The 112,782-nt window shown below is 62.4% G+C and carries 110 protein-coding genes and 1 tRNA gene (2 of these 111 only partly in view); 77 read left to right on the top strand and 34 right to left on the bottom strand.

What is annotated here, in order from left to right; genetic code table 11:
- Positions 1-836 carry the 3' portion of a DMT family transporter gene (locus tag ACGYLO_RS07300; protein WP_271688306.1) on the top strand. The gene continues 52 nt to the left of window position 1, outside the view, so the window shows 836 of its 888 coding nt (coding positions 53-888); its start codon lies off the left edge, out of view; it ends in the stop codon at positions 834-836.
- On the opposite strand, the gene ACGYLO_RS07295 is transcribed toward ACGYLO_RS07300, so the two are convergent.
- The gene (locus ACGYLO_RS07295) at positions 809-1,612 is read right to left on the bottom strand and encodes a putative rhamnosyl transferase (protein ID WP_271688305.1); all 804 of its coding nucleotides are present in this window, start codon (positions 1,610-1,612) and stop codon (positions 809-811) included. The two genes, ACGYLO_RS07300 and ACGYLO_RS07295, sit on opposite strands and share 28 nt — an antisense overlap.
- Before the next feature lie 401 nt (positions 1,613-2,013).
- On the opposite strand from ACGYLO_RS07295, the gene rpsL reads away from it, so the two are divergent.
- The 15 genes from rpsL to rplP all read left to right on the top strand — a co-directional run bounded on the left by rpsL (position 2,014) and on the right by rplP (position 14,725).
- Entirely contained in the window at positions 2,014-2,385 is a 372-nt protein-coding gene (gene rpsL, locus ACGYLO_RS07290) for a 30S ribosomal protein S12 (protein WP_007118826.1), read from the top strand.
- Between the two features lie 87 nt (positions 2,386-2,472).
- Positions 2,473-2,943, top strand: a complete 471-nt coding sequence (rpsG, locus tag ACGYLO_RS07285; protein WP_067267956.1) for a 30S ribosomal protein S7 — start codon at positions 2,473-2,475, stop codon at positions 2,941-2,943.
- A 65-nt stretch (positions 2,944-3,008) separates the two neighbouring features.
- Positions 3,009-5,135: an elongation factor G gene (fusA, locus tag ACGYLO_RS07280; RefSeq protein ID WP_067267958.1), complete on the top strand. Its 2,127-nt coding sequence runs from the start codon at positions 3,009-3,011 to the stop codon at positions 5,133-5,135.
- 93 nt (positions 5,136-5,228) lie between these two features.
- Entirely contained in the window at positions 5,229-6,404 is a 1,176-nt protein-coding gene (tuf, locus tag ACGYLO_RS07275; protein ID WP_067260569.1) for an elongation factor Tu, read from the top strand.
- A 427-nt stretch (positions 6,405-6,831) separates the two neighbouring features.
- On the top strand, positions 6,832-7,152 hold the full coding sequence (gene rpsJ / locus ACGYLO_RS07270; protein ID WP_067267998.1) for a 30S ribosomal protein S10: 321 nt from the start codon (positions 6,832-6,834) through the stop codon (positions 7,150-7,152).
- An 18-nt stretch (positions 7,153-7,170) separates the two neighbouring features.
- Positions 7,171-8,049 (top strand): 50S ribosomal protein L3, encoded by an 879-nt coding sequence (gene rplC / locus ACGYLO_RS07265; protein WP_082852159.1) that lies wholly within the window; start codon positions 7,171-7,173, stop codon positions 8,047-8,049.
- A complete protein-coding gene (gene rplD, locus ACGYLO_RS07260) occupies positions 8,046-8,663 on the top strand; it encodes a 50S ribosomal protein L4 (RefSeq protein ID WP_067267960.1) in 618 nt (205 codons plus the stop codon). Before rplC ends, rplD begins: the two co-directional genes overlap by 4 nt.
- Entirely contained in the window at positions 8,660-8,956 is a 297-nt protein-coding gene (locus ACGYLO_RS07255) for a 50S ribosomal protein L23 (RefSeq protein ID WP_067267962.1), read from the top strand. Before rplD ends, ACGYLO_RS07255 begins: the two co-directional genes overlap by 4 nt.
- A gap of 398 nt (positions 8,957-9,354) precedes the next feature.
- Complete coding sequence (locus tag ACGYLO_RS07250; protein ID WP_271688304.1) at positions 9,355-10,386, top strand: fatty acid desaturase; 1,032 nt, start codon at positions 9,355-9,357, stop codon at positions 10,384-10,386.
- 242 nt (positions 10,387-10,628) lie between these two features.
- A complete protein-coding gene (locus ACGYLO_RS07245; RefSeq protein WP_271688303.1) occupies positions 10,629-11,771 on the top strand; it encodes a PRC-barrel domain-containing protein in 1,143 nt (380 codons plus the stop codon).
- A 311-nt stretch (positions 11,772-12,082) separates the two neighbouring features.
- On the top strand, positions 12,083-12,925 hold the full coding sequence (gene rplB, locus ACGYLO_RS07240; protein WP_067267965.1) for a 50S ribosomal protein L2: 843 nt from the start codon (positions 12,083-12,085) through the stop codon (positions 12,923-12,925).
- Positions 12,926-12,928: 3 nt separating this feature from the next.
- Entirely contained in the window at positions 12,929-13,207 is a 279-nt protein-coding gene (gene rpsS / locus ACGYLO_RS07235; protein WP_067267967.1) for a 30S ribosomal protein S19, read from the top strand.
- A gap of 3 nt (positions 13,208-13,210) precedes the next feature.
- Entirely contained in the window at positions 13,211-13,591 is a 381-nt protein-coding gene (gene rplV / locus ACGYLO_RS07230) for a 50S ribosomal protein L22 (RefSeq protein ID WP_067267968.1), read from the top strand.
- Positions 13,591-14,298, top strand: a complete 708-nt coding sequence (gene rpsC / locus ACGYLO_RS07225; RefSeq protein WP_067267970.1) for a 30S ribosomal protein S3 — start codon at positions 13,591-13,593, stop codon at positions 14,296-14,298. Before rplV ends, rpsC begins: the two co-directional genes overlap by 1 nt.
- Positions 14,299-14,311: 13 nt before the next feature.
- Entirely contained in the window at positions 14,312-14,725 is a 414-nt protein-coding gene (rplP, locus tag ACGYLO_RS07220) for a 50S ribosomal protein L16 (RefSeq protein ID WP_007118841.1), read from the top strand.
- A gap of 72 nt (positions 14,726-14,797) precedes the next feature.
- On the opposite strand, the gene ACGYLO_RS07215 is transcribed toward rplP, so the two are convergent.
- The gene (locus ACGYLO_RS07215; protein ID WP_271688302.1) at positions 14,798-15,352 is read right to left on the bottom strand and encodes a hypothetical protein; all 555 of its coding nucleotides are present in this window, start codon (positions 15,350-15,352) and stop codon (positions 14,798-14,800) included.
- A 287-nt stretch (positions 15,353-15,639) separates the two neighbouring features.
- Entirely contained in the window at positions 15,640-16,263 is a 624-nt protein-coding gene (locus ACGYLO_RS07210; protein ID WP_271688301.1) for a TIGR02466 family protein, read from the bottom strand.
- A 181-nt stretch (positions 16,264-16,444) separates the two neighbouring features.
- On the opposite strand from ACGYLO_RS07210, the gene rpmC reads away from it, so the two are divergent.
- The 28 genes from rpmC to ACGYLO_RS07070 all read left to right on the top strand — a co-directional run bounded on the left by rpmC (position 16,445) and on the right by ACGYLO_RS07070 (position 37,163).
- Positions 16,445-16,648, top strand: coding sequence for a 50S ribosomal protein L29 (rpmC, locus tag ACGYLO_RS07205; protein WP_209218384.1), 204 nt, complete (start codon positions 16,445-16,447; stop codon positions 16,646-16,648).
- Between the two features lie 14 nt (positions 16,649-16,662).
- Entirely contained in the window at positions 16,663-16,908 is a 246-nt protein-coding gene (rpsQ, locus tag ACGYLO_RS07200) for a 30S ribosomal protein S17 (RefSeq protein WP_067267977.1), read from the top strand.
- A gap of 63 nt (positions 16,909-16,971) precedes the next feature.
- Positions 16,972-17,340, top strand: a complete 369-nt coding sequence (rplN, locus tag ACGYLO_RS07195) for a 50S ribosomal protein L14 (protein WP_005621870.1) — start codon at positions 16,972-16,974, stop codon at positions 17,338-17,340.
- 2 nt (positions 17,341-17,342) lie between these two features.
- Entirely contained in the window at positions 17,343-17,654 is a 312-nt protein-coding gene (gene rplX, locus ACGYLO_RS07190) for a 50S ribosomal protein L24 (protein ID WP_271688299.1), read from the top strand.
- Entirely contained in the window at positions 17,647-18,210 is a 564-nt protein-coding gene (gene rplE, locus ACGYLO_RS07185) for a 50S ribosomal protein L5 (protein ID WP_209218383.1), read from the top strand. Before rplX ends, rplE begins: the two co-directional genes overlap by 8 nt.
- 18 nt (positions 18,211-18,228) lie before the next feature.
- The gene (gene rpsN, locus ACGYLO_RS07180) at positions 18,229-18,534 is read left to right on the top strand and encodes a 30S ribosomal protein S14 (RefSeq protein WP_136720403.1); all 306 of its coding nucleotides are present in this window, start codon (positions 18,229-18,231) and stop codon (positions 18,532-18,534) included.
- A 12-nt stretch (positions 18,535-18,546) separates the two neighbouring features.
- On the top strand, positions 18,547-18,939 hold the full coding sequence (gene rpsH, locus ACGYLO_RS07175) for a 30S ribosomal protein S8 (protein WP_067267987.1): 393 nt from the start codon (positions 18,547-18,549) through the stop codon (positions 18,937-18,939).
- Positions 18,940-18,949: 10 nt separating this feature from the next.
- Positions 18,950-19,483, top strand: coding sequence for a 50S ribosomal protein L6 (gene rplF / locus ACGYLO_RS07170; protein WP_067267988.1), 534 nt, complete (start codon positions 18,950-18,952; stop codon positions 19,481-19,483).
- A gap of 11 nt (positions 19,484-19,494) precedes the next feature.
- Complete coding sequence (rplR, locus tag ACGYLO_RS07165; protein ID WP_067267990.1) at positions 19,495-19,854, top strand: 50S ribosomal protein L18; 360 nt, start codon at positions 19,495-19,497, stop codon at positions 19,852-19,854.
- 169 nt (positions 19,855-20,023) lie between these two features.
- On the top strand, positions 20,024-20,605 hold the full coding sequence (rpsE, locus tag ACGYLO_RS07160) for a 30S ribosomal protein S5 (RefSeq protein WP_067267992.1): 582 nt from the start codon (positions 20,024-20,026) through the stop codon (positions 20,603-20,605).
- A 2-nt stretch (positions 20,606-20,607) separates the two neighbouring features.
- Complete coding sequence (gene rpmD, locus ACGYLO_RS07155) at positions 20,608-20,796, top strand: 50S ribosomal protein L30 (RefSeq protein ID WP_067267994.1); 189 nt, start codon at positions 20,608-20,610, stop codon at positions 20,794-20,796.
- Between the two features lie 627 nt (positions 20,797-21,423).
- On the top strand, positions 21,424-21,906 hold the full coding sequence (gene rplO, locus ACGYLO_RS07150) for a 50S ribosomal protein L15 (RefSeq protein WP_067263142.1): 483 nt from the start codon (positions 21,424-21,426) through the stop codon (positions 21,904-21,906).
- A 119-nt stretch (positions 21,907-22,025) separates the two neighbouring features.
- Positions 22,026-23,408, top strand: a complete 1,383-nt coding sequence (gene secY, locus ACGYLO_RS07145; RefSeq protein ID WP_276154269.1) for a preprotein translocase subunit SecY — start codon at positions 22,026-22,028, stop codon at positions 23,406-23,408.
- A complete protein-coding gene (locus tag ACGYLO_RS07140; protein WP_271688297.1) occupies positions 23,405-24,052 on the top strand; it encodes an adenylate kinase in 648 nt (215 codons plus the stop codon). Before secY ends, ACGYLO_RS07140 begins: the two co-directional genes overlap by 4 nt.
- Before the next feature lie 261 nt (positions 24,053-24,313).
- On the top strand, positions 24,314-24,682 hold the full coding sequence (gene rpsM / locus ACGYLO_RS07135) for a 30S ribosomal protein S13 (protein WP_067263150.1): 369 nt from the start codon (positions 24,314-24,316) through the stop codon (positions 24,680-24,682).
- Positions 24,683-24,697: 15 nt separating this feature from the next.
- Positions 24,698-25,087: a 30S ribosomal protein S11 gene (gene rpsK / locus ACGYLO_RS07130; RefSeq protein ID WP_067263152.1), complete on the top strand. Its 390-nt coding sequence runs from the start codon at positions 24,698-24,700 to the stop codon at positions 25,085-25,087.
- Positions 25,088-25,201: 114 nt separating this feature from the next.
- Positions 25,202-26,218: a DNA-directed RNA polymerase subunit alpha gene (locus ACGYLO_RS07125; RefSeq protein WP_007118862.1), complete on the top strand. Its 1,017-nt coding sequence runs from the start codon at positions 25,202-25,204 to the stop codon at positions 26,216-26,218.
- Between the two features lie 163 nt (positions 26,219-26,381).
- Complete coding sequence (gene rplQ, locus ACGYLO_RS07120) at positions 26,382-26,798, top strand: 50S ribosomal protein L17 (protein ID WP_271688296.1); 417 nt, start codon at positions 26,382-26,384, stop codon at positions 26,796-26,798.
- 112 nt (positions 26,799-26,910) lie between these two features.
- The gene (locus ACGYLO_RS07115; RefSeq protein ID WP_271688295.1) at positions 26,911-28,284 is read left to right on the top strand and encodes a trypsin-like peptidase domain-containing protein; all 1,374 of its coding nucleotides are present in this window, start codon (positions 26,911-26,913) and stop codon (positions 28,282-28,284) included.
- A 1-nt stretch (position 28,285) separates the two neighbouring features.
- On the top strand, positions 28,286-29,593 hold the full coding sequence (locus ACGYLO_RS07110) for a replication-associated recombination protein A (RefSeq protein WP_394376370.1): 1,308 nt from the start codon (positions 28,286-28,288) through the stop codon (positions 29,591-29,593).
- A 31-nt stretch (positions 29,594-29,624) separates the two neighbouring features.
- Positions 29,625-29,978, top strand: coding sequence for a CrcB family protein (locus ACGYLO_RS07105; protein ID WP_271688293.1), 354 nt, complete (start codon positions 29,625-29,627; stop codon positions 29,976-29,978).
- Entirely contained in the window at positions 29,975-31,021 is a 1,047-nt protein-coding gene (locus ACGYLO_RS07100) for an RluA family pseudouridine synthase (RefSeq protein ID WP_271688292.1), read from the top strand. The genes ACGYLO_RS07105 and ACGYLO_RS07100 overlap by 4 nt, the downstream gene beginning before the upstream one ends.
- Positions 31,018-31,701, top strand: a complete 684-nt coding sequence (locus tag ACGYLO_RS07095) for an HAD-IA family hydrolase (RefSeq protein WP_271688291.1) — start codon at positions 31,018-31,020, stop codon at positions 31,699-31,701. Before ACGYLO_RS07100 ends, ACGYLO_RS07095 begins: the two co-directional genes overlap by 4 nt.
- Positions 31,698-32,411 carry an ATP12 family chaperone protein gene (locus ACGYLO_RS07090; protein ID WP_271688290.1) on the top strand — a complete coding sequence of 238 codons (714 nt, stop codon included), beginning with the start codon at positions 31,698-31,700 and terminating at the stop codon, positions 32,409-32,411. The genes ACGYLO_RS07095 and ACGYLO_RS07090 overlap by 4 nt, the downstream gene beginning before the upstream one ends.
- A 193-nt stretch (positions 32,412-32,604) precedes the next feature.
- On the top strand, positions 32,605-33,621 hold the full coding sequence (locus ACGYLO_RS07085; protein WP_209218372.1) for an amino acid ABC transporter substrate-binding protein: 1,017 nt from the start codon (positions 32,605-32,607) through the stop codon (positions 33,619-33,621).
- 243 nt (positions 33,622-33,864) lie between these two features.
- Positions 33,865-35,079 carry an amino acid ABC transporter permease gene (locus tag ACGYLO_RS07080; protein ID WP_067263100.1) on the top strand — a complete coding sequence of 405 codons (1,215 nt, stop codon included), beginning with the start codon at positions 33,865-33,867 and terminating at the stop codon, positions 35,077-35,079.
- A gap of 3 nt (positions 35,080-35,082) precedes the next feature.
- On the top strand, positions 35,083-36,381 hold the full coding sequence (locus tag ACGYLO_RS07075) for an amino acid ABC transporter permease (RefSeq protein WP_271688289.1): 1,299 nt from the start codon (positions 35,083-35,085) through the stop codon (positions 36,379-36,381).
- 14 nt (positions 36,382-36,395) lie between these two features.
- Entirely contained in the window at positions 36,396-37,163 is a 768-nt protein-coding gene (locus ACGYLO_RS07070; protein WP_067263096.1) for an amino acid ABC transporter ATP-binding protein, read from the top strand.
- A gap of 62 nt (positions 37,164-37,225) precedes the next feature.
- Here ACGYLO_RS07070 and ACGYLO_RS07065 read toward each other — a convergent pair whose 3' ends face one another.
- The 10 genes from ACGYLO_RS07065 to rpmH form a co-directional block, all read right to left on the bottom strand.
- Positions 37,226-37,720, bottom strand: a complete 495-nt coding sequence (locus ACGYLO_RS07065) for a histidine phosphatase family protein (RefSeq protein WP_271688288.1) — start codon at positions 37,718-37,720, stop codon at positions 37,226-37,228.
- A 66-nt stretch (positions 37,721-37,786) separates the two neighbouring features.
- On the bottom strand, positions 37,787-38,650 hold the full coding sequence (gene argB / locus ACGYLO_RS07060) for an acetylglutamate kinase (RefSeq protein WP_209218368.1): 864 nt from the start codon (positions 38,648-38,650) through the stop codon (positions 37,787-37,789).
- Between the two features lie 37 nt (positions 38,651-38,687).
- Positions 38,688-39,338: a ribosome biogenesis GTP-binding protein YihA/YsxC gene (yihA, locus tag ACGYLO_RS07055; protein WP_271688287.1), complete on the bottom strand. Its 651-nt coding sequence runs from the start codon at positions 39,336-39,338 to the stop codon at positions 38,688-38,690.
- Positions 39,338-40,075 (bottom strand): MOSC domain-containing protein, encoded by a 738-nt coding sequence (locus ACGYLO_RS07050; RefSeq protein WP_271688286.1) that lies wholly within the window; start codon positions 40,073-40,075, stop codon positions 39,338-39,340. The genes yihA and ACGYLO_RS07050 overlap by 1 nt, the downstream gene beginning before the upstream one ends.
- On the bottom strand, positions 40,075-41,946 hold the full coding sequence (gene yidC / locus ACGYLO_RS07045) for a membrane protein insertase YidC (RefSeq protein ID WP_271688285.1): 1,872 nt from the start codon (positions 41,944-41,946) through the stop codon (positions 40,075-40,077). Before yidC ends, ACGYLO_RS07050 begins: the two co-directional genes overlap by 1 nt.
- 301 nt (positions 41,947-42,247) lie before the next feature.
- Positions 42,248-43,789 carry a bifunctional diguanylate cyclase/phosphodiesterase gene (locus ACGYLO_RS07040; protein ID WP_271688284.1) on the bottom strand — a complete coding sequence of 514 codons (1,542 nt, stop codon included), beginning with the start codon at positions 43,787-43,789 and terminating at the stop codon, positions 42,248-42,250.
- Between the two features lie 107 nt (positions 43,790-43,896).
- Positions 43,897-44,766 (bottom strand): tRNA 2-thiocytidine(32) synthetase TtcA, encoded by an 870-nt coding sequence (gene ttcA, locus ACGYLO_RS07035; RefSeq protein ID WP_067267458.1) that lies wholly within the window; start codon positions 44,764-44,766, stop codon positions 43,897-43,899.
- Between the two features lie 67 nt (positions 44,767-44,833).
- Complete coding sequence (gene yidD, locus ACGYLO_RS07030) at positions 44,834-45,055, bottom strand: membrane protein insertion efficiency factor YidD (RefSeq protein ID WP_271688283.1); 222 nt, start codon at positions 45,053-45,055, stop codon at positions 44,834-44,836.
- The gene (gene rnpA, locus ACGYLO_RS07025) at positions 45,052-45,474 is read right to left on the bottom strand and encodes a ribonuclease P protein component (RefSeq protein ID WP_271688282.1); all 423 of its coding nucleotides are present in this window, start codon (positions 45,472-45,474) and stop codon (positions 45,052-45,054) included. The genes yidD and rnpA overlap by 4 nt, the downstream gene beginning before the upstream one ends.
- Positions 45,475-45,500: 26 nt before the next feature.
- Positions 45,501-45,635 (bottom strand): 50S ribosomal protein L34, encoded by a 135-nt coding sequence (gene rpmH, locus ACGYLO_RS07020; RefSeq protein ID WP_007118882.1) that lies wholly within the window; start codon positions 45,633-45,635, stop codon positions 45,501-45,503.
- Positions 45,636-45,951: 316 nt separating this feature from the next.
- Between rpmH and ACGYLO_RS07015 the strand changes: the two genes are divergently transcribed.
- From ACGYLO_RS07015 to ACGYLO_RS07000, 4 genes are all read left to right on the top strand, one after another.
- On the top strand, positions 45,952-46,686 hold the full coding sequence (locus tag ACGYLO_RS07015) for a TVP38/TMEM64 family protein (protein ID WP_271688281.1): 735 nt from the start codon (positions 45,952-45,954) through the stop codon (positions 46,684-46,686).
- Positions 46,683-48,104, top strand: a complete 1,422-nt coding sequence (locus ACGYLO_RS07010) for an NAD(P)/FAD-dependent oxidoreductase (protein ID WP_271688280.1) — start codon at positions 46,683-46,685, stop codon at positions 48,102-48,104. Before ACGYLO_RS07015 ends, ACGYLO_RS07010 begins: the two co-directional genes overlap by 4 nt.
- Positions 48,105-48,112: 8 nt before the next feature.
- A complete protein-coding gene (locus tag ACGYLO_RS07005; RefSeq protein ID WP_067267467.1) occupies positions 48,113-49,498 on the top strand; it encodes a HAMP domain-containing sensor histidine kinase in 1,386 nt (461 codons plus the stop codon).
- Between the two features lie 76 nt (positions 49,499-49,574).
- Positions 49,575-49,651, top strand: a tRNA-Arg gene (locus ACGYLO_RS07000).
- A gap of 38 nt (positions 49,652-49,689) precedes the next feature.
- Here ACGYLO_RS07000 and ACGYLO_RS06995 read toward each other — a convergent pair.
- The 6 genes from ACGYLO_RS06995 to ACGYLO_RS06970 all read right to left on the bottom strand — a co-directional run bounded on the left by ACGYLO_RS06995 (position 49,690) and on the right by ACGYLO_RS06970 (position 54,787).
- Positions 49,690-50,331 carry a 2-hydroxychromene-2-carboxylate isomerase gene (locus tag ACGYLO_RS06995; protein WP_271688278.1) on the bottom strand — a complete coding sequence of 214 codons (642 nt, stop codon included), beginning with the start codon at positions 50,329-50,331 and terminating at the stop codon, positions 49,690-49,692.
- A 430-nt stretch (positions 50,332-50,761) separates the two neighbouring features.
- Positions 50,762-51,259, bottom strand: a complete 498-nt coding sequence (locus ACGYLO_RS06990; protein WP_271688277.1) for a GAF domain-containing protein — start codon at positions 51,257-51,259, stop codon at positions 50,762-50,764.
- Positions 51,256-52,011: an ABC transporter ATP-binding protein gene (locus ACGYLO_RS06985; RefSeq protein ID WP_271688275.1), complete on the bottom strand. Its 756-nt coding sequence runs from the start codon at positions 52,009-52,011 to the stop codon at positions 51,256-51,258. The genes ACGYLO_RS06990 and ACGYLO_RS06985 overlap by 4 nt, the downstream gene beginning before the upstream one ends.
- Complete coding sequence (locus tag ACGYLO_RS06980) at positions 52,008-52,844, bottom strand: ABC transporter ATP-binding protein (RefSeq protein ID WP_276154273.1); 837 nt, start codon at positions 52,842-52,844, stop codon at positions 52,008-52,010. Before ACGYLO_RS06980 ends, ACGYLO_RS06985 begins: the two co-directional genes overlap by 4 nt.
- A complete protein-coding gene (locus ACGYLO_RS06975) occupies positions 52,841-53,746 on the bottom strand; it encodes an ABC transporter permease (RefSeq protein WP_271688273.1) in 906 nt (301 codons plus the stop codon). The genes ACGYLO_RS06980 and ACGYLO_RS06975 overlap by 4 nt, the downstream gene beginning before the upstream one ends.
- Before the next feature lie 9 nt (positions 53,747-53,755).
- Positions 53,756-54,787, bottom strand: a complete 1,032-nt coding sequence (locus ACGYLO_RS06970) for an ABC transporter permease (RefSeq protein WP_271688272.1) — start codon at positions 54,785-54,787, stop codon at positions 53,756-53,758.
- A 206-nt stretch (positions 54,788-54,993) separates the two neighbouring features.
- Here ACGYLO_RS06970 and ACGYLO_RS06965 point away from each other — a divergent pair, with 206 nt between their 5' ends.
- The 3 genes from ACGYLO_RS06965 to ACGYLO_RS06955 all read left to right on the top strand — a co-directional run bounded on the left by ACGYLO_RS06965 (position 54,994) and on the right by ACGYLO_RS06955 (position 58,439).
- Positions 54,994-55,602, top strand: coding sequence for a helix-turn-helix domain-containing protein (locus tag ACGYLO_RS06965; protein ID WP_271690000.1), 609 nt, complete (start codon positions 54,994-54,996; stop codon positions 55,600-55,602).
- 52 nt (positions 55,603-55,654) lie between these two features.
- A complete protein-coding gene (locus tag ACGYLO_RS06960; RefSeq protein WP_271688271.1) occupies positions 55,655-57,244 on the top strand; it encodes an ABC transporter substrate-binding protein in 1,590 nt (529 codons plus the stop codon).
- An 88-nt stretch (positions 57,245-57,332) separates the two neighbouring features.
- Positions 57,333-58,439, top strand: a complete 1,107-nt coding sequence (locus ACGYLO_RS06955) for a Xaa-Pro peptidase family protein (protein ID WP_271688270.1) — start codon at positions 57,333-57,335, stop codon at positions 58,437-58,439.
- 85 nt (positions 58,440-58,524) lie between these two features.
- On the opposite strand, the gene ACGYLO_RS06950 is transcribed toward ACGYLO_RS06955, so the two are convergent.
- The 5 genes from ACGYLO_RS06950 to ACGYLO_RS06930 all read right to left on the bottom strand — a co-directional run bounded on the left by ACGYLO_RS06950 (position 58,525) and on the right by ACGYLO_RS06930 (position 69,581).
- The gene (locus tag ACGYLO_RS06950; RefSeq protein WP_271688268.1) at positions 58,525-59,253 is read right to left on the bottom strand and encodes a hypothetical protein; all 729 of its coding nucleotides are present in this window, start codon (positions 59,251-59,253) and stop codon (positions 58,525-58,527) included.
- Positions 59,254-59,478: 225 nt separating this feature from the next.
- Positions 59,479-65,220, bottom strand: a complete 5,742-nt coding sequence (locus ACGYLO_RS06945) for a hypothetical protein (RefSeq protein ID WP_271688266.1) — start codon at positions 65,218-65,220, stop codon at positions 59,479-59,481.
- 118 nt (positions 65,221-65,338) lie between these two features.
- The gene (locus ACGYLO_RS06940; RefSeq protein WP_271688265.1) at positions 65,339-67,972 is read right to left on the bottom strand and encodes an NEW3 domain-containing protein; all 2,634 of its coding nucleotides are present in this window, start codon (positions 67,970-67,972) and stop codon (positions 65,339-65,341) included.
- A 58-nt stretch (positions 67,973-68,030) separates the two neighbouring features.
- Positions 68,031-68,543 carry a hypothetical protein gene (locus ACGYLO_RS06935; protein WP_271688264.1) on the bottom strand — a complete coding sequence of 171 codons (513 nt, stop codon included), beginning with the start codon at positions 68,541-68,543 and terminating at the stop codon, positions 68,031-68,033.
- Positions 68,544-68,960: 417 nt separating this feature from the next.
- On the bottom strand, positions 68,961-69,581 hold the full coding sequence (locus tag ACGYLO_RS06930) for a response regulator transcription factor (protein WP_067267389.1): 621 nt from the start codon (positions 69,579-69,581) through the stop codon (positions 68,961-68,963).
- A gap of 251 nt (positions 69,582-69,832) precedes the next feature.
- On the opposite strand from ACGYLO_RS06930, the gene ACGYLO_RS06925 reads away from it, so the two are divergent.
- The 9 genes from ACGYLO_RS06925 (at position 69,833) to ACGYLO_RS06885 (ending at position 85,824) form a co-directional block, all read left to right on the top strand.
- Positions 69,833-70,315, top strand: coding sequence for a molybdopterin-dependent oxidoreductase (locus ACGYLO_RS06925; protein ID WP_209218349.1), 483 nt, complete (start codon positions 69,833-69,835; stop codon positions 70,313-70,315).
- A gap of 78 nt (positions 70,316-70,393) precedes the next feature.
- Positions 70,394-72,928, top strand: a complete 2,535-nt coding sequence (locus tag ACGYLO_RS06920; RefSeq protein ID WP_271689999.1) for an ATP-binding protein — start codon at positions 70,394-70,396, stop codon at positions 72,926-72,928.
- A gap of 530 nt (positions 72,929-73,458) precedes the next feature.
- Positions 73,459-78,570 (top strand): GEVED domain-containing protein, encoded by a 5,112-nt coding sequence (locus tag ACGYLO_RS06915; RefSeq protein WP_271688263.1) that lies wholly within the window; start codon positions 73,459-73,461, stop codon positions 78,568-78,570.
- A gap of 187 nt (positions 78,571-78,757) precedes the next feature.
- Positions 78,758-79,675 (top strand): iron-siderophore ABC transporter substrate-binding protein, encoded by a 918-nt coding sequence (locus tag ACGYLO_RS06910; RefSeq protein WP_271689998.1) that lies wholly within the window; start codon positions 78,758-78,760, stop codon positions 79,673-79,675.
- Positions 79,675-80,676 (top strand): iron ABC transporter permease, encoded by a 1,002-nt coding sequence (locus ACGYLO_RS06905; RefSeq protein WP_276154275.1) that lies wholly within the window; start codon positions 79,675-79,677, stop codon positions 80,674-80,676. Before ACGYLO_RS06910 ends, ACGYLO_RS06905 begins: the two co-directional genes overlap by 1 nt.
- Positions 80,673-81,704, top strand: a complete 1,032-nt coding sequence (locus ACGYLO_RS06900; protein WP_271688262.1) for an iron chelate uptake ABC transporter family permease subunit — start codon at positions 80,673-80,675, stop codon at positions 81,702-81,704. The genes ACGYLO_RS06905 and ACGYLO_RS06900 overlap by 4 nt, the downstream gene beginning before the upstream one ends.
- Entirely contained in the window at positions 81,701-82,525 is an 825-nt protein-coding gene (locus ACGYLO_RS06895; protein ID WP_271688261.1) for an ABC transporter ATP-binding protein, read from the top strand. Before ACGYLO_RS06900 ends, ACGYLO_RS06895 begins: the two co-directional genes overlap by 4 nt.
- A gap of 98 nt (positions 82,526-82,623) precedes the next feature.
- A complete protein-coding gene (locus ACGYLO_RS06890; protein ID WP_271688260.1) occupies positions 82,624-84,720 on the top strand; it encodes a TonB-dependent siderophore receptor in 2,097 nt (698 codons plus the stop codon).
- 60 nt (positions 84,721-84,780) lie between these two features.
- Positions 84,781-85,824, top strand: coding sequence for a siderophore-interacting protein (locus ACGYLO_RS06885; protein ID WP_271688259.1), 1,044 nt, complete (start codon positions 84,781-84,783; stop codon positions 85,822-85,824).
- Positions 85,825-85,831: 7 nt separating this feature from the next.
- Here the strand turns inward: ACGYLO_RS06885 and htpX are convergent, their stop codons facing one another.
- The 3 genes from htpX to ACGYLO_RS06870 all read right to left on the bottom strand — a co-directional run bounded on the left by htpX (position 85,832) and on the right by ACGYLO_RS06870 (position 87,858).
- Positions 85,832-86,755: a zinc metalloprotease HtpX gene (gene htpX / locus ACGYLO_RS06880; protein ID WP_271688258.1), complete on the bottom strand. Its 924-nt coding sequence runs from the start codon at positions 86,753-86,755 to the stop codon at positions 85,832-85,834.
- A 160-nt stretch (positions 86,756-86,915) separates the two neighbouring features.
- Positions 86,916-87,164: a DUF6552 family protein gene (locus tag ACGYLO_RS06875; RefSeq protein ID WP_271688257.1), complete on the bottom strand. Its 249-nt coding sequence runs from the start codon at positions 87,162-87,164 to the stop codon at positions 86,916-86,918.
- Entirely contained in the window at positions 87,154-87,858 is a 705-nt protein-coding gene (locus ACGYLO_RS06870; protein WP_271688256.1) for an SDR family oxidoreductase, read from the bottom strand. Before ACGYLO_RS06870 ends, ACGYLO_RS06875 begins: the two co-directional genes overlap by 11 nt.
- A 130-nt stretch (positions 87,859-87,988) precedes the next feature.
- On the opposite strand from ACGYLO_RS06870, the gene ACGYLO_RS06865 reads away from it, so the two are divergent.
- Entirely contained in the window at positions 87,989-88,864 is an 876-nt protein-coding gene (locus ACGYLO_RS06865; protein ID WP_271689996.1) for a LysR substrate-binding domain-containing protein, read from the top strand.
- Here the strand turns inward: ACGYLO_RS06865 and ACGYLO_RS06860 are convergent.
- Complete coding sequence (locus ACGYLO_RS06860) at positions 88,861-89,517, bottom strand: GntR family transcriptional regulator (RefSeq protein WP_271688255.1); 657 nt, start codon at positions 89,515-89,517, stop codon at positions 88,861-88,863. The genes ACGYLO_RS06865 and ACGYLO_RS06860 overlap by 4 nt on opposite strands.
- Before the next feature lie 173 nt (positions 89,518-89,690).
- Between ACGYLO_RS06860 and ACGYLO_RS06855 the strand changes: the two genes are divergently transcribed.
- The 3 genes from ACGYLO_RS06855 to ACGYLO_RS06845 all read left to right on the top strand — a co-directional run bounded on the left by ACGYLO_RS06855 (position 89,691) and on the right by ACGYLO_RS06845 (position 92,465).
- Positions 89,691-90,500 carry an ABC transporter substrate-binding protein gene (locus tag ACGYLO_RS06855; protein ID WP_271688254.1) on the top strand — a complete coding sequence of 270 codons (810 nt, stop codon included), beginning with the start codon at positions 89,691-89,693 and terminating at the stop codon, positions 90,498-90,500.
- Positions 90,501-90,580: 80 nt separating this feature from the next.
- Positions 90,581-91,252: an amino acid ABC transporter permease gene (locus tag ACGYLO_RS06850; RefSeq protein WP_067265504.1), complete on the top strand. Its 672-nt coding sequence runs from the start codon at positions 90,581-90,583 to the stop codon at positions 91,250-91,252.
- 73 nt (positions 91,253-91,325) lie between these two features.
- The gene (locus ACGYLO_RS06845) at positions 91,326-92,465 is read left to right on the top strand and encodes an aminotransferase class V-fold PLP-dependent enzyme (RefSeq protein ID WP_271688252.1); all 1,140 of its coding nucleotides are present in this window, start codon (positions 91,326-91,328) and stop codon (positions 92,463-92,465) included.
- A 25-nt stretch (positions 92,466-92,490) separates the two neighbouring features.
- Here ACGYLO_RS06845 and ACGYLO_RS06840 read toward each other — a convergent pair whose 3' ends face one another.
- Positions 92,491-94,080 carry an ATP-binding protein gene (locus ACGYLO_RS06840; RefSeq protein ID WP_271688251.1) on the bottom strand — a complete coding sequence of 530 codons (1,590 nt, stop codon included), beginning with the start codon at positions 94,078-94,080 and terminating at the stop codon, positions 92,491-92,493.
- Positions 94,081-94,329: 249 nt separating this feature from the next.
- On the opposite strand from ACGYLO_RS06840, the gene ACGYLO_RS06835 reads away from it, so the two are divergent.
- Positions 94,330-95,184, top strand: a complete 855-nt coding sequence (locus tag ACGYLO_RS06835; protein ID WP_271688250.1) for a fumarylacetoacetate hydrolase family protein — start codon at positions 94,330-94,332, stop codon at positions 95,182-95,184.
- 31 nt (positions 95,185-95,215) lie between these two features.
- On the opposite strand, the gene ACGYLO_RS06830 is transcribed toward ACGYLO_RS06835, so the two are convergent.
- The gene (locus tag ACGYLO_RS06830) at positions 95,216-97,288 is read right to left on the bottom strand and encodes an ATP-binding protein (protein WP_271688249.1); all 2,073 of its coding nucleotides are present in this window, start codon (positions 97,286-97,288) and stop codon (positions 95,216-95,218) included.
- A 162-nt stretch (positions 97,289-97,450) separates the two neighbouring features.
- On the bottom strand, positions 97,451-98,314 hold the full coding sequence (locus tag ACGYLO_RS06825; RefSeq protein WP_271688248.1) for an alpha/beta fold hydrolase: 864 nt from the start codon (positions 98,312-98,314) through the stop codon (positions 97,451-97,453).
- A gap of 233 nt (positions 98,315-98,547) precedes the next feature.
- Between ACGYLO_RS06825 and ACGYLO_RS06820 the strand changes: the two genes are divergently transcribed.
- Positions 98,548-99,153, top strand: coding sequence for a helix-turn-helix transcriptional regulator (locus ACGYLO_RS06820; RefSeq protein ID WP_067265514.1), 606 nt, complete (start codon positions 98,548-98,550; stop codon positions 99,151-99,153).
- 13 nt (positions 99,154-99,166) lie between these two features.
- Here ACGYLO_RS06820 and ACGYLO_RS06815 read toward each other — a convergent pair whose 3' ends face one another.
- On the bottom strand, positions 99,167-99,391 hold the full coding sequence (locus tag ACGYLO_RS06815; protein ID WP_271688247.1) for a hypothetical protein: 225 nt from the start codon (positions 99,389-99,391) through the stop codon (positions 99,167-99,169).
- A 286-nt stretch (positions 99,392-99,677) separates the two neighbouring features.
- Here ACGYLO_RS06815 and ACGYLO_RS06810 point away from each other — a divergent pair, with 286 nt between their 5' ends.
- Both ACGYLO_RS06810 and ACGYLO_RS06805 read left to right on the top strand, forming a co-directional pair.
- Positions 99,678-102,194, top strand: a complete 2,517-nt coding sequence (locus ACGYLO_RS06810) for a PAS domain-containing protein (protein ID WP_271688245.1) — start codon at positions 99,678-99,680, stop codon at positions 102,192-102,194.
- A 1-nt stretch (position 102,195) separates the two neighbouring features.
- Complete coding sequence (locus ACGYLO_RS06805) at positions 102,196-102,834, top strand: response regulator transcription factor (RefSeq protein WP_271688243.1); 639 nt, start codon at positions 102,196-102,198, stop codon at positions 102,832-102,834.
- 104 nt (positions 102,835-102,938) lie between these two features.
- Here ACGYLO_RS06805 and ACGYLO_RS06800 read toward each other — a convergent pair whose 3' ends face one another.
- Positions 102,939-104,060 carry a Do family serine endopeptidase gene (locus tag ACGYLO_RS06800; protein WP_271688241.1) on the bottom strand — a complete coding sequence of 374 codons (1,122 nt, stop codon included), beginning with the start codon at positions 104,058-104,060 and terminating at the stop codon, positions 102,939-102,941.
- Between the two features lie 162 nt (positions 104,061-104,222).
- Here ACGYLO_RS06800 and ACGYLO_RS06795 point away from each other — a divergent pair, with 162 nt between their 5' ends.
- From ACGYLO_RS06795 to ACGYLO_RS06770, 6 genes are all read left to right on the top strand, one after another.
- Positions 104,223-104,894 carry a response regulator transcription factor gene (locus tag ACGYLO_RS06795; RefSeq protein WP_271688239.1) on the top strand — a complete coding sequence of 224 codons (672 nt, stop codon included), beginning with the start codon at positions 104,223-104,225 and terminating at the stop codon, positions 104,892-104,894.
- Positions 104,891-106,240: a HAMP domain-containing sensor histidine kinase gene (locus ACGYLO_RS06790; protein WP_271688237.1), complete on the top strand. Its 1,350-nt coding sequence runs from the start codon at positions 104,891-104,893 to the stop codon at positions 106,238-106,240. The genes ACGYLO_RS06795 and ACGYLO_RS06790 overlap by 4 nt, the downstream gene beginning before the upstream one ends.
- A 90-nt stretch (positions 106,241-106,330) precedes the next feature.
- Complete coding sequence (locus ACGYLO_RS06785) at positions 106,331-107,809, top strand: cytochrome ubiquinol oxidase subunit I (RefSeq protein WP_271688235.1); 1,479 nt, start codon at positions 106,331-106,333, stop codon at positions 107,807-107,809.
- A gap of 1 nt (position 107,810) precedes the next feature.
- Entirely contained in the window at positions 107,811-108,818 is a 1,008-nt protein-coding gene (cydB, locus tag ACGYLO_RS06780; protein WP_394376369.1) for a cytochrome d ubiquinol oxidase subunit II, read from the top strand.
- Complete coding sequence (locus ACGYLO_RS06775) at positions 108,818-108,928, top strand: DUF2474 family protein (RefSeq protein WP_136720396.1); 111 nt, start codon at positions 108,818-108,820, stop codon at positions 108,926-108,928. Before cydB ends, ACGYLO_RS06775 begins: the two co-directional genes overlap by 1 nt.
- Positions 108,929-109,010: 82 nt before the next feature.
- On the top strand, positions 109,011-109,976 hold the full coding sequence (locus ACGYLO_RS06770; RefSeq protein WP_271688231.1) for an NADPH:quinone oxidoreductase family protein: 966 nt from the start codon (positions 109,011-109,013) through the stop codon (positions 109,974-109,976).
- On the opposite strand, the gene ACGYLO_RS06765 is transcribed toward ACGYLO_RS06770, so the two are convergent.
- Positions 109,973-110,953, bottom strand: coding sequence for a DMT family transporter (locus ACGYLO_RS06765; protein WP_271688230.1), 981 nt, complete (start codon positions 110,951-110,953; stop codon positions 109,973-109,975). The genes ACGYLO_RS06770 and ACGYLO_RS06765 overlap by 4 nt on opposite strands.
- 103 nt (positions 110,954-111,056) lie before the next feature.
- On the opposite strand from ACGYLO_RS06765, the gene ACGYLO_RS06760 reads away from it, so the two are divergent.
- The 3 genes from ACGYLO_RS06760 to ACGYLO_RS06750 all read left to right on the top strand — a co-directional run.
- Positions 111,057-111,578, top strand: coding sequence for a CoxG family protein (locus ACGYLO_RS06760; RefSeq protein WP_271688228.1), 522 nt, complete (start codon positions 111,057-111,059; stop codon positions 111,576-111,578).
- Between the two features lie 63 nt (positions 111,579-111,641).
- On the top strand, positions 111,642-112,571 hold the full coding sequence (locus ACGYLO_RS06755) for an ABC transporter ATP-binding protein (protein ID WP_271688226.1): 930 nt from the start codon (positions 111,642-111,644) through the stop codon (positions 112,569-112,571).
- Positions 112,568-112,782: the 5' end (the start) of an ABC transporter permease gene (locus tag ACGYLO_RS06750; RefSeq protein WP_271688225.1), read on the top strand. Its footprint extends 547 nt past the window's final position; only the first 215 of its 762 coding nucleotides appear in the window; it begins with the start codon at positions 112,568-112,570; the stop codon falls past the right edge of the window. Before ACGYLO_RS06755 ends, ACGYLO_RS06750 begins: the two co-directional genes overlap by 4 nt.

Genomic DNA, 112,782 nt, shown 5'->3' with positions numbered 1-112,782 from the left:
TCACGTTTAACGACACGCTGCTCAAAATGACCGACGGGGCGCTGCCCCTGTTTCAGCTGTTGTTTCTGCGGGGGGTGACAACCTCGGTGCTGATCTTGGCCCTCAGTCGGCAGCTCGGACGGATCGATTTCCGGCTTCAAGCGCGGGACTGGAAAGTCATCGGCCTGCGCTCGGTGGCCGAGATCGCGGCGGCATATTTCTTTCTCACCGCGTTGTTCAACATGCCTTTGGCGAATGTCACCGCCATCCTTCAAGTTGTGCCGCTTTCGGTGACGCTGGCGGCGGCGCTTGTGTTCCGGCAGGCGGTCGGCTGGCGGCGTTTGGTCGCCATCGGCATTGGTTTCTGCGGCGTGCTGTTGATCGTCAAGCCGGGGGCGGAAGGGTTCAATATCTGGTCGATCTACGTTCTGATCGCCGTGCTCTGCGTGACGGTCCGTGACCTGTCGACCCGCGCCTTGTCACCGGCGGTGCCCTCGATGACCGTGACCTTGGTGACCGCCCTGTCGGTGATGACGGCGGCGGGTTTGGCGTCGCTGAGCGCGCCTTGGGCGCCGGTAACGCCCTCGGTCGCGGTGCTGATCGGCGGCTCAGGGGTCTTTGTGCTAGGCGGCTATTTCTTCTCGATCCAAGTGATGCGGGTCGGCGATATCGGCTTCATCGCGCCGTTTCGCTACACCGGCCTTCTCTGGGCGCTCTTGCTGGGCTGGGTCGTCTTTGGTGACTGGCCGGGGGCCTTGACCCTCATCGGCGCGGGGATCGTGGTGGCCACGGGGGTCTTCACCCTCTACCGCGAGCGGAAGTTGAAGGTTCAGGCCGAGAAGACGCGCCGCACCTGAGCTTGGTCGATGGCGAACCGTTTGTGAAACAGCGCGTCGCCTTCGGCATCCAGCGGGGCCACTTCCACATGCCGCGCCAGCCCCTGCCGCGAATCGTTCGAGCCGTTGTGGCTGCGCACGAACATCGCCGCATCGGGCAGGCTGACGCAGGGCATGAAGCGCGGCAGTTTCTCATGGGCGAAGTTCATGATGGTGAGCGGGCTGCCGCCCTTCACATACATCGCAAGTGCCGCGACATTGAGCGGACGGTACACTTCGGCGGCGCGGATGCCCTGCGGGCCGAATTCCGCGATGTAGCCCTTGGGCCAGTCAAAGGCGACGGAGCGCTGGCCTTTCAGCAGACCCGCGCTTTGCGCGACCGTCTGGCGCAGCCGGGCGATGAAGTCGACCGAGACGGCGTCATCGTCGTCGTAGCGGAATTGCAGGCAGGGTTCGGCCGGGTTGATCCGCGCGGCGTTCAGCACCTCCTTCATCACCTCCCGATGATTGCGCGGCGGCTCGCGGTGAATAACCGCCTGCGGCAAGTCGGCCAGCAGCGATTCGAGGCGTCGGGCGTGGGGCGCCGGGAACTGGTCGCCGATGACGAAGACGATGGAGAAGTCCGGGTCTGTCTGCGCTTTCAGGCAGGGCAGGGCGACGGTTTCGAGCAGGCGGAAACGTTCTTCGAGCCGGGCCGCGTCATAGAGATAGGCGATGCGTTCCTCGGTGGTTTCGTGGCCGACCTGAAAGCCGCCCAAGGCCGGGTAGGAAAAGCGGCAAAGGCCGATCGCTTGCATGGAGATTTCCTTCTGTCCTTCGCCGAACTATGGCGAGCGGGGCAGGGGCGTGGCAAGGGTGGAATGTGGCACCCGGGCCCGGAACCAAGCCGCAGGCGCCGGGCCATCACCCGGCAAACCTCCGCGACCCGACCGGGGCCCACCTGTTGACAGGCCCCGCGCAACGCTCTATACGCCCGCTATCTCGGAGGTGGAGGCCGCTCTGCCAGTCCGAATTCATAACTGAAGTGGTCACGATCCGGCCTACTACTGGCCCGATCCTCTGTTAACCCACCGCGTCGTTTTCCTCGGTACGGGAACGTTGCGGTCATTTTGCTTTGTGGACGCATGAAGTAACCGAAATTAGCCGCATGGGGGATCCCCCGTGTACACAATCTGAGCGATACGGGGATATAACCGGAATGCCAACGATCCAACAGCTGATCCGCAAGCCGCGGCAGCCGAAAGTCAAACGTTCGAAATCCATGCACCTGCAGGAGTGCCCGCAAAAGCGCGGCGTCTGCACACGCGTGTACACCACCACACCGAAAAAGCCGAACTCGGCGATGCGTAAGGTTGCCAAAGTGCGCCTGACCAACGGGTTCGAAGTGATCTCCTACATCCCGGGTGAGAGCCACAACCTTCAGGAACACTCCGTGGTTCTGATCCGCGGCGGTCGTGTAAAAGACCTTCCGGGTGTGCGTTACCACATCCTGCGCGGTGTTCTTGATACGCAGGGCGTGAAAGACCGTAAGCAGCGTCGTTCGAAGTACGGCGCGAAGCGTCCGAAGTAATCTCGCACCGGTGGGGCCCGCCCCCGCCGATCCACCCGATGTTCGGTGGGGCCGCGCCCCACCACCCGCCAAGAGGAAGACACTGACATGTCACGCCGCCACGCCGCTGAAAAACGCGAAGTCCTGCCAGACGCCAAATACGGCGATCTGGTTCTCACCAAATTCATGAACAACCTGATGATCGACGGCAAGAAATCTGTCGCCGAGCGCATCGTCTACAACGCGATGACCCGCGTCGAAGACAAGATCAAGCGCGCGCCGATCGAAGTGTTCCACGAAGCGCTGGAAAACATCCAGCCCTCCGTCGAAGTCCGCTCGCGCCGCGTCGGCGGTGCCACCTACCAGGTACCGGTCGAAGTGCGCCCCGAGCGTCGTCAGGCGCTGGCGATCCGCTGGTTGATCAAAGCCGCCCGTGCGCGTAACGAAAACACCATGGAAGAACGCCTTGCCGGCGAGCTGCTGGACGCTGTGCAGTCCCGTGGTACCGCTGTTAAAAAGCGCGAAGATACGCACAAGATGGCCGACGCGAACAAAGCGTTCAGCCACTACCGCTGGTAATTTCAACGTCGCGCCCGGTTTCGGGCGCGATCCGTTCGTACTGATATTTTCGAGGAAGCAGCCCCATGGCACGCGACTATCCGCTCCAACGCTACCGCAACTTCGGCATCATGGCTCACATCGATGCCGGTAAAACCACTTGTTCCGAACGCATCCTGTTCTACACCGGCAAAAGCCACAACATTGGTGAGGTGCATGACGGCGCCGCAACCATGGACTGGATGGAGCAGGAACAAGAGCGCGGCATCACCATTACCTCCGCCGCGACCACCACTTTCTGGCAGCGTCAGGAAGAGCCCACAGCCGATGCGACATCCGACACCAAGTTCCGGATGAACATCATCGACACCCCCGGCCACGTTGACTTCACCATCGAAGTTGAGCGTTCGCTGGCCGTTCTCGACGGTGCGGTTGCCGTTCTCGACGCCAACGCCGGTGTTGAGCCGCAGACCGAAACCGTTTGGCGTCAGGCTGACCGCTACAAGGTGCCGCGTATCGTTTTCGTCAACAAGATGGACAAGATCGGCGCGGACTTCTTCAACTGCGTGCACATGATCAAGGACCGCACAGGCGCCACGCCTGCTCCGATCCAGATCCCGATCGGCGCAGAGAACGAGCTGGAAGGCATCGTCGACCTCGTGACCATGAAAGAATGGGTCTGGGCCGGTGAAGACCTCGGTGCCGCCTGGGAACAGCGCGAGATCCGTGACAGCCTGAAAGAGACCGCCGACGAATGGCGTGCCAAGCTCATCGAGACCGCGGTCGAGATGGACGACGAGGCGATGGAAAACTACCTGATGGACGGCGCCGAGCCCGACGTCGACACCCTGCGCGACCTGATCCGCAAGGGTACTCTGGCCATCAAATTCATCCCCGTTCTCTGTGGTTCCGCCTTTAAGAACAAAGGTGTTCAGCCCCTCTTGAACGCCGTGATCGACTATCTGCCCAGCCCGCTGGACGTTGTCGACTACATGGGCTTCAAGCCGGGTGACGAGACCGAGACCCGCAACATCCCGCGCCGCGCGGATGACGACATGGCGTTCTCGGGCCTTGCGTTCAAAATCATGAACGACCCCTTCGTCGGCTCGCTGACCTTCACCCGCATCTACTCGGGCGTTCTGCGCAAGGGCGACACGCTTCTGAACTCGACCAAGGGTAAGAAAGAGCGCGTCGGCCGGATGATGATGATGCACTCCAACAACCGCGAAGAAATCGAAGAGGCCTTCGCGGGCGACATCATCGCGCTGGCGGGTCTCAAGGACACCACCACCGGTGACACGCTCTGCGCGCAGAACGATCCGGTCGTCCTCGAAACCATGACCTTCCCCGATCCGGTGATCGAGATCGCGGTCGAGCCGAAGACCAAGGCCGACCAGGAAAAGATGTCTGCAGGTCTGGCCCGTCTGGCCGCCGAGGACCCTTCCTTCCGCGTCGAGACCGATCTGGAATCCGGTCAGACCATCATGAAAGGCATGGGCGAACTTCACCTCGACATCCTCGTCGACCGTCTGAAGCGCGAGTTCAAGGTCGAGGCGAACATCGGTGCGCCGCAGGTGGCCTACCGTGAGACGATCTCGAAAGAGGCCGAAATCACCTACACCCACAAGAAGCAGTCGGGTGGTTCGGGTCAGTTCGGTGAGGTCAAGATGATCCTGACGCCGACCGAGCCGGGCGAAGGTTACTCCTTCGAGAGCCGCATCGTTGGTGGTGCCATTCCCAAGGAATACATCCCGGGCGTGGAAAAGGGTATCAAGTCGGTTCTGGACTCCGGTCCGCTGGCGGGCTTCCCGGTCATCGACTTCAAAGTGGCCCTGATCGACGGTAAGTTCCACGATGTGGACTCCAGCGTTCTGGCCTTCGAAATCGCCGCCCGTATGGCGATGCGCGAAGGCATGAAGAAAGCCGGTGCGAAGCTTCTGGAACCGATCATGAAGGTCGAAGTTGTGACCCCGGAAGAATACACCGGTGGCATCATCGGTGACCTGACATCCCGTCGTGGTCAGGTGCAGGGTCAAGATACGCGCGGCAATGCCATCGCGATCGACGCCTTCGTGCCGCTGGCCAACATGTTCGGCTACATCAACACCCTGCGTTCGATGTCGTCGGGTCGTGCGAACTTCACCATGCAGTTCGACCACTACGAACCCGTGCCGCAGAACATCTCGGACGAGATTCAGGCCAAGTTCGCTTAAGGAAATCGGCGCGTGGGAAACCGCGCGCCGACCCAAATCGTTGGGTGTGTGCTGCGCATACACCATTGAGAAAGACCAAAAGGAGCCAACACCATGGCAAAGGCAAAGTTTGAACGCACCAAACCGCACGTCAACATCGGCACGATCGGCCACGTTGACCACGGTAAAACCACGCTGACCGCGGCGATCACCAAATACTTCGGTGACTTCCAGGCGTATGACCAGATCGACGGCGCGCCCGAAGAGAAGGCCCGCGGCATCACCATCTCGACCGCGCACGTCGAGTATGAGACCGAGAACCGTCACTACGCCCACGTCGACTGCCCCGGCCACGCTGACTATGTGAAAAACATGATCACCGGTGCGGCGCAGATGGACGGCGCGATCCTGGTTGTGAACGCGGCCGACGGCCCGATGCCCCAGACCCGCGAGCACATCCTGCTCGGCCGTCAGGTTGGCATCCCCGCCATGGTCGTCTTCATGAACAAAGTTGACCAAGTCGACGACGAAGAGCTGCTCGAGCTCGTCGAGATGGAAATCCGCGAACTGCTGTCCTCCTACGACTACCCCGGCGACGATATCCCCGTTGTTGCAGGTTCCGCTCTGGCGGCGATGGAAGGCAACAAGCCCGAGATCGGTGAAGAGTCGATCAAGAAGCTGATGGCCGAAGTTGACGCCTACATCCCGACACCTGAGCGTGCCGTGGACCAGCCCTTCCTGATGCCGGTCGAAGACGTCTTCTCGATCTCTGGCCGTGGTACCGTTGTGACCGGCCGTGTCGAGCGTGGTGTGATCAACGTTGGCGACGAAATCGAAATCGTCGGCATCCGCGACACCAAGAAAACCACCTGCACCGGCGTGGAAATGTTCCGCAAGCTGCTGGACCGTGGTGAAGCTGGCGACAACATCGGCGCCCTGCTGCGCGGCGTTGAGCGTGACGGCGTTGAGCGTGGTCAGGTTCTCTGCAAGCCCGGCTCCGTGACACCGCACACCAAGTTCGAAGCCGAAGCCTACATCCTCACCAAAGAGGAAGGTGGCCGTCACACGCCGTTCTTCGCGAACTACCGTCCGCAGTTCTACTTCCGTACAACTGACGTGACCGGCACCGTTCAGCTGGCAGAAGGCACCGAGATGGTCATGCCTGGCGACAACGTGTCCTTCGGCGTTGAGCTGATCGCACCGATCGCCATGGAAAACGGCCTGCGTTTCGCGATCCGCGAAGGTGGCCGGACTGTCGGCGCAGGCGTCGTTTCCAAAATCACCGAGTGATTTTGAAACGGCCCCGGTGGGCGGCAGTTGCTCCGCAGGAGCGATGAGAGCCCACCCCCTGGCCTGACCGGGGACCACGGTTCAGATATTCGAAAGGCCGCAGCTTTTGCTGCGGCCTTTTGCTTTGGCGGGAGAGGGGCCTTTGGCGTGTGCGTGATACGGAGGGGACGGCGCGTTTTCCGGTTGTGATTGAGCGCTGACGGGGTGCGCGGTCACGCCGTGTCCGGCATGACTTTGCGCACTGGTTCTAAAAACACGGGGGTTTTTAGAACCCTCTTGCCACTTGCTTTGATTCCCCCTATAGGACGCGCATCGAACCGGGGTGCGTTAGACGCGCCCCGTTTGATTTATTACCAAGGCGCGAAGAGGGGGCCGGATGAGCCTGCTTCCTCCAATCCGTTAGAATCCCAAAACAAGGGATATGCATATGGCCGTTCAAAGCCAGAACATCCGCATTCGCCTGAAGGCGTTTGACTACCGGGTGCTCGATGCCTCCACTCAGGAAATCGTCAGCACCGCCAAGCGCACAGGCGCTTCGGTTCGCGGTCCCATTCCGCTGCCGAACAAGATCGAGAAATTCACCGTTCTTCGTGGTCCCCACGTCGACAAGAAATCCCGTGACCAGTTTGAAATCCGCACGCACAAGCGTCTGCTGGATATCATTGATCCGACCCCCCAGACCGTGGACGCGCTGATGAAGCTCGACCTCGCCGCTGGCGTGGACGTCGAGATCAAGCTGCAATCGTAAAGCCGGGAGGGTAATCATATGTTGCGCTCAGGCGTTATTGCAAAAAAAGTCGGCATGACCCGGCTGTTCATGGAAGACGGCAAGCAGATCCCTGTGACCGTTCTTCAGTTGGACAAGCTTCAGGTTGTCGCACAGCGCACCGCGGACCGTGACGGCTACACCGCCGTTCAGCTCGGTGCCGGTTCGGCGAAAGCCAAACGCACAAGCCAAGCCATGCGTGGTCACTTTGCCGCGGCGAAAGTGGAACCCAAGCGCAAGCTGGCCGAGTTCCGCGTCGACGCAGACGCGATGATCAACGTCGGTGAGGAAATCACCGCTGACCATTACTTCGCCGGTCAGTATGTCGACGTTGCGGGCACGTCCATCGGTAAAGGTTTTGCCGGTGCGATGAAGCGTCACAACTTCGGCGGTCTGCGCGCCTCGCACGGTGTGTCGATCTCTCACCGTTCGCACGGCTCCACAGGCCAGTGTCAGGATCCCGGCAAGGTTTTCAAAGGCAAGAAAATGGCTGGTCACATGGGTGCTGCCCGTGTCACCACGCAGAACCTCGAAGTCGTCAAGACCGACAGCGCGCGTGGCCTGATCATGGTCAAAGGCGCCGTTCCCGGCTCCAAAGGTGGCTGGGTCACCGTCAAGGATGCGGTCAAAAAGCCGTTCCCCGAAGACGCGATTCTGCCCGCCGCTCTGAAATCTGCTGCTGACGAAGCCGCGAAAGCCGCCGAAGAGGCCGCCGCCGCAGCCGCCGCAGAGGCAGAAGCCGAAGCCAAGCGTTTGGCCGAAGAGCAAGCCGCACAGGAAGCTGAAGCGCTGAAAGCCGCAGAAGCCGAAATCGCAGCTGAAGGTTCGGATGCCGACAATTCCGATGCCGACGCTGACAAGAAAGAAGGTGACGCATGAAACTCGATGTCATCAAACTCGACGGTGGCAAAGCCGGGTCCGTAGACCTGGACGAAGCCCTGTTCGGCCTGGAGCCGCGTGCCGACATCCTGCACCGCGTCGTGCGCTGGCAGCGTAACAACGCGCAGCAGGGGACGCACAAGGTCAAGACCCGGTCCGAGACCAGCTACTCGACCAAGAAGATCTATCGCCAGAAGGGCACCGGCGGCGCACGCCACGGTGACCGCAATGCGCCGATCTTCCGCAAGGGTGGTATCTACAAGGGTCCGACCCCGCGCAGCCACGGCCACGAGCTGACCAAGAAGTTCCGCAAGCTGGGCCTGCGCCACGCGCTGTCCGCCAAAGCAAAAGCCGGTTCGTTGGTCATCATCGACGAAGCAACTTCCGAGGGCAAAACCGCCGCTCTGGCCAAGCAGGTCTCGAACCTGGGCTGGAAACGCGCGCTGGTCATCGATGGCGCTTCGGTCAACGAGAACTTCGCACAGGCCGCGCGCAACATCGATGGGTTGGACATCCTGCCGTCGATGGGCGCAAACGTCTATGACATCCTCAAGCGTGACACTCTGGTGATCACCAAAGCGGGGATCGAAGCATTGGAGGCACGCCTGAAATGAGCGCCAAGCATCAACACTACGACGTGATCCGCAAGCCGGTCATCACCGAGAAGGCAACCATGGCGTCCGAACAGAACGCCGTCGTCTTCGAAGTCGCGATCGACAGCAACAAGCCGATGATCAAAGAGGCCGTCGAGGCGCTCTTCAACGTCAAGGTGAAGGCCGTGAACACGACCATCACCAAAGGCAAGGTCAAGCGTTTCCGGGGCCAAATGGGCCGCCGTAAGGACGTGAAAAAGGCCTATGTGACGCTCGAAGAGGGCAACACGATCGACGTCTCCACCGGGCTCTGATTGCCGGTTAGACATTTGGAAAAGGCCTCCGCATTGCGGGGGCCTTTTTCGTTTCGGGGATGCGCCGGGGCCCGGGACAAGCCGCAGGCGCCGGGCCATCGCCTGCCCGCCCGGACGGGTAGGCGATTTGGTGAGGCTGGACGTGACCTCGCAAAAGCACATCTCGGTTGAACCATAAAGTGGCACCAAGGTCCGTCAGATCGCCGACCCGCGGGCAGGCGCTGGCCCTCGGAGCATGAATGCCACCCCGGCCATGGACTAGCCACAGGCTCAACCCTCCCCCCAAAGCAGGCTGTTTCCAGCCTAAATGCCGCGACGTAACGGCAAAGGGTGACGCGGGCGTTGCTTGCGGCGTGCTTTCCTCTACAAGACCTCGGATAACGACAAAAAGCAGGTCCATGTCCCACGAAAAATCTACCTCCGGCGCGTCTGCGGACGTGTCGAACGCGCGCGACTGGGTGCGCGTGCTGGCCCGTTACCGCGAGCCGAGCACTTGGCGCAGCAGTTTTGAACTGGCGATCACGCTCGGTCCCTTTATCCTCCTTTGGGCGCTGGCTTGGTGGGCGCTCTCAGTCAGCGGCTGGTTGGCACTCGCGATCTCGCTGGTGAACGCGGGCTTCTTGCTGCGGCTCTTCGCGATCCAACACGACTGCGGCCATGCGGCCTTTTTCAGCAGTCGCCGCACCAGCGATTGGGTGGGCCGTGCGCTCGGGGTGCTGACGCTGACGCCCTATGACGTGTGGCGTCGCACCCATTCGATTCACCACTCTTCAGCCGGGAACCTTGGCCGTCGCGGCATTGGCGATATTCACACGCTCACGGTTGCGGAGTATCGCGCGCTTAGGCTGTTCGGGCGGCTGCATTACCGCCTGTATCGGAACCCGATCGTGCTTTTTGGTCTTGGGCCGACCTATCTCTTCTTCGTGCAGAACCGCGTGCCACTGGGACTGATGGCGCAGACCCGCTATTGGCTGAGCGCGATGGGCACCAATCTGACGATCCTCGCAGCACTTGTGGTGATCTTCTATTTCGGGGGGATCATGCCCATTCTGCTGATCTTCGTACCCAGCACCCTTCTGGCGGCCACGGCGGGCATGTGGTTGTTCTATGTGCAGCACCAGTTCGAGACGACCCATTGGGAAGAGAATGACGCTTGGGACCTGCATGACGCGGCCTTTCACGGCTCCTCGCATTACATCCTGCCGCGTCCCTTGCAGTGGCTGAGCGCCAATATCGGCATTCACCATGTGCACCACCTCTACAGCCGCATTCCCTTCTATCGCCTGCCGGAAGTGCTGCGCGACCATGTCGCCTTGGCGGAGGGGAACCGGATGACCATCCGCGAGAGCCTTGCCAACGCGCGGCTGCATCTGTGGGATGAGAAAAGCAAGCGCCTGTTGTCTTTCGCGCAGGCGCGCAGGGTCGCCTGAAGCCGCAGGATTTGGCTATGATCTAGGCCCCCGCTTTGGCGGGGGTCTTTGCATTTGGAGGGCTGTCATTACCTTCGCGCGATCTTCTCGGCTGCGCGTTCAATCATGCGGCGACCCCGGAAAAGTTCCGAAAAAAAGCCATCAATTTATTCGGAACAGAGCAGAAAGCTGCCGGTTGTCTCACCGTGGAAGACGGGGTGCTGCGCGCCTCATTTATCGTAAACGAACACGGGAGAGACCTAATGATCTATACCAAAACACTCATGGCTGGCGTATCCGCCGTTGCCCTTTTCGCGGCCGCTCCGGTTCTGGCGCAGGATGCGACAGAGAACGTCGAAGAGACCATCGAGCGCAATGCCGAAGTCGAAGCCGAGATGGAAGCCGAAGTCGAAGGTGGCGCAGCCGCGACTGCGAATGTTGCTGGCGGCCAAGTGGTTGTCGAGCAGGAAGACGCCGAAGTTGACGTGACCGTTCCCGAGCCCGATGTGAACGTCTCGCAGGACGCACCCGTTGTGACCGTTGAACAGGGCCAGCCCGAAGTGAACGTCGCCGTTCCCGAGCCGACCGTTCGCGTGCAGCAGCAGGCCCCGATCATCACCGTAGAGCAGGCACAGCCGCAGGTCACCGTGCGCATCCCCGAGCCGGTCGTGACCGTGCAGGTGCCGAAGCCGCAGGTTGACGTGGACACAGGCGAGCCGATCGTCGATCTTGAGCAGCCCGAACCCGTCGTGAAGTTCGTGCGCCCGGAGCCGAAAGTAACCATTGAGGAAGCCGAGCCGCGCGTGACCGTTGAGCAGGCCGAAGCCGATGTGAATGTGGCCGAATCCGAAGAAGCCCGCGTCGACGTTGAGCAGCAAGAAGCCAACGTGAACGTGCAGCAGGGCGAAGACGCGAATGTCGTCGTCGAAGAAGCCGAAGCACCGCAGGTTAACGTTGAAGGTGCCGAGGGCGCCGAGATTGACGTCGAGCAAGAGCAAGCGCGCGTGTTGATGGAAGACTTCAACGCTGACGAGCAGGGCAATATGGCCGAAGAAGACCGTGCCCGCTATCAGGAGAACGTGCAGCGTTTGCCGATCTTCAACCTGACCGCAGAAGAACTGACTGGCCGCAGCGTTGCAACCGAGACCGGTGAAGACGTTGGCGAAATCGACTTCATCGGCGTCCGTGGTGACACCGTTGTTGCGATCATCGGCGTTGGTGGTTTCCTTGGTATGGGCGAAAACGAAGTCGCCATTCCGGTTGAGAAGCTGATCATGCGTGAAGACGAAGTTATCGTCCCCGGCGTGACCGAAGAGCGTCTGGAAAGCATGCCGGAATTCAACGAAGCCGAAGTTGAAATCCTCGACCCCGGTATGCGTCTGGCTGAGAGCGTTGGCCTTGACTAATACCCACCTTGGGTAGTCGCTAAACCAATAGAAGAAGGCGCTTCGGCGCCTTCTTTTCTTTTGTGCGGGCAGGGGAGAGGATTTTCGCCATGCCCACTGGACGGGCTGTTGCGAACCTGTTACGTCGCCACATCGGCTCAGACCCCGGATTCGTCCGGGGTTTGGCTATTTGAACGATCCCGGTGGTTGGGATGCCTGCCTCGCAAGAGATTTAAACCCATCCACCACTCCCACAGGGGACCTTCGGGGCCCTATAACCAACGCGCTTTCACCTCGGTGCGAGCGTGCCTAGCAAACGGAAGACAGAGAACATGGCACTCAAGTCGTACAAACCGACGACGCCAGGCCAGCGTGGACTGGTACTGATCGACCGTTCGGAGCTGTGGAAAGGCCGCCCGGTCAAAGCCCTTACTCAGGGTCTGACCAAATCCGGTGGCCGGAACAACACCGGACGAATCACAATGCGTCGTACAGGTGGTGGTGCAAAGCGCCTCTACCGTATCGTTGATTTCAAGCGTAACAAGCTGGACATGTCCGCTGTTGTCGCGCGGATCGAATATGACCCCAACCGCACAGCCTTCATCGCACTGATCCAGTACGAAGACGGCGAGCAGGCCTACATCCTGGCCCCGCAGCGTTTGGCCATTGGCGACAAGATCATCGCCGGCGCCAAAGTGGACATCAAGCCCGGCAACGCGATGCCTTTCTCGGGCATGCCGATCGGTACGATCGTCCACAACATCGAGATGAAGCCCGGCAAAGGCGGTCAGATCGCCCGTGCCGCCGGCACCTACGCCCAGTTCGTGGGTCGTGACGGTGGCTACGCTCAGATCCGTCTGAGCTCCGGCGAGCTGCGTCTCGTGCGTCAGGAATGCATGGCCACCGTCGGTGCCGTCAGCAACCCCGACAACTCCAACCAGAACTACGGTAAAGCGGGCCGCATGCGTCACAAGGGCATCCGTCCCTCTGTGCGTGGTGTGGTGATGAACCCGATCGACCACCCGCACGGCGGTGGTGAAGGCCGGACCTCTGGTGGTCGTCACCCGGTTACTCCTTGGGGTAAGCCGACGAAGGGTGCCAAGACCCGCAACAAGAACAAAGCGTCCAGCAAGCTTATTATCCGCTCGCGTCACGCCAAGAAGAAGGGGCGTTAATCAATGGCTCGTTCAGTATGGAAAGGTCCTTTTGTTGACTCTTATGTCCTCAAAAAGGCAGAGGCTTCCCGTGAGGGCGGTCGTAACGAAGTGATCAAGATCTGGTCGCGCCGCAGCACGATCCTGCCCCAGTTCGTGGGTCTGACGTTCGGCGTCTACAACGGTCACAAGCACATTCCTGTCAACGTCAGCGAAGAAATGATCGGTCAGAAGTTCGGCGAATACTCCCCGACTCGCACCTACTACGGTCATGCCGCCGACAAAAAAGCGAAGCGGAAATAAGCCATGAGCAAGGATAAGAATCCCCGCCGCGTGGCAGACAACGAAGCAATGGCAAAGCTGCGCATGCTTCGTACGAGCCCGCAGAAACTGAACCTGGTTGCTGCCCTCATCCGTGGCAAGTCCGTGGACAAGGCGCTGACCGACCTGACCTTCTCCAAGAAGCGGGTCGCGCAGGACGTGAAGAAATGCCTTCAGTCCGCCATCGCCAACGCGGAAAACAACCACAACCTGGACGTCGATGAGCTGATCGTGGCCGAGGCCTATGTCGGCAAGAACCTGACCATGAAGCGCGGTCGCCCGCGGGCCCGTGGCCGGTTCGGCAAGATCATCAAGCCGTTTGCCGAGATCACGATCAAAGTGCGTCAAGTTGAGGAGCAAGCCTGATGGGTAACAAAGTCAATCCGATCGGTATGCGCCTTCAGGTGAACCGCACCTGGGACAGCCGCTGGTACGCCGACACCAAGGATTACGGTGATCTTCTGCTCGAAGACCTCGCAATCCGCGACTTCATCAAGAAAGAGTGCCACCAGGCCGGTGTTGCCCGTGTGATCATCGAGCGTCCGCACAAGAAGTGCCGCGTCACGATCCACACAGCACGCCCCGGTGTCATCATCGGCAAGAAAGGCGCGGACATCGAGACGCTGCGCCAGAAGATTGCCAAGATGACCAACTCGGAACTGCACCTCAACATCGTTGAGGTCCGCAAGCCCGAGCTGGACGCACATCTGGTTGGTGAGAGCATTGCACAGCAGCTGGAGCGCCGGGTGTCTTTCCGCCGGGCCATGAAACGTGCCGTGCAGAACGCCATGCGCATGGGCGCACTGGGCATCCGCGTGAACCTCGCGGGTCGTCTGGGTGGTGCCGAGATCGCGCGTACCGAATGGTACCGCGAAGGTCGCGTGCCGCTGCACACATTGCGTGCCGACATCGATTACGCGCATGTCGAGGCGTCCACCGCCTACGGCATCATCGGGATCAAGACCTGGATCTTCAAAGGCGAGATCATGGAACACGACCCCGCCGCGCGTGACCGCAAGGCACAGGAACTCCAAGACGGCCCAGCACCTCGCGGTGCCGGCGGTCGTCGCTAAGGGGGAATGAGAAATGCTTCAACCAAAGCGTACTAAATTCCGCAAGCAGTTCAAAGGCTCGATCAAGGGTCTGGCGAAGGGCGGGTCTGACCTGAACTTCGGCACCTACGGCCTGAAAGCACTGCAGCCGGAGCGGGTTACAGCCCGTCAAATCGAAGCGGCACGCCGCGCCATGACGCGTCACATGAAGCGTCAGGGCCGTGTCTGGATCCGCATCTTCCCGGATGTTCCGGTAACCTCCAAGCCCGTCGAAGTTCGTATGGGTAAAGGTAAAGGTTCCGTCGACTTCTGGGCCGCCAAGGTCAAGCCGGGCCGCATCATGTTCGAGATCGACGGTGTCGGCGAAGACGTGGCGCGCGAAGCCCTGCGTCTGGCAGCCATGAAGCTGCCGATCAAGACCCGGGTCGTGGTCCGCGAGGACTGGTAAGCCCGTAGCCCCGCAAGGGGCGGCTGAGAGAAAAGAAACCCCCGTCGAGCGATCGGCGGGGGTTTTGTTTTGTCAGTCTTCGCGGTCCAGTGCGAGCCAGAGTTTCCCGCCCCGGTAGCCGCCTTTCACCAGATGGCCCGGGGTGCCGATCTCGGGGTGGGCCTCGCTCCAATCCCGGAACTGGTCCCTGCTGACGATCCGGCCGCGGTGATCGCGGGCCGCTTTCAAAATGTAGGGATCGGCGGGCGTGCCTTTCGGGACGACCATCACGCGGCTTGCGGGCAGGTCGAGCTGGCTGCTCGACGCCTTGTCGTGTTGGTACCGGCCAATGAGGCGGTATCCCGCGTTGGCGTCGAAGACCACGCAAGGGGATTGTCCGCGCGCGCGGAGTTCGTCCACCACCTCGCGCACGGCGCGGATGTCAGGTGCTCCGGTTTTCCAGAACATGACGTTGGAGCCGTCGACGATGACCCAGTCTTTGCGCCCCCGGCGGAGCGACCGCAGGAGGAGGATCGCGCTGGCGATGGCGCAGGGCAGGCCGATGAGCAGCAGGTCGCGGAATGTGGGGTACAGGAAGGCGGCGACCGTGGCGGCGGCTGAGGCGAGGAAGAGCAGGCGGAGAAACATGGCGATGCGAATGACCTTTTGAAAGCGTTCAACTGTCGGTCAAGTTTTCCATCAGGGCAAGAAGCCTGTCACTGCCACCCCGGCCTGATCCGCGCCGCAGGCGCCGGGCCATCGCCTGCCCGCCCGTCACGCCAGAGGCATTCCAGAATATACTAGGCGCACCTTTGGTGCGACCGGGTGGGCGATTTGGTGAGGCTGGGCGCGACGTTGAGGGCGCCCATCATGGTTGAGAGATAAAGTGGCACGAGGCACCGTTGGATCGCCCACCCGCGGGCAGACGCTGGCCCTCAGCTCTCCCAGGCGTAGTTAAAACTGACCGACACCCGATCTTCCTCGATCATGTTCATCGGCACCTCGTGCCGCAACCAGCTTTCCCACAGCAGCACGTCGCCCGCTTCGGGGGCCACATAGATGAAAGGCCGCAGTTCCTCGCGCGCGCCCTTCATCCGGCCCGGCGCGGCCATCATCATCGGCAGCCGCGGGTCTTCGAAGCGGATCGCGCTGGCTCCCTCGGGCATGGTCACATAGGTCGTTCCCGAGATCACCGAATGCGGGTGGATATGCGATGTATGGATGCCGCCTTCGGGCAGGATGTTCAGCCAAAGCGAGTCGAGCACCAATTTACGCTCACCGAGATCGAACTCGAGATCCTTGGCAAAGGCCGCGACATGTTTGTCGAGCGATTTGACCAAATCCTTAAAGATCGGGAACCGGTAGGGCAGGTCATCCAGCGAGGCATAGGAGGTGTAGCCGGCATAGCCATTCTCTTCGCACCAGTCCTGACCGGCCTCATCATCCTCGGCAATCGAGAAGCAGGAGGCGGCCAGTTCATCGGTGTCGATGGGCTTGCCATGGTCCGACAAGGCGGCGTGATAGAGGCGGGTGGCGAAAAGCGATTTGATGTTTGACATGGCTCCTCCTTACGCCGAACATACCCCCATCGCCAGCCTATTTGCGCCAAAAGCGCAGATGCGGGCCAACGGGGGTTGCCATGTGCGACCTCAACGCGTATTGGCACCTTTCATCATGAACTCCACCAGAATCATGGTCACCCTGACAGGGGCCTACTGGTGATGTTGAAAGGAAGAGGCCGTGAAAGCCAGCGAACTGCATGACAAGACGCCGGACCAGCTCCGCGACGAGCTTGTGAACCTGAAAAAAGAATCCTTCAACTTGCGTTTTCAGCAGGCCACCGGCCAGCTGGAGAATTCCGCACGTCTGAAGACTGTTAAGCGTGACGTGGCCCGTGTCCACACCGTGCTGAACCAGAAAGCCGCTGCTGCGGCAGCCGAATAATAGGAGCCTGAAACATGCCCAAGCGTATCCTTACAGGCACCGTGACATCGGACGCCAACGCACAAACAGTTTCCGTTTCCGTAGAGCGCCGCTTTACGCATCCGGTTCTGAAAAAGACCATCCGTAAGTCCAAAAAGTACCGGGCTCACGATGAGAACAACACGTTCAAGGTGGGCGACACTGTACGCATCATCGAATGTGCCCCCAAGTCGAAAACCAAACGTTGGGAAGTTCTGACTTCGGACAAAGCCGAGGCCTGAGCCCCTTAAACGAAACCCTGGGATGAGGGCCGCATCGCCCCCCAGAAGGTCGGGAGAAACCAAATGATCCAGATGCAGACCAACCTGGATGTTGCTGACAACAGCGGCGCGCGCCGTGTTCAGTGCATCAAGGTCCTGGGTGGTTCCAAGCGTAAATACGCGTCCGTCGGCGACATCATCGTCGTGTCGGTCAAGGAAGCCATCCCGCGTGGTCGTGTGAAAAAGGGCGACGTCCGCAAGGCCGTCGTCGTTCGCACCGCCAAAGAAGTTCGTCGTGAAGATGGCACCGCCATCCGCTTCGACCGCAACGCCGCTGTTATCCTGAATAACAACAACGAGCCGGTCGGCACCCGTATCTTCGGGCCGGTCGTTCGTGAGCTGCGCGCGAAGAACTTCATGAAAATCATCTCGCTCGCTCCGGAGGTGCTGTAATCATGGCTGCTAAACTTCGCAAAGGTGACAAGGTCATCGTCCTGTCCGGCAAGGACAAAGGCAAGACGGGCACCATCTCGTCCGTTGACCCCAAGTCGAACAAGGCCATCGTTGACGGCGTGAAAATCGCCATCCGCGCCACGCGCCAGACACAGACAACTCAAGGCGGTCGCATTCCCAAGGCGATGCCGATCGACCTGAGCAACCTCGCACTGGTGGATGCCAATGGCAAAGCCACCCGCGTGGGTTTCAAAATCGAAGGCGACAAGAAAGTGCGCTTTGCCAAGACCACGGGGGACGTGATCGATGCTTGATACCGCAACCTACACACCCCGCCTTCAGGCCGAATACCGCGAGAAGATCCGCGCCGCCCTGAAAGAGGAATTCGGCTACAAGAACGACATGATGATCCCCAAGCTGGACAAGATCGTTCTGAACATCGGCTGCGGTGCCGAAGCCGTGCGCGACAGCAAGAAAGCCAAGTCGGCTCAGGAAGACCTGACCGCGATTGCAGGCCAGAAGGCTCTGACAACCGTGGCCAAGAAATCCATCGCTGGTTTCCGCGTGCGTGAGGACATGCCTTTGGGTGCGAAAGTGACCCTGCGTGGCGACCGTATGTACGAATTCCTTGATCGTCTGATCACGATCGCAATGCCCCGTATCCGCGACTTCCGCGGCATCTCGGGCAAGAGCTTTGACGGCCGTGGCAACTACGCCATGGGCTTGAAAGAGCATATCGTGTTCCCCGAAATCGACTTCGACAAAGTTGACGAGACTTGGGGTATGGACATCGTGATCGCCACCACGGCGAAAACCGACGCTGAAGCCAAGGCGCTGTTGAAAGCATTCAACATGCCCTTCAATTCATAAGCGCGGGAAGGATTAGAAATGGCTAAGAAATCCATGATTGAGCGCGAGAAGAAGCGCGAAGCACTGGTTAAGAAGTACGCTGACAAGCGCGCGGCTCTGAAAGAGATCGTGAGCGACGAAAGCAAACCGATGGAAGAGCGTTTCCGCGCTTCCCTGAAGCTGGCGAAACTGCCGCGCAACAGCTCTGCTGTGCGTCTGCACAACCGTTGCCAGCTGACGGGCCGCCCGCACGCCTACTATCGTAAACTGAAAATTTCGCGGATCGCGCTGCGGGACCTTGGCTCTTCCGGCCAGATTCCCGGCATGGTCAAGTCGAGCTGGTAAGGAGCGCATCAGATGAACGATCCTATCGCAGATATGCTGACACGCATCCGTAACTCTTCGCTGCGCGGCAAATCCACCGTCATGACACCGGCTTCCAAGCTGCGTGCATGGGTTCTGGACGTGCTGGCCGACGAAGGCTACATCCGCGGCTATGAAAAAGTCACGGGCGCCGATGGCCACCCCGCCATCGAAATCAGCCTCAAGTACTACGAAGGCGAACCTGTTATTCGTGAGCTTAAGCGGGTTTCCAAGCCCGGCCGCCGCGTCTACATGGCCGTCAATGACATCCCCGTCGTCCGTCAGGGCCTCGGCGTGTCGATTGTCTCCACCTCCAAAGGTGTGATGTCGGACGCATCTGCACGGTCTGCCAATGTCGGCGGCGAAGTGCTCTGCACCGTATTCTAAGGAGAAGACAATGTCTCGTATCGGTAAGAAACCAGTCGCTATGCCTTCGGGTGTCTCGGCAGAGGTGAGCGGTCAGACCATCGAAGTGAAGGGCCCCAAGGGCACCCGCAGCTTCCGTGCCACTGATGACGTGAGCCTCGCGGTCGAAGACAACGCAATCACTGTGACACCGCGCGGCAAGTCCAAGCGCGCCCGTCAGCAGTGGGGCATGTCCCGCACCATGATCGAAAACCTGGTGACCGGCGTCACCACGGGCTTCAAGAAAGAGCTTGAAATCCAGGGTGTTGGTTATCGTGCGGCCATGAACGGCAACACGCTGAAACTGAACCTCGGCCTGAGCCACGATGTCGACTACGTTGCGCCCGAGGGCGTGACCGTGACGGCACCCAAGCAGACCGAAATCGTTGTGGAAGGCATCGACGAACAGCTCGTTGGTCAGGTTGCCGCGAACATCCGCGCATGGCGCAAGCCCGAGCCCTATAAGGGCAAAGGCATCCGCTATAAGGGCGAGTTCATCTTCCGCAAAGAAGGCAAGAAGAAGTAAGGAACGGATTGATGGCAAATACCAAACGACAGCTGTTCCTGAAGCGCCGCATGCGCGTTCGGAACAAACTCCGCAAAGTCAACGCCGGGCGTCTTCGCCTGTCGGTACACCGTTCGTCCAAGAACATCTCGGCCCAGCTGATCGACGATGTGAACGGCGTGACACTGGCCTCCGCCTCCTCCATGGAGAAGGATCTGGGCGTGGTTGGCAAAAACAACATCGAAGCAGCGACGAAAGTCGGTGCCGCGATTGCCGAACGTGCCAAGAAAGCCGGCGTCGAAGAAGCATACTTCGACCGTGGCGGCTTCCTCTTCCACGGCAAGGTGAAGGCTCTGGCCGAAGCTGCGCGTGAAGGCGGTTTGAAGATCTGATTGTGCGGTGCGTGGGCAACCACGCACCCGCTTTCATACGAAGGCTATGCCTCGGGCATAGCTCTCCTGCGAAGAGGGCCGGGAAGGCCCTCTCGATGATCCGGGGGCCATGGGCTCACCAGGATTGATCCTAAGGGCCGGTAAGGCCACAGAAAAAGGAAGATGCCAGATGGCAAGAGATGACAACCGTGGGGGCAACCGCCGCAACCAACGCGACGAGACCCCGGAATTCGCTGACCGTCTGGTCGCGATCAACCGCGTGTCCAAGACCGTTAAGGGTGGTAAGCGTTTCGGCTTCGCCGCACTCGTGGTCGTGGGCGATCAGAAAGGCCGCGTCGGCTTTGGCAAGGGTAAAGCGAAAGAAGTGCCCGAGGCCATCCGCAAGGCGACCGAGCAAGCCAAGCGTCAGATGATCCGCGTGCAACTGCGCGAAGGCCGCACCCTGCACCACGACATGCATGGTCGCCACGGCGCTGGCCGCGTCATCATGCGCACAGCACCTGAAGGTACCGGTATCATCGCCGGTGGTCCGATGCGTGCCGTGTTCGAGATGTTGGGCGTGAAAGACGTTGTGTCCAAATCGGTCGGTTCGCAGAACCCCTACAACATGATCCGCGCCACTTTGGACGGTCTGAAGAAAGAGCAATCGCCCCGTTCCGTCGCGCAGCGTCGCGGCAAGAAAGTGGCTGACATTCTGCCCAAGCGTGAAGACAACGTAGAGTCCTCCGCTCAAGTGGCTGAGGAGGCATAAGCATGGCCAAGACACTCGTAATCAAGCAGGTCGGTTCGCCGATCCGCCGCCCCGCCAAACAGCGCGCAACGCTGGTCGGCCTCGGCCTCAACAAAATGGGTCGCACCCGTGAGCTGGAAGATACACCTTCCGTGCGCGGCATGATCAACAAGGTCTCGCATATGGTCGAGATCGTTGAAGAGAAAGGCTGAACCTAGGGTTCAGCGGTAGGGTGGAGGACCATCCTACGAGAGCGCCTCGCAGGGAACTGCGGGGCGTTTTGCGTTGTGGGATTTGCGGGTTTGGCAGGCGACTGCTGAGGCGCGCTTGGTACGCGTTCGGTCCGCTTACTGGGGGGATTCGAGAGGTCGGTTCCTTCGCCCACTCGTTTTCAACACTTGTTAATATTTCGTTAACATTTACCGTTGAATGGCCTCACGCATTTTTTCGGGGCGTAAACGGATAGGATTAACGATGAAACCCTTTGCTATACTCGCCGTTATATTTGTGGCGGCTGGTGCGCCGTCCTTCGCGTCGGTTCAGATGCAAACCAGCCAACTAAGTACCCCCGACGGCCCCGCCCATGGGGGCGGATGTAGAAAATCCTCACCGCCGGGGCGATGTTGCCATGCCGGATCAAAGCCATATCATTGCCACTAGCCGGTGGGATTAGGTCGACAGGGGTGAGGCGCTGGAGGTAGTCGCCATGCCCCCCTTGTCACGCCCCCCGCCATCCCCTATACGCCCCCGGTGGCCCGTGTTGGGTCGCAATGGAATCGCAACGCCGCGTTTGGCCACTCCCGTCGCTGGGGGCCATTTCCGGCATAAGGAGAAGCGACATGAAACTGCACGAACTTTCCGACAACGAAGGCGCAGCCAAGAAGCGTATGCGCGTTGGCCGTGGTCCCGGCTCTGGCAAGGGTAAAATGGGTGGCCGTGGTATCAAGGGTCAGAAGTCCCGCTCGGGTGTGAGCATCAACGGCTACGAAGGCGGCCAGATGCCCATCTACCAGCGTCTGCCCAAGCGCGGCTTCAACAAGCCGAACCGCAAATCCTTCGCTGTCGTTAACCTGGGCCTGATCCAGAAGTTCATCGACGCGAAGAAACTTGACGCGGGCAACACCATTGACGCCGCAGCGCTGGTTGCTTCCGGTCTGGTCCGTCGTGAGCTGGACGGTATCCGCGTTCTGGCCAAGGGTGACATCACCTCCAAGATCGACCTGAACGTCGCTGGCGCTTCCAAGTCCGCCATCGAGGCGGTCGAGAAGGCAGGCGGCAAGGTGACCGTGACCGCCCCCAAGGCGGCCGAGGCATCCGAGTAAAGCGGCCTTAAGGCTTGTGAGCGGCGCGCCAGCCGCTTACATAACCTCAAGTTTTCCCGAACGCCGCCCGCCGGAAAACGGCCCGGGCGGCGTTTTCGCAACAAAAGAAGAGACCCCTCATGGTATCTGCCGTCGAAAACATGGCCGCGAACACGAGCTGGTCCGCATTGGGCAAGGCAACAGACCTGCGCAACCGGATTCTGTTCACGCTCGGGCTGCTTATCGTTTACCGCCTTGGCACCTTCATTCCGGTTCCCGGCATCGACGGTGGCGCGCTGCGTGACTTTATGGAGAGCGCAGGCCAAGGCATCGGCGGCATGGTGTCGATGTTCACCGGCGGCGCGCTTGGCCGGATGGGTATCTTCGCTCTGGGCATCATGCCCTATATCTCGGCCTCGATCATCGTTCAGCTGCTGACCTCCATGGTTCCTGCGCTGGAACAGCTTAAGAAAGAGGGCGAGCAGGGGCGCAAGAAGATCAACCAACACACGCGCTACGGCACCGTGGCGCTGGCGACTTTGCAGTCCTATGGCCTTGCCGTGAGCCTTCAGGCCGGTGACATCGTGGCCGATGGCCAGATGGGTTTCGGCTTTATCGCGGCCTGTATGATTACCCTCGTGGGCGGCACGATGTTCCTGATGTGGCTGGGTGAGCAGATCACCGCGCGCGGCATCGGCAACGGCATTTCGCTGATTATCTTCGTCGGCATCATCGCCGAGGTTCCCGCCGCCATCGCGCAGTTCTTCGCCTCGGGCCGTTCGGGCGCCATCAGCCCCGCCGTCATCGTGGGCGTCTTGGTCATGGTGATCGCGACGATCATGTTCGTGGTCTTCATGGAGCGCGCGCTGCGCAAGATTCACATTCAATATCCACGCCGCCAAGTCGGCATGAAAATGTACGATGGCGGCACCAGCCACCTGCCGGTGAAGGTGAACCCGGCGGGTGTGATCCCGGCGATCTTCGCCTCTTCACTGCTGCTGCTGCCGGTCACCGTCAGCACCTTCTCGGGCAATTCCACCAGCCCGGTGATGTCTTGGCTCTTGGCGAACTTCGGCCCCGGTCAGCCCCTTTACCTGCTGTTTTTCGTGGGCATGATCGTCTTCTTCGCCTATTTCTATACCTTCAACGTCAGCTTCAAACCCGATGACGTGGCCGACAACCTGAAGAACCAGAACGGCTTTGTCCCCGGCATCCGCCCCGGCAAGCGTACCGCCGAGTATCTGGAGTATGTGGTCAACCGCATCCTCGTCCTCGGCTCAGCCTATCTGGCGGCGGTCTGTGTTCTGCCCGAGATTCTGCGCGGCCAGTTCGCGATCCCCTTCTACTTCGGCGGCACCTCGGTGCTGATCGTCGTCTCGGTCACCATGGACACGATCCAACAGGTTCAGAGCCATCTGCTGGCGCATCAGTATGAAGGTCTGCTTGAGAAGTCTCAGCTGCGCGGCAAGGGCGCGGGCAAAGGCAAAGGTACACGCAAGAAACGGAGCCCCGTACGTCGATGAATATTATCCTACTCGGGCCTCCGGGCGCAGGCAAAGGCACCCAAGCACGTCATCTGGTTGAGACCCGCAACATGGTTCAGCTGTCCACTGGCGACATGCTGCGTGAAGCCAAGGACAGCGGCACGGAGATGGGCAAGATCGTGGCCGACGTGATGGACCGCGGCGCGCTTGTCACCGATGAGATCGTCATTGGCCTGATCCGCGAAAAGCTCACCGACAAGGCCGAGCATGGCGGCTTTATCTTCGACGGCTTCCCCCGCACGCTGGCGCAGGCCGATGCGCTGGCCGATCTGATGGCGCAAGAGGGCCAGACCCTCGACGCTGTGATCGAGATGAAGGTCGATGATGAGGCGCTGGTCGCCCGCATCACCGCGCGGTCCACTTGCGCAAGCTGTGGCGAGGTTTATAACGACCTGACCAAACCGATCCCCGAAGATGGTAAGTGCACCAACTGCGGCGGGACCGAGTTCAAGCGCCGCGCAGACGACAATGAGGAAAGCCTCAAAACCCGTCTGATGGCCTATTACAAACAGACCTCTCCGCTGATCGGCTACTACTATGCCAAAGACATGCTCAGCGGCGTGAACGGTCTGGGCCAGATCGAAGAAGTGCGCGGCGCAATCGCGCAGGTTCTCGACAAGTGATTTCCCGGCGGCGCGGGGCAGGGGGCGCTGTCCTTTGCCTTCGCGCTGCCGATCAGCGCTGAGTTTTGTGCGGGCCTTGACGCCCTGCGCAAAACCTCATAGTCACCCCTATCTCGTAAGAGAATCAAATTGCGGCAAGGGTTCCGCCCAACCCCGCAAGATCACCTGATCAGCCTTAGCCCGATGGTCTTACCGCCTCGGGCTTGTGTTGTGAAAAAAGGGTCTGGAATCACGGACCCGCAACGAAAAGGAATAGCTAACGTGGCACGTATTGCCGGCGTAAACATCCCGACTGCAAAGCGGGTTCCCATCGCCCTCACCTATATCACTGGTATTGGCAGCTCCTCCGCCAAGGCCATCTGCGAAGCTGTCGGCATCGACGAGACCCGCCGGGTCAACGAGCTGTCCGACGCCGAAGTTCTGGCCGTGCGTGAGCACATCGACGCCAACTACACCGTCGAAGGTGACCTGCGTCGTGACACGCAGATGAACATCAAGCGCCTGATGGACCTCGGCTGCTACCGTGGCCTGCGCCACCGTCGCAACCTGCCGGTTCGCGGCCAGCGCACCCATACCAACGCACGCACACGCAAAGGCCCCGCGAAGGCCATTGCTGGCAAGAAGAAATAAGGGAGGGTCCGATCAATGGCACGCGATAAGACACGCACCAAGCGTAAGGTCTCCAAGAACATCGCCGCAGGCGTGGCGCATGTGAACTCGAGCTTTAACAACACCAAGATCCTGATCTCGGACGTGCAGGGCAACGCGATCTCCTGGTCGTCCGCTGGCACCATGGGCTTCAAAGGGTCGCGTAAATCGACACCTTACGCCGCTCAGATGGCCGCAGAAGATGCAGGCCGCAAAGCTCAGGATCACGGCGTCAAGACGCTGGAAGTCGAAGTGCAGGGCCCCGGTTCCGGCCGTGAATCCGCGCTGCGCGCTCTGGCGGCTGCCGGTTTCAACATCACCTCGATCCGTGATGTGACCCCGATGGCCCACAACGGCTGCCGCCCGCCCAAACGCCGCCGCGTTTAAGTCGGGATTGTTTTACATGGGGTCGCGCCTTGCGTGCGGCCCCATACCGCTTTTCAGAAACCTCGAGCGTTTGTGTCATTTGGACATGAGGCACAAACAAGGATGGAGGGACGCATGATCCACAAGAATTGGGCTGAATTGATCAAGCCGCAACAGCTTGACGTTAAGCCGGGCAACGACCCCGCACGTCAGGCGACCGTCATGGCCGAACCGCTGGAGCGGGGCTTCGGTCTGACCCTCGGCAACGCGCTGCGCCGCGTGCTGATGTCCTCGCTGCAGGGCGCGGCGATCACCTCCGTGCAGATCGACAACGTGCTGCACGAGTTTTCCTCCGTCGCCGGTGTGCGCGAAGACGTGACCGACATCATCCTGAACCTCAAGGGCGTCAGCCTGCGCATGGAAGTCGAAGGCCCCAAGCGCCTGTCGATCTCCGCCAAAGGTCCGGGCGTCGTCACCGCCGGTGACATCTCCGAATCCGCCGGTATCGAGATTCTGAACCGCGAGCATGTGATCTGCCATCTCGATGACGGTGCGGATGTCTACATGGAGCTGACCGTCAACACCGGCAAGGGCTATGTCTCCGCAGACAAGAACAAGCCCGAGGACGCGCCCATCGGTCTCATTCCGATCGACGCGATCTATTCGCCGGTCAAGAAGGTCTCCTACGACGTGCAGCCCACCCGTGAGGGGCAGGTGCTGGACTATGACAAGCTGACCATGAAAGTGGAAACAGACGGCTCCATCACGCCGGACGACGCCGTGGCCTTCGCCGCGCGTATCCTGCAGGACCAGCTGGGCATCTTCGTGAACTTCGACGAGCCGGAATCGGCGTCCCGTCAGGACGACGACGACGGTCTGGAGTTCAACCCGCTGCTGCTGAAGAAGGTCGACGAGCTGGAGCTCTCGGTCCGTTCGGCGAACTGCCTGAAGAACGACAACATCGTCTACATCGGCGACCTGATCCAGAAGACCGAAGCCGAGATGCTGCGCACCCCGAACTTCGGCCGCAAATCCTTGAACGAGATCAAGGAAGTGCTTTCGGGCATGGGTCTGCACCTTGGCATGGACGTCGAGGACTGGCCGCCAGAGAATATCGAAGACCTCGCCAAAAAGTTCGAGGATTCGTTCTAAGATACGGGCGCCGGAAACTTTCAAAGTTTCCGGCACCGATTTCTTTCAAAGAAATCGGGTGCCGTTACGACCGGGCGTAAGCCCCAAGGAGAGCTCGTGACACGCATCGCGGGCCAGACAAAGCAAAACCGCCCGTAGAGGGCATCACGATTGGAGTAAGACAATGCGTCACGCACGTGGATACCGCCGCCTGAACCGTACACATGAACACCGCAAGGCGCTGTTCTCGAACATGGCAGGCTCGCTCATCGAGCATGAGCAGATCAAGACCACCTTGCCGAAAGCCAAGGAACTGAAGCCGATCATCGAGAAGATGATCACGCTCGCCAAGCGCGGCGACCTGCACGCCCGCCGTCAGGCCGCGTCGAAGCTGAAAGAAGACCAGTATGTCGCCAAGCTGTTCGACGTGCTGGGCCCGCGCTACAAGGACCGTCAGGGCGGCTACGTCCGCGTTCTGAAGGCCGGCTTCCGCTATGGTGACATGGCGCCGATGGCGATCATCGAATTCGTCGACCGCGACCGCGACGCCAAGGGTGCCGCCGACAAGGCGCGTCTGGCCGAGGAAGACGCGGCGGAATAAGATCCCCGCCATCGTTATTCGGAAAGCCCCGCCCCCGGCGGGGCTTTTCTTTTGCTGGGCAGGGGGGCAAATCGCAGTTGCACCGGCCCCACTCCCTGCGCATATCTGGGGCATGAGAACCCTTTTCCTGCTCTTGATGATGCTCTGCGGCCCGCTGGCCGCACAGCATGTGCCAAGCTCCGCCGCGCAGATGCAGCTGAGTTTCGTGCCGCTGGTCAAAGAGGCCGCCCCGGCGGTGGTCAATATCTACGCCCGGACCATCGCAAAGGCCCGCCGCACGCCGCTGCAGACCGATCCCTTCTTCGAACGCTTTTTTCGCGATCCCTTCTCCGAGCGGCCCCGGGTGCAGAACTCGCTTGGCTCGGGCGTGATCCTCTCGGCCGACGGGATCGTCGTGTCGAACTACCACGTCGTCGGCACCGCCACCGACATCCGCGTCGTGCTGAACGACCGACGTGAGTACAGCGCCCGGGTGCTTCTGGGCGATGCCGACAGCGATCTGGCGATCCTCAAGCTCGAAGGGGCCGAGGACCTGCCGTTTCTCGAGTTGCGCGAAAGCGACGCGGTGGAGGTGGGCGAGTTGACGTTGGCCATCGGCAACCCCTTCGGCGTGGGCCAGACCGTGTCGAGCGGGATCGTCTCGGGGCTGGCCCGCTCTGGCGCCGCGGGCGGGGGAGGTCAGGGCTATTTCATCCAGACAGACGCGCCGATCAACCCGGGCAATTCCGGCGGGGCGCTCATTGACATGGGCGGAAGGCTCATCGGAGTGAACACCTCGATCCTGACCCGCTCGGGCGGCAGCAACGGCATCGGTTTTGCCATTCCCGCCGATCTGGTGGCCGCCTTCGTCGCACAGGCCCGCGCCGGGGAGACCGCTTTCCAGCGTCCCTGGGCGGGGCTTTCAGGCCAGCCAGTCGATGCCGACATGGCGGGGCCCTTGGGGCTGGACCGTCCGGGCGGGATCATCGTTTCCGGGCTGCATCCCGCCAGCCCCTTTAACGGCGCGGGGCTGATGGTTGGCGACGTGATCGTCAGCGTTGACGACCAGCCGGTGAACACGCCCGCCGAGATGATTTACCGCATGTCGGTGGCAGGTCTGGGCCATTCCGCCCGCGTGGGCGTCATGCGCGAGGGGCGGTTGCAGGAGATGAATGTGGCCCTGATCGCCGCGCCCGACGTGCCGGACCGGGCCGAGGTCACCTTGGGCGCGGGCAGCCTGCTGCCGGGGCTGAAAGCGGCGCGGATCAACCCGGCGGTCATTGCCGAGATGAACTTGCCCTTGGAAAGCGCGGGCGTGGTGGTGCTCGACGCCGGGCGTTTCGGCCCGCGCGTGGGGGTCAGGGACGGTGACGTGATCCTCTCGGTCAACGGCGTGGCGGTGGAGGATACCGCCGCCCTCGTGGCGCTGCTCTCGGGGCAGGTGCGTCGCATCCAGATGGTGATACAACGCGGTGACCGGCGCATGGCGCTGCGGTTCAGGGGGTAGCGTGGCGGATTTGTTCGGAGACACGGAAGAGGCGGAAGAGGGCGGCCACCGCCCCTTGGCCGACCGGTTGCGGCCGAAATCGCTTGGCGAGGTGATCGGGCAGGAAAAGGTGCTCGGCCCCGATGCGCCGCTGTCGGTGATGCTGGCCGCCGGGGCGCTGTCCTCGCTGATCTTCTGGGGGCCGCCCGGTGTAGGCAAGACCACGATCGCGCGGCTGCTGGCGGATGAGACCGATCTGCATTTCGTGCAGATCAGCGCGATCTTCTCGGGCGTGCCGGAACTGCGCAAGGTGTTCGACGCGGCCAAGATGCGCCGCCGTCAGGGGCAGGGAACGCTGCTCTTCGTTGACGAGATCCACCGTTTCAACAAGGCACAGCAGGACGGCTTCCTGCCGCATATGGAGGATGGCACCATCCTTCTGGTCGGCGCCACCACGGAGAACCCGAGTTTCGAACTCAACGCCGCTGTGCTCAGCCGCGCGCAGGTTCTGGTGCTGGAGCGCCTGCCCCATGGCGATCTGGAACGCTTGGCGCAGCGGGCCGAACGCGAGCTGGGCAAGCCCCTGCCCCTGCAACCCGAGGCGCGCGAGGCGCTGCTGGAAATGGCCGATGGCGACGGGCGGGCGCTGCTCAATTTGATCGAGCAGGTGACCGCGTGGAAAGACGACGCACCGCTCGACAAGGCGGGCCTGTCGAAACGCCTCATGCGCCGCGCGGCGCAATACGACAAGTCGGGGGATTCGCATTACAACCTCATCTCGGCCCTACACAAATCCATGCGCGGCTCGGACCCGGACGCGGCGCTCTACTGGTTGGGGCGGATGCTGGAGGGCGGCGAGGACCCGCGCTACCTGATGCGGCGCATTACTCGGATGGCGGTGGAGGATGTCGGCCTCGCCGATCCGCAGGCGCAGGCCTTCTGCCTGCAGGCATGGGAGACCTACGAGCGTCTCGGCAGCCCGGAGGGGGAGCTCGCCATCGCGGAGGCGCTGACCTACATTTGCCTCGCGCCGAAATCCAACGCTGTCTACAAAGCCTACAAGGGCGCGCGGCGTCTGGCGCGCAGCACCGGGTCGGAGCCGCCGCCGAAACATATTCTGAACGCGCCCACCAAGCTGATGAAAGAACAGGGCTACGGTTCGGGCTATGCCTATGACCATGACGCCGAGGATGGGTTCTCAGGCCAAAACTACTTCCCCGACGCGATGGAACGCCCCAGCCTTTACGAACCGGTCGAACGCGGTTTCGAGCGGGAGTTGAAAAAGCGGCAGGATTACTTTGCGGGGCTGCGCGCCAAGCGGAAAACTTGACTCCGGGCCGCGCAGGCGCGATGGGGTGTCGATGATGAAAACACTGATCATGGTGGCGCTCGGCGGCGCTCTGGGGGCCTGTCTGCGCTACCTTGTCGGTCTGGCCGTGGGCTTTCCGCTGGGCACGCTTGCCGTCAACGTCGCGGGCTCGCTCGCCATCGGGGTGGTCTGGGTCACGTTCGCGGACAAGGCGCTGCTGCTGCCCTTCCTGATGACCGGGCTTCTGGGCGGCTTCACCACCTTCTCGGCGTTTTCACTCGACACGTTGCGCCTGCTTGAGGCAGGCCGCGCCGCTGTCGCATTTTCATATGTGGGGGCCTCGGTGATCTTGTCGCTGGCCGCCTGTTTGCTGGGCCTCTGGTTGGCCCGTGAGGTATTGGCATGAGCCGCGTACAGACAGTGACCGTCGCCGAGGGCGATGGCGACCAGCGGCTTGACCGCTGGTTCAAGCGGATGTTTCCGCAGATCAATCAGGGCCTCATCGAGAAGATGTGCCGCAAGGGCGAGATCCGCGTCGATGGGGGCCGGGTCAAGGCCAACACGCGGCTCGAGGCGGGCCAGCAGGTGCGCGTGCCGCCGCTGCCCGATGCCGCGCCGCCCCCGCCGCCCAAGCGGACACGCATCACCGAGGCCGACGCCAAAATGATCCGCGACTGCGTGATCTACCGCGACGACCACGTCATCGCGCTGAACAAGCCCGCCGGGCTGGCGGTGCAGGGCGGCTCGGGCCAGGCCGACCGCCATGTCGACGCGCTGTCCGAAGCGCTGATCTTCGACGCCGAGGAAAAGCCGCGCCTCGTGCACCGGCTCGACCGCGATACCTCGGGCGTGCTGCTCTTGGCGCGCACCCGTGCGGCGGCCAAATCGCTGACGGCGGCGATGCGGCACCGCGAAACCCGCAAGATTTATTGGGCCATCGTCGCGGGCGTGCCCACGCCCTATCTGGGGGAGATCAAATACGGTCTGGTCAAGGCCGGCGGCCATGGCCGCAAGGGCGAGGGCGAAAAGATGATTGCCGTGCACCCGCGCGACATGGACGACACGCCGGGCGCGAAACGCGCGCATACGCTTTATGCAACGCTCTTCCGCGTCGGCTCGCGCGCGTCTTGGGTGGCGATGGAGCCGGTCACGGGCCGCACCCACCAGCTGCGGGCGCATATGGCCGAGATTGGGCATCCGATCGTTGGCGACGGCAAATACGGCGGTTCGGGGCAGGAGAACCTCGGCGACGGCTGGGGCGCGCAACTGGGCGGGATCATCTCGAAGAAGCTACATCTGCACGCGCGGATGATGCGTTTCGAACATCCGCACACGCGCAAGGTGGTGACGATCACCGCTGAACTGCCCGACCATATGGCGCATAGCTGGGACACCTTCGGCTGGACCGAGGATCTCGCCGAAGAAGACCCTTTCGAGTCGCTGCAATGAGCAAACCGCTCCGTTTGGTGATTTTTGACGTCGACGGCACGCTGGTCGACAGCCAAGGCGATATCGTCGCGGCGATGACGGCGGCCTTTGCGGCTGTGGAGGCACCCGCGCCAACGCGGGCCGAGATCCTGTCGATCGTCGGCCTGTCGCTGGATGTGGCGATGACGGTACTGGCCCCCAGGCGCCCGGCGGGAGATCACCTTGCGATGGTTGAAGCCTATAAGGCTGCTTATATGACCCTGCGGGCCGAGGCGGGGGTGGCGCAATCCTCGCCGCTTTACCCCGGCGCGTTGGAGACGTTGCGGCGTCTTCACGCAGAGCCGGAGATGCTGTTGGGCGTCGCCACGGGCAAGTCGAAACGCGGGCTGGACAAGCTGATCGCCGGTCACGGGCTGGAGGGGCTTTTCATCACGCAGCAGGTAGCGGATTTCCATCCCTCCAAGCCGCATCCGTCGATGATCCATCAGGCGATGGCCGATGCCGGGGTAGGGCCTGAGGCCACGGTGATGATCGGCGACACCTCTTTCGACATGGACATGGCCGCCGCTGCCGGGGTGACCGGGATCGGCGTCAAATGGGGCTATCACGGCCCGGAACGGCTGGCCGCCGCCGCGCATCTGGTCGAGGATTTCGCGGCGCTGCCCGCCCTGCTGGAACAAATCTGGAGCATTCCCGCATGAGTGACTGGAAAGCCAAACGCTTTTGGAAAGACGCCGCCGTGGTCACGGTCGAAGACGGTTTCACCGTCGAATTGGACGGCCGCCGGGTGAAGACCCCGGCCAAGCGCCTGCTGACCCTGCCGACCCGCGCCATGGCCGAGGCCGTGGCCGCCGAATGGCAGGCGCAGGAAAAGCAGATCGACCCGCGTACCATGCCGGTGACCAAGACCGCCAATGCCGCGATCGACAAGGTCGCGGTGCAAAAGGCCGAGGTCGTCGAGATGCTCGCGGCCTATGGCGACAGCGATCTTCTGTGCTACCGCGCCGACAGCCCCGAAGGTCTGGTCGCCCGGCAAGCGGCTGAGTGGGATCCGATGCTGGACTGGGCGGCGCAAACCCTTGGCGTGCGGTTGGAGACGCGGGAGGGCATCATGCATGAGCCGCAAGCGCCCGAAGCCCTGGCCCAATTGCACCGGCGGACGGCGGCGCTTGATCCCTTTGAACTGGCGGCTTTTCATGACCTTGTGAGCCTCACCGGCTCGCTGATCCTTGGCTTTGCCGCGCTCGAACAGGCCTTTGACCCCGAGGAAATTTGGGCCCTGTCGCGGCTGGATGAGACATGGCAGGCCGAGCAATGGGGCCGCGATGACGTGGCCGAGCAAGAGGCCGAAATCAAGCGGCAGGCATTTTTACATGCATGTGCAATAATAGTGCTTTGCAAAGCTGCTTAACTTGATAAAAGCTTTGCGACTCGATGTGAAAACCCGCCCTGATTTTGCCCATCGCGCCCTTGACCTTCAAACCTGAATCCGCCCACACTGCTTTTCATTGAGCAGGGGAAACCCTGCACAAGATCGCTTTCGGCGTCATCTGGCGTCGGATTAACCGCCAGTGAACGTGGCGGACTATCAGGAAGAGGTAAAAATGAAAAAAACCGTAATTTTTGGCGCGCTGACCGTTGCTGGCCTTGCGGCCGGCGCTGCTGGTGCCGCCACGCTTGATGACGTCAAGGCCCGTGGCAAGCTGAACTGTGGCGTGACCACAGGCCTTGCAGGCTTTGCCGCGCCGAACGCCAACGGCGAATGGGAAGGTTTCGACGTGGCCGTGTGCCGTGCCGTTGCCGCCGCCGTTCTGGGCGACAAGAACGCCGTGGAATTCGTGCCGACAACCGGCAAAACCCGCTTCACCGCGCTGGCCTCGGGCGAGATCGACTTCCTCGCACGGAACACCACATGGACCTTCAGCCGTGACACCGACCTGAAGTTCGACTTCATCGGCGTGAACTACTACGACGGTCAGGGCTTCATGGTCCCCAAAGCGCTTGGCGTTTCCTCGGCCAAGGATCTGGACGGCGCGACCGTCTGCATCCAGACCGGCACCACAACCGAGCTGAACCTCGCGGACTTCTTCCGCAAGAACAACATCAGCTACGAGCCGGTCCCCGTTGAAACCAACGCCGAAGGCCAGCAGCAGTACCTTGCCGGTGCCTGCGACACCTACACCACCGACGCATCGGGCCTTGCTGCGACACGCGCGACCTTCGAAAACCCCGATGAGCACGTGCTGCTGCCCGAGATCATCTCGAAAGAGCCGCTGGGCCCGCTGGTCCGTCACGGCGACAACGACTGGGGCGACATCACCCGCTGGGTGCTGAACGCGCTGATCGCTGCCGAAGAACTGGGCATCACCTCGGCCAATATCGAAGAGATGACCGGCAACACCAACAACCCCGAAGTTGCCCGCCTTTTGGGCACCGAGGGCACATTGGGTGAGATGATCGGCCTCGACGCCGACTGGGCCAAGCGCGCCATCATGGCCGAAGGCAACTACGGTGAGATCTTTGCCAAGAACATCGGCGAAGAGACACCCATCGGTCTGGCACGCGGGCTGAACGCCCAGTGGACAGATGGTGGCCTGCTCTACGCACCGCCCTTCCGCTAAATCGCGAAGCGAGGGGCGCAGGAATTCCTGCGCCCCTTGCGCCTCTGGCCGGTGGGGCTGCCTGCCTCTGGCCAGCAAAAGCTCCCTACTGACAAGAAGAACGGTCAAAAAAACGACTGACGAAACCCCAACGAGACAATAAAAACCCACGATCGAGATAAATCGATCTACGACCAAAAATGATTCGGCCAAGGTGCGCCAAATGCACCGATAAAAAACAAGCCGGAACACAGGGATACATACATGACGACATTCTCCGACCCTCCCAAGGCGTCGTTCCGGCCATCTATGCTGTTGAGCGACACCCGCTATCGGTCGATCACCTTTCAGGTGATCGCGCTGGCGCTGCTGGTCACGGCGATCTGGTATCTGGGATCGAACCTAGCCGCGAACCTGCGCGCCGCCGGTTTGAACATCTCTTTCCAGTTCCTCGGCAATCCGGCGGGCTATGACATCAACCAGACGCTGATCCCCTATACCAGCCAATCGTCGAACCTTCAGGCGGCTTGGGTCGGGATCATCAACACGCTTCTGGTGTCCTTCCTTGCCTGCGTCACGGCCACGATCTTTGGCGTGATCGCCGGGGTTCTGCGCCTGTCGAACAACTGGCTCGTGCGCAAGCTGATGGCCGGCTACGTCGAGATTTTCCGCAACATCCCGGTGCTGATCTGGATCCTGATCATCTACACCATCATGACCGCCGCCATGCCCGCGCCTTCGGCCTTCCGCGGTGACGATCCGGCCTCGACCATGATGCTGGGCTCTTTCGCCTTCACCAACCGGGGCGTCTATATTCCCGGGCCGGTCTGGGGGCCGGGGTCGATGATCGTGGTGGCGACCTTTGTCGCCTCGGTGATCGGCGTCTTCGCCTACCGCCGCTATGCGACCAAGCTGCTTTATGACACCGGTCGCCTGCTGCCGATGCTTTGGCCTTCGGTCGCGATCCTGTTGCTGCCGACGATCATCATGTTCTTCATCATGGGCATGCCGATCGGGCTGGATTACCCCGCGCTGAAGGGCTTCAACTTCCGCGGCGGCATCCAGATCGGCGCGCCGCTGATCGCGCTGTGGTTCGCCTTGTCGATCTACACCGGTGCCTTTATCGCCGAGAACGTCCGCGCCGGCATTCAAGCGGTCAGCAAGGGCCAGTCCGAAGCCGCTGCTGCCTTGGGCCTGCGGTCGGGCCGGATCATGAACCTTGTGGTGCTGCCGCAGGCGCTGCGGGTGATCATCCCGCCGCTCATTTCGAACTACCTGAACATCACCAAGAACTCCTCGCTGGCGATCCTCGTGGGCTATGCCGACATCACCGCGACGCTGGGCGGGATCACCCTGAACCAGACCGGGCGGGCGATCGAATGCGTGGTTCTTCTGATGCTCTTCTACCTCGTCATCTCGCTGGGCATCTCCATGGTGATGAACGTCTACAACAACGCAACGAAGCTGAAGGAGCGTTAAGCCATGTCAGACACACATGCTGAATCCATCGCCTTCGTGCGTGAAACCTCGCTGCCGCCTGTGGCCCCGCCGGATAAGGTCGGCGGCCCACTGAAATGGGTGAAGGACAACCTTTTCCCGACATGGGCGAATGCGATCCTGACGATTGTGGCACTCTATTTCCTCTATCTTCTGGTCTCCGGCTCTCTGCCGTGGCTGTTGAACGGCGTCTGGTCGGCGAGCAGCCTGTCGGAATGTCGTGAGATTTTGGACGGCGCGACCGGGGCCTGTTTCTCGGTGCTGAGCGAGCGCTGGCATCAACTGCTCTTCGGCTTCAAATATCCCAGCGACCAATACTGGCGTCCCACCCTCGCGCTGGTGCTGCTGTTCCTTGCCGCGGCCCCCGTGCTCTTCATTGACCTGCCGCGCAAGCTGCTGCTTTTCACCGGCGTTTACCCGTTCCTTGCCTTCTGGCTGATCTGGGGCGGGCCGATCTGGGGGCCGATCTTCGCGCTCTTGGGCGTCGTGGCGGGCTATGTCGTCTATAGCCGTCTGGTGCAGAAGAGCTTTGCCATGGCGCTGGCGGGCGGCGTCGTCGCTGCGGTGATTGTCTGGTATATCGGCGGCTTTATTGGCGAGGCGCTGCGCCCCGCATCGCCCCTGCTGCAATCGATCCCGAGCCGTGACCTTGGTGGCTTCATGCTCAACATGATGCTGGGCATTACCTGTGTGTCGCTGTCGCTGCCCATCGGCATCGCGCTGGCGCTTGGCCGCCAGTCGCACCTGCCGATCGTCAAGGGCATCTGCGTGGTCTTCATCGAGTTCGTCCGCGGCGTGCCGCTGATCACGCTGCTCTTCGTGGCGAACGTGATGCTGGCCTATTTCTTCCCGCCGGGTTCGGGCGTCGACCTCTTCATCCGCGTTGTGATCATGATCACCATGTTCTCCTCGGCCTATATCGCCGAGGTGATCCGGGGCGGTCTCGCCGCGTTGCCGAAGGGTCAGTATGAAGCCGCCGACAGCCTTGGCCTCGATTACCCGCAGGCGATGCGGCTGATCATCCTGCCGCAGGCGCTGAAGATCTCGATTCCGGGCATCGTCAACATCGCGGTCGGCCTGTTCAAGGACACCACGCTGGTCTCGGTGATCTCGCTGTTCGACATCATCGGCATGATCCGCGGTCCGATCCTCGCCTCGACCGATTGGAACGGCGTCTACTGGGAGCTTTTCCTCTTTGCTTCCGTGCTGTTCTTCATCGTCTGCTACGGCATTTCTCAATACTCGCAGTGGCTGGAACGCCGTCTTGCGACTGACCATCGTTAAGGGAGGGTTCTCGCATGGCTGAGACCGCACAAATGAAAGTATCCGACGAAGTCGCGATCCGCATCGACAACATGAACAAGTGGTACGGGGCCTTCCACGTGCTGCGCGACATCAATCTAACCGTGCATCGGGGCGAGCGGATCGTGATCTGCGGGCCATCGGGCTCGGGCAAGTCGACGCTGATCCGCTGCATCAACGCGCTGGAAGAGCATCAGAAGGGCACCATTGAGGTCGACGGCACGCTGCTAAGCTCGGACCTCAAGAACATCGACAAGATCCGCTCAGAGGTCGGCATGTGCTTCCAGCACTTCAACCTCTTCCCGCATCTGACGATCCTTGAGAACTGCACGCTGGCGCCGATCTGGGTCCGCAAGACACCCAAGAAGGAAGCCGAAGAAACGGCGATGCATTTCCTTGAAAAGGTGAAGATCCCCGATCAGGCGAACAAGTATCCCGGCCAGTTGTCGGGCGGTCAGCAGCAGCGTGTGGCGATTGCCCGTTCGCTCTGCATGCGCCCGCGGGTCATGCTGTTCGATGAGCCGACATCGGCCCTCGACCCCGAGATGATCAAGGAGGTGCTCGACACGATGATCGAGCTTGCCGAAGAGGGCATGACCATGCTCTGCGTGACCCATGAGATGGGCTTTGCCCGTCAGGTGGCGAACCGCGTGATATTCATGGACGAAGGCCAGATTGTTGAGCAGAACGAGCCGGAGGCTTTCTTCAACAACCCGCAAAGCCCGCGCACGCAGCTGTTCCTGAGCCAGATTCTCGGGCACTGAACCGGGAAAATCGGACCAAGGTAAAACCTGCGCCCCGGCCATTTGGTCGGGGCGTTTGCGTTTCAAAACAGTTGTTTGGGGACGGTGAAGGCGTGCAGCAGGCCGCTGCTGGGGGCCACCTCGGCCCAGCATTCAACCGCGAAATCCATCACCGTCGTCGCGCCGGAGGGGTAGCGATCAAAGGCTTCCTGTTCGGGCGGCTGCTGCAACAGCCCTGCGGCGGCAGCGGCGATGCCGGGGTTATGCGCAACCAGCAGCAGGGTGTTGCCCGTGCCGCGCTGGCGCAGGCTGGTGATGATCTGATCAGGCTCGGCGAGGTAGAGTTCGCGCAGGTACTCCACCTGACAACCCTCAGGCAGCGCCAAGCGGGCGCAGGTTTCGCGGGTGCGGGCCGCCGTTGAGCAGAGCACCGCATCAGGCAGCAGCGCCTCTGCGCGCAGCCAATTGCGAAGGGCTTGGGCCGCCCCGCGCCCGCGGGCGTTCAGGGGGCGGTCGTGGTCGCCGGTCCCATGGGACCAGTCCGATTTCGCGTGTCGCATCAGGATCAGGCGGCGCATGTCGTTCCTTTCACTGCTCGACCCATCATAGGCGCGAAGCAGGGGCAGGGGGCAAGCGCTTTGGGCCTAGCCCTTGCGAATGATGCTGCCCGCGCCGTGTTCGGTGAAAAGCTCCAACAGGCAGGCATTGGGCGCGCGCCCGTCGAGGATGACCGCCGCCCGCACACCGCCTTCGAGCGCGTCCAGCGCGGTTTGCACTTTGGGAATCATCCCGCCCGCAATAGTGCCATCGGCGATCATCTCGTTGATCTGGCTCGCTGTGAGGTCGGTCACAACCTCTCCGTTGCCGTCCTTGACGCCCGCCACATCCGTCAACAACAGCAAGCGGTCGGCCTCCAGCGCGCCCGCGATGGCGCCAGCGGCGGTGTCGCCGTTGATGTTATAGGTCTCCCCCCCGTGGCCCATGCCGAGCGGCGCGATGACGGGAATGATGCCCTTGTCGGCAAAGTCCCGCAGGATGCGCGGGTTGACCTGTGTCGGGTTGCCCACGAGGCCTAGAGCGGGGTCTTCGGGGTCGCAAACGATCAACCCGCTGTCTTTGCCCGAAACACCAACCGCGCGGCCACCTTGCTCCGAGATCGCCTGCACGATCCGCGCGTTGACAAGGCCCGAAAGCACCATCTCGACCACTTCCATGGTCGCGGCATCGGTCACCCGTTTGCCGTTCACGAATTCGGATTTGATGTTCAACCGCGCCAGCATGTCGTTGATCATCGGGCCGCCGCCATGGACGATCACCGGGTTCACCCCCACCTGCCGCATCAGCGCGACATCGCGGGCAAATTCGTCCATCGCTTCGTCGCTGCCCATCGCATGGCCGCCCAGTTTGATGACCACGGTGGCATCGGCGTAGCGTTGCAAAAAGGGCAGAGCTTGGCTGAGGGTTTGGGCGGTGGCGATCCAGTCGCGGTTCATGTCTTGCGTTCTCATCTGTTGACCCATGGGAAGCCGATAGCGGCGGGAGGTGCTATACCAGCGTGGCGATGATGGCACGCAGCGTAGGGATGCCCCAGCCCTTTTCCGAAGATGTCACGACAATCTCCGGGTAGGCGGCGGGGTGTTTGCTCAGCGCGTCTTTCACCTGCGTTAGGATCTTCGCGCGTTCGGCTTCTTTGACCTTATCCGCCTTGGTCAGCACGACCTGAAAGGTGACGGCGGAACTGTCGAGCAAAGACATGATCTCATCATCGACCTTCTTGACCCCATGGCGCGCGTCGATCAGCACGAAGGCGCGGCGCAGGGTCTGGCGGCCCGAGAGGTATTGTTTCAGCAGACGCTGCCACTTCTCGACTACTGGCAGCGGCGCATTGGCATAGCCATAGCCCGGCAGGTCGACGAGGTAGTGCTCTTCCCCGGCGGTAAAAAAGTTAATCTCTTGCGTCCGGCCCGGCGTGTTCGACGCCCGCGCCAGCGCTTTCATCCCGGTCAGCGCGTTGATCAGCGTCGATTTCCCGACGTTGGAGCGCCCGGCAAAGCAGACCTCCATTCGGTCGGGGGGCGGCAGCCCGTCCATCGCCACCACGCCTTTGACGAATGTCGTCTCCCCGGCGAAAAGCATCCGGCCCTTCTCGGCGCTCGGCGCGTCGGGCTCTTCGGCGATGGTGTAGTTCACTTGCATCAGATCAGCTCCAGTTCGTCGCCTACGGCGATCTCTCCGCCCTTGGTGACGGTCAGGGTAACACCGAAATCCCGGTGACCCAATTGGTCGAGTGCGGCGAGCGTGTCCACGTCGCGCGCGCCGGTGTCGGTGTTGACGGTGGTGGCAAGGCAGCGGGTGATGCGTTTGGAGACATGCAGCCGTGCTTCGCCGATTTTCAGATCGCACCCCAGCCAGTCGAACTCGGCCCAAGGGGCCGCACCGTCAAACCAGATGTTGCCGCGCCAGCGGGCGGTTTGCAGCGGGGCAGCTGCCAATTCTTCGACGGCGCGATGGGAGGTGAGGCTGTTGAGCGAGAGCGTCGGCTCCGCGCTGTCGGTATAGCCGCGGCCATCAAGGCGGAGGATATCCACCGGGGCAGCGCGGCCTTCGGCCACCAGCGGGCGCACCCAGTCGAGGAAGGCAGCCTGTTCGCGATCCGCGTGAAAGGTGATTTCGCCGCGCGTCGGGTGGCGCAGAGTGAGCATCTCAGTGGTCTCATCCAGCTTGGCCGTGATCGCCTGCAACTGCGGCGAAGAGGCCCCCCGGGTGAAATTCAAACACCGCGCCCAGTCTCCCGGCGCGGCTTTGGAGGCGTCATGGGCCACGGCCCAGAGCCGGTCGTAGGGCATGGATTGCCCGGCGCGCAGGGTCACACGCTCAACCGTCTCGCGGCCATGGGCCTTGAGCGGATGCCGGTTGAGCGCGGTGACCTGCATCACTTTTTCGACTTGCCCGATTTGGGCTTGGCATCCGCATTGGCGGCAGCGCTCTTGGGCGTGCGTTTGAAGCCGCCTTTGATGTTGCCCCAAAGGTCAGGTTTGTACCCCTGGCTGCGCATGATCAGATATTGCTGGGTGAAAGTGATCGTGTTGTTGGCGATCCAGTACACCACCAAGCCGCTCGCGAAACCGCCCAGCATGAACATGAAGACCCAAGGCATCCACGCAAAGATCATCTGCTGTGTCGGGTCGGTGGGCGCCGGGTTCAGCTTTTGCTGCAAGAACATGGAGATACCCAAGAGCAGCGGCAGGATGCCGATGAAGATCAGCGCCAGCATCGAACCCGGCTCGGGCGCGGCATAGGGCAAGAGGCCCCAGAGGTTCATGATCGAGGTCGGATCGGGCGCGCTGAGGTCTTGGAACGGGCCAAAGAAGGGGGCGTGGCGCAGTTCGATCGTGACGAAAATCACCTTGTAGAGCGAGAAGAAGATCGGAATTTGCAACAGGATCGGCAGGCAGCCCGCAGCTGGGTTCACCTTGTTCTTCTTATAGAGCTCCATCATGCCCTGTTGCATCTTCTGACGGTCGTCGCCCGCTTCTTTCTTCAGCTTTTCCATCTCGGGCTGAAGTTCTTTCATCCGCGCCATGGAGACGTAGGATTTGTACGCCAGCGGGAAGAGGACCGCCTTGATCAGCAGCGTCAGGCCGATGATGGCGACACCCATGTTGCCGATAAGTTTGTTGAGCTCATGCAGCAGCCAGAAGATCGGCTTGGTCAGGAAGAAGAACCAGCCCCAGTCGATGCTGTCGATGAATTTGGCAACACCGGAGGATTGGTAATCCTGAAGGGTTTCCCATTCCTTGGCACCGGCGAAAAACTTGCTGGAGGTGCTGACGCTTTCGCCTGCCGCGACCGAGCGGGTGGGCTGGCGGGTGAAGGCGCGGTAGGTGTCCGCGCGCGGATCATAGGTGAGCGCCTGTTCAAAGGTTTCGCCCGCGTCGGGGATCAGCACCGCCTGCCAATAGTGATCGGTAAAGCCGACCCAGCCCTCGGTGACGCCTTCGGTGACCACGGCGGGGCGGCCCCAGGTGCTGTTCACATCGGCTTCGGCGATATCGTCCCAATCGACTTCGGAAAGTTCACCATTGGCCATGGCCACGGCGCCTTCATGCAGGATGAAGAAGCTTTTCAGGTCTTCGGGCAGCCCGTGCTGCGCGATCATGCCGAAGGGGGCGAGGTTCACCGCACCTTCGCCGTTGTTGGTCACGCTCTGGGTGATGTCGAACATATATTGGTCATCGACCGAGATGGTGCGGGTAAAGACCTGCCCGGCGCCATTGTCCCAAGTGAGGGTCACGGGGCTGTCGATGCCCAGCGTTTCGCCCTCGCTCAGGGTCCAAAGCGTGTCGACACCCGGCGCGGCATCGGGGGCGAGGCCCGAACCGGCGGCCCAACCGTGCAGCGCATAGTAAGCATCGCTCGACCCTTCGGGGGAGAGCAGCGTCACGATTTCGGCATCCGCGTCGAGCGTGGTTTGGTAATCGTTCAATTTCAGATCGTCGATCCGACCGCCCATGAGCGAGATGGAGCCGCTGACCTTGTCTGTCGCGATTGCCACGCGAGGCGCTGCTGCCAGTGCCGCGCGGCGGCCTTCGGGGGCGGCGCCTTCGCCATCTTCCGTGCCGGGCGCGGCCGCGGTATCGGCGGTGGAGGCGGGAACCGAAGTGCCTTCGACAGTCTCGCTGATCTCGGTACCGGGTTCCAATGCTGGGTCGGCTTCAGGGGGCGGGAACAGAAGGAACCACACGAGGATGACGGCAAAGCTGAGCGCCGTGGCAAGGATGAGATTCTTGTTCTGTTCGTCCATGGGGGCCGCCACCTGATGTCTTTGAATATCACGGGGGTTCAACAGAGTGCGGGGCCAAAGGTCAAGTGGAATCGGGCGGGATGAAGGGGGATGCAGGGTGGTTTTGGTCCATCTGGCATGGGTTTTGCGGAGTTTCGCCGGGGGCGGTTGCGGGGGAGCGGCGGCCCCGGCATTGAGCGAGGCGGGCACGAAGGGTGTGACCGTACTTCGGGGTGCAGGGTGTTCTCCTCTGCCTCAGACCCTTCGGCCGTCGCGACCACCGTCGCTTAATGCCCCGGGCCGGTGCTAAGCACAGAGCCCGCTAGGTGGCACGCCCATTCATGATGCGCGGCACGTCTTGCAGTTTCGCGTTGTGGCGGGCGATCCAATCGAGTGTTTGCTCAAAGGGCATGGGGCGGGCGATGCCGAATCCCTGCACATGGTCGCAGCCGAGTTGGGCGAGTAAGACATGCTCCCCCACCGTTTCCACACCTTCGGCGAGGGTCTCAATGCCCAGTCGTTCGGCCATGGTGAGAATGGCGCTGATCATGCGCTGCTGGTCGGGGTCGCGGTCGGCTTTCATGACGAAAGAGCGGTCAATCTTGATCCGGCTGACGGAAAAGCGGCGGATGGATGCGATGGAGGCATGGCCCGTGCCAAAGTCGTCAAGATCGATGCGACAACCGAGCTTGCGCAGAGCGTTGATATTGCGGGTGATCACATCGTCGGCAGTTGAGGCGACGACGGTTTCCAGTACTTCGATGGCGAGCCGGTCGGGGGACAGGTCGAACCGGTCCAACTCCCAAGTGATTTTGTCGATGAGCCGGGGGTTGGCAAGTTCACCCCCGGCGAAGTTCACCCCGATCTGCGGTACTATGGTGCCGGACCCGTCCCAGGCTTTGAGGGCCGCGAAAGAGTGGTACATCATGACTTCGGCCAAACGCTCCAACAGGCCTGCCTCTTCGACGGCGGGCAGGAAATCCGAAGGGGGGATCATGCCCTGTACCGGATGGTTCCAGCGCGCCAAGGCTTCAAAGCCGGTGATCTGGCCTGTGTCGGTTGAGATTTGCGGCTGGAACCATGGTTGAATTTGGCCGTTGTCCAAGGCCTGCGCGACCTCTGCGCGCAGTTCGGCGCGGCTTTCGGTTTCCCGGCGCATCTGGTCGGAAAAGGCGCGAATGGAGGAGGGGCCGCGGCGCTGCGCGCTGCGCAGGGCGGTGGCAGCGGCGGCAAGCCATGCGGCGGCATCCCCGCCCGGGGTGCGGGTGTTAAGGCAAAAGCCGACGGAGGCTGTGAGGTGGATCGTAACCCCATCGTCGAAAAACGGTTTTTCCAAAACGGATTGTAGCCGCCCGGCCAGTTGAATGCAGAGTTCAAGGTCAAGCTGCCGTACAGGGGCCGTGCAGACGGCGAACCGCGCCTCTCCCATTTTGCCGATGAGATCATCGTCGCGCAGGGCGCCCTGCAATCGTTCGCCGCTTTGCCGCACGAGCGTGTCGGCGGCGGTTTGACCGTGGCGTTCGATGATTTGGTCAAGCCCTTCGAGCGCAATGAAACATGTGGCCGACAAACGCCCCCGAGATTGGGCGGTTTGAAAAACTTGTTCGGCGAACTCCTCAAAAGCGCTGCGTTGTAGGATGCCGCCGAGCGCGTCTTGGGGTGCCTGAGAATTCCCGCCAAAGCGCTGCCCCGCAAGGAAAAGAAGCGGCAGCGCAGCGGAGGCGGCGATCAGAGCCATTTCGCCGCCGATCCAAAAGGCCAGCAACGTCAGCGCGGGGAGGAAGGCCAAAGCGGCCTGACCGCTGAGCAAAACGGCGAACGCCTGGCGCAGTTGCGTGAGCCCGGAAAGCCGGTGAATTGCCATCGCGATATCCCTTCCCAATACGCGCAATGCCTGCGCTGACGGGGGAGGGATATCGCCTTTAGGGTGTGCTGTGGGTTAACAGAACCCGCTTTTTTGCGGATTGTTATCTAAAATTGTTCTTGCTCCGTACCCTCAACGTTCCGCATGAGCCCGGCGAAGTCAAAAAGCTTGGGATCCAGCAGGTGCGAGGGGCGGGCGTTCATCAGCGCGCGGAACATGACTTGCCGACGACCGGGGCTATTGGCCTCCCACCCGTCGAGAATCGCCTTCACCTGCTGCCGCTGAAGCCCGTCCTGCGAGCCGCAAAGATCGCAGGGAATGATCGGGTAGTTCATCGCCGTGGCAAAACGCTCGCAATCGCTTTCCGCGACATGGGCGAGGGGGCGGTAGACAAAAAGATCGCCTTCCTCGTTAACCAATTTGGGCGGCATGGTCGCCAGTCGTCCGCCGTGGAAAAGATTCATGAAGAAGGTTTCGAGGATGTCATCCCGGTGGTGCCCCAGCACCACGGCAGAGCAGCCTTCCTCCCGCGCGATCCGGTAGAGATTGCCCCGACGCAGGCGGGAGCAAAGCGCGCAGAAGGTGCGCCCGGCGGGGACCTTGTCCATCACGATCGAATAGGTGTCTTGATATTCGATGCGATGCGGGACGCCCATCTTTTCAAGGAATTCCGGCAGCACGGTCGCCGGGAAATTCGGCTGCCCCTGATCGAGGTTGCAGGCCAAAAGCTCCACCGGCAGCAGGCCGCGCCATTGCAGTTCATGCAGAACTGCCAGCAGGGTATAGCTGTCTTTGCCGCCTGACAGGCAGACCAGCCATTTCGGCTTGGGCGCACCTTGGGCGGTCGGCTCCACCATGCCGTATTGATCAATCGCCTCGCGGGTCATGCGGACGATGCGTTTGCGCAGTTTCTTGAACTCGGTGCTTTGCGGTGCACCGGCAAAGAGGGGGTGAATCTCGTCGGTTTCGTCCAGCATCGTCGGGTCTCTCACTATCAGCTTGGCTTCACCTAGGGCATTTTGCCCCTTTGCCGCAAGCGCGGCGCTAATCGGGAACGTTGTCGATCCCGCTTTGCCCCCAAGGGTGGCAGCGCGCGATCCGGCGGGCGGCCAGCCATCCGCCCCGCAGCCCGCCGTGTTTTTGCAAGGCTTCCAGCGCATAGGCGCTGCAGGTGGGCTGATAGCGGCAGTTATGCCCGACCCATGGGCTGAAGATCATCCGATAGCCGCGCACCGGCAGGGCAAGAAGCGCGGCCAAGGGGGTCATTTTCGGACCCCATGCAGAATATCCAGCGCGCGGGCCAGATCGGCGAGCAACTGGTCAAAGGGCAGGGCGGCTGTCGCTTCGCGCCGCCCGACAAAGACATAGTCCATGCCCGCGCGCCCCGCCTGCGGCAGGGTGAGCCGCGCGATCTCGCGCAGGCGGCGTTTGGCGCGGTTGCGGGCCACGGCATTGCCGACCTTCTTGGAACAGGTGAAACCCACGCGAATGGGCGCCGCGCTGGGCTCATCCTCCCGGCGGGGTCGCATTTGCAGAATGAAACCGGGGGTGGCCACGCGTTTGGCGCGGCTGGCACGTTGGAAATCCGCCCGTTTGGTCAGGGTCTCCAGACGCAGAGAAACCGCCGGGGCAGGGTTCCCCTTCGTGGCGCAAGTGCCATTCAAGGGTGCCTCCGGCGGTGTCATATTCTGGTTCCGAAGATCGAGGGCGCTTATGCGCTCAGCGATTTCCGGCCCTGTGCGCGGCGTGCGTTGATGATCTTACGGCCGGCTTTGGTGGCCATGCGCGCGCGGAAACCATGGCGCCGCTTGCGCACGAGGTTCGAGGGTTGAAAGGTGCGTTTCATCGCTCCGTCTCCATCTAAAGCTGGCTGGGCACGGAATCACTTGAAGGTTCCACCGCGGCCAGCGTCAATTCAAGCCCGTCCTCTAATGCGGCGGGGCGCGCAAGTCAAACCCCCTGACAGGGAAAAACCGCGCTTTGCAACAAAATGCCGGTTTGCGGGGCCGGAATTGTTTCAGTTCACCCCGTAACTTTGCAAAATCGCCCTTTCCCGCACAAGTCCCATCAAGCGCGCGTGAGGAGCCTGTTCCCGCACCCCGCTTCACGCCATCATTGAGGAAAGCGAAATTGGTCTGATGCAGGCCCAAGGAAGTGTGAAAATGAGCCGCAATGACCAAAGTAAACCCGCGCTGATGCGCTATCTGCCCCTTGCGCTGATCGCCGTCGTCGCAGCCATCGGGGCCTTTACCCTACGCGATTACCTGAGTTTCGACGCGCTGCGTGACAATCGCGAGGCGCTGATCGCCTTTCGCGACAGCAACTACCTGTTGACCGCGCTGGTCTTTGTCGCCGCCTATGTGGTGATCGTGGCTTTCTCCCTGCCGGGGGCCACGGTGGCCACTTTGACGGGCGGCTTCCTCTTCGGGCTGTTTCCGGGCGTGCTTTATAATGTCAGTGCTGCGACCTTGGGCGCGGTGGTGATCTTTCTGGCCGCGCAATGGGGCCTTGGCGCACGGTTGAAAGACCGGATGGACGCCTCTGAGGGCATGGTGCGCAAGATCAAGGCGGGGATCGACGACAACCAGTGGTCGATGCTCCTCTTTATCCGGCTGGTGCCGGTGGTGCCCTTCTTTGTCGCGAATCTGCTGCCGGCCTTTCTCGGTGTGCCGCTGTTTCGCTTCGTGATCTCGACGTTTTTCGGAATCATGCCGGGGGCCTTGGTCTTTACCTCGGTGGGCGCAGGGCTAGGTGCGGTTTTCGCCCGGGGTGAGTCGCCCGACCTTGGGATTATTTTCGAGCCGCATATTCTATTGCCCATTCTGGGTCTTTGCGTGCTGTCGCTGCTGCCCGTGGCGATCAAGACATTTACCGGGAAGAAGGATCTGCTGAAATGACCAACCGTATCAAGACCGACGTTCTGATCATCGGCGGAGGCTCTGGCGGGTTGTCGGTTGCAGCGGGGGCCGTGCAGATGGGCGCGGATGTGACCCTGCTGGAAGGGCACAAGATGGGCGGCGATTGCCTGAACTATGGCTGCGTGCCCTCCAAGGCGCTGATCAAGACCGGCAAGACGGCCTATACCCAGCAACACAGCGCGCAATACGGGGTGGAGGCCGCCGCCGGGGTGGTCGACTACGCCGCTGCCAAGGATCACGTGGCCGATGTTATCTCGCAAATCGCGCCGGTCGATTCGGTTGAGCGGTTCGAGGGCTTGGGCGTGCGGGTGATCCGCGAATACGGGCGTTTCATTTCCGATAAAGAGGTGCAGGCGGGCGATACCATCATCACCGCGCGGCGCATCGTCGTGGCCACCGGCTCCTCTCCGCTGGTGCCGCCGATTCCGGGGCTGGCGGATGTGCCCTATGAGACGAATGAGACCCTCTTTGATCTGCGCGAGAAGCCCGAGCATCTGATCATCATCGGGGGCGGCCCCATCGGCATCGAAATGGCGCAGGCCCATGTGCGGATGGGCTGCAATGTCACCGTGATCGAAGGCAGCCGCGCGCTTGGCAAGGATGACCCCGAGCTGTCCGAAGTGGTGTTGCAGACCATGCGGGACGAGGGGGTAGTTTTCGAGGAAGGCAGCGATGCGGCCAAGGTCAGCGGTGCGGCGGGGGCGATCACGGTCGAGACCAAGGATGGCCGCGTGATCAAGGGCTCGCATCTGCTGATGGCCGTGGGGCGCAAGAGCAACATCGACCGGCTCGATCTGGATAAGGCCGGGGTGGAGACCACCAAGGCAGGCATCAAGGTCGACGACAGCCTGCGCAGCAGCAACCGCCGGGTCTATGCCATCGGCGATGTGGCAGGCGGGCTGCAATTTACCCATGTGGCAGGTTATCATGCCGGGGTGGTGATCCGCTCGATCGTCTTTGGTCTGCCGAGCAAGACGAAGCTGCACCATATCCCATGGGTCACCTATGCCGCGCCGGAACTGGCGCAGGTGGGGCTGACCGAAGCGCAGGCGCGCGAAGAGCATGGCGACAAGCTGGAGGTCGTGCGGTTCCATTACAACCACAACGACCGCGCGATTGCCGAGCGTCAGACCAAAGGGTTCATCAAGGTGATGGTGGTCAAGGGCCGCCCGGTGGGGGCCAGTATCGTCGGCCATCAGGCGGGCGAATTGATCACCCTGTGGTCGCTTGCGCTGGTCAATAAGATGAAGATGAGCCAGATTGCTGCTATGGTTGCCCCTTACCCCACGATCTCGGAGATTAACAAACGCGCGGCGGGGGCCTATTTCAGCCCGCGCCTGTTCGAAAGCGCTCTGGTCAAAACGGTGGTGCGCGCCGTGCAGCGCTTTTTGCCCTGAGAACGCCCATGATCCACTCGCTTTCTGGCCGCCTGCTGATCCTCACCACCATCTTTGTGATGCTGGCCGAAGTGCTGATCTTTGTCCCCTCCATCGCGCGGTTCCGCGAGGAATATATGCTGACGCGGTTGGAGCGGGCGCAGATCGCGTCGCTGGCGCTTTTGGCCGACGACATGCTCGACCCGGAGTTGGAAGAGGAGCTGCTGCGCAACGCCGAGGTCTTCAACGTGGTGCTGCGCCGGGATGAGGCGCGGCAATTGGTGCTGGCGTCGCCTATGCCGCGCATGGTGTCGCAGACCTATGATTTGCGCGATGCCTCGGCGACGGTCTTGATCCGCGATGCGATGCTGCGGCTGTTCCGCCCGGGGAATGAGGTGGTCCGCGTGATCGGCGCGCCGGTGCGCGAAGCGGGGCTGCTGATTGAGGTCACGATGGAGACAGCGCCCATGCGTGTCGCCATGCTCGACTACGGGATTCGCATCCTCATCCTTTCGGCGGTGATCTCGGTCATCACGGCGGTGCTTTTGTTCTTTGCCATGCGGGCCTTGCTGCTGAAACCGATCAAACGGGTGGCGGGGCATATGCAGCGCTATGCCGCCGCACCCGAAGATGCGCGGCGGATCATTGAACCTTCCGCCAGCGTGACCGAATTGCGCGAGGCCGAAGAGGCGCTTCAGAAGCTGCAAACCGACCTCACGCAGGCGCTTAAACAGAAAGAGCGTTTGGCCCAATTGGGCAGCGCCGTTAGCAAGATCAGCCATGATCTGCGCAACATCCTCACTTCTGCCCAACTGTTCACCGACCGGATCGAAATGTCCGAAGACCCGACCGTGAAACGCATGGCCCCGAAACTCGTAGGCTCGATCACCCGGGCGGTGCACCTATGCGAATCGACGTTGGCCTTCGGCAAGGCCGAAGAGCCGGGACCGACGCTGACGCTCATGCCGCTCGAAGAACTGGTGGAAGAGGTCATCGACGGCGAACGCCTTGCCGATCCCGAAAGCATCGTGCGCTTTGCCGCTGATATTCCCGCGAATCTCACCGTGCGTGCGGATCCTGAACAAATGTACCGCGTGCTGGCAAATCTCATGCGTAACGCCCGGCAGGCGATCACCGCCACCGGCAAACCGGGCGAAGTCTATCTGCGGGCCGAGGATATGGGCGAAGCATGGTGCATCACCGTCAGCGATACCGGCCCCGGCCTGCCGCCCAAGGCGCGGGAGCATCTCTTCACCGCCTTTCAGGGCGGGGCGCGCAAGGGTGGCTCAGGTTTGGGGCTGGTAATCGCTTCCGAACTGGTGCGCGGCCACGGCGGCAGCCTTGCGCTGCGCAACAGCGGGCCGGAAGGTACGGTTTTTGACATAACACTGCCCAAGGGGGACGGCGCCCTGTAGATTTTTGAAGAAAATTGCATTTCCTTGAAACGAGGGCTTGCAACTCCCCGGGGCTAAGACTAAACCCCCGCTCAGTGGACCGATAGCTCAGCTGGATAGAGTACCTGACTACGAATCAGGGGGTCGGGGGTTCGAATCCTCCTCGGTCCGCCACTGCCCAAAATTGAAGAACACGGCGCTTTTGGGGCGTCTTATCCGTCTCGCGGCGGGTTGTAGAAGCCCGTGTCGCGGTAGGGCCGGTCAAAGGCATGATCCATCAGTTCCAGATGGTCTTGGCCGTAATACATGTCACCATTCAGAAAATAGCTGGGCGAGCCAAAGATGCCGCGGGCAATGGCCTCTTCAGTGTTTTGCGCGTGGATTGCCTGCACATCCTCTTCCATCGCCCGTGCAATCAGCCCGTCGCACTCAGAATCGACCGCTTCAGTCGCGCGGCGCAGGTGCGCGGGATTCGCGAGATCGATATCATCGCGCCAATGGGCCTGAAGGATCGCAAAGGAAAGCGCATCGACATCCCGCCCCGCCTGAGCGGCGGCGATCAGGTAGCCGTTTGCAAGGTTCAGTGGGTTGTCGTGGTGGGTCGGGCGGTGGTTGAGAATCTCCAGCCCGCGATATTGCGCCCAGCGCTCAATCTCTCGTCCAAAGAAATAGTCGATATAGTGGGGCGTGAAACCGCGGAAATGGCTGACACGGCCTGAGGCGATCACGGGGTTGAGGTCAAAGGGGCGATGCACCAGCCGCGCACCGCGGGTCGCGCAGATTTCCAAAAGCTTGCGATGCCCCAGATAGGCATAGGCGGAATGGGCGGAATAGAAATATTCAATGGTGTCCAAGGTCGGCTCCCTCCGGTTTTGCCAGCATCATGGCGGAAACCGGCGGGGAGACAAGGACGGGGGCCGAAAGCCGAGTGCGGAATCGCGGGAGTGCCCGTAACGGGGCGCTTCTAGCCGCGCTGACGCCTCAATACCGGCGGTTATGCAATTTGTTCGCCCGTGGCCGGGGCGCGATTGCGCGGACCTTCCGAGGCTGGGGGCGTTGCTTGGCCATGAATGCCAGTGCCGCCACCGCGGCCATGATCAGGATCAAGAGTTCGTAAGTCCACATGAGCCATTCCTCCTAGGGCATGTTCATAAGATTAACCTTAGCGATGCCCGATGGGTTCCGTCTTGGCCGGGATGGTGGCGGCCTTTGGCCGGGGCCGCAAGTCAAAAAGGCCGCCGCATTTTAGCGACGGCCTTCTTTCGGCAGCGCCCGCTCCGGGCGTCAGCCCATTTGCCGCACCACGGCCATGGTGGCGATGGCAGGCAGGGTCAGCAGCGCTTTGACCTGTTCCACGCGGGGGGGGGTGTAGTAGCCCTCTTCGTGCAGGATGTTGACCGTGGCGACCATCTTGCCGCCGATGATGATCGGCAGGTTTACGACCGAGGCGCAGCCCAAACGGCCAATCAGTTCCGCATCGGGAAAGACCGCGTCGATATCGGCCAAGGTGTTGGCGACAAAGCATTCCTGCCGCCCGTGGACCTGTTCGAACCAAGTGTCGATGGTGATCTCTTTGGTGCCGGAGGTGGGATAATTTTCGGCGTCGTCAGTATAGACCCGCCGCGCCAGCATCGCGTCCATATCCGCGGTCATCACGGTAAAGAGTTTGGCCCCCGCGGTGGCCTTGGTCAGCGCGCAGAGCGCGTCGAAGGCCTGTGTTTCGGTGGTCGCCTGCTCAAGCGCTGTCTGAAAGCGTTGCATTGCGTCGGTGGTATCGGTCATGGGGCTTCCTTGCGGTCTGGATTGCCGCCCGAGGCGGCGTAGAGGGCTTGGGTATAGGGATCGGTAAAGCTGCCGTCATGCAGCGCGCTGGCCGGGGCGATCTCGACCACCCGGCCTTTGTTCATCACCGCCATGCGGTCGCACATGAAACTGACGACGGGCAGATTGTGGGTGACCATCAGATAGGTCAGCCCCTGTTCGCGGCGCAGCCGTTTCAGCAGGTTGAGGATTTCCGCCTGAACCGAGACATCCAGCGCCGAGGTCGGCTCATCCAGCAGCATCACCTTGGGCTCAAGCATCAGCGCGCGCGCGATGGCCACCCGTTGCCGCTGCCCGCCGGAGAGCTGATGCGGAAAGCGGAAGCGGAAACGTTTGTCGAGGCCGACGGCCTGCAACATCTCCACCACGCGGGCGCTGCGGTTGCCAAGCCCGTGAATCATTAGCGGCTCGGAGAGCACCCCATCCACCGTTTTGCGCGGATGGAGAGAGGCATAGGGGTCTTGAAATACCATCTGGCATTGCCCGGCAAAAGCGCGGTCGACCTTGTGACCGCGCGGCTGGCCGAGTACGGAAATCTCACCGGTCCAATCGGGGGCCAGCCCCGCGATGGCCTTGAGCACCGTGGATTTGCCCGAACCGCTTTCGCCCACCAGCGCAAAGCTTTCGCCCTCGGCCACGTCGATATTCATCCCGGTGACCACCTTGGTTTGCCCATAGGAGATGTCGAGGTTCTTGAGTGTAATCGCGCTCATGTGCCGCTCCATGCGCTGCGGTCGAGGACGGGCAGTTCATCGCGCGTCTCTTCCATTTTCGGAACCGCGGCCAAAAGGCCCTTTGTGTAGGGATGGCTGGCCTTGTGCAGATCGGCGGCGGCGCAGCTTTCCACCACCTGGCCTGCGTGCATCACAAGGATCCGGTCGCAATAGCGCGCCACCAGGTTGAGGTCATGGGAGATCAGGATCAGCCCCATGCCGTGGTCGCGCACCAGCTCGTCGATGAGGTCGAGCACTTGAGCCTGCACGCTCACATCCAGCGCCGAGGTCGGCTCGTCCGCGATCAGCAGATCGGGGCGGGGGATCAGCATCATGGCGATCATGATGCGCTGGCCCATGCCGCCAGAGACTTCGTGCGGGTAGAGGTCGATCACCCGCTCGGGCTCATTGATCCGCACCGATTCCAGCATTTCGATCACCCGCGCTTTCACATCGCGCCGGGCGAGGCGTTCGTGGGTCAGCAGGGCTTCGGCGATCTGCGCACCCACGGTCATCACCGGGTTCAGCGAGAACTTCGGGTCCTGCATGATCATCGAAATCCGCGCCCCTCGCAGGTGGCGCATTTGTCTTTCCGACTGGCTTTGCAGGTCGATCCCGTCAAAGCGCATCACATCGGCCTGTTGCCGCCCCGGATGACGCACCAGCCGCAGGATCGCCCGCCCGGTCATGGATTTGCCCGAGCCGCTTTCGCCGACGATGCCAAGTCGTTCACGGCCGAGGGTGAAGGACAGCCCCTTGACCACCTCGACCCGGCCCTTGGGGGTGGGGAAGCTGACGGAGAGGTTTTTAAGTTCCAGCAGGCGCGCGGTCATGATTTGCCTCCTTGTTTGGGGTCGAGCACGTCGCGCAGCCCGTCGCCCAAAAAGCAAAAGCCGAGCGAGACAAGGATGATCGCAAAACCGGGCATCGTCGCGACCCACCACTGGTCCAGAATGAATGTCCGCCCGCGTGAGATCATCGCGCCCCATTCCGGCAGCGGCGGCTGCGCACCGAGGCCAAGGAAGCCGAGCCCCGCGGCGGTCAAGATGATCCCCGCCATATCCAACGTCACCCGCACGATCATCGAAGAGGTACACAGCGGCAGCACATGGCGCGTGATGATCCGCCCGTGCGACGCGCCCAGCAGACGCATGGCCGAAATGAATTCCGAGTTGCGGAAGGTCAGCGTCTCGGCCCGTGCGATCCGCGCATAGGCGGGCCAAGAGGTGATGGCGATGGCGATGATGGCATTCTCGATCCCCGGCCCGAGGGCCGCGACGAAGGCCAGCGCGAGGATCAGTTTGGGCATGGAGAGAAACACATCCGTCACCCCCATCAAGACCCTGTCGGTCCAGCCGCCGAAATAGCCCGAGATCGCGCCGATCAGCAGCCCCAGCGGGGCGGCGATGACAGCGACCAAGGCCACGATCATCAGGGTGATCCGCGCGCCATAGATCACGCGGCTGAAAATGTCGCGCCCCAACTCATCCGTGCCCATCCAATGCGCCGCCGAAGGGGGCAACAGGCGGGCGTCGAGGTTCTGCCCCAGCGGATTCTGCGGCGCGATCCAAGGCGCAAACAGCGCGGCGAGGATCAGCATCAGCAGGATCACCGCCCCCACCACCGCCAGTGGATTGCGCAGCAATTGCAGCAGCATGCGATAGGCGTTGCCCATATTCGCCTGCAATTTCGAGGCGGGGGAGTCGTCCAAAAGCCAGTTTCTTGCAGTGGTCATGACGGCCTCCTAGCGGCTGCGCGGGTCAAGGATGCGGTAGAGCACATCCGAGAGTTTGTTGATCAGGATGAAGACCGCGCCGATTACCAGCGTCGCCCCCAACACGGCATTCATATCGGCATTGAGCAGCGCTACGGTCAGGTAGTTCCCGATCCCTGGCCAGCTAAAGACCGTCTCGATCATCACCGACCCTTCGAGCAGGGCGGCATAGGACAGGCCGATCACGGTGATCAGCGGCACGCGGATCGGGCGGAACCCATGCACCCAAAGCACCCGCCATTCGGCCACGCCCTTGACCCGCGCGGTGGTGATGAACTCTTGGCCTAGTTGGTCCAACATGAAGCTGCGGGTCATCCGCGCGATATAGGCGAGCGAGAAAAACCCGAGGATCGCCGCAGGCAGGATCAGGTGATCCAGCGCATTCCAAAAGATGTCCCATTCACCCGCAAGGGCCGAATCCACCAGCATCAGCCCGCTGCGCGGCGCTACCATGCCTTCGTAAAAGATATCGACACGGCCCGGCCCCGCGACCCAGCCCAGATTGGCGTAGAAAATGACCAGACCGACAAGCCCCAGCCAGAAGGCGGGCACCGAGTAGCCCAGCAGCGCGAAAACACGGATGACCTGATCCACCCAAGTGCCCTGTCGCGCGGCAGCCCAGACACCGCAGGGCACGCCAAGGCCGATGCCGATCAGAATGCCCAGTGTCGCCATCTCCAGCGTGGCGGGGAAAACCTTGGCAAGGTCCTGCGCCACGGGCCGGTTGGTCGAGACAGAATACCCGAGGTCGCCTTGGAACACGTCGCCGACATAGGAGAAGAATTGCATGATCAGGGGCCGGTCCAGCCCCATCGCCACCCGCGCGGCTTCATATTGCTCTTGGGTCGCGCGGTCGCCGACCACGGCCAGCACCGGATCAATCGGAATGACCCGCCCGATGAAAAATGTGATCGCCATCAGCCCGATGAAGGTGAGCAGGGTCACCACCGCAAAACCGCCGAGAGAGGAGACCCCCTGCGCCAGCCTGCGGGCTTTTGTCATATTCGTATTCACGGGCCACGCCCTCCCTTCCTTCGCCGATGCCATTGATAAGCAAGCCATTTCCTGCGCCGACATGCGGCCTCAGGGTGCGGTGGCACCGTTCTGGATGCTTTGTGCATAAAACAAATTTCGCCATTTGCAAAAATTTTTTTGCCAGACAAAATAATTTTTTGTAACGTCGCTTCAGAACAGGGGAGATGACCAAGATGCCGCGCGACAAAGCCAAGCCCGAGCCGAACCTCGGTGCCGCGATCCGCAAAAGGCGCAAGCAGATGCAGATGACGCTGCAAATGCTCTGCGACAAATCCGGTGTGTCGATGGGCTATCTCAGTCAGTTGGAGCGGGGCAATGCCACGCCGTCGCTCGGCACGTTGGCGCAGATCGCCGATGGGTTGGATGTGGCTTTGGAATATTTCATCGCCGCGCCCAAACCCTCGGACGGGCTGACCCGTGGCAATGAGCGCACGCAGTTCGCGCTGGCCAATTCATCGCTGACCTATGAAAGCCTTGCCGCCACTTTCCCCGGCGCGGAACTGTCGAGCTATCTGCTTCACGTCCCGCCCGGCTACGAATCCGAGACGGTGAGCCATGAGGGCGAAGAGATGGTCTTTGTCCTTGAGGGAGAGATTGAGCAGACCCTCGACGGGCAGAAATTCCGCATGAGCGCGGGCGACTGTCTGCATTACAGCGGCCAGCTTCCCCATGCTTGGGCAAACCGAACCGACACGACTGCGCGCATCCTCTGGACCGGCACCTTGACGGTGCTGAACCGGGCAGGGGCCATCGAGCTGCCTGAACTGATCAAGAAAGCCTAGGCGCGCTGGGCAAATGACATTCCAACTTCAACGATCCAACAAGGAGACAATCATGAAAACACTTAGATCAACCCTATTGGCGAGCGCGCTGGCGCTGCCCTTGGCCGCGCCGCTGGCCTTGGCCGATACGCCCGAAGGCGTGCTTGTCGTGGCGCAGAATATCGACGACATCGTGGCGCTCGACCCTGCGCAGGCCTATGAGTTCACCTCCGGCGAGCTGGTCACCAACCTTTACGACCGTCTGGTGCAATATGACGCCGAAGACACCACGGTGCTCGCACCCGGTCTGGCCTCTGACTGGGAAGCCGATGCCGAGGCCAAGACGATCACCTTCACCCTGCGCGACGGCGCGACTTTCGCCTCCGGCAACCCGGTGACCGTGGATGACGTGCTGTTCTCTTTCGCACGCGTGATCAAACTGAACCTAACCCCGGCCTTCATCCTGACCCAACTGGGCTGGACGGCTGAGAACATCGACCAGATGGTCACGGCCGAGGGCAATGCCGTCACCGTGAAATACGACGGCGATTTCTCCCCGGCCTTTGTGCTGAACGTGCTCGCCGCGCGCCCTGCCTCCATCGTCGACAGCGTGCTGGTGAAAGAGCATGAAGTCGACGGCGACATGGGCAATGCTTGGCTGAACGAAAACTCCGCCGGTTCCGGCCCCTTCAAGCTGGACCGCTATGCGCCCGCGCAGATGGTTCGGATGAGCGCGAATGAGGGCTATTTCAACGGCGCCCCCGAGATCGACAGCGTGATCATCCGCCATGTGGCCGAATCCGCCACCCAGCAGTTGCTGCTTGAGAAGGGCGATATCGACCTTGCGCGCAACCTGACGCCGGACCAGATCGCCTCGATCGACAACGCGGAGATCAAGGTCGAAACCTACCCGCAGGCGGCGGTGCATTTCCTGTCGTTCAACCAAAAGACGGAAAGCCTGACCCCGCCCGCCGTTTGGGAAGCCGCCCGCTATCTGGTGGATTACGAAGGCATGACCAATTCGATCATCAAAGGTCAAATGGACGTGCATCAGGCCTTCTGGCCCAAGGGCTTCCCCGGCTCGTTCGACGAGACGCCTTTCACCTACGATCCTGAAAAGGCGGAGCAAATCCTCGCCGATGCCGGGATCGAGACGCCGATCACCGTCTCGCTCGACGTGATCAATGCGGCGCCGTTCACCGACATGGCCCAGTCGCTTCAGGCGAGCTTTGCCGACGCGGGGATTAACTTCGAAATCCTGCCCGGCACCGGCAGTCAGGTCATCACCAAGTACCGTGAGCGCAGCCACGAGGCGATGTTGCTGTACTGGGGCCCCGACTTCATGGACCCGCATTCCAATGCCAAGGCTTTTGCCTATAACTCGGACAACTCCGACGACTCCTATGCCGCGACCACCACATGGCGCAACGCATGGGCCGTGCCGGAAGAGCTGAACAAGCAGACCATGGCGGCACTGTCAGAGGCCGACCCGGAAAAGCGGCTCGAGATGTACCGCGACCTTCAGCAGAAGGTGCAAAAGGACTCGCCCATCGTGATCATGTTCCAAGCGGCCTATCAGGTGGCGATGGACGATGACGTGACCGGCTATGTGAACGGCGCGACATCGGATTTCGTTTTCTACCGGTTGGTGGAAAAGGGCTGATCCCGCTTCCCTGATCCCTGCGCGGGCCGGGGGGCTCCCCTCGGCCCGCGCATCCCAATACCCTTTTTGAATACCAAGGTCTTTGCCCATGTCCGCTTCCTCCCCCTTCGATACCCGCCTTGCCAACCTGCGCGCGCGCATGGCCGAGACGGGCACCGATCTTGTTGCCCTCGGCCCGTCGAGCCATATGGCCTGGCTATCTGGCGTGCACCCGCATGGCGACGAACGCCCGGTGATGCTCTTGGTCAGCGCCGATTACGCAGGGTTTCTGATGCCCGCCCTGAACGCCGCCGCCGCGCGCAAAGACACCGATCTGCCGTTTCATGCATGGAGCGACGATCAGGGGCCGGAGGCCGCCTTGACCGAACTGCTCGACGCCTGCGGCGCTACGGCCCCCGGGCTCTCGGTAGTGCTGGATGAGACCATGCGCACCGATTTCGCCCTGCGGCTTCTGGATGCGCTCGATCATCCGCGACGCCGCTTTACCGATGACACCGTCGGTCTGTTGCGCGCCAGCAAGGACAGCGAAGAATATGCCGCGATCAAAGCCGCGCATCTGTTGAACGACAGCGCCGTCCAGGCCGCTTTCGCCGCGCTGAAAGAAGGCATCACCGAGCGTGAGGTCGTGGCGCTGATTCAGGACCACTACAAAGCCAACGGCGCGCACCTTGAATTCTGCTCGGTCTGTTTCGGCGAATCCGGCGCTTTCCCGCATCACTACCCCGGCGATACGGCATTGGCTCAAGGCATGGCCGTGCTGATCGACACCGGCTGCCGGTTGAACGGCTACCCCTCCGACATGACCCGTAGCGGCTTTTTCGGTACGCCGGATGCCGAGTACGAAGCGGTTTTTGCCACGGTCGAAAGCGCAGTGCAGGCTGCGTTGGATGCTGCCCGCCCCGGCGTCGCGGCACGCGAGATCGACCGCGCCGCACGCGATGTGATCACGCAGGCGGGCTATGGCGAACACTTCCTGCACCGTACCGGCCATGGCCTTGGCATCGACATCCACGAGCCGCCCTATATCGCCGCGAATTCCGACGCGGTTCTGGCCGAAGGCAATGTCTTCTCAATCGAGCCGGGCATCTATCTGGAAGGCAAATTCGGCGTGCGTCTGGAAGAGATCGTGATCCTACGCGCCGATGGGCCTGAGATTTTCTCGGAAATGCCGCGCGAGATGCAGCGCCGCGGCTAAAAAGGTGGCCAAAGCGGCGAAAATACGCGCGCTTTGGCCTGGAGGGAGACGGAGAGAGGGAGAGAGAAAAGAGTGAGGCGCGCGGTCAGGAGGTGCCGCGTGCCGTGTTTTCAAAGATGCTTTTCATATGGCTGTCGAATTCGTTCCAGGTGATGACAGCCCGGTTGCCCGCATGGCCGTGATAATAGGACCGGCCCGTCGAAGTGGGCAGCCCGGCCCAGATGCGGGCGAGGTTTTCCATGAAACGATGGCGGCTGATCTTGCCTTTCATAAAGGGGGTGAATCCCGCATCTTCGAGCAATAGATCGGCCAGCAGGTCTTGAACCTGTGGGGTAAACCGGTCGCTTTGGCTTAGCCCCGCTTCGGCGACGAGCGTTTTCAAAGTGTTGGGGATGAACTGGTAGCGCCCGATGGCATGGGGCTGGCCGGGGGTCGCCTTGATCCAGCGATAGATTTCGTCGATGGTCATGCTTGTGGGGCGCTTGGGCGGCTTGATCCGCGCCCCATGCTGCACCGCGTCATAGCCTTTCGCGCCCGCCTCGGCAGAGGCGATGACATGGCGCACCGCCGCCGATGGGCCGCCGCGCGGGGGCAGGGTCAGTTTGCGGGGGGCCTGTGCATGTTTAACCGGCGTCTGGATCATGGCCCGGTTGAGGTGAATCCGCGCATCCGAGGCGGAGGGCGACAGGGCGAAGTTCAGGCCGGTGACGGCGATCTTGCGGCTGTCGAAACGGGCGAAATCATTAGCATTTGCCGCGCCGGAGAGGGTGGCGGCGATCAGGCAAAAGGCAGTGCTGGCAGCGAGCTTTTTCATCGGAGTTTCCCATCGGGCTGGAGGTTTGCATTGTCTCTGATCATGCGCCTCTAAAATCGATATTTCATTAATGCGGACAGCTAGTTAGCGTCTCGAAAGGATAGTCGGCCCGGCGCTTGGAATAGGCCGGGTCGACTTTGGAGCGCCGCAGCGCTCTGAAAGAGAAATGAGCCACGTTCCAGATGCGCTTGGAACGTGGCTCTCCCTCGGGGCTGAGTCTCCCGGTCAGCTCCCGAGGAATTGGTCGAACTGGGTCCAGAGTGAGTTGTCCAACAGCAGGTTGAACCGGAAATAGAACCCTTCGTCATAGAGGCTGCTTTGCCCTGCCACCCGGCCACGGGCCTTGTTGTAGCCGAGCGCCAGCAGGACACCTTCGCGCGGGGTGAAGCCAAACTCGGCGCCGATCCCGTTGGAAGAGTTGCCCTCGCTGTCCCACAGATACGTGGCGTTGAGGCCGAGTTGGAAACGGTCGTCGCCGAATTCGTAGTTCAGACCGCCTTGGATCAACTGCGTGGTGGTATTGGCCCGCGCGCCGGCATTGGTGCCGATCTTCTGGTACTGGCCGGCATATTTGCCGTTGATCCGCAGGTCGGCGTCGATCTCGTAATTCGCGTCAACCGACCACAGATGCGTTTCCGTGCTGGTGTGTTTTTCTTCCAGCCGGTGCTCGTACCAAGCCAGCACATCGAGGCGCGCGTTATCCTTGGGGCGATAGGCCGCGCCGATGCGGGTGCGCATGCGGCGGGAGTCTTCGCCCTCGCGGCGGTCGAGCGCGGCACGGCTGCGGGCCAGAACGGTCAGGTCAGGGGTGACATTGCCCGCGATGCCGAAGCTGGCGTAGTGGGTTTGGCCGCTCTCTTCCCATGTGGTTTCCAGCTCGGCATCACCGACCCAGTCACCATCCGCCGATTCCCAGCTTGTGCCGATGGCGAAGGAGGTGAGCTCCCCGTCATTGGTCTCAAGGTTGCGCGAATGCTCAAGATCGGCGCGCAGATTGGTGCTTTCGTTGATGTCCCAATCGACCGACAGGCCCTGAACCATGGTGGTGTCGCTGGTGCCGCTGGCCTTGGTCATCTCGGTCCGGCCGGTGACCCATTCGTTCATCGTATAGGTGAACCCATAGGCCGCGCGGGTGACCAGAGCGTCGCTGCCGAACTGAAGCTCGATCTCGTTATAGACGCGCCAGCCGTTCTTGGGCTCGTCGTAAAGGCCGAGGGTCAGTTCGGTGGGAGCGTCACCGCTGAGCGGGGCGCGCAGCTTGGCCTCGATCACGGTGCCGGGGCGGGCCGCTGGGGTCCAATGCGCGCCGAGGATCAGGGCGGTGTCGGTCTCGCTGCCGCTGGCGGTGCGGTCCCGGCTGTACTCAAGGCCGATCTCGCCGCGCAGGGTCTTGCTCAGATGCCGGGAATAGATCGCGTCCACGGTCAGCCGCGTGCTGTCGTTGATCCGGTCGCGGGTGTATTCCGCGCCGAAGGCGATGTCGCTGCGCCGGTCGATCTCTTCGCCATAGCTCAGGCGGATCTGGGTGGTGCCGGGGCGGGCCAACCCGCCTTGAGCGTAGAAGTCGCGGCCCGTGTGGATCGCCTCGAAAGCGAAGTGGCGGGTTTCGGTCTTCAGCTCATAGGACAGGCGTGCAGCGTTGTCCTTGTCGCCCATGGCGTTCTCCGACCGGGCCACCTCGGCCTCCCACAGCCCGCCTTGGCGGTCTTCGTGCTGGAGGTAGGCAGAGTGCATCCGCTGGCGGGCCGCGTTGCCCAAGGGGGCGTCGGCATGGACCGCACGGGCGCCCACAGAGGTCCGCTCGGACAGGGCATAGTTCACCTCACCGCCATAGAGCCAATAGGCTTCGGCGCCCTCGGCCTCAACCTCATAGGTCACGCGGATCGACACGGGGTTGCCGTCAAGGTCGAACTGGCGCACCGGGCTGTCGAAGGTGATGGTGTTGCGGAAGAAGTCGAGCAGATAGTCAGTGCCGCGCAGCAGGGGCGTGGCCGACAGGATATCGCCGCCGTCTTCGTCCCGCACGAGGATCTCCACCCGTTCGGACCCTTGCACATAGCCGCTCAGGTCAAGGTCATAGGGGCCAGAGACGCCGCGCCCGCGGATTTCCTGAATCTGCTGCTCCTGCGCTGTCCGGGCGGCGAAGACGGTGACCGAAACGCGGTCGTTCTCCCAATGGCCCTTGGCGCCGGTGGCGACACGTTGCAGGCCGCCCAGTTTCAGCGCGCTGGCCTCAGGCGCGATGGCGATATCGCCGTAGAGCACGTAGGAGCGGCCTTTTTCCACTTTGACGAAGAGGTTCGACGAAGATTGCGCATCGGCACCGCGCTCGGAACTGTCGCCGTAGACGGGGTAGTATTCCTCGCCCCGGATGTCGCGGAACAGGCTGTCTTCGGTGTCGCGGTCCGAGCTGTAGCGCAGAGTCAGCAGGGCATCGCCACGGATCACCCCTTTGAGGTACAGCTCACCCCGGATCCCGGTTGTCGTGTCTTCGAAAGCGCTGATGCGGTCTTCTTCGATGACGTTACCTGCATCCCCGCTCAGCGAAACCGCGCCTTCGATCACACCGATCAGCACACGTTCGTTCAGGTCGGGGGTGAAGGTCACCCGCGCCTCGGCCTCGCCAAAGGAGGAGCGCACGGTGATCAGATCGGGGCCGGAGGCCTGCGGCGGGATCAGGTTGAAGGTCGCTTCGCCATTGTCGAGATAGGCCTGCACGCCGGGCGCGCTGCTGCGGATGTCGGTCACATCCCAAAGCGACCGGCGAGCGGCGAGGGTCACGGTGCCCGAGGCGGGCACCGGGCGGCCCCCGGCGTCAAGTACGCGCACCACGACCGGCACCACCGAGGCGGGATTGGCCGAAGCGGTTTCCGGCATCAGGATCTCGATCCGGGCAGGTTTGCCGGGGGCGGTCAGGCGCAGCTCTTTGCGGACACGTTCGATGCCGAAACCGTCACGGCCCACCAGTGTCAGCACATTCTCGCCCGAGGCCAGTTTCACGGCCACATATTCCAGCGCCTGCACATTGTTTTTCGCCAGATTGGTGCGTTCGCCCACCCGGTCGCCGCCCAGCTCGCGCCCGTTCACCAAAAGCGACAGCGTGAGATCGGCCTTGCCCTTGATCCGGATGTTCTGTGTGGCGCGGGTGACGGCGGTGTCTTCGGCAAAGTCGACAAAGCCCGGCGCGCTATCGAGGTTCTGGATCATGCTGTCGAGCGATTGACGCTGGGCCGAGGCACGGGCCGCTTGCGCGACAGAGGAGGGTTCACGCCCGGCCTCTTCGCTTTGTGCCGCGATCATGCCGGGGGTCAGCTGGGTGGTGGTGGCGATGCCAGCCTCACCGCGCACGGAGCGGGTGCTGCTGCGCTGGCCGTCGATCGGTAGATCGGCTGCATTCATGCCGGGGGTCTGACGTTTGCCAGCGAAATGGTCGCGGCGTTTGCCAACTTCTTCAAGCGCTTCGGGGGTGCATTGGGCCACGGCAAAGTTCTCGGTCCGCAACTCGCCCTTCTTCAGCGGCACGATGCGCGAGCCACCCCGGCGCAGATCGTTGGTGCGGGTCACCTGCACCGCGGTTCCGGCGGGAAGGGTTTCGGGCTGCACGAGGAAGGCATGGGTCACCGGACGCATGCCGTTGAGCGAATAGGCGCCATTGATATCGGTCACCACAAAGAGCCCTTCCTGGGTCACGATGCGCACGCCGGGAATGCCGGGTTCATCCTCAACGCGGTCGCGCAGACCGTTGCCGTTGCAATCCATGAAGACAGCGCCCAGCACGGTGCCTTGGCGCGCAAAGACACCGCCCGAATTGTCGAGCCGGACCATGGCGCGTGCGGTCTGCGATTGTTGCAGCGTCCCGGTGCCCGCTTGGCGGCCCGACAGGATCGCGCTGTTCTCGTTGCGGCCTTCGCGGGCGGCGGCAGAGAATTGCATCACATAGGACAGCTCATGGCTCGACAGCGGTTCAAGCATGCCCACGTCAAAGCGCAGATCGCCATTGCCGATCTCTTGCGGGTCGTCCAGCGGCTCTCCGTTGAGGGTGACCGTGCCGGGCACGAGGTTCACACCATAGGCGGGCCGGTCGAGGATTTCGCCGCCGATCAGCGCTTGATGCATGTTGTTGGTGAAGCTCAACGTGTAGGTGACGAATTCACCGTGACCCACGCGGTCGAGGTCGGCGGCTTTGTCCAGCGCCAGCGGCGTGCCATAATTCGGATCAACCGGGATGTCGGAGACGAACAATGCGCCGCCTGCGTGTTTGAATGCGCGGCCCCAACCGGCATCCATCACATTGCGGCCCATACCGGCATAGTCCAGACGCGCGGAAGGGAAGATCCATGCGGGCGCGTCCATCACGGCATAGCGGTAGTCGCCTTCGGGCATTTCGGAGAAGGTGAAAAAGCCGCGCTGGTCGGTCTGGGTGCGGGCCATTTCGTTGCCCGAACGGGCATCGACAAGCGCGACGGCCACGCCGTCAATCGGGGCGTTGGTGACGGAGTTGAACAGAAAGTTGCCGGGGTTGATCATCAGATCGTCCTCAAGCACCGCGCTGTCGCAAGAGGCTGTCGCGCTGAAGCTATCGCCAAAGTCGGTGGCCATGACCTGATCCCCGGCAACGGCGGGCGACATCTGCGCCATCGGCAGGGCGGGGGTGAGGAAGACACCGGTGTTGGCCCCGGTCTCGGTCGCGATGATGGTTTCCACATCGCCGGTCAGCATGCTGCGGATCGTCACCGCCGTGCTGTCGACTTCGGTGCTGATGTTGCAGGCGCCCGAGGTGAGGCGCAGGCGGGTGTCGCTGCCCGGCGTGCCATAGGGCTGGTCCGCGCCGGTCTGGGGGTGTTCAAAGACCAAGGTGCCGACCGTCTCTGTATCGCGGTCATAGACCACGGTGTTGGAGGTCAGCAGCAGGGTGCTTTCTTGGTTGTTGTAAAAGGCCGAGGCGGTGTTCTGCACCTCCACCTTGCCCAAGTCGGCAGGCACGCGCACCGAGAAGCTGGGATCGGTCGCATGGCCGACGGCGTAGTCGCCCTCATGAAAGAAGGCCACCGCATCCACGTCGTGGGAAAGCCCGGCGGGGGCGACGCTGACGTAGTGGTGGTCAGGCGCGCCGCGCATATGAACCAGCGCGGTCATGGTGCCCGAATCCTGCACCGCGTGGAACACGGTGTTCCGCGGGATCGCATCGCGCAGCAAGACACCGGTCCGGGGCGTGCCGTCGATCACGATTGGCTGGCCTTCGATCTCGGGGTAGCCAAAGGCGTCCCGCTCGGAATCGTTGCGCAGCCGCAGGGTGTAGGTGATGAGCGCGCCCGCGTCACTCTCGGCGACGACCTGCTCTTTCGAGACTTCGAGCCCGCCTTCCTCAACCCGCGAGACGCCCATGGCGTCGTCGGTCAGGCTTTGGCCATCCTCGGTCACGGCAGATGCGGTCAACATGCTGGCGAATTGGGTGCTTACGGGGGTCTCGGCGGAGATGCGGAACTCATAGATCAGCTGCAACCGCTCGCCCACGGCGAGCATGAAGGGCGCGGACATATCGAAGGCGCGGTCTTCGGTGTCGATCAGGCCGTTGCCGTTCAGGTCAGGGAAGAGCGATTGGCGCGACATCATTCTGGCGCTGCCTTGCTCGCCGATGCTGACCGATGTGGAAAGCGGCACGTTGCCGCTGTTGATGACGTCGAAATGGTAGCGGCCAAAGGCACCGCGGGTCAGCAGAAGGTCGGAGTAGCCGGTCACTTCGAGCCCGGGAACCGCGGCGACTTCGGCCCGTACCGGGTTCGAGAAGACGCGTTCCATGATGCCAAGGGAGGTGTTGAAATAGCTGACTTCTGCCACGTTGCGGATGAAAGACCCACCGGGGGCCGGGGCGGCGGCGGCGGTCTGGGGCAGAAGGCTCAGGCCCAGTGCGGAGGCGCTGATCAGGGCCAGAGCCGGGCGGGCTTTAGACATAAGGAAACTGCGCATCAGCTTGCTCCTGTTGCGATCCCTGGGAAGGGCGTGAAAAATGGGGGAGACGGAAACGGGGGAGGAGGGGGCGCCCCCGGGAGAGCATCGCTCAGCCCGGGGGCGCCCGAGAGGTCGCTTAGTCGTCGACCCGCACGGTGAACTCTACCCGGGCGAAGCCGCCGGGAAGGATGCTGCCATGCGTGCTCGATACGTTGGTCGAGGTGACGGTGGCCGTGCTGGTGCCCGGGAACAGGCTTTCAGGGCAGGCGCCGCCACAGTCCGTGATCGCGGTATAGGCCGGGGCCGCGTCCGTGATGATCACATTGTCCGCCGCAGAGGCACCTGTGTTCTCGGCTTCGACCATGTAGCGGATGCACTGGCCGGGCTCGACATCAAGACGCGTCTTGGTGAAGGTGCCCACGGTGCCATCGCAGCCCGCGTCGATGTACTGATACTTGCTCAGTGTGACATCGCCCGAGATGATGACCACGCGGTCTTCGACGGCGTTGTTGGTCTGGTCGATATCGGTCCCGACACCGTTCAACGTGTTGTTGATGGTGATGGTGCCGACTTCGGACACACCTTGGGTGGCTGTCGAAGGCGTTTGCACACGGTAGATCAGCGAGATGCTGTCGCCCGGGGCAAGTCCGTTCACACCCGGCGAGACGCCGTCGGTCAGGTCATTGAAGTTGTCGATCACCGGTTCGGACGGATCGATCACACCGTTGCCGTTCTGATCCCAGAAGATCGCGCCGGAGAAGTTGGTCAGACCCGATTGCGTGATCGACGCCTCCGTGATGGCCACGTTCCCTTCGTTCGAGATGGTGTGGAGGATGTCCACGATACCACCCGGCGAAGCCTGCGCGCTTTGGTCCTCGATGATCTTCACGTCATAGATTTCATTGACCGTGACTTGGTTGACGATCCGGTCACCTTGACCCGAGACGGAAGAGACGACCGCGACGTCGACCAGCGTGTCACCCGGCAGAGCGCCATCGGCTGGCGTGATCACGGCGCGGATGGCCTGCGATGCGCCTGCGGGGATGGTGCCGGTGTTCGACACGATCGAGCCGTCGGGCAGCTGGAACTCAACCGTCCAGCCTGCGGGCAGGGCCTGATCCAGCGACAGGTTGAAGCTGTCCGAGGTGGGGCCGTTGTTTTCGACCAGCATCTCAAAGACAACCGGTGCGCCCGGGTCTGTCGACTGGGTGACCCATGGGTTGCCACCGTTCGTCGGTGCCGCGCCATCGCCTTCGGAGCCGATCACGGCGTTCTCAAGATCGACCGAAGCCGCAAGAACCGCGCCGGTGAATTCGGCGGTCGACACATCGCTGACGCCGGAGTTGTCCGAGGTCGTTGTGATGACGGCGGTGTAGTTGGTGGTGGCTGTCGGTGCGACATCGGTTGGCAATGTGGCGATCAAGGTCACCTTGGCGCTGTCACCGATACCCAGGGGTCCGACAGAGCCGACCACCGGTGTAATGCCGTCGGCGCCCACAAAGCGGAAGGTGGTGCCAGCCGGGAAGTCGCCATTGGTCACGTCGAGGGTCAGGCTGTCCGGGCTGTTGGAGAGGTTGGTCAGCACGAATTCCTGACGGATCGTGCCGCCCTGATAGACATCGCCGGATTCCGTGACGACATCGTTGTTGGCCGCGTCATCGTCGGTGGTCGAGGCAATCGCCGGGTTGGCCGTGCCGTTGGAGTTGATCGCCGTATCAGCAACCGCAACCGCATATTGGTTGTCGACGGTGACAGAGGCGGTGTTCGATGGCGGGAAGGCCACGCCGTCAACGTCCTGGGTCGCCACGTTGGTAATGATGCCCGCGTTGGCGGTATCCGCGATCACGGCACGGAAGGTCACCTCACCCGAGCGGCCAGAACCGACAGAGGAGATCAGGAAGTTGACGTTCTGCGCGTCGTCATAGTCCCAAGCGATGGTCTCGCCAGAGCCGTTTGTCGTGTCGACCACAGTGGAGCCGTTGTTATCGTCCAGCGGTGTGGCGGAGTCAGACCAACGGGCCGAGCCGGGCACATAGGTCAGGCGGCCATCAAGCACGTCCTGCACAGAGTAGTTGTTGGCCGCGGCCAGACCGGTGCTGGAGTAGGTCAGCGTGATCGTTACCGTATCGCCTGCGTCGATGATATTGGGGTTGCCGCCCGAAGCCGGGTCCGCGGTCATCGATTTGACCAACTCGACAATCGCGTCGTTGGAGATTGTCAGCGTGTCTGTGTTGGTGCTCAGCACGGTGCCGTCGAGGGTCGAGGCCGCCGTCACGGTGATCGTGTCGGAACCGGTGGCCGTGGAGGCGACGGAGGCTTCGATCACGATGCCGAATTGCTCACCGGGGGCGAGGGTCGGTGTCTCGGTCAGCGGGGTGGCGCTATCGGCCACGCCGTCCATGTTGGCGTCGGGGTAGAAGACCAGCTGCGAGGTGTCGAGCGTGCCGCTGTTGGTCTCAAACGCGGTCAGTGCGAAGGCATCCGGGCCGTTACCATCGTTGGTGATGATGTGCGGCAGGAACGCCTTACCGCCGGGGGCGATGGTTTCGGTGTTGTCGGAGGTCAGGGTGACGCCGGCAACTTGCTGAACGACTGTCTCAACGGTGTTGGAGGTTACCGTGATCGTGTCGCCCGCGGCGTTGGTATAGGTCGCCACGGCTTGGTTGCCGATGACAGAGCCCGCTTCGGGCGCCGCGAAAGCGACAGTGCCGATCACGGCGGTCAGAGCAACGGCGCTTACGGAGCGCAGGAAGGTTGTTTGGTGTTTCACGTTAATATTCCCTAGTTCTATAGTAGTTGGAGAGAGAGTGGAGAGAGAGGCGCCGGGATTAGTTCAGGCGCACGCGGTAGCTGTTGAAGGCGGAATCGCCTGCTTCGAGCGGTTCGGAGAGGGTCCAGCGCACGGCGGCGACAGCCTCTTCAGGGAGCGGCTCTTCGGTCATGTTGCCATCGGCATCGACGACCTTGCGGATGGCGGGAACGGTGGACCATTCCAGCCCTTCCTGTTCGGGGTCCATCTCGGCCTGGACTTCAAAGACCGCGGCGACAGAGGTCACTTCGGCACCCAATGTGATAGAGACGCCCTCGGGGACCGGTGCGGCGATGACGAGACCTTCCATGGCGCCGTCGGTCATGTTCTGGTGACGCAGCTCATAAGAGATGACCTCGCCCGGGCGGACCGTCTCACGCTCAACGAGGACTTCTTCGCCCTCGGCGTTGGTTTCCACCACGCGGAAGGAGAATTCGCTCGTGAGCGCGTCGGCGGCAGCCGCGAAACCCGCGATCGACAAAGCCGTACTCGCGATGAGTGTCTTGGATAATTGGGAGATATGGATACGCATCTAGTAGTTCCCTTGTTGGCCGGTGAAGAGCCGGCGATTGCAATGAACGGACACGCTCATTGCGTTGTCCTGTTCTCATCTTCGGGGAACCGGATACCGATATCATCTGAGCGAACGGTTAACTCGCTGAGCCTGTGGTCAGGCGCTTAGCCGAAAGGATAGGTGGCCCTATCAGGTCGCGCCGCGGCCTATCATTTGGCGCGGAAATGGGGCCGGGCGCGGGCTCCGCAGATGGTTAATTTTGCTGGGAAAAATGGGGCTTCCGAATCTTTGATTCGTCCCGGGCCGCTATAGGCCGAACGCAAAAACGCCCGCACGAGGCGGGCGATTATGGTTTACGCTCAGGGGGAAATCGGGGGCGCTACAGCGCACGCCCTGGGCCGATGCCGGGGGTGGTTCAGGGGTGTGAAACGGGCCTCAAACGAAGCCCGCGTCGCGCGCAATGATTGCCGCATCGGTACGATTCTTTGCGTCCAGTTTTCGGCAAAGTGTTTTGACATGCAGTTTGATCGTCACTTCCTGCAGATCGAGGTCGCGGGCGATCTCTTTGTTAGACTGCGCGTTCATCAATCCGCGCAGCACCTGGCGCTCCCGCTCGGACAGGGATTTCTCGAAATCCGTCTCTTCGGGATTGTCCTTGCCCGACATGAAGGTGACCGGGGCATAGGTCTCTCCCGCCGCCATGAAACGCACCGCGTTGACCAGTGACTTGGCGGGCAGCGTCTTGGGCAGAAAGCCGATCGCCCCCATTTCGAGCGCCTGTTCGGCAATGAGCCGAGTGGCGGTGCCGGAGATCAGCCCGACCGGGCGACCCTCATTGATATCAAGAACGGTTTGCAGACCCTGCAAGCCCTTCATGCCGGGCATCGTATAATCCAGCAGCACCAGATCGTAGGGCGGCTCTGATTTGATCTTGTCCAGCGCTCCGGCCAGATCGCTCGCCGCTTCGGTGACGGTGGCCCCATCGGCATCAAGAAACATGGCGATGGTCTCTCGGACCATGTCGTGATCATCGGCAATTAAAATACGCAAAGACATAATAGATCTCCTGAAGCCAAAATGGCCGGCGTTCTCTAATTGGTAGAGTGTGCCCGTTTCAAAAGAAAGATGAAAGCCCAAGGGGAAAGGGGGGCAAAGGCATGCGCCGCTATCCTTTGGTATGGCAATGCGGGCCGCGCGGGGACAGGCGCACCTATCCTTTGGTATAGGGGGGATGCGCTTCTGCGCCTTCGCGCCTGTCATTCGGGCAGGGTATGGTTAGGTCACAACGCCAGATAAGGAAATTTGACATGACCTTTCAGTACCTCAGCAAGACCATCACCGCGGCTGCCCTCTCTTTGGGCCTTGCGTCGGCGGTTGCCGCCCAAGACGAAGAGGCCGTGCTCGAAGTGACGCTGGCCGAGGAAACCCATAGCTTCACCCTCTCAGATCTCAAATCCATGCCTGTCTCTAGCTTTGAGACGACGACGATCTGGACCGATGGCACGCAGGCATTCGAAGGCGTGTCGCTGAAAGACCTCTTCGAGACGCTGAACGTCGAAGAGGGCACCATCACCGCGACGGCGATCAATGACTATGCGGTGGAAATCCCGATGTCCGACGCCGTCGAAGATGGGCCGATCATCGCCTACCATACCAATGGCGAGGAGATGTCGCGCCGGGACAAGGGGCCGCTTTGGGTGGTCTACCCCTATGACAGCGACATCGCCTATCAGACGGAACTGGTCTACAGCCGGTCGATCTGGCAGCTTGACCGAATTAGTGTCGAGTAACTGACAATGGCGCAGAGGGCTTGGATGAACGACGCAGGAAAATTCGGGCCCGCGCGCGCAAGAAGCCGACAGGTCTTGATGCTTATCCTCGTGCTGGGGATGAGCATCGCCGCCTATCTGGCCTATAACGTCTGGGACCGGATTCAGGCGCTCGACAGCGCGCAGCAAGACCACGCTGAATGGGTCTTCACGCAGATCGAGATCGAATTCCTGAAGACTGACCGCGCCTTGACTGAGGCGAAATCCGCCACGCCAGAGGCGCTGGATGAGTTCCGCAAACGATTCGACATCTTCTATAGCCGCGTTCTGTTGGCCGAACGGGTGCGCAACAACGCAAAGGCCAAACCGAAGATTCGTGAGTTACGGGCCCTGCTGGACGGGTTCCTGCCTGCGATTGACGGGTCCGACGCCGAACTGATCGCGGCATTGGACGATATCGACGCCATGTTGCGCAGCATCGAAGACGTGCCCCGCGAGATTGCCCTCGCCTCCATCGCCATTGCCAGCGAGCTGTCCCAAAACGAACGCCATGAGATCGTGCGGCTGATCGAGGTGATGGCGGCGATCGTCTTGATCGTCACCCTTGCCTTGGTCGGGGCGGTTTATCGCCTCTCGCGGCAGGCCAGCCGGTTGAATCGCACATCGCAACTGGTCGAAGAAAACCACCTGCGCCTTGCGACCACCCTTCAGGCATCGCTCGACGCCATCGTCGTCATCAATGAGCGGGGGGAGATCGAAGATTTCAACGGCTCCGCCGAAGAGATCTTTGGCATCACCCATGAGGCGGCGAAGGGCAGGGACTATATCAGCCTGTTGATCCCCCCGGCTGACCGCAGGATGCACCGCGAGAGGCTTGAGAGGTTCCGCATCACTGGCGAGACGGAGGTCGCCGACAAGGGCCGCCGCGAGTTTGAGATGATCGACCACGCCGGGCGCATTTTCCCGGTTGAGATGTCCGTGTCGCAATCGCCCATGGGGCAGGGGTCGCTCTTTATCGCCTATATTCGGGACATCACCGAAAAGCGCCTCCGCGAGGCCGAGATCATCGCCGCGCGGGATGAAGCACTTGACGCCTATCAGGAAAAGTCGCGTTTCTTCGCCATGATGAGCCACGAAATGCGCACGCCGCTCAATGGTGTGATCTCGGCTTTGCAACTGCTGCAAGATGACCGGCTTGATGATGAGCAAAAGCGCTATCTCGATGCGGCGATGACCTCGGGCGAGATTTTGTTGGGCCATATCAATGACGTGCTGGCCATTGAGCGCAGTGAGGCGGGAACCTATGAACAGGTGCGTCAGACCTGTGACATGACCGTGCTGATGGCGGGAATTATCAACACGATGGACCCTCTGGCCGAGGCCGGGGGCACCCGGCTGCATCTTGATCTGACCCAGCTAGACGACAAGGCCATCGTTACGGACCCGCGGGCGATCCAGCAGATTTTGGTCAACCTTTTAAGCAACGCGATCAAGTTCAGCCCCGGCGGCGATGTGACCCTGCGCGGGTGGTTCGCCAAACCCGCGGGCGAGGGAGAAGCGTTCCACCTGCAGGTCGAAGATGACGGCTCCGGCATTCCGGCGGGGGATATCGACCGTATTTTCGAAGATTTTGTCTCGCTCGACAGCCGCTATGAGCGCCGCACTGGGGGCACCGGTCTGGGGCTCGGGATCGTGCGCCGTCTGGTCAAACGTCTGGGGGGTGAGATCACCTGCGAGTCGACCGTGGGCGAGGGGACATGTTTCACCCTGCGCCTGCCGGTAGAGCTTGCCGATCTGGCCGAGATCGACAGCGATGCGGCGCCCGACCCGCAAAAGCGCGCCGAACCCGCGGCGGCTCAGCGGCTCAACCTTCTGCTGGTGGACGACAATGAGATCAACCGCGAGCTGATCAAGGCGATGCTTGAGAAGATTGGCCATGACGTCACCCTCGCCACCGGCGGGCGCGAGGCGATCGAACTGGCCGGAGATGCGCCCTTCGATGCGATCCTCATGGATATCTCCATGCCCGAGGTGAATGGCATTCAGGCGACCAAGGCGATTCTCTCCGGCGAGGGCCCCAACCGCGAAACACCGATCATCGCCGTGACCGCCCATGCGATGCCGAAAGAACGGGCGGAGTTCAGCGCCGTCGGGATGTCGGGGTTCATGCAAAAGCCGTTGGATATGAAGGTACTACGCGCCAAGCTGCGCGAGCTTTCGGGGCGCGCGGTCATGCCGGAGCAGGCTCTGCCTGAGCGTTTGGCCAGCGCCCAGTCATCGGTACAGGCGAAATCCGCGAAACGGCCCCTATTGAACGAACAACAAATCGCGGATCTGCTCGACCTGCTGGGCGCGGAGAAATTGCGCGAGCGGGTGGAAAAGCTCGACCAACAAGTCGCGACCGATCTGCCTGACCTGATGGCAGCCGATGCTCTGCCTGACCTACAGGCCCGCGCCCATGCCATGGCCGGGATGTGCGGCATGCTCGGCGCCGACCGGCTGCACGGGCTGCTCAAAGAGATCGAGACCGCCTGCAAGACCGACAAGGGCGAAGAGGCCCGCGCGCTGGCTGAGGCTTTGCCCGCCACCTGCGACGCGACGCTGGCGGCGATGAAGGCGCAGCTTGACCTCTGACAAATCTGCTTGGGCGGGGCGGCGGAAACCTATCCTTAAGATTAGTCCGATTATACCCCCGCCCAGATGCAACGATCCGATGCGCGACCTATAGTTAGTTATGCCCGCCGATAGACGGGTCTGCACGAAGGCGTCATTGACCAGACCAATGACCGCGTCCCAAGCTGGCAACCGGTTCATTTCGACCGTTTCGCCTGAAAATATGCTTCACGACGCGGGCCTTCTCGGGAGCTGCTGCCCGTTCCCCTACCCCAGGGAGCGGCTCCCTGATAGATTTGCAGCGATGCGCCCCACCGGTTTTCCCCGTCCCTCCCCTCGGGGGGAAGGCCGGGGGCGCATTTGGCGATCTGGCCAGAGCTGTTTCACCTATCCGTAAGTATATCGCGCTATCCGCAGCGGCATCTGCTTTGACCGGACGCACCTTCGCTTTGAGACCGACAATTCGCGATAAATGTCCGGTAGATATTTGTTCGTATTCTCGCTGGGGGCCTCGTTGCGCGGGCTCTCCGGTTCGGACCGAAAGGTGAATTGTGAAACGTCTCTCTAACCGAAAAGCGCTGCGCGGTGTCTCCCTCGCCGTTTGCGCCGCGCTTGCCGTCTCCTCCTTTCCCGCGGATGCCGGGGATTTCTCGATCGATTGGTCCACTTTCGATTGGCCCGCAGGCTTTGCCGGGCCTTTGCTGCGGACTCTGTCGGACCAATATGGTTTCGAGATCGACACAACGGTCGAGATCACCGGCAATCTGCGCCCCTATAGCGCTGACGCGCAGGGCAATCCGATCTTCACCCCCGACGATGTGAACATTCTGGGCGGCGGTGTCGATTCGCTTGTCATCGTGGGCGATGCCGCGCCGAATGCGGGGCGGCGTGGCGATGACCGGATCACCGCCAGCGTATCGGCCAGTTCCGGCGGCGTCGCGTTCCAGGTCGACAATCTCACCGTCGACATCCTCGATGTGGATCCCACCGACACCCACAGCACCGGGGACCGCTGCGATTTCGTGACGGCCTTCGGCGATAACGGCAACCCAAGCATCACGACACTGGGTCCGGCGCCCACCGTCGTGGTCGGCCCGGGGCCGGGATCGGGGGACACCGGCCTGCTGAACGGGAACGAGGCGCAATGTCTGTTCATCGACGGCAGCGCCTTCCTCTCTCCCGGGTCGGGCGATGATACCAACGGCTCGATCCGGCTGAGCTACCCCAATGCGACCTCACGGATTGAGCTTTGGTACGACGAAAGTATTGGCGAGGTCCGCAGCTACTACAATCCGGTGACCCTGCCCTATGATGCAGGGGCGCGGGGGATCGGTATCTTCGCCGATGTGAACTTTACCACCGAACAGACAATCAGCCTTGCACGGTTTACCAGCCCGCTCTCCGCGCTTCAGGGCACGACGGTCACCTTTATCTATGAGGTGACCAACACAGGGGAGCTGCCCTTCAACCCGAACCAAGACGTGGTGATCGAAGACAGTCTTGTCGGCACGGTCACTTGCCCGGCCATCACCGCACCTGTGGCCCCGGGCGGCAAGGTGACCTGTACGGCGGAATATACCGTGACGGCGGCGGATGCCCTTTCAGGCGCGGTCGACAGCACCGCCACGGCGGGGATCGGTGCGATCGGCACGCCTTTCGTGTCGCGCCTGCAGTCCAATCCGCAAAACGCCAGCATCGTCGCCAATGTCCTGTCCACCGACAACGGCCCCCAAACCTGTACGCCGCGGTCGGTTTTCGCGCAGCCGCGCACGCAGCTGGCCGGGGCGGGCAGCGCGGCGGCGCTGACGACCTCGGACATCTTCGTCTTTGATAATGTCACCACCGACATCAATGGCAACGATCTGGATGTCGTGTTTCAAGCGACCCAGATCAGCAACGCCACTGCGGTCAATATCGACGGCTCGCTCGAAGCGCGGATGACACCCGCTGACAACGGCTTCGTCACCTACCGTTTGCGCCTGGTCGAAGACGGCAGCGCCACCCCCTCGAACCCCCAAGGGCGGGCGGTCGAGCAAAGCCGTATCAACGGCGTGATCGTTCAGCAGACGGATGTGGACAGCCGTGGGACATCGGATGACAGTTCGGATGTGGTCGGCCCGCTGCTCGCGCCCGATGGCATTTCCTATTTCCACACCGCCCCGCTCGCCGGTTTTCCCGCCGGGGGGCAGGCGATCACGATGGACCCCGCCAAGGTGGGTGACCCGACCAATTGGACGGAAGAGCCGAACGAGACCGGCTTTGACAACTATGCCACCTATGAATACGGCACTTTCACCGAGGGGGAGTTCATCCACGGTTATACCGGTTCTTCGCTGAATGACGCGAACCGCGGCTCGTCGATCCGGCTTTGCGCGGTGGCGAATACCTCGGCCAGCGTGGTGGCGGGCGATGATGACTATACCGCGACGCCGCTCAACAGCCTGCTTGGCGGCACGGCGGGAGAGGTCATGTCCAACGACACGATCAACGGCTTGCCTGCCGCCTTCCCCACCGCGACGCTTGCGGTGCTGACCGAAGCCGTACCCCAGAACAGCGGTGATCCGGTGCCCGTGCTGGAAACCCAAGGCGCCGATGCGGGCCGGGTGATCGTCCCGCCGGGGGTGCCCTCTGGCACCTATCTGATCGACTATGAGCTTTGCGACAGCATTGACCCCATGCAATGCGACCGGGCGCAGGTCACGGTCGCGGTCTTTGATGGGCTCGGGGTCGACTTTGGCGATGCGCCGATCTCTTACCTGACCGCCTCGCATGGGGTCAGCGATACGCCGCAGGTCTATCTTGGCGATGTGCCGCCCGATATCGAACTGGTGGCCCAGTCCGATGCCTCGGCCACGGCGGACGACCTGTTGGACAGCGATGACGAAGACGCGGTGGTCTTTCCGGTGATGACCCAAGGGATGATCAGCACGCTCAACATTCCGGTCAAAGGGGCGGGCTACCTTCAGGCGTGGATCGACTTTAATGGCGACGGGGTCTTCGAAGGGTCTTTTGGTGAGAACATCGCCCGCGACCTGCGTGACGATGGCACAGGCTTTGACGATGTGGCAGGCGACGGCGTGATCCAGATCGACGTGACCGTGCCCAGCGATGCCACCACCTCCACCACCTTCGCGCGGTTCCGCTATTCCTCTGAGGCCGGGCTGCCGGTGGCGAGCTTTGCCGTCGATGGCGAAATTGAAGACTACTCCCTCATCATCGCGGCTGCCGATCTGGTGGACCGGGGCGACGCGCCTGCCAGCTATGGTGAGCCGCGCCATATCATCGTGCCAGACATCTACCTTGGCGGTGGCCTCCCCGATTCCGAGACCGAGAGCATGTTCAGCGCCAATGCCGATGGTGACGACCTCGACGGGATCGACGACGAAGATTCCGTGGCCGAGTTCCCGGTGCTTGAGGCGGGCAGCATCGTGCCGCTGACCATTCAGACCCATGAGACCCTCAGCGCGCAACTGGCCCTCGGCCTGCCGGTGACCGAAGGCATCACTAATCTTCAGCTCTGGATCGACTTCAACCAGAACAATGTCTTCGACCCGACCGAACAGGTGGCCATCAACTTTCGCGACGGCGGCTTGGGCGATACGGATGGCGCGTTCAACAACCAGATCAGCCTGAACATTCCCGTGCCGGTCGATGTGGGCAATGGCACCACCTATGCCCGCATCCGCTGGTCGACCTCCAGCGCCCTGACCCAAGATCCCTTCAGCGGTCTGAACTTCGATGGGGAAGTTGAGGATTACCTCGTGACTCTCGTCAATCTGTTGCCACAGGGCCGGATCGGCGGGACGCTTTATGAGGATGCCGACAGTTCCGGCAGCCGCGACGGGGCCGAAGCCACGCTGCCTGCGGGCATCACCGTGACGCTTTTCGACGATGCTGGCACGCCCGCCGACCGGGCCGATGATACGCAGGTGGCGGTGACCGAAACCGATGCGGCGGGGGCCTATTCCTTCAGCAACCTCGACCCGGCCCGCGCCTATCTGGTCGAAGTGGATGAGGCCGACCCTGAGATACCGGCGGGCCTCACCCTGACCACTGGAAACCGGATCGCGAGCCTTGCCGTCGATGCGGGCAGCGGCAGCCCGGTGAGTTCTGATTTCGGTTTCGAAACACTGCCGACTGAGGCCGATCTGGCCCTGACCCAAACCATCTTACGCGCGGCGGACGCCAGCCCCGCGACAGAGGCCACGGTGGGGGAGGCGCTCGACGTCGTGCTGACGGTGACCAACACCGGCCCCGGCAGCCCCTCGGATGTGCGGGTGCTCGATCTCATCCCCGATGGCTTCGCCTATGTCTCGGACGATGCGGCGGCGCAGGGCGATAGCTATGATGCTTCGACCGGTCTTTGGCTGCTTGGCGACGTGCCCTCGGGCAGCAGCCGCAGCCTGACCATCCGCGTCACGATGCAGAGCGAAGGCGCCACGGAAAATCAGGCAGAGATCATCGGCGCGTCGCTTCCTGACCCCGACAGCGACCCCGGCACCGGCGCGTTGGTGGATGACCTCGGCGATGGGCTGGCCGATGATGACGAGGCGCTCGCCCGCGTGGCCCGGCGCGCCAACGGTCCGGTGCTTTCTGGCGTGGTGTTCTTTGACATCGGCGCGGGGGCCGACGCCTATGACGGGGCCCAGCAGGCAGGCGAGGCGGGCACGGACCGCGCCGTGGTCGAGATTTTGGACGCGGGCGGCGCTTTGTTGGTCACGCCCGATCTGGCGGCGGACGGCACATGGCGCGCGGCCTTGCCTGAGGGGTATAGCGGCGCTGTCACCGTGGTGGCCCAGCCCGGCGCGGGGCTGCTCAACGTGTCCGAGGGCGGCGCGGCTTTGCCCGGTGTGGTGAACGGCGATCCCCATGACGGGCGTTTCACCTTCACCCCCGCAGCGGGCACGGCCTACGCCGGGCTCGACTTCGGCCTCATCGAAGCAGCGCGGCTGAACCAATCGCAGGACAAGACGATCCGGGCCGGGCAGGTCTTGGCGCTGCGGCATGAGTATATCGCCTCGGCCCCGGGAAGCGTGACGTTCAGCGTCGCCGCCGAAGCCTCGGCCCCCGAAGGGGCCTTCTCGACCGCGCTTTACGAGGATACGGATTGCGACGGCACGCCGGACCAAGCGATTACCGGGCCGTTGCCCACCAATGCGGGCGGGCTGATCTGTGTCCTTGCACGGGTCACCGCTTCGGGCGCGGCAACGCAGGGATCGACCTATCGCTTCGATCTGGTCGCCGACACCAGCTATGGCTCCAGCGGCCTCGCCCAGCGAAACGTCAACACCGACCGGTTGGTGGTTGAGGCGGCGCAGGGCACGTTGAAACTGACCAAAACCGTCCGCAACGTGACGCGCGGCACACCCGAAGGGGTCAGCAACGGCGCCGCTGCCGGGGATGTGTTGGAATACCGCATCTATGTCGAAACCGTGGGCACCGTGCCCGCGCGCGACATCGTCGTTTACGACAAGACACCGCCCTACACGGCTCTGGCCGCGGCGGTGCCCAGCCCGGTTACCCTGGCCGATGGGGTGACCTGCACCTTGGACGCGCCATTGGCAAATGCGCCGGGCTATGACGGGGCGCTGCGCTGGTCCTGTACGGGGGCGCTGCAACCCGGCGCACAGGGCTTCGTCTCCTTCGAGGTCAGCATCCAATAGCCACAGCCGGGGCCGCTTCACAGGCGGTCCCGTCACCGCTCGAACCCATGATCCGATGAACTGACCTGTTGCATCCCCGTCCGCAGCGGCATAACAGGCAATAGTTTACTAAAAGAATCGGATTAAGGGGGCCGCGGTGCTCAGAACGTTGTCATTCATTTGCTTGGCTTTTGGCGCGACCGCCGCCATGGCGCAGGACTTTCCCGTCACCGTCGAACACGCCTTTGGCGAAACCACCATCGAAGAGCGCCCCGAGCGGGTGGCCTCGGTCGGTTGGGCCAATCACGAAGTGCCCTTGGCGCTTGGCATCGTGCCGGTCGGCTTCGCCCGCGCCTCATGGGGGGATGACGATGGCGACGGGCTGCTGCCTTGGGTGATTGAACGGCTGGACGCGCTGGACGCCGAGGTGCCGACGCTCTTTGACGAGGGCGATGGTATCGACTTCGAGGCCGTAGCCAGCACCCAGCCCGATGTGATCCTCGCCGCCTATTCCGGCCTGTCGCAGTCGGACTATGAAACGCTTAGCCGCATCGCCCCGGTCGTCGCCTATCCCGAAGCGGCATGGACAACGACATGGCGCGAGATGATCCGCCAGAACGCGGCGGGCCTTGGCATGGCCGAGGAGGGCGACGCGATGGTCGCCGAGATCGAAGAGCGGATCACCACCGCCCGCGCGGCGCATCCCGAGCTGGCGGGCAAGACCGGCATGTTCGTCACCCACCTTGACCCGCGCGACCTTAGCACCATCGGTTTCTACGCCGCCGCCGACCAGCGGGTGCAATTCCTGACCGACCTCGGCATGGCGACGCCCCAAGCGGTGCGCGAAGCGAGCGAGGCCGGGAAATACTCGGGCCGTGTCAGTGCAGAACGGATCGACCTGTTTGACGATGTAGACGTTGTGGTGACCTATGGCGATCAGGCGCGCTTGGATGAACTGGCCAAAAACCCGCTGATCGCGCGTTTCCCGGCAGTCGCCCGCGGCTCGGTCGTGCTTTTGGCGAATGACCCGATGGGCACTGCCGCGAACCCGACGCCCTTGTCGATCGACTATGTGCTCGACGACTACCTCGCGCGGCTGAGCGCCGCCGCCACGCGCGGCGAGTAATGCAGGTGCAGCGCCCCCAACGGCTGGCAGGCCTCGCGCTTTTGCTTGGCCTGCTGCTGCTGATGACCGGCCTGTCGCTGACCGTGGGCGCGCGCGCCGTGCCGTGGGGCGAGATCTGGGCGGGGATGACCGGCCGGATCGAGACCATCGGCGCCGCCGCAGTCGCGGTGCGGATGCCGCGCACGGCGCTGGCGATCTTGGCGGGCGCGGCGCTTGGACTTGCAGGCGCGGTGATGCAGGGCATCAGCCGCAACCCGCTGGCCGATCCGGGCATTCTGGGCGTTAACGCGGGGGCGGCACTTTTCGTCGTGGTGGGCATCGCTTGGTTCGACATCAGCGGCGCGCATAGTTTTCTGTGGCTCGGCATCGCTGGGGCCGGGGTCACGGCGGTTTTCGTCTATCTGATCGGCTCCGCCGGGCAGGGCGGGGCGACGCCGCTGAAGCTGACCCTTGCGGGCACCGCGACCTCCGTCGCGGTGTCGGCCTTCATCATCGCGGTGGTGCTGCCGCGCAATGACATCGCGGGTTCCGTGCAATCTTGGCAGGTCGGCGGCATCGGCGGCGCGAGTTTCGAGACCCTCTTGCCCGCCTTGCCCTTCGCGCTGGTGGGGCTGGCGCTGAGCCTCGCCTCGGCCCGGGTTCTCAACGCATTGGCCTTGGGCGAAGAATTGGCCACCGGCCTTGGCCAGAGCGTCGCCTTGGGCCGGGTCATGGCGGCGGCGGGGGCGGTGATCCTCTGCGGCACGGCGACCGCGCTTTGCGGGCCGATCGGCTTTGTCGGGCTGGTGGTGCCGCATCTGTGTCGGATGATCGCGGGTGTCGATTACCGGCTGGTGCTGCCGCTCTCGGCCTTGGCGGGGGCTTCCATGCTGGGGCTGTCGGACGTGCTGGGCCGTGTCATCGCCCGCCCGAATGAGTTGGACGTGGGCATCGTCACGGCCTTTGTCGGCGCGCCCTTCTTTATCTGGACGGTACGCAATCACAGGATGCGCGGGCTATGAGCGATGTGACCTTCAGCGCGCCGCGCAGTTTTCGCCAAGCCGCCGCGCGCCGCATTCAGGTGCTGGGCGCACTGGCCGCGCTTGTTTTGGGCCTGATGCTTCTGACGCTGAGTTGCGGGCGCGGCTGCCTGCCGCCGGGTGACGTCTGGGCCGCGCTGACGGGCGCACCGGGCGCGAACGCCTCATTCGTGGTGACCGACTTGCGCCTGCCGCGTGCGGTCATGGGGCTCTTGGCCGGGGCCAGCTTTGGCTTGGGCGGGGTGGCGTTTCAGATCATGCTGCGCAACCCGCTGGCCAGCCCCGATATCATCGGCATCAGCGCCAGCGCAGGTGCGGCGGCGGTCTTTGCCATCGTCATCCTGGCCCTCGACGGTTGGCTGGTGTCGCTCGTCGCGGTAGCGGCGGGGCTTGCGGTCGCGGCGATGATCTGGGCGCTGTCTTCGCGGCGCGGTGCCGCCGGGGCGCGGTTGATCCTGATCGGCATCGGCGTCTCTGCCATGCTCGACAGTGTGACGGCCTATGTCTTGCTCGAAGCGCCCGCATGGGACCGGGCCGAGGCGATGCGCTGGCTGACCGGCAGCCTCAACGGCATGCAACTCGTCCAAGCGCTGCCCGTGGCGGGCGCGCTGTTGGTCTTTGGCGGGCTCTTGGCCGTTACCGCCCGCGACCTGGAGGTGCTGCGCCTTGGCGATGACACCGCCGAAGCGCTTGGCGTGCGTGCTGACGCCACGCGGCTGCGCGTGACACTGGCCGCCGTTGGCCTTGTGGCCATCGCCACGGCAGCGACCGGGCCGATTGCCTTTGTCGCCTTCCTTTCCGGTCCCATCGCTGCGCGGCTTTTGCCGGGCACGACCGGGTTGCTGTTGGGGGCAGGGCTTGTGGGTGCTTTGCTGGTCATCGCGGGCGATTTCGTGGGGCAGTTCCTGCTGCCCGCCCGCTTGCCCGTGGGGGTCGTCACTGGCGCGGTCGGCGCGCCCTTCCTTTTGTATCTCATCGTTCGCGCCAATAGAAATGGGGGCACGCTATGACCCACGACCACCGTCTTGAAACGCGCGATCTGGGCGCGGGCTATGAAAAGCGCGTTATTCTTGAGAATGTCACTCTCGCCGTGCCGGCGGGCAAGATCACGGCCATCGTGGGGGGCAATGCCTCGGGCAAGTCGACGCTTTTGCGGACGCTGGCGCGGATTTTGCAGCCCAAGTCCGGCGCGGTTCTGCTGGATGGCGAAGCGGTGCACCAAATGAAGTCGCGCAAGCTGGCGCAGGTCATGGGGCTGCTGCCGCAATCGCCCATTGCGCCTGAGGGGATTGCCGTGGCCGATCTTGTCGGGCGTGGGCGGCATCCGCATCAGGGGCTGTTCTCGCGCTGGTCGGCAGAGGATGACCGCGCCGTGGCCCGCGCGCTGGCCGCGACAGGGACCGAGGAACTGGCCGAGCGTGATCTCGACACGCTGTCGGGCGGTCAACGCCAGCGTGTCTGGATCGCCATGGCCTTAGCACAAGAGACCGACCTGTTGCTGCTGGACGAGCCAACGACCTTTCTGGACGTGGCGCATCAGGTCGAGGTGCTGGACCTGCTGGTCGATCTCAACATGGCGCAGGGGACGACGATCGTCATGGTGCTGCATGATCTGAACCTCGCCGCGCGCTATGCCGATCACCTGATCGCCGTGGGCGATGGCGGCATCCGCGCCGAGGGGCCGCCCGCCGAGGTCCTGACCGAGGAATTGGTGAAAACCGTCTTTGGCCTGTCGTGCCGTATCGTCAACGATCCGGTCTCGCAGACCCCCTGCATGGTGCCAATTGGGCGTCACAAGATCGGGCCGCCACGCAAGAATGCCGCGGCCTGAAAATAACTGACTAATTCAGTCAGATTGACTCTGGTCTCCTGCGTATCATAGGGGTAAGGGAATCCCGACTGATTCACTAGGTTATTACGGAGACCGCCATGTCCTCTTCCAAACTCATCCCCCTGCAACTGGGGCGCGGCTCTCTCAAGACAGCGCTTTTGTGCTGTACGGCGCTGGTGCCGGGCACGCTTTACGCGCAAGAAGCCTACCAGTTGGATGACGTGATCCTCGAAGCCGAAGCGCAGACTTCGGGCGCGGCGGATGCCGAAACGGTTGTCGCCAGTGAGATCAGCAGCGGCGGCAAACTGTCGGGTGAGATCATCGACATCCCGGCCAGCGTCTCGGTCATCACCAGCCGTGAGATCGAAGCCCGCGGCGCGGATAGCGTGGAGCAGGTGTTGAACTACACCGCCGGTGCGAGCACCGACAGCTATGGCGCAGATGACCGGTTCGACTATTTCATCCTGCGCGGGTTCGAAGCCTATACCTACCGCGATGGGCTGACATTGGGCGCGAACTTCGGATCGGTCCGGGAAGAGCCTTTCGCCTATGAGCGCGTCGAAGTGATCCGCGGCGCGTCGTCGTCGACCTTCGGCCTCTCCGATCCCGGCGGCTCGGTCAACTATGTCAGCAAACGCCCCCGTGACGAACGTTTTGGCAGTGTCTACACCTCGGTCGACTCCTATGGCAGCTTGGAAACCGGTGTGGATTTCGGCGACAAGCTGGATGAGGAAGGCACGCTCAGCTACCGTTTCACCGGTCTGCTGCGCAATGGCGAGCTTGAGTACCCCTATTCCGAGAACGATGAACTCTTCGCGATGGGTGGCCTGACATGGCGGCCCTCCGATGAGTCCGAGCTGACCGTGATCGTCGACCACCTTGACCGCGATTCCGTGCCCGGCAGCAGCGGCTTCCCGGCGGGCGGCGATTTTGACCGCAGCGACGTGTTCTACGGCGAGCCCGACTATAACTACCGCGGCACCGAGCGGACGACCGTATCCGTTCTGGGCGCGCATGACTTTGGCAACGGGCTGAGCTTTGGCGGCACCCTGCGCTACAGCGACAGCGCCGATGACTTCGGCTATGCCTATGTGAGCGACTATACGCCGGATGACGACACCGTGGATCGCGCGTTCTTTGGCAGCGATGGCACGAGCGAGAGCATGATCTCCGACCTGCATCTGACCTATGAGGGTTTCTTTGGCGGGGCGGCCAGCACCACCACGGCGGGCGTTGAATTCTCTTGGGCCGACGAGTCTGACCAACGCTTCTATGGCGCGGCGCCTTCGGTTGACCGCGACAACCCGACCTATACGGGCCGTCCGACCAGCGTGCCGATGTTTGCCGATCTTGACACCGAGACGGAGGGCAAAGCGATCTACGCTCAGCAAGAGCTGAACTGGAACGAGCGTTTCATCGCCTCCTTCGGGCTGCGGCACGACTGGATCGACGTGACTGAGACCAACAACCTTGCCGGCACGGTTCAAACCAACGACATCAGCGAGACGACAGGCCGCGTGGGTCTGACCTATAAGATCAAACCCAACATCTCGGTCTTTGGGAACTACGCACAGTCGGTCGTGCCTGCAGGCTTTGGCGTCGAGCCGGAAGAGGGCGAGCAGTTCGAACTGGGCACCAAATGGCAGCCCATGGGGACCAACGCGCTGTTGACAGCCTCGGTCTATGACCTGTCGAAAAGCAACATCACCCGCACCAATCCGGCGACCAACCTGCCGGAAACCATTGGTGAGATCGGCGTGCGCGGCATTGATCTGGAAGCCAAGGCCGAGATGGGCGCCTATACCTTCACCGCCGCCTACAGCTATCTAGATGCCGAGATCAAAGAGAACGGCACCGCGGGCAACGTCGGCAACCGCCCCGGTCTGGTGCCTGAAAACGTCGCTTCGATCTGGGCCAGCCGGACTTGGGAAAACCTTGGCCGTGGTGATCTGACAGTCGGTTTGGGCGCGCGGTTCAACAGCGGCTACTACTACAGCGACAGCAACGCCACAGGCGAAACGGGCAGCTTTGTCGTGGTCGACGCCGCGGTCAGCTATGATCTGTCCGAGCAGACCACCCTGTCGGCCAATGTCACCAACCTGTTCGACGAAAAGCACACCTCCTTCGGCGGCTCTTACGCTGACTTCTACAGCCCCGGCCGTGAAGTCACCGTGAAGCTGGCCCATAGCTGGTGAGCCTAGAGCGCGGCACTCCCCTCGTGTGCCGCGCTTTCTTTTGACCGGGAGGAGCCACGGATGACCATCGCCAAAGCCAAGACCACCATCCCCATGGATGCCCCACAGGAGATGCTCTCGCAAATCCTGTCGCATCTTGTCGATGACCACGGCATGGCGTTTCGCGCCAAGGGGCCGACGGGTCATGTGTTTGAGCAAGATGGCTACCGGGTAGAGTTCGATCTTTGCCCGCGTGGGCTGGAGGTCAGCCTGCAAGCTCCCGGCGAAAACGCCATGCAATTCTCGAAAGAAGGCATGGTCCATCATGTGGCGGAGTTTGACCCCGCGCTGGCCGATCGCATCCGCTGGCAGGGAGTGGCGCAGGAGGCCGGAGAGACGCCGCAGAACTTCCGTTTGCTGGAGGTGCTGAACAGCGAAATCCTCTTCGAAGGGATGCAACGCGTCACTCTGCATTACCCGGATATTGCCGAACTTGCCCCGCAGGGCATCCACCTGCGCCTGATCCTGCCGCGCGATGCCAGCCGCACGCCGGTCTGGCCGGTGATGGGCGCCAATGGGGCGCCGGTTTGGCCTAAGGGTGCGGATGAGTTGCACGCCCGATATGTCACGCTCAAGAACATCCGCCCCGAGCGCGAAGAGGTCGATATCGACGTGGTTCGCCACGGCTCCGGCCTGATCTCACAATGGGCGCAGAACGCCCATGCCGGGCAACGGATCGGCGCAATGGGGCCGGTGGGCATCAGCGCCTTGCCGAAAGCCTCTTCCTATTTCCTCGCCGCCGATGGCACGGGGCTGCCCGCCGTGGCGCAGCTTTTGGCGCGTCTGCCCGAGGATGCTGTGGGCGATGTGGTGGCGGCGCTGCCGCGCGGGGTGTCTTATCGCGACTACCTGCCCAAGACCAAGCTGCGCGTCCATGCCCTGCCGCCCGCCACCTTCGAGGCCGAAGTGCTTGGCCATGCGCAGGCGCTGACGGATACCGGCTTGGGCTATGCCTTTTTCGCCGGGGAGTTCCAGAACGCGCAGCAATTGCGCGGGCATTTCAAAACCCAGCTCGGCATGGATAAAACCCGCCAGATTTGCACCGCCTACTGGCGGCGGGGCTAAGCGCGCCCTAGCGCCACGGCCCCGCGTCGCGGCGTCTGCCAGTTTTTGGGATGCGGCTGCTGCTGGTTGGGCGGGCGCTCTGTGTTCGCACTGGCGCGCCGTCAGGTGTCATCGCACGCAGGGCCGCGATGCGGTTCTCCGTCGCCGGGTGGGTGGCGAAAAGGTTGTCATGTTTATGCGCGTGTAGCGGGTTGATGATGAACATATGCGCCGTGGCCGGATTGCGCTCTGCCGCGTGATTGTCGATCCGCGCGGCCCCCATAGCGATCTTCTCGAGCGCGGAGGCGAGCCAGAGCGGATGGCCGCAGATCTCGGCCCCCGCCTTATCGGCGGCATATTCCCGCGTCCTGCTGATCGCCATCTGCACCAGCGCGGCGGCCATGGGGGCGAGGAACATCATCATCAACGTCCCGATCATCCCCATCCGCTCACGCGCGCCGCCGAAGAATAGCGCGAAATTTGCCAGCATCGAAATCGCACCGGCGAAAGTGGCCGTCACGGTCATGATCGCCGTGTCATGGTTGCGGATATGGGCCAGCTCATGCGCGATGACGCCCGCCAGTTCCTCGCGGCTGAGGCTTTGCATCAGCCCCTTGGTCACCGCCACGGCAGCATTGGCCGGGTTGCGCCCGGTGGCGAAGGCGTTGGGCTGGGGCGTGTCGATCAGATAGACCTTGGGCTCGGGGAGGCCCGCATTCCGCGCAAGCTCTGCCGTCATGGCGTAGAGCCCCGCGCGGTCCCCCGGCGAGACGGGCTGCGCATTGTGCATCTTGAGCACCATGCGGTCGGAGTTCCACCAGGTGAAGGCGTTCATCCCCGCCGCCACCACCAGCGCGATCAGCGCGCCGCCCGATCCGCCAATCAGATAGCCGACCCCCATGAAAAGCGCGGTCATCGCCGCCATCAGCATCGCTGTCTTCACATAGCCCATCTTGGTCTCTCGCGGTTGTCCTTTGCAAAGAGATATGGGGCAGCTTCCGCGTCGTGCAAGGTAGGCGGGGGAGGGGGCACGGTTCCCCCCGCCGGATGATATACTCGGATACGGGGGCCGAGAGGGCGTCACGCAGGCGACACCCCTCGACACACCGCCACTACTGGCCGGCCATCCCTGCCAGCATCGCCCCCATGGCAACGAGGTGAACCAGCGTGATCGCCCGGTCATTCCAAAGCAGCCCGACGATCAGCCAGCCCAGAACCCCCACCACGAAGAGGTAGAGGTTCCACGGCGTCCAGCCGAAACCTGTGGCGGCATAGCCGAGGATCTGGATCACCGACGCGATCCATTTGACCCAAAAGGCCAGCCGCTGCGGCGTGGCGAGCGCAAGCACTTCAGACGCCACGGGTAAGCCCGCCGTCGATGCGCCAGTTCTGCCCGGTGACATAGGCCCCGCCCTCGGAAGCGAGCCAGCCGATCAGCGACGACACCTCGGCCTCCGTGCCGTAGCGCCCCATCGGAATGCGCGCGCGCCGGTCTTCGGTCTCGGGCAGGCTGTCGATAAAGCCGGGCAGGACGTTGTTCATTCGGATGTTCTGGCCCGCATATTGATCGGCGTAGAGTTTGGTGAAACCCGCCAGCCCGGCGCGGAAGACGCCCGAGGTGGGAAAGAGCGGGTCCGGCTCGAAGGTGGCGAAGGTTGAGATATTGATGATCGCGCCGCCGCCCTGCGCCGCCATGATCGGCGTTACCAAACGGGTGGGGCGGATCACGTTCATCAGATAGACATCCATCCCATCGTGCCAATCTGCGTCGCTCATTTCCAGAATGTCGCCCTTCGGCCCATGCCCGGCGGAGTTCACCAGCACATCGACGCGGCCCCAACGGTCCATCGCGCCATCCAGCAGCTGCGCCAGCGCGTCTGGCGATTGGTTCGAGCCGGTGATGCCAAAGCCGCCCAGTTCGGTGCCGAGCGCCTCCCCCTTGCCGGAGGAAGACAGGACGCCGACCTTAAAGCCGTCTGCCGCCAGTTTGCGGGCCGCGCCCGCGCCCATGCCGCTGCCGCCTGCGGTGATAAGGGCTACTTTTTCTGCTGTCATCGGATATGCTCCATATACTAGGCAGCGATTGCGCTGCGGGGATATGCAGTGTCACTTAGGCGCTGTGATCTCGTGCAGCCAGCCAGATGCTTTGTCCTGTGACTGTAGGAAATCTATCGTGTCGAATGAGATGCCTCTGCCGCCCTTGAACGGGCTTCGTGCCTTTGCCGCCGCCGGGCGTCACCTGAATTTCCGGGCCGCGGCGGATGAGTTGGGCGTGACCCAAGGCGCGGTCGCCCAGCAGGTGCGCGGGCTGGAGGATCATCTGGGGCTGCGTCTGTTCCTGCGCGAGCCGCGGGGGCTGGCCTTTACCGACGAGGGGCGCGCCTATCATCTGTCGGTGTCGCGTGCTTTCGAGCAATTGGCGGAGGCGACGGATGCCCTGCGCCACGCACCCGCACGGGTGACGATCAGCGTCACGCCGACCTTCGCGTCGAAATGGCTGATCCCCCGGCTTTCGGATTTTACCCAAGCCCATCCCGGCATTGATCTGCGCATCACGGCGACAGAGCGGGTGGCGAGTTTTCATGCCGATGGGATCGAGCTTGCCGTGCGACAGGCGCGTCCGCCCTTTGGGGCGAGCCTGAGGGCGAACTTGCTTTTCGCGCAGGAGGTTGTGGCCGTATGCTCTCCGGCGCTGCTTGCGGGGGAGGGGCCGGTCGATGCCGCCACACTGGCGCGCATGACCCTGCTTCACGACACCCATGACCTCTGGCCGCGCTTTGCTGAAGAGGCTTTTGGCGGCAGCGTCAAACCGGCCCGTGCGCTGCGGTTCAATCAAACGACGCTGAGCCTTGATGCTGCTTTGGCGGGGCAGGGGGTGGCGCTGGCAAGCCGCTTTCTGGTGCAGCGCGATCTTGAGGCGGGGCGGCTGCTGCGCCCGGTGCCGCATGTGATGGAAGGCGGGCTGGATTTCTACCTGCTTTCGCCCCGGCAGGGGGTGTCGAGCGCGGCGATCATCGTGCGCGATTGGCTCTGTACGGTGGCCAAGGGCGAGGCGGGTTAATCCTGCGCGCGGGCTTTCAGCCGCAGGAAGCTATCCTCTCCAGCCAGAACGTAGCGCAGCAGCAAAAGCTCCACCTTGGCCGCATCGCGGGCGGTAAAGGCGCGCAGCATGTCGCGGTGCAACTCCACGAGGGTTTCATGCGCGACGGCGTCGCGCAGGGTGGCCATGCGAACGGCCTGAATTTGGGCCATGTAGCGCAGGATCGTGTCGCGCAACTCGATGTTGGGCACCGCCATGATCCAAGTGCGGCGGATGTCTTCGGAGGCGGCATAGAGGCTTTCGATATCGCCGGTTTCCAGCGTGCGCTCGGATTGCTCTACCGCGCGGGTCAGGGTGGCGATGTCCTCATCGGTCAGCTGGTTGGTGGCCAGCGCTGCGGCGCGCGGCTCCAGCAGGCGGCGCAACTCGAAAATCTCGCAAATCTGGCGCATCGACAGGTTGGGCAGGGTGAAGCCCCGCGTCGTGCTGTCGAGGTAGCCTTCATGCGACAGGCGCATCAGCGCATCGCGCACCGGCATTCGCGAGACGTTGAACTCTTCGGCGACGGCGGTGTCGACAAAGCGGTCGCCATGGCTGATCTCGCCCCGCTGAATGCGCCCGAGGAAGATGTCGTAAATCTGATCTTTCATGTGGCGCTTGGCTGAGCGGGGCATTCCGACCTCTTTGAAAAGTATGCGATTGTAGGCCGAGCATGCGCAAGAAATACGCTTATGGCTAGGTATAAGTTTGCATACTTGCAAAATTCAATTGAATTCGTATACGAAAACTGGCAGCCAATAGGGGGAAGCTTGCCGCGCTGCGCGGGGGTGTTCACAGGGAGCAAAACATGAATCTGAAAAATAATCTGATCGTTGGCCTCACCGTTGCGGCGCTGACGACATTGTCGGGCGTCTCTGCCATGGCGCAGGACGTGCTGAAAATCGGCTCTTACCCGGCGAACCCGCCATGGGAGTTCAAGAACGAAGCGGGCGTCTTCGAGGGGTTCGAGGTCGACATCATCAATGAGGTCGCGGCCCGGCTTGGCAAGACGACCGAAATCAGCGGTTACGACTTCCGCGCGCTTTTCGTGGCCACCGCCTCGGGCCGGGTCGATGCGGTGATCTCATCGCTCACCATCACCGATGAACGGCTTGAGGCGCAGTCTTTCACGCAGCCCTATTTCTCGGGCGCATTGGGGGTCGGCACCAAGACCGACGCCGGGATTGCCGATCTCGACGGGCTGGAGGGCAAGCGCATCGGTTCCATCGCCACCTCTTTCCCGGAGAACTGGTTGAAAGAACGGGAGGGTGAGCTCGGCTATAAATCCTATTCCAGCTATGACACCACCGCCAATATGCTGACCGATCTGCGCAGTGGCCGGATCGATGCCGCGGTGAATGATATCGTCAGCCTGCGCTACGCCTTTGCCCAGCCGACGATGCAGGGCTTGCAGGTCTCGGTCGAGATTCCGACGGGCGATAAATTCGCGATCATGATGCCCAAGGGCTCTGAGCATCTGGAGGCGGTCAACGGTGCGATATCTTCGATGAAAGAGGATGGCACCATGGCGGCGCTCTATGAGAAATGGCTCGGCGTGGCCCCTGCCGAGGGCAGCCTTGCGGTGACCCCGCTGCCGGTGCCCACCTCGGCGGACTGATACCTTTGGGCCGCGGGCGGGGCGCTGCTCCGCCTGCGGCCTAAGGCTTGCCCCCTGCGATCAAACTGACGGACTGCGCAATGGAAATCATCGACATCTTCTTCAATCTCGACGTGATGCGCCGCGCTTTCCCGATCTTGATGCGCGGGCTGCTCAACACCATCCTGCTGGGCGCTTCGGCGATTTTCTTTGGCGGCATCCTTGGCGTGCTGGTCTGTCTGGTGCGGCTCTATGCGGCCAAGCCGTTCCGGCTGCTGGCGGTTCTGTATACGGATATCTTCCGCGCCATTCCGGTGCTGGTGGTGCTGATCCTCGTCTACTACGCGCTGCCCTTCGCGGGCATCGTCTTTTCCTCATTCGTGGGGGCGACCATTGCGCTGGCGCTGGTGCTGGCGGCCTATACGGCAGAGGTCGTGCGCGCCGGGATCGAAGCCGTGCCGCGCGGCCAGTTTGAGGCCTGCGATGCGCTTGGCCTGTCTTTCTTTACCACCATGCGCAAGGTGATCCTGCCGCAGGCGTTTCGGATGATGATCCCGCCGCTTGCCTCCTATGCGGTGGCGATCATGAAAGACACTTCGCTGGCCTCGGTCGTGGCGATGGATGATTTGCTGAAACAGGCCACCGACGCGCAGGCGCTTTTCGCCAATCCGACGCCGCTGCTGCTGGCCGCGCTGATCTACATCGCGATCCTTTGGCCGATGGTCCGTTTCACCGGCTGGCTAGAGCAGCATTACAAGCGCGGCTACCGCTGAGCCGAAGCGGCCCCGTCCCCCACAAAATTACCGTCCCGCGCGCCTGCGCGGCCAACACCCTACGGAGATTACAATGTCCACAGAAACAGGAACGGGCGACGCCTATCTCCTTTATCACTCCATCGGCCAATACCCCGGCAAACATGCGGATATGCTGGCCGGGCTCACCGATTTCACCGATGCATGGGCCGCGCCCAACGGCGACCAATGGGCTGATGTCCTGCCCAAACGCCAGCAGTTCATTGACCTCTGGGCCGAGTTGATCGGCGCGCCGAAGGGCACCGTCACCACGACAGAGAGCGTCACCACCGGGCTGATGGCCGTCATCGGTGCGCTGCCCGAAGGCACCCTGCGCGGCAAGAAGGTTTTGGTGGCCGAGGATGGTTTCCCCTCTCTGCACTTCCTGCTCACCGGCCTGTCGAAGCGTTTTGGTTTCACGTTGAACACTGTGCCGATCCGGCAAGGGGGGCACTGGGTCGAGGCCGAAGACATCATCACCCATTGGGATGAGGAGGTGGCGCTGGCCCTGCTGACTTGGGTAAGCTCGACGACCTCGCACCGGTTGGACATCCCGCAATTGGTGGCGCATGGCCGCAAGATGGGGTCGCTCATCGGGGTGGATATGACGCAGGCCGTGGGGCTGCTGCCCTATGACGTGACCGCGCCGCGCGTCGATTTTGCCCTGTCGACCAGCCTCAAATGGATGTGCGGCACGCCGGGCGCGGGGATCGTCTATATGGATGCCGATCTGATCCCGCAGTGCCAGCCCGAGATGCGCGGCTGGTTCTCGCAAGGCAATCCGTTCTCATGGGATCTCGACGCTTTCGAATTCGCGCCCGACATTCGGCGGCTCGACAGTGGCACGCCCTCGACCGTTCCTGCGGTGGCCAGCCTGCCGGCGATGAAATGGCGCATGGGGCAGAACACCGAAGTCTTGGCGGCGCATAACCGCAAGCTGACCGCGCAGCTACAGGCGGGGCTTGAGGGGATGGGCCTGACCCTTGCCAGCCCGGCGGACCCGGACCAGCGGGGCGGCAGTCTCATGGTCGTTCTGCCCGATCACATTGATGCGGCGGATGTGGTGGCACAGTTGGCCGCGTTGGAGATTTACGTCGACAACCGCAGCCAGACCCTGCGCATGTCGCCGGGGGTGCTGACCACCGCCGCCGGGATCGACCGCACCCTGCACGCGCTTCGGGCTTTTCTGACCTGACGCCCGCCGGGGCCGCGATGCGCCGTCAGGAGGCGGCCATCGCATCCGGCCGCCCTTCGAGCGGCGGGAAGTCTACGAAAAAGGTCGTGCCTTCGCCCTCGGCGGTTTCAAAGCGGATTTCCCCAAGGTGCTGGTCGACAATGGCTTTGACGATGCTCATTCCCAGCCCGTGCCCCTCTTTGACCCGGTAGCTGGAGCCGCGGGAAAACCGTTCGAAAAGAACCGGTTGCAGATCCAAAGGCAGACCGCTGCCGTGGTCTTTGACCCAGAACCCGGTGCCATCTTCCGAAAGGCCAAGCTGAACCGTGCCGCCTTCGTCCGAGGCTTTGATCGCGTTGGACAACAGGTTTGACAACAGCCGCGTGAGCCGCCCTTCGTGCAGCCGCAACAGCGGTGCGGGGGCCTCGGAGGGGGTCATTTCCAAGCCGACGCCGCGCTCTTTCGCGTAGGAGACCAAGGTCTCTGAGGCTTGGGCCAAGAGCGGTGCCAAGGCGCGTTCGGAGAACCCCGATTGATCCGGTCTGCGCAGGGTTTCGACATCCAGAATATCCCCCACCATCTGATCGATCGCCCGCGCGTTGCGCATCGCAAGCTGCAACAATTTGCGCTTTTGCGGCGGCAGATCGTCCGGGTTCAACTCAAGCAAGCGCAGCGCCCCGGTCAGCGCGGTCAGCGGGGTTTTCATCTCGTGGCTGACGGTGGCGATAAGCTGGTCCTTGGCGCGTTCAAACTCGCGTTGCTCACTGACGTCGCGCACCACGCCAAGATAGCCCAGATGCTCACCGCGGTCAGTCTCGACCTTGGCGGTGGCGACTTGCCCCTCGAAAGTAGAGCCATCGGCGCGGCGGCAGGCGACGGTAAAGCCGCTTTCCTTGCTGGCCGTGCCAGCGTTCGAAAGCTCTTCGCCCATTCGTTCGTAGCTGCCGAGGGTCTCGTAAAGAACCGCCGTCTGCCGCCCCAAAAGCGCGTCGGGGGTGTAGCCGAACAGTGTTTCAACCGCCGGGTTCACCATGGCCACGCGGCGGTTGGGATCGGCCATGATGATGGCCTCGGGCACGGCATCGACCATCGCCTTGAGCAGCCCGCGCTGCTCGCGCAACGCGCGGCGCTCGGATTGCCGCGAGAGCTCGCTGCTCAGCCAGCGGGCGAGGAATTGAACGAATTGGGTCTGCGCCTTGCTGAACGGGGCGGGGCGCGGGGCGGTGCCGGAAAAGTTCAACGTCCCAAAGAGCGCATCGCCGATTTTCAGCGGTGCCCCAATGTAGCTTTCCAGCCCAAAGTTCTCATAGCAGGGATGGGCCGAAATCTCTTGCTGGCCCGCGTGGTGAAAAGAGGTCACATCGTCGTTGCCCAGCGTATGCAGGCAATAGGTGCCATTGATGTCGAAGGTGCTGCCGGGGGCGGGTGCCCAATCGGGCCCATGGACATAGACGCATTCATAGACCGGGTGATCCACGCGGGAGACGATGCCAAGTTCGAGGTCAAGCGCCTCTGTGCCCAGTTGTAAAAGCTTGGCGATCTTGTCTTCGACAGAGAGGTCAGGTTCGACAGCAAGCATATAGAGTTGCCGCAGCGGATCGTCGAAATCCGCCAGAGCGTTGTAAAAGTCGTTCATATTTGCCTCTGTCGTGGTCTTTGCATCTGTCTTGGCGCGTGGGCAGATGTTCACCCAAGGTATCCCCCTCGGGCGCCGCTGCCAATGCCGCAACGGCTAAATTGGGGCAAGAACAAGACTTTTCACCCCGGTAAGCAGACGGATGCCGATTGGCAGAGACGGCGTGCGCCCCTTTGCAAAGCGGTGGCCATCGCCAACCCAGCAGCTATGGTACGGCCAACGAGGGTTGCGAAGAGGGGAGATTTCACCATGCGATTGATGCGATACGGGGCGCGGGACGGTGCGAAAACGCCGGTGGTGCTGGATGCGGCAGGGCAGGCGCGGGATGTCAGCGCCCTTGTGCCGGACTTCACGCCCGAGACGATCCCGACGCTGCGGGAGGTGTTTGAGGGCGTCGATCTGGAAGGGCTGCCACTGGCCCAGACCCAAGGCCAGCGCATCGCCGCGCCGGTCAGCCAACCGCGCAACATCTGGGGCGTCGGGTTGAACTATTCCGACCATGCGGCCGAGTCGGGCATGGAGGTGCCGCGCGAGCCGATCCTGTTCAACAAGGCCAGCCGCACCTATTGCGGGCCGAACGATCCGCTTCTCTATTCTAAAGAGATGAGCAAGCTTGATTGGGAGGTCGAGTTGGGCGTGGTGATCGGGCGTACCACCTTGAACGTCAGCCGCGATCGGGCGCTGGATCATGTGCTGGGCTATTGCGTCGTCAACGACGTGTCCGAGCGCGCGTGGCAGGCCGAGCGGGGCGGGCAATGGGTCAAGGGCAAGAGCTTTCCCAACTTTTGCCCGACAGGGCCAGTGCTCGTGACGGGGGATGAGTTGGGCGATCCGGGCAAGCTGTCGCTTTGGGCCGAGATCAATGGCGAGCGGCTGCAAGATGGTTCTACCGAAAAGATGATCTTCGATGTGGCGACGATTATCTCCTACATGTCCGAATTCATCCAGTTGGAGCCGGGCGATCTGATCTGCACGGGCACCCCGCCGGGCGTGGGCATGGGGCTGAAACCGCAACGCTATCTCAGCCCCGGCGACCGGGTTCGGCTAGGTGTGCAAGGGCTGGGCGAGCAGGAGCAAGTGGTGGAGCACCTGCCTGCGCGGTGAGGCATGGTGTTGAAGAGCCGAGGTGCGGCGCTCAGGCCACCTCGGCCTCCCGCGCTTCGGCGGCGGCGAGGGCAATGGCAGGGCGCAGGGGCAGGGTCAGCAAAAAGCTACTGCCCTTGCCCATGATGCTGGTGGCGACAAGGCTGCCGCCATGGGCGGTGGCGATGTCGCGCGAAATGGCAAGGCCCAGCCCGGTGCCGCCAAAGCGGCGGGTGGCGGTGGAATCGACCTGATGGAAGGGTTCGAAAACGCGCTCCAGCTCATCTTCGGGGATGCCGATGCCGGAATCGGTCACGCGGAATTCCACCACCTCCCCCCGAATGCGGCAGGTCAGCGAAATGGTCCCTTCGTCGGAGAATTTCGTCGCATTGCTCAGCAGGTTGATCAACACTTGCTGAATGCGTTTGCCATCCGCCAGCATCACGCCGCTGGCCGATTTCACCTTTAACTCCAGCCCTTTGTCTTCGACCATCGGGCGCAGCTGATCTGCGGTCGGGGTGACGATATCGTCGATCTGCACCGGCTCCATCGCAATGGACAGGCTGCCCGCGTCGATCTTGGCAAAGTCGAGCACCTCGTTGATCAGGGTCAGCAGGTGATTGCCCGACCGCTCGACCGTTTGCATGATGTCGCCCAGTTTGGACATGGTCGCCGACAGCTTGGGAGAGAGCGTTTCGCGGGTCTGGGGATCAGCCTCGATGGCGGTGCATAGGTCACGCGCCGCCGGGGTCCGGTCAAAATGCCGCGCAAGGCGGACATGGCCCAGAATGACGGTCAGCGGCGTGCGCAACTCATGGCTCAGCACGCCCATGAAATCGGTCTTGGCCTTGTTCGCGTCCTCGGCGGTCAAAAGCGCCTTTTTCAGATCGGTCACGTCGATCCGCAGACCCACGACGCTGCCATCTTTCATCCGCCGGTCCGAGGTGCGGATGATGCGGCCATCGGGCATGCGCTGCTCGGTCTCGAAGGCGCCGTTCTCCCGCTTTTCCAGCCAGATGCGGATCCATTCCTCTTCCTTGCCGATGGCATCGGGGACCATGCCGCGGCGAATGCTGTCCCGCACGATCTGTTCATAGGTCGAGCCGGGCTTCACCACGTCGCTATAGCCATGAATCTCGCGGTATTTTTCGTTGCAAAGCACCAAGGTACCCTTGGCGTCATACATAACGAAACCGTGGTCCAAGGCTTCGACACCGGTGCGCAGCCGTTCTTCGGCAAGTTTGCGGTTGTCGGCCAGACGCATGATGTACCACGCGAAAATCGTAACGCCGAGCGCGCCTTGCAGACGCAAGAGCCAGTTCAGCCAGAAGTCCGGGCGGTGCTCTGGCCAGCCACCTTTGACCGTGGCGGCCAGTTGCCACGTGCCAAAGGCAAAGCTGAAGTCGAGCTTGATCGGGTCGACCAAGGTCATTTCTGGGTCGCCGATGATGGTCTGTTCGACCTCTCCCTCTGGCGTCAACTCGCGGATGGCCAGATCGTATTTCTCGGTCAGTTCGGGGATTTGTAACCGGGTGACGAGGGCATCGTAATCCACCACCATCGAAAGGATGCCCCAAGGCGTGTCCGGCGCGGCATTGGTGCCGGTTGAATCAAAGATCGGATGTCGCAGGATCAACCCGCGCCCGCCCTGTACCAGATCGACCGGGCCGGTCACCAGCCCCTCGCCGCTTTGCAAAGCCTGTTCGACTTTCGGCAATTGTGCCGCGTTCTGGCGATAGTCCAGCCCCAGCACGCCGCGATTGGCCTCATAGGGGTGGACGATGGTAACAACGAGGTCCGGGGCCACGGCGAGGTTGATGACATCTGGGTTCTCGGCCATGAACTCTGCCGCGCGGGCGCTGAATTCGGATTGGGTGATCGTCGGGTTCTCGCTGATGACGGTGGCCAATTCGCGGAGTTTCAGGATCTGCTCGAAGATATCCGCGCGGATCCGTTCGCGGACTTCGATCAGCTCCAAGGTGGTGTCGAGCTCCAGATCCTGCATGTAGGTCTGGTAGGACAGCGTCTCGATCCGATGGCCAAAGCCAAGGACAACGGCGCAGAGCGCGACCAGCACGACAATCCGTTTCGCACGCTGAGACAGCGCATTTCTGATCTTTTCCATGCCGGCTTTGCCCAAAGTGGTCCCTGTCCTCCACGCTCCGGCCTTCTGAGGGCCGGATACGCCCCGAGGACATTAGACCGCACAGTACTTTGTTGACGCAAGGAAAATACCCGGATGCATCCAAATGCCGGGGCGGTAGCGTCAATTTTGCATTAATCGCCCCTATGAGGGTGCGGATTGTCCCAACAATTCAACCAGAACGCGACGCAGCAGAGAGATATCTTGGGGGTTGGACATGCTGGGCGCATGGCCGCAGCCGGGGAATTCGGTCATGTCGGGCCGGGGGCCGCTTTGCGTCATCCGCTGTGCGGCCTCGGGTTGCAGCAGGTCCGACTGCGCGCCGCGCAGCAGATGGGTGGGCGTGCGGGTCCGTGACCAACGGTCCCATGTCGACAACTCATGCGCCGAGGCGGTAAACTGCACGGTGATGCGCGGATCATAATGCAGGGTCAGCCGCCCATCCCCACGGCGACGTAGCGACGTGCGCGCCATGCGCTGCCAATAGGCATCTGCCGCCGGGCCGAAGGGGGCGTAGGTCTTCCGCAGCCAGGCTTCTCCTTTTGCGAAACTGTCGAAGGCGGGCAGGCTGCCCACATAGGAAAGGATCCGCTGCACCGCCGCCTCGGGCAGTTCGGGGCTGATGTCATTCACCACCAAGGCGCTGACACGCCGGGCCTCAGGGCTAGAGGCGACATGCATCCCGATCATGCCGCCCAGAGAGGTGCCGAACCACGCGGCGCGGTCGATCTGGAAGTGATCCAAAAGCCCCGTCGCGATTTGCGCGTAATGTTCGACCGAATATTCCACCTCAGGGTCTCGCGCCCAACTCGACCTTCCGCGCCCGATCATGTCGGGACAGAGCACATGGAAATCCCGCGACAGGGCAGCGGCGGCCTCATCGAAATCGCGCCCTGTGCGGGCCAGACCGTGCAGCATTAGCAATGCAGGTTTCTGGCGATCACCCCATTCGGCGACATGCACCTCATGGCCTATTACGGGGACAAAGTGGAAATGGGGGGCGGTCATTGGCGCGTGCCTTTCCGGGTCAGCATGGGCATAGCGCGGGTGATGCCACCCGCGCCCTTGCCCCCTGCCAGCCGTACCCGCGCGTCCGCGGCCCGCGCGATCATGGCGCGTCCGCCATGCGCTTGCGTGTTAGCATCGCGTCCTCCCTGCACGGGCCAGCGCCGTGTTGCGCCGCCTCCTCCCGTCGACTAGCTTGCGGTTTCAGCATCCGAAATAGAGTTAAACGGAGCAAGATGGTGGAAATACGTACCGACGATTGCTTTGCGCAGGGGCGCTTTGAAGAGCTTGCCTTTGTTCATGCGCCCGTCGGGCTTGTGGTGACCGAGAACCGCTGCATCCGCGACTGCAACAACGCCTTCGCGGCGATGTTCGGCTATGCGCGCGGCGATCTGCGCGACCAGCTTTTCGCCATTCTCTATCCCTCGGATGAAGAGTTCGTAAATATCCGCGACCGCGGCGTCGACCAGCTGCGAAAGACCAATACCTATTGGGACGAGCGCATCATGGCACGGCGCGACGGCAGCCTGTTCTGGTGCCGGGTGCGCGGCCATTCCTTCACCCCCGAACGCCCGCTCGACCGCGCGGTCTGGAGCTTTGCGGATCTCTCTGCCGAGCGGCCCTATCTGCCGCTGACCCGGCGCGAGCGCGAGATCCTGAGCCATCTGGCAGAGGGGCTGACCAGCAAGCAAATCGCGCTCAACCTCGATATCTCGCACCGGACGGTAGAGGTCTATCGCGCCAAATTGCTCAAGAAATTCGGGGTCAGCAATACGTCGGGCCTGTTTCATTCGTTGGGCGGGATCGACAGTGACCATGTGGTGTCCAACAGTACGAAGTGAGCGGTCTCGGCGCTTAGCCCGCGTCATTCCATTCATCACCCTGTTCGGCGCTCTGTGGGGGCGGGGCCGCGGCAGGCTGCGCTTCACCGTCGGATTTGCCCGCTTTCTCAGCGGCTTCGGCCATCGCGTCGGCCTGAGCGTAGAGGCTGCGGATCTCCATCAGATCGGCCTGCGTGGGCGTCTTGCTCTCTGCCTTTTCGTCAGAGGACTTCGAGGGTGGGGTTTCACTATCTGTCACTGCAAAATCCGCGTTTTGACCATGTATCACACGGCCAATTCCGTGGGGTGAGCACAAGCTACCGGCCTGAAATTGCGCCGCCAATTGGGCAAAGCCCCAGCCGGGTCAGGGTTATCCCCTATAGTCGGGAACAAGCTGCTGAAATTGGGGCAGATATTTTCACGATTTTATGGCGCGGCATCGTATACCCGTATTGCGAGGCAGATTAATCGCTCTTTGTCAGGGTTTCCCCCAATAGACAGGGGGGCCAAAAGGACAGACCTTTCGAGGGAAAGTAGAGGTGCGCATGAGCTTGGTCGCGGCGTTTACATTGATTGCGCTGTGCGGGATCGTCTTGTCCGGCGTGATGATCGCCAAGCAGATCGGCGATGCGATCAACCGCTTCGCCGTGGGGGGCGCGGTTGCGGTCTTGGCGCTTTATGTCGCCGTGGTGTCGGCATCGGCCCCGCGCGGCGGCGCCTATAGCGATCCGATCGAACTGGTCTTTGCGGTGGCGGCGCTTGCGGTGCTGGTGGCGCAGGTCTGGCGCGTGATGCGCAACCGGCGCAAGTTGCAAAACACCGCCAACACCGATGAGACACGGCGCAGATTGCCCGACTTCCTCGACCATTTGCCGGTGCAGGCGGCCTTTCTCACGCCCGATATGACCTATGCTTTCGTCAATGACGCCTATAGCGCGTCCTTCGGCAGGCCAGCGGATCAGATCGTGGGCAAACACCTGTCGCAGATCGTCCCACCGGACCTGCTGGACGAGATTTCGGACAACCTTGAAAAGGCCTTGGCCGGGCGGCAGGTCACATGGCATTTCGATTTCTCGCGCCCCGTGCTGGACCGCACCCAAGGGGCGGCGGTCTATCAGCCGCTGTCCGACCGGGGGCAGGTGGTGGGGGTGCTGGTCATGATCATGGACCGCTCCGCCGTGCAGGACGCGGTGCATGAGGCAGAGGTCAGCGCGGCGAAACATGCGCTTGCGGCAGAGGTGGCGGGGATCGGCTATCTGGAGTGGGATCAGCAGGGCGCGCTGGTCGATGCCTCGCCCGAGGTGGAGGCGCTTTTGGGCCGCGACGCGCAGAACCTGCGCGAGATGTGGCAGCAGGGGCAAAGTTTCGTGGAGCCGCGCAGCCGCGCCACGATCCGCAACAACCTGCATATGGCAGGCAGCCGTCCGCGCGATGTGGTGGAGAACGTCAAGTTTCTTGCCGCCAGCGGACGCCAGATCGAAGCGCGGGCCTGCATTCGCCGTTTGGACCGGGGCCGTCATGTGCATCTGCTGGCCGCGATCCAAGATGTGACGGATCAGCAAAACGTGCTGACCGAACTGGTGGAAAGCGAAACCCGCTTTCGCGACTTCACCGAAAGCGCGACCGATTGGGTCTGGGAGATGGACGCCGAAGGGCGTTTCACCTTTCTGTCAGGCGGGGGCCGTCAGACCGATGCGGAGACCCCGATCTTCGATCTGGGTAAGACCCTTGCCGAAGCCGATGTGGCGAAAGAGCAAGGGGATTACGAGCTGCTACAACAACGCTTCGCCGCGCGAGAAGCCTTTCGTGATCTGCGGTTGGTCCTGTCCTTGGGCAAGAGGCGGACACGGCAGATCGACATGTCGGGCAAACCTTTCTTCGATGCCCAAGCGGAACTGGCAGGCTATCGCGGCACCTGTTTCGACATGACCGAAATCGCCACCGCCGAGACCGAGCGCAAAAGCGCGCTGGAGGCTTTGGCGCTGGCTTTCGAGAATATCTCGACCATGGTGGCGCTCTTCGACAGCAGCGACCGTCTGGTCTATTGCAACGAGGAATATCGCGCGACCTATGCCGGGATGGAGGGCGAAATCATCGGAAAACACTTCGATGAACTGCTCGCCCATTTCACCCAGACCGGCAAATTGGCGACGACCACCGAAGGCAAGTTCCGCTGGAGCGCGCAGCGGCGCGACCGGCGCAACACCCCGGCCAAGTTCTTTCGTGCGCGGACATCGACGGGCCGTTGGTTAGAGGTGACGGATTACCCCGTGGCCGCGGGCGGGCTTTTGACCATCGCCGCCGACATCACCGAAAAGGTCGAGCGCGAAGAGCGGCTGCACCGGCATGAAACGGCGCTGCAACTGCTCAACCGGCGCGAAACTCTGGGCCAGATGACCGCCGCCATCGCCCATGAATTGAACCAGCCTTTAGCCGCTATTCACAATTTTGCCGCAGGCTGCGTGCTGCGTGCCAAGAACGACCAGCTTGAGAGAGAGGATATGATCGCCGTGCTCAACAATATGCAAAGCCAATCTGAACGGGCCAGCGCCATCCTGCGCTCCATGTCGAACTATCTGCATAGCGACGATGCCGACCGCAATGCGGTCCGCTTTGACGAGATCCTCCGCTCGGTGCAACTGCTGATCCAGCCCGAAAGCTCGGCCACCGGGGTCACCGTGGCCATCAACGATCAATGTGGCGAAGTCGCCCTGCATTGCGCCCGGATCGAGATCGAGCAGCTGTTGATTAACCTCATCAAGAACGGCATCGACGCCTGTCGGGAGGCGGAGCGTGCGGATGCCGAAGTTTCGGTCACCGCGCGCTGCGAAGCTGGGGAGATCGTGATCGACGTGGCCGATGCGGGGCGCGGCTTTGCCCCGGACATGCCCGCGCAGACCGCTTTCAGCGCCTTCCGCTCGACCAAGGACAAGGGGCTTGGCGTGGGGCTGGCGATTTGCGAAACGATCGTTCTGTCCCATGGCGGAACGATCGCTGTGACGAAATCCGATGCCGAAGGCGCCTGCCTGACCGTGCGTCTGCCGCTGGAGGTGCAAAAGTAGAATGTCGGAAGAAGGGATCGTTTACGTCGTCGATGATGACGCCGCGGTGCGGGAGTCTCTGGTGTGGTTGCTGGGCTCCGTCGGGCTGCGCGCCATTCCCTTTGCATCGGCGGCAGCGTTCCTCGATAGCTATGAGGACAGCGGTTGCTGCTGCCTTGTGAGCGATGTGCGGATGCCGGGGATGAGCGGTTTGGAGTTGCAAAAGGCGCTGAACGCGCGGGGGATCAAACTGCCGCTGATCCTGATGACGGCCTTCGGCGATGTCTCTACCGCTGTGACGGCGATGAAGGCGGGGGCGGTGGATTTTATTGAAAAACCCTTTAACAACCAAAACATGCTCGACCTGATCAACGCGGCCCTGCAGTCCGATGCGGCCCGGCGCAGGAGCAAGGCGGCAGAGGTCGAAAATGCGCAGCTTCTGGCCCGGCTCACCCCGCAGGAGCATCGGGTGTTCGAGCGGGTGGCGGCTGGGCTGTCGAACCGTGAGATCGGCAGCGAGATGGACATCTCCATCAAGACGGTCGAGGTGCACCGCGCGCGGGTGATGCGCAAGCTTGAGGCGAATTCCGTGGCGGAACTGGTGCGGTTCCATATGCATAATGCACCATCAGGCGAAGGTGATGGCGGCGAGGGGACGTAAAAAGCCCCGGCAGTGCAGGACCACCGGGGCAGGCTGCCTAGCCCCCGGCGAGGGCGAAGGGCTGGGGCTTCCCGGCGGCATGAGGGGCGCCGGGAAGGCGTGGATCACGCCGGCTTGGGTTCCAGCGCGCCCACGGTCACGTCGAGGGTCTGTTCAGACCCTTTGCGCAGCACGACGACCTCTGCCGCGCTCTCGGGCGTGGTGGTGGCCACGGCGCGGGTGAGGTCGCGCAGATCGTCCACTTCCGTGTCGCCGAAGGACAGGATGATGTCGCCCTTCTTAAGGCCCGCTTTGGCGGCGGGGCTGTCTTCGGTGATCGCTTCGATCACCGCGCCGCGCGGCTCGTCATAGCCCAGCACATTGGCGACCTCGGGGGTCATGGGCCGGATTTGCACGCCCAGCCAGCCCCGCTCGACCGACCCGTCATCGGCCAGATCGGCGACGATGGTCTGCACCAGATCCGAGGGCACCGAGAAGCCGATGCCGACCGAACCGCCGCCCGGCGACAGGATCGCGGTGTTCACGCCCACGACTTCGCCTTCGCTGTTAAAGAGCGGCCCGCCCGAGTTGCCGCGGTTGATCGCCGCGTCGGTCTGGATGAAGTCGTCGAAAGGCCCGGCCTGAATGTCACGCGACAGGGCCGAAACGATGCCCGAAGTGACGGTGCCGCCAAGGCCAAAGGGGTTGCCCACGGCCACGACCTCATCACCCACGCGCAGGGTTTTCGAGGTGCCGAAGTCCACTTTGGGCAGGTCCACATCCGCGGCAACCTTTAGCAGCGCGATGTCGGTCATCGCGTCACTGCCCACCACTTCGGCGTCGAACTTACGGCCATCGGCGAGTTTCACGGTCACTGTCTCGGCACCTGCGACGACGTGGTGGTTGGTCACGATCTGGCCGTCCTCGGAGATGATGAAGCCCGAACCCAGACCCTGACGCGGAGCGGGGGCGGCGCCATCCTGACCGGGCAGCATGTGCTCGAACCGGCGGCGCAGTTCCTCGGGCATGCCGGGGGGCAGCTGTTGCTGGGCCACGGCCTGCTGCTGCTTGCCGGTCACTTCGATGAAGACGACGGCCGGGGAGACGGCCTCGACCAGGTCGGCATAGCCGCCCGGCGGGACCGCAAGCGCGGCCGAGGGGGCCAGCGCCAGCATCGGCGTCGCGGCCATCGCGGCGCTCAGCGCAAGGGCGGCGGCGCGGGGGGCTTTGGAAAGGGTCTTGGTCATTGCATGCTCCTTGCTGTGCATTCGGTCGTTCCGGGAGCCTATCTGGACCTGCGGTTTTACAGTGCCTTGCCGTGCCCTATACAAATTTGTGAGATTGCCGCCTCTGGGCTGCACGGGCGGCGAATTTGGCATAATTCATCGGCAATCCTACATGAGGACACGATGAAACTGCTTGTTGTCGAAGACGATACCACCACCAGCACCTATATCGCGCGCGGCCTGCGCGAAGAGGGGCATGCGGTGGATGTGGTCGCGGATGGCCGCGACGGGTTGGTACAGGCCACCACCGGGCAATATGACGTGCTGATCCTTGACCGGATGCTGCCCGAGTTGGATGGGCTGACGCTGCTGAAAACCCTGCGTGGGGCGGGCAATACCACCCCGGTCCTGCTGCTGACGGCCATGGGCGCGGTGGAGGACCGGATCGACGGGCTCAATGCCGGGGCGGATGACTATCTGGTCAAACCCTTCGCCTTCGGAGAGCTTTCGGCGCGGGTCAACGCACTGGCCCGCCGCCCGCAGGCGTTGGAGCAGGAGACGGTCCTGCGCGCGGGCGACCTGACCATGGACCTCATCAGCCGCCGGGTGACGCGGGCGGGCCAAGAGATCGACCTGCTGCCGCGGGAGTTTGCCCTCTTGGAGCATCTCTTGCGCCGCAAGGGCCGGGTGCAGACCCGCACCATGCTGCTGGAGGCGGTCTGGGACATTTCCTTTGACCCAATGACCAATGTGGTGGAGACCCATATCAGCCGGTTGCGCGCCAAGGTCGACCGGCCCTTTGACAGCGAACTCATCCAGACCGTGCGTGGCGCTGGCTATAGGATCGACGCATGAGGGCGCGGCTGGCGGGGCTCTGGCGGTCAATGCCGCTACGTCTGGCGCTTTTGCTGGTGCTTTTGTTCACCATCGTCAGCCTGCTCAGCCTCGCGGCCAGTTATGCCGTCACCCAGCGGTCCTTCGAACAGGCGATCCGCGCCGATCTGGCACAGGACATGGCGGGCTTTCGTGCTGCCCCCGGCGCCGCCGCCCTCGCGCGGCTGGTCGAGGCGGAATCGCGTGAGACCGACCCGAACCGGCTGATCCTCAGCTACATCGGTCCCAACGGGCGCATTTATGGCAACGGGGCCATCGCGCGCGATAACGAGGGCTATCACATCGTCTCGATCGGCGCGGCGCGGGCGGAGTATCGGGGTGTTTACCTGACCCTGACCGACACGCTCTATGGCGGGCTTTTGACCATCGCGCGCAGCCGGGCCGAGATCACGGCCCTGCGCGAGGTTTTCGTCAATATTCTGCTGGTAAGCCTGCTGCCCACGGTGCTGATCGCGCTGTCGGGCGGGCTGATCCTTGCCCGCCGCTCCAAACGCCATGTGGAGGTGATCCGCGCCACGCTAGACCGGCTGACGACAGGGGACCTGGCCGCAAGGGTCGCGCCGGGGCCGCGCTGGTCGGATGACCTGCTGCGCATCGGCGAGGCGGTGAACCAGATGGCTCGGGCGCAGGAAACCTCTGTCGCGGCGCTGCGGCAGGTCTCTCTCGATATCGCGCATGACCTGAAGACCCCGATTCAGCGTGTCTCCGTCCATCTCGACGATCTGGACCGGGCCGAAGCCACGGGCGCTGACCTTGCCGAACCGCTGGCCCGCGCGCGTGCCGAGTTGGACGGCATCGCCGCAATCTTTCAATCGCTTCTGCAATTGGCGCAGGTGGAGCAGGGCGAGGCCCGCGCTCATTTCACCCCCGTTGACCTCACCGCGCTTTGCCGCACCATGGTCGAGCTTTACGAACCCGCAGCAGGGGAGCAGGGTAAACGCCTGATCTGCGACCTGTCGGAAACGCCTGTCCACGTCACGGGCGACCGGGCGCTGTTGGGCCAACTGCTGGCCAATCTGATCGAAAACGCCCTGCGCCATTCCGGCGATGCCGAGGCGGTTGAGATATCGCTGAAACAGGCGTCGGGGGAGGTCACGCTCACGGTGGCTGACGGCGGCCCCGGCATTCCGGCTGAGGACCACGACAAAGTGTTGCAGCGGCTTTACCGGCTGGATCGCAGCCGGGGCACGCCGGGTCATGGGCTGGGTCTGCCGCTGGTCGATGGGGTCGCGAAACTCCATGGGGCAAGGCTGGAGCTTGCCGACAACGCGCCGGGGCTGCGCGTCGTGGTGACGTTCGACAGCTAGAACGCGGGCCAAGCACTGCGGCAATTTAGCCTGTGCCGCTCCCGCCGCCCGGTCCTATATAGGTCAGGAAACAATACGCGGGGGCTTCATATGCTCGACGGTTACACCGCCGAAATCCTAGCGCGGGTGCAATTCGCATTCACGGTTTCGTTCCACATCATCTTCCCGGCTTTCTCGATCGGGTTGGCGAGCTTTCTGGCTGTGCTCAACGCGCTCTGGCTGTGGAAACGCGAAGAGACCTATCTGAAGCTCTTCAACTACTGGAAGAAAATCTTCGCCGTGGCCTTTGGCATGGGGGTCGTCTCGGGCATCGTGATGTCCTACCAGATCGGCACCAACTGGTCGGTCTTCTCTGACAAGGCGGGGCCGGTGGTCGGGCCGCTGATGGCCTATGAGGTGCTCTCGGCCTTTTTCCTTGAGGCGGGCTTTTTGGGCATCATGCTTTTTGGCCGCAAGCGGGTGGGCGACGGGCTGCATATGTTCGCCACAGCGCTGGTCGCGCTTGGCACGCTGGCCTCGGCCACATGGATCTTGTCGGTGAATTCTTGGATGCAGACGCCTGCGGGCTTTGCCATCAATGACGTGGGCCAGTTCGTGCCCGAGGATTGGTGGGCGATCGTGTTCAACCCGTCCTTCCCCTACCGTTTGCTGCATATGGTGCTTGCGGCCTATCTGACCACGGCGTTGGTCGTCGGCGGGGTCGGGGGCCTGCACCTGCTGCGCGATCGTGCGGATGCGGCGGCGCGGCGGATGTTCTCCATGGCGATGTGGATGCTTTTGCTGGTGACCCCGCTGCAAATCCTTGCGGGCGACATGCACGGCCTCAACACGCTGGAGCATCAGCCCGCCAAGGTCATGGCGATGGAGGGGCATTACGACAGCCACCCCGAGGGCGCGCCGCTGATCCTCTTTGGTATCCCGAACCCCGAGGAAAAGCGCATCGACTACGCGGTTGAGATTCCCAAACTGTCGTCGCTGATCCTCAAACATGATCTGAACGCGCCGCTCGACGGGCTGGACACGATTCCGGACGCGGATGAGCCGCCGGTGGCCATCGTTTTCTGGTCCTTCCGCATCATGATCGCGCTTGGCTTTGCGATGCTGGGGCTTGGCCTTTGGGCCGCATTCGCGCGGCTGCGCGGTCGGCTTTACGATGCGCCGATGCTGCACCGGCTGGCGCTGCTGATGGGCCCCACCGGCTTTGTCGCGGTGCTGGCGGGCTGGATCACGACCGAGGTCGGGCGGCAGCCCTTCACCGTCTACGGGCTGTTGCGGACCTCGGAAAGCCTTGCCCCGATCGAGGCACCGGCGGTCGCGACCTCCCTGATTGCTTTCATCGTGGTCTATTTTTTCGTCTTCGGCGCGGGCACTTGGTATATTCTGGCGATGATGCGCAAGCCGGTTGTCGGCCATGTGCTGGAAGACGAGCGTGACGACGTTCAAGGGGACGACGCGCAAGACGGGGCGGCGCAGAACGACCCGGCGCGCGGCGAGGGACCGATCCTTGCTGTCGGCGAAGAGGCGGCGGTCAGAGACAAGACCGCGCATAACAAAGGCGAGGAGAGCTGAGATGTTTGGACTTGAACTTTCGTTCATCTGGGCTGGGATCATCGCCGCAGCGGTGTTGATCTACGTCATCCTCGATGGCTTCGATCTGGGCGTTGGGCTGCTCTTTCCGATGACCAAGGATGAGGGCGAGCGCAATGTGATGATGAACTCGGTCGCGCCCATCTGGGACGGTAACGAGACATGGCTTGTCTTGGGCGGCGGCGGGCTTTTCGCCGTTTTTCCGCTGGCCTATGCGGTGGTGATGCCCGCGCTTTACATGCCGATTATCCTCATGCTGCTGGGGCTGATCTTCCGCGGCGTCGCCTTTGAGTACCGTTGGCGCACGAAACGCTGGAAACCGCTGTGGGACATGGCATTCTTCGGCGGCTCGCTGGTGGCCTCTTTCTGTCAGGGCATCGCCTTGGGCGCGCTGGTTCAGGGGATTGAGATCGAAGGCCGCGCCTATGCGGGCGGCTGGTGGGATTGGCTCACGCCCTTCTCGATCCTGACCGGTATGGCGGTGACCACGGGCTATGCGCTCTTGGGTGCGACATGGCTCAACATGAAGCTTGAGGGCCGCATCCAAGCGCATATGCGCCGCCTTGCATGGCCGTTGGCGGTGGCGACGCTGGTCTTCATGGGGCTGGTCAGCCTTTGGACGCCCTTCACCGACGCAGTCTATTTCGAACGCTGGTTCGCGTGGCCCACCGCGCTCTTCAGCGGCATCGTGCCCCTACTCGTGGCGCTGGCGGCTTTCGGCATGCTGCGCGGGTTGCAACGCCGCGGCGACAAGCAGCCGTTCTTCTGCGCGCTGGCGCTCTTCGTGCTGGGCTTCATCGGCATCGGGATCAGTTTCTACCCGCATATGGTCCCGCCCAGCCTGACCATTGCCGAGGCTGCCGCCCCGGATGAGAGCCTGATGTTCGCGCTGGTCGGCACGCTGGTGCTGCTGCCGCTGATCCTGAGCTACACCGCCTATGCCTATTGGGTGTTCCGCGGCAAGATCGAACCCGAGGAGGGCTATCACTGATGCGCCATTGGCTTAAACGCGCGGGCTGGTTCGTGGCGCTTTGGCTGGCCAGCGTCGCCCTGCTGGCGGTGGTGGCCTATGGCATCCGGCTGGTGATCATGCCCGGCTAACGCAGCGGCGCGGGCCACGGGTCTTGCCAAGCGCGCTGGCTTCTGGCCTCTTCGGGCCAAAGCAGCACGAAAGGACAGCCCGATGCGCGCCATGCAAGTCACCGCCTATGACGAACCGCTTACCCTGCAAGAGCTTGAGAAGCCCATGCCGGGGCAGGGCGAGGTGCTGGTCCAAGTCGAAACCTGCGGGCTGAACTTTGGTGATCTGTTGATCATCAAAGGCACCTATCAGGAAAAACCGCCGCTGCCCTTCACGCTGGGGATGGAAATGGCGGGCACGATCACCGCTCTGGGCGCGGGGGTGGATCACCTGAAGGTCGGCCAGCGCGTGGCGGCCTATACCGGCTTTGACGGTCTGGCCGAATATGCCGCCATTCCCGCCGCTGTCTGCGTGCCGATCCCCGAAGAGATGACAGCGGTCGACGCGGCGGCCTTTCTGATCGCCTATGGCACCAGCCATGTGGCCTTGGACTACAAGGCGCGTTTGCAGCCGGGCGAGCGGCTGCTGGTCTTGGGCGCGTCGGGCGGCATCGGGCTGACGGCGGTGGAACTGGGCAAGCTGATGGGGGCCGAGGTGATCGCCGTGGCGCGCGGCGAAGACAAGCTCGCCGTCTGTAAAGAGGCGGGCGCCGACCACCTGATTAATTCTGAGACCGACGACATCCGCGCCATCGTCAAGGAATTGGGCGGGGCGGATGTGGTCTATGACCCGGTGGGCGGCGATCAGTTCAAAGCCGCCATGCGCGCCTGCAACCCCGAAGCGCGGCTGATCCCCTTGGGCTTTGCGAGCGGTGAGGTGCCTCAGATTCCGGCCAATATCCTGCTGGTCAAGAACCTCACCGTTTTGGGCTTTTACTGGGGCGGCTATGCCAAGATCAAACCTTCGGTGCTGACCGACAGTTTCGCCGAGCTGATCAAATGGTATGTCGCGGGCAAGCTGAAACCCCATGTCAGCAACGTGATGCCGCTGGAACAGGCCAATGAGGCGCTGGCCCTGCTGCGCGATCGCAAGGCGACGGGCAAGGTGGTGGTCAAGGTGGCGGCTTAAGCCCGCCGCCCGCCCTGCAAACGGGTCACGCGCAGCGCCTTTTGGCGCTCGCGCAGGTAGACGAACAGACCCGAGGCAAGGATCAGCGCGATCCCGACCCAAACCTCCCAGACCGGGAGGTCGCCAAAGATCACGAAACCCCAGAACACCGCCAGCGGCAGGCCGATATATTCGAACGGGGCGACGGTGGCGGCATCCCCCAGCCGGTAGGCTTGGCTCAGACAATAGCCGATCAGCGCGATGTTCAACCCAATGCCGAGGAAGGTGAGGTAATCCTCACGGGCAGGCCAAATCCACGCGCGCAACAGAAACTGGAGCGAGGCACTGCTGCCCTCATCCACGAACCGCCCATCGCCTGCGATGACGAAGAACCCCAGCGACACGGCGACGAAGGCGGCCTGAATATAAACCATCAGCGCCGAGGCTTTGGAGTTCACGCCCAGCTTGCGGGTCATCAACTGGTTCAGCGCATAGGTCAGCGCCGCCAGTACCGGCAGCAGCAGAACCCAGCGGGAGGTTTCGAGCGTCGCGGTGCTGGCCCAAGGGCGCATCATGATTACCACGCCGATGAACCCCACGATCACCGCGCCAAGACGCAGCGGGCCGACCTTTTCACCCAGCAGCGGGATCGACAGCACCGTGATGAAGAGGGGGGCTGCAAAGAACAGCGCCGTCGCCTCGGCCAGCGGCAGCACCGACAGCGCCAGAAAGAAGGACATGTTCGAAATCACGATGAGCAGCCCGCGCAGCAGATGCAGCCCCGGCTGTCGCGTCTTGAGCAGGTGAAACCCGCCTTCGAGCTTGACCAGCACCAGCCCCAGCAGAATCCCAATGGCCGAGCGGGTAAAGACGATCTGATGCAGCGGATAGCCGCCCGACAGACGTTTGATCAGCATGTCATTGACCGAAATCGCGGCGACGCCGAGAAGGATCAGCCCGATCGCCAGTCCGGCGCGGTTATGGGAATTACTTGTCATGGCAAAGACCTATCAGCCCGGGGCGAGAGGTCCAGCGCTTTGACATTGGTTTGCGCAGAATTACCCGCTAGACTGTTGCGATACGCCAAAGGGAGAGCCAGCCATGCAGATGTCCGACACCCGCCAGATCGCCGCCACCCCCGCCGAGGTTTACGCGGCATTGCTGGACCCGGAGATGCTGCAAACCTGCGTACCCGGCGCGCAAGACGTCTCAGGCTCAGTCGAAGAGGGCTATGACGCGACGGTGGTGCAAAAGGTCGGCCCGGTGAAGGCGACGTTCAAGGGCCATGTGACGCTCTCCGATCTGGTGCCGAACGAAGCGCTGACCATCACCGGCGAGGGCAAGGGCGGTGCCGCCGGTTTCGCCAAGGGCGGGGCCGAGGTGCGGCTGGCCGAAAAGGACGGCGGGACCGAGCTGAGTTATGATGTCGAGGCCAAGGTCGGCGGCAAGCTGGCGCAGCTTGGCAGCCGGATCATCGACGGTTTCGCCAAGAAAATGGCGGATCAGTTCTTCGACAATCTGCAATACTCGCTCGAAGGTCCGGCGGAGGAAGAGGCGGAGCCCGAGACCGCCGAAGAGGATGCCCCCGCTAAAAAGGGCTGGTTCGGCCGCGCCAAGACCTGAAGGCATCTGTTCACCCAAGGCAAAGCCAGTTAGGTTGCCCGCCTTACCAAAGCGGAGACGACCATGCCGACAATCGTGGATATTCAGAACCTGCGTAAATCCTACGCGGGCGGTTTCGAGGCGCTCAAAGGGGTCAACTTGCAGATCGAGAAGGGCGAGATTCTCGCGCTTCTGGGCTCGAACGGGGCGGGGAAGACGACGCTCATTTCGACCATCTGCGGCATCACCACCGCGACCAGCGGCAAGGTGACCGTCGGCGGCCATGACATTCGGGATGATTTCCGCGCGGCCCGTTCCATGATCGGGCTGGTCCCGCAGGAGATCAATCTCGAACCCTTTGAGAAGGTCATTAACACCGTGCGCTTCTCGCGCGGGCTGTTTGGCCGTTCGGCGGATGAGGCGGTGTTGGAGAAAATCCTGCGGCAACTCTCGCTCTGGGACAAGAAAGACAGCCAGATCCGCGAGTTGTCGGGCGGGATGAAACGCCGCGTGCTGATCGCCAAGGCGCTGGCGCATGACCCCAAGGTGCTGTTTCTCGATGAGCCGACCGCGGGCGTCGATGTGGAACTGCGCAAGGATATGTGGGAAATCGTGGCGGGGCTGAAAGCCTCGGGCGTGACGATCATCCTGACCACCCATTACATCGAAGAGGCCGAGGCCATCGCCGACCGGATCGGCGTCATCGCCAAGGGCGAATTGTTGCTGGTCGAAGAGAAACACGCGCTGATGGCGCGGATGGGCAAGAAGCAACTCGAAGTCCAACTGACCGAGCCGATCACCGAAGTGCCGCTGGCGCTGCAATCGCCGGACGTGGAATTATCCGCCGATGGGCAATCGCTGATCTACACCTATGACACCAATGCCGAGCGGACCGGCATCACCAAGCTGCTCTCCAAGGTCGCGGAAAGCGGTCTGGTGCTGCAAGACGTGGCGACACGGCAAAGCAGCTTGGAAGATATCTTTGTCGACCTGCTCAAGGAGGATGCGGCATGAACTGGACCGCGATAAAAGCCATCTACGCTTTTGAAATGGCGCGTTTCTTTCGCACCATCACGCAAAGCATCATCTCCCCGGTGCTCTCAACTTCGCTTTATTTCGTGGTCTTCGGCGCCGCCATCGGCAGCCGCATTGATGAGGTCGAGGGCGTCAGCTACGGCGCCTTCATCGTGCCAGGGCTGATCATGCTCAGCGTCATCACGCAGTC

It is taken from the genome of Sulfitobacter sp. 1A13353 (assembly GCF_043557255.1).
Lineage (GTDB): Bacteria > Pseudomonadota > Alphaproteobacteria > Rhodobacterales > Rhodobacteraceae > Sulfitobacter > Sulfitobacter faviae.
This window is presented reverse-complemented; position numbering and strand designations above follow the sequence as displayed.

Bases quoted from the DNA above. Each gene is read 5' to 3' on its own strand.
- ACGYLO_RS07295 (WP_271688305.1), bottom strand. From the start codon at position 1,612: ATGCAAGCGATCGGCCTTTGCCGCTTTTCCTACCCGGCCTTGGGCGGC.
- rpsL (WP_007118826.1), top strand. From the start codon at position 2,014: ATGCCAACGATCCAACAGCTGATCCGCAAGCCGCGGCAGCCGAAAGTC.
- rpsG (WP_067267956.1), top strand. From the start codon at position 2,473: ATGTCACGCCGCCACGCCGCTGAAAAACGCGAAGTCCTGCCAGACGCC.
- fusA (WP_067267958.1), top strand. From the start codon at position 3,009: ATGGCACGCGACTATCCGCTCCAACGCTACCGCAACTTCGGCATCATG.
- tuf (WP_067260569.1), top strand. From the start codon at position 5,229: ATGGCAAAGGCAAAGTTTGAACGCACCAAACCGCACGTCAACATCGGC.
- rpsJ (WP_067267998.1), top strand. From the start codon at position 6,832: ATGGCCGTTCAAAGCCAGAACATCCGCATTCGCCTGAAGGCGTTTGAC.
- rplC (WP_082852159.1), top strand. From the start codon at position 7,171: ATGTTGCGCTCAGGCGTTATTGCAAAAAAAGTCGGCATGACCCGGCTG.
- rplD (WP_067267960.1), top strand. From the start codon at position 8,046: ATGAAACTCGATGTCATCAAACTCGACGGTGGCAAAGCCGGGTCCGTA.
- ACGYLO_RS07255 (WP_067267962.1), top strand. From the start codon at position 8,660: ATGAGCGCCAAGCATCAACACTACGACGTGATCCGCAAGCCGGTCATC.
- ACGYLO_RS07250 (WP_271688304.1), top strand. From the start codon at position 9,355: ATGTCCCACGAAAAATCTACCTCCGGCGCGTCTGCGGACGTGTCGAAC.
- ACGYLO_RS07245 (WP_271688303.1), top strand. From the start codon at position 10,629: ATGATCTATACCAAAACACTCATGGCTGGCGTATCCGCCGTTGCCCTT.
- rplB (WP_067267965.1), top strand. From the start codon at position 12,083: ATGGCACTCAAGTCGTACAAACCGACGACGCCAGGCCAGCGTGGACTG.
- rpsS (WP_067267967.1), top strand. From the start codon at position 12,929: ATGGCTCGTTCAGTATGGAAAGGTCCTTTTGTTGACTCTTATGTCCTC.
- rplV (WP_067267968.1), top strand. From the start codon at position 13,211: ATGAGCAAGGATAAGAATCCCCGCCGCGTGGCAGACAACGAAGCAATG.
- rpsC (WP_067267970.1), top strand. From the start codon at position 13,591: ATGGGTAACAAAGTCAATCCGATCGGTATGCGCCTTCAGGTGAACCGC.
- rplP (WP_007118841.1), top strand. From the start codon at position 14,312: ATGCTTCAACCAAAGCGTACTAAATTCCGCAAGCAGTTCAAAGGCTCG.
- ACGYLO_RS07215 (WP_271688302.1), bottom strand. From the start codon at position 15,352: ATGTTTCTCCGCCTGCTCTTCCTCGCCTCAGCCGCCGCCACGGTCGCC.
- ACGYLO_RS07210 (WP_271688301.1), bottom strand. From the start codon at position 16,263: ATGTCAAACATCAAATCGCTTTTCGCCACCCGCCTCTATCACGCCGCC.
- rpsQ (WP_067267977.1), top strand. From the start codon at position 16,663: ATGCCCAAGCGTATCCTTACAGGCACCGTGACATCGGACGCCAACGCA.
- rplN (WP_005621870.1), top strand. From the start codon at position 16,972: ATGATCCAGATGCAGACCAACCTGGATGTTGCTGACAACAGCGGCGCG.
- rplX (WP_271688299.1), top strand. From the start codon at position 17,343: ATGGCTGCTAAACTTCGCAAAGGTGACAAGGTCATCGTCCTGTCCGGC.
- rplE (WP_209218383.1), top strand. From the start codon at position 17,647: ATGCTTGATACCGCAACCTACACACCCCGCCTTCAGGCCGAATACCGC.
- rpsN (WP_136720403.1), top strand. From the start codon at position 18,229: ATGGCTAAGAAATCCATGATTGAGCGCGAGAAGAAGCGCGAAGCACTG.
- rpsH (WP_067267987.1), top strand. From the start codon at position 18,547: ATGAACGATCCTATCGCAGATATGCTGACACGCATCCGTAACTCTTCG.
- rplF (WP_067267988.1), top strand. From the start codon at position 18,950: ATGTCTCGTATCGGTAAGAAACCAGTCGCTATGCCTTCGGGTGTCTCG.
- rplR (WP_067267990.1), top strand. From the start codon at position 19,495: ATGGCAAATACCAAACGACAGCTGTTCCTGAAGCGCCGCATGCGCGTT.
- rpsE (WP_067267992.1), top strand. From the start codon at position 20,024: ATGGCAAGAGATGACAACCGTGGGGGCAACCGCCGCAACCAACGCGAC.
- rpmD (WP_067267994.1), top strand. From the start codon at position 20,608: ATGGCCAAGACACTCGTAATCAAGCAGGTCGGTTCGCCGATCCGCCGC.
- rplO (WP_067263142.1), top strand. From the start codon at position 21,424: ATGAAACTGCACGAACTTTCCGACAACGAAGGCGCAGCCAAGAAGCGT.
- secY (WP_276154269.1), top strand. From the start codon at position 22,026: ATGGTATCTGCCGTCGAAAACATGGCCGCGAACACGAGCTGGTCCGCA.
- ACGYLO_RS07140 (WP_271688297.1), top strand. From the start codon at position 23,405: ATGAATATTATCCTACTCGGGCCTCCGGGCGCAGGCAAAGGCACCCAA.
- rpsK (WP_067263152.1), top strand. From the start codon at position 24,698: ATGGCACGCGATAAGACACGCACCAAGCGTAAGGTCTCCAAGAACATC.
- ACGYLO_RS07125 (WP_007118862.1), top strand. From the start codon at position 25,202: ATGATCCACAAGAATTGGGCTGAATTGATCAAGCCGCAACAGCTTGAC.
- rplQ (WP_271688296.1), top strand. From the start codon at position 26,382: ATGCGTCACGCACGTGGATACCGCCGCCTGAACCGTACACATGAACAC.
- ACGYLO_RS07115 (WP_271688295.1), top strand. From the start codon at position 26,911: ATGAGAACCCTTTTCCTGCTCTTGATGATGCTCTGCGGCCCGCTGGCC.
- ACGYLO_RS07105 (WP_271688293.1), top strand. From the start codon at position 29,625: ATGATGAAAACACTGATCATGGTGGCGCTCGGCGGCGCTCTGGGGGCC.
- ACGYLO_RS07100 (WP_271688292.1), top strand. From the start codon at position 29,975: ATGAGCCGCGTACAGACAGTGACCGTCGCCGAGGGCGATGGCGACCAG.
- ACGYLO_RS07095 (WP_271688291.1), top strand. From the start codon at position 31,018: ATGAGCAAACCGCTCCGTTTGGTGATTTTTGACGTCGACGGCACGCTG.
- ACGYLO_RS07090 (WP_271688290.1), top strand. From the start codon at position 31,698: ATGAGTGACTGGAAAGCCAAACGCTTTTGGAAAGACGCCGCCGTGGTC.
- ACGYLO_RS07085 (WP_209218372.1), top strand. From the start codon at position 32,605: ATGAAAAAAACCGTAATTTTTGGCGCGCTGACCGTTGCTGGCCTTGCG.
- ACGYLO_RS07080 (WP_067263100.1), top strand. From the start codon at position 33,865: ATGACGACATTCTCCGACCCTCCCAAGGCGTCGTTCCGGCCATCTATG.
- ACGYLO_RS07075 (WP_271688289.1), top strand. From the start codon at position 35,083: ATGTCAGACACACATGCTGAATCCATCGCCTTCGTGCGTGAAACCTCG.
- ACGYLO_RS07070 (WP_067263096.1), top strand. From the start codon at position 36,396: ATGGCTGAGACCGCACAAATGAAAGTATCCGACGAAGTCGCGATCCGC.
- ACGYLO_RS07065 (WP_271688288.1), bottom strand. From the start codon at position 37,720: ATGCGCCGCCTGATCCTGATGCGACACGCGAAATCGGACTGGTCCCAT.
- argB (WP_209218368.1), bottom strand. From the start codon at position 38,650: ATGAGAACGCAAGACATGAACCGCGACTGGATCGCCACCGCCCAAACC.
- yihA (WP_271688287.1), bottom strand. From the start codon at position 39,338: ATGCAAGTGAACTACACCATCGCCGAAGAGCCCGACGCGCCGAGCGCC.
- ACGYLO_RS07050 (WP_271688286.1), bottom strand. From the start codon at position 40,075: ATGCAGGTCACCGCGCTCAACCGGCATCCGCTCAAGGCCCATGGCCGC.
- yidC (WP_271688285.1), bottom strand. From the start codon at position 41,946: ATGGACGAACAGAACAAGAATCTCATCCTTGCCACGGCGCTCAGCTTT.
- ACGYLO_RS07040 (WP_271688284.1), bottom strand. From the start codon at position 43,789: ATGGCAATTCACCGGCTTTCCGGGCTCACGCAACTGCGCCAGGCGTTC.
- ttcA (WP_067267458.1), bottom strand. From the start codon at position 44,766: ATGCTGGACGAAACCGACGAGATTCACCCCCTCTTTGCCGGTGCACCG.
- yidD (WP_271688283.1), bottom strand. From the start codon at position 45,055: ATGACCCCCTTGGCCGCGCTTCTTGCCCTGCCGGTGCGCGGCTATCGG.
- rnpA (WP_271688282.1), bottom strand. From the start codon at position 45,474: ATGACACCGCCGGAGGCACCCTTGAATGGCACTTGCGCCACGAAGGGG.
- rpmH (WP_007118882.1), bottom strand. From the start codon at position 45,635: ATGAAACGCACCTTTCAACCCTCGAACCTCGTGCGCAAGCGGCGCCAT.
- ACGYLO_RS07015 (WP_271688281.1), top strand. From the start codon at position 45,952: ATGAGCCGCAATGACCAAAGTAAACCCGCGCTGATGCGCTATCTGCCC.
- ACGYLO_RS07010 (WP_271688280.1), top strand. From the start codon at position 46,683: ATGACCAACCGTATCAAGACCGACGTTCTGATCATCGGCGGAGGCTCT.
- ACGYLO_RS07005 (WP_067267467.1), top strand. From the start codon at position 48,113: ATGATCCACTCGCTTTCTGGCCGCCTGCTGATCCTCACCACCATCTTT.
- ACGYLO_RS06990 (WP_271688277.1), bottom strand. From the start codon at position 51,259: ATGACCGATACCACCGACGCAATGCAACGCTTTCAGACAGCGCTTGAG.
- ACGYLO_RS06985 (WP_271688275.1), bottom strand. From the start codon at position 52,011: ATGAGCGCGATTACACTCAAGAACCTCGACATCTCCTATGGGCAAACC.
- ACGYLO_RS06980 (WP_276154273.1), bottom strand. From the start codon at position 52,844: ATGACCGCGCGCCTGCTGGAACTTAAAAACCTCTCCGTCAGCTTCCCC.
- ACGYLO_RS06975 (WP_271688273.1), bottom strand. From the start codon at position 53,746: ATGACCACTGCAAGAAACTGGCTTTTGGACGACTCCCCCGCCTCGAAA.
- ACGYLO_RS06970 (WP_271688272.1), bottom strand. From the start codon at position 54,787: ATGACAAAAGCCCGCAGGCTGGCGCAGGGGGTCTCCTCTCTCGGCGGT.
- ACGYLO_RS06965 (WP_271690000.1), top strand. From the start codon at position 54,994: ATGCCGCGCGACAAAGCCAAGCCCGAGCCGAACCTCGGTGCCGCGATC.
- ACGYLO_RS06960 (WP_271688271.1), top strand. From the start codon at position 55,655: ATGAAAACACTTAGATCAACCCTATTGGCGAGCGCGCTGGCGCTGCCC.
- ACGYLO_RS06955 (WP_271688270.1), top strand. From the start codon at position 57,333: ATGTCCGCTTCCTCCCCCTTCGATACCCGCCTTGCCAACCTGCGCGCG.
- ACGYLO_RS06950 (WP_271688268.1), bottom strand. From the start codon at position 59,253: ATGAAAAAGCTCGCTGCCAGCACTGCCTTTTGCCTGATCGCCGCCACC.
- ACGYLO_RS06945 (WP_271688266.1), bottom strand. From the start codon at position 65,220: ATGCGCAGTTTCCTTATGTCTAAAGCCCGCCCGGCTCTGGCCCTGATC.
- ACGYLO_RS06935 (WP_271688264.1), bottom strand. From the start codon at position 68,543: ATGCGTATCCATATCTCCCAATTATCCAAGACACTCATCGCGAGTACG.
- ACGYLO_RS06930 (WP_067267389.1), bottom strand. From the start codon at position 69,581: ATGTCTTTGCGTATTTTAATTGCCGATGATCACGACATGGTCCGAGAG.
- ACGYLO_RS06925 (WP_209218349.1), top strand. From the start codon at position 69,833: ATGACCTTTCAGTACCTCAGCAAGACCATCACCGCGGCTGCCCTCTCT.
- ACGYLO_RS06920 (WP_271689999.1), top strand. From the start codon at position 70,394: ATGCTTATCCTCGTGCTGGGGATGAGCATCGCCGCCTATCTGGCCTAT.
- ACGYLO_RS06910 (WP_271689998.1), top strand. From the start codon at position 78,758: ATGGCGCAGGACTTTCCCGTCACCGTCGAACACGCCTTTGGCGAAACC.
- ACGYLO_RS06905 (WP_276154275.1), top strand. From the start codon at position 79,675: ATGCAGGTGCAGCGCCCCCAACGGCTGGCAGGCCTCGCGCTTTTGCTT.
- ACGYLO_RS06900 (WP_271688262.1), top strand. From the start codon at position 80,673: ATGAGCGATGTGACCTTCAGCGCGCCGCGCAGTTTTCGCCAAGCCGCC.
- ACGYLO_RS06895 (WP_271688261.1), top strand. From the start codon at position 81,701: ATGACCCACGACCACCGTCTTGAAACGCGCGATCTGGGCGCGGGCTAT.
- ACGYLO_RS06890 (WP_271688260.1), top strand. From the start codon at position 82,624: ATGTCCTCTTCCAAACTCATCCCCCTGCAACTGGGGCGCGGCTCTCTC.
- ACGYLO_RS06885 (WP_271688259.1), top strand. From the start codon at position 84,781: ATGACCATCGCCAAAGCCAAGACCACCATCCCCATGGATGCCCCACAG.
- htpX (WP_271688258.1), bottom strand. From the start codon at position 86,755: ATGGGCTATGTGAAGACAGCGATGCTGATGGCGGCGATGACCGCGCTT.
- ACGYLO_RS06870 (WP_271688256.1), bottom strand. From the start codon at position 87,858: ATGACAGCAGAAAAAGTAGCCCTTATCACCGCAGGCGGCAGCGGCATG.
- ACGYLO_RS06865 (WP_271689996.1), top strand. From the start codon at position 87,989: ATGCCTCTGCCGCCCTTGAACGGGCTTCGTGCCTTTGCCGCCGCCGGG.
- ACGYLO_RS06860 (WP_271688255.1), bottom strand. From the start codon at position 89,517: ATGCCCCGCTCAGCCAAGCGCCACATGAAAGATCAGATTTACGACATC.
- ACGYLO_RS06855 (WP_271688254.1), top strand. From the start codon at position 89,691: ATGAATCTGAAAAATAATCTGATCGTTGGCCTCACCGTTGCGGCGCTG.
- ACGYLO_RS06850 (WP_067265504.1), top strand. From the start codon at position 90,581: ATGGAAATCATCGACATCTTCTTCAATCTCGACGTGATGCGCCGCGCT.
- ACGYLO_RS06845 (WP_271688252.1), top strand. From the start codon at position 91,326: ATGTCCACAGAAACAGGAACGGGCGACGCCTATCTCCTTTATCACTCC.
- ACGYLO_RS06840 (WP_271688251.1), bottom strand. From the start codon at position 94,080: ATGAACGACTTTTACAACGCTCTGGCGGATTTCGACGATCCGCTGCGG.
- ACGYLO_RS06835 (WP_271688250.1), top strand. From the start codon at position 94,330: ATGCGATTGATGCGATACGGGGCGCGGGACGGTGCGAAAACGCCGGTG.
- ACGYLO_RS06830 (WP_271688249.1), bottom strand. From the start codon at position 97,288: ATGGAAAAGATCAGAAATGCGCTGTCTCAGCGTGCGAAACGGATTGTC.
- ACGYLO_RS06825 (WP_271688248.1), bottom strand. From the start codon at position 98,314: ATGACCGCCCCCCATTTCCACTTTGTCCCCGTAATAGGCCATGAGGTG.
- ACGYLO_RS06820 (WP_067265514.1), top strand. From the start codon at position 98,548: ATGGTGGAAATACGTACCGACGATTGCTTTGCGCAGGGGCGCTTTGAA.
- ACGYLO_RS06810 (WP_271688245.1), top strand. From the start codon at position 99,678: ATGAGCTTGGTCGCGGCGTTTACATTGATTGCGCTGTGCGGGATCGTC.
- ACGYLO_RS06805 (WP_271688243.1), top strand. From the start codon at position 102,196: ATGTCGGAAGAAGGGATCGTTTACGTCGTCGATGATGACGCCGCGGTG.
- ACGYLO_RS06800 (WP_271688241.1), bottom strand. From the start codon at position 104,060: ATGACCAAGACCCTTTCCAAAGCCCCCCGCGCCGCCGCCCTTGCGCTG.
- ACGYLO_RS06795 (WP_271688239.1), top strand. From the start codon at position 104,223: ATGAAACTGCTTGTTGTCGAAGACGATACCACCACCAGCACCTATATC.
- ACGYLO_RS06790 (WP_271688237.1), top strand. From the start codon at position 104,891: ATGAGGGCGCGGCTGGCGGGGCTCTGGCGGTCAATGCCGCTACGTCTG.
- ACGYLO_RS06785 (WP_271688235.1), top strand. From the start codon at position 106,331: ATGCTCGACGGTTACACCGCCGAAATCCTAGCGCGGGTGCAATTCGCA.
- cydB (WP_394376369.1), top strand. From the start codon at position 107,811: ATGTTTGGACTTGAACTTTCGTTCATCTGGGCTGGGATCATCGCCGCA.
- ACGYLO_RS06775 (WP_136720396.1), top strand. From the start codon at position 108,818: ATGCGCCATTGGCTTAAACGCGCGGGCTGGTTCGTGGCGCTTTGGCTG.
- ACGYLO_RS06770 (WP_271688231.1), top strand. From the start codon at position 109,011: ATGCGCGCCATGCAAGTCACCGCCTATGACGAACCGCTTACCCTGCAA.
- ACGYLO_RS06765 (WP_271688230.1), bottom strand. From the start codon at position 110,953: ATGACAAGTAATTCCCATAACCGCGCCGGACTGGCGATCGGGCTGATC.
- ACGYLO_RS06760 (WP_271688228.1), top strand. From the start codon at position 111,057: ATGCAGATGTCCGACACCCGCCAGATCGCCGCCACCCCCGCCGAGGTT.
- ACGYLO_RS06755 (WP_271688226.1), top strand. From the start codon at position 111,642: ATGCCGACAATCGTGGATATTCAGAACCTGCGTAAATCCTACGCGGGC.